Below are 90,092 nucleotides of genomic sequence, written 5' to 3'. Positions count from 1 at the left end.
TGGGGCCGGTTTTTTTTTTCCCACACCGCCCCCCCCCTTAGGGCGGCGGCGGGGTCGCGGGCCCCCCCCGGGGGGGGGGGGGGGGCCGGCCCCCCCCCCCCCCCCCCCCCGCCCGTCGGTGCGCTCAGAACTTGTTGCGCGGGGTGAGCCCCAGCGACATGCCGGACAGGCCGCGCTGACGGCCGCTCAGCTTCTCCGCGATGGAGCGCAGTGCGGAGCCCGCGGGGGAGTCCGGGTCGGACAGGACGACGGGCTTGCCCTCGTCGCCGCCCTCGCGCAGCCGTACGTCGATCGGGATGGACCCGAGCACGGGCACCTCGGCGCCGACCGTCTTCGTCAGGCCGTCGGCGACCCGCTGTCCTCCGCCGGACCCGAACACGTCGACCATCTCGTCGCAGTGCGGGCACGGCATGCCCGACATGTTCTCGACGACACCGACGATCTTCTGGTGGGTCTGCACGGCGATGGAGCCGGCCCGCTCGGCGACCTCGGCGGCGGCCTGCTGCGGGGTCGTGACCACGAGGATCTCCGCGTTGGGCACCAGCTGCGCCACGGAGATCGCGATGTCACCCGTGCCCGGGGGCAGGTCGAGCAGCAGGACGTCCAGGTCGCCCCAGTACACGTCGGCGAGGAACTGCTGCAGCGCGCGGTGCAGCATGGGACCGCGCCACACCACCGGGGAGTTGCCCGGGGTGAACATCCCGATGGAGATCACCTTCACGCCGTGCGAGGACGGCGGCATGATCATGTTCTCGACCTGGGTGGGCTTTCCGTCCGCGCCGAGCATCCGGGGCACGCTGTGCCCGTAGATGTCCGCGTCGACCACGCCGACCTTGAGGCCGTCCGCCGCCATCGCCGCCGCGAGGTTCACCGTCACCGAGGACTTGCCGACACCGCCCTTGCCCGAGGCGACCGCGTAGACACGGGTCAGCGAGCCGGGCTTGGCGAAGGGCACCTCGCGCTCCGCCGTGCCGCCGCGCAGCGACGAGGCGAGCTCCTTGCGCTGTTCGTCGCTCATCACGTCGAGGGTGACCTCGACCCGCGACACGCCCTCGACGCGGGCCACCGCGTCGGTCACGTTCCTGGTGATCGTCTCGCGCATCGGGCAGCCGGAGACCGTGAGATACACGGTGACAGCGACTACACCGTCAGGATCGATCTCGACCGACTTCACCATGCCCAGTTCGGTGATCGGTCGGTGGATCTCCGGGTCGTTCACTGTCGCCAGTGCTTCACGCACCGCGTCTTCCGTAGCCATAGGACGATGGTACGGCGCCGGTACCTACGGGCGGGTAGTCCCTCCGCGGTCGGCTTCGTCACTCTCCTGGGGCAGGAGCACCCGGCGCTCCTCCATGTCCTTCACCATGGCCTCCAGCTCCGAGCGGATCCAGTCCCGGGTGGCGACCTCGCCGAGGCCCATCCGGAGTGCGGCGATCTCCCTGCTGAGGAACTCGGTGTCCGCGATGGAGCGCTCGTTCTGCTTGCGGTCCTGCTCGTGGGTGACCCGGTCCCGGTCGTCCTGGCGGTTCTGTGCGAGCAGGATCAGCGGGGCGGCGTAGGACGCCTGGAGCGACAGCATCAGGGTCAGGAAGATGAACGGGTACTCGTCGAACCGGAGGTTCTCCGGCGCGAAGATGTTCCACACCACCCACAGGATGATGATGAGCGTCATCCAGACGATGAACCGTCCGGTGCCCAGGAAGCGGGCGATCCGCTCGGAGAACCGGCCGAACGCCTCGGGGTCGTACTCGGGCAGCAGCCTGCGCCGCGGCGCCTTCGGCTGGTCGAGCCGGAAGCGCGGCGGGCGCACGAGGCCCGAGGCGCCGGTCGGCGCGGTCCGCGAACGGTCCTCAGCGGCCACCTGCGATCTCCTCCCCGCCCAGGAAGTCGGTCTCGCGCCAGTCCTCGGGCAGCAGGTGGTCCAGCACGTCGTCGACGGTCACCGCGCCCAGCAGCGAGCCGCTCTCGTCCACCACGGGCACCGAGACCATGTTGTACGCGGCCAGATAGCTGGTCACGGCGGTCAGCGGGGTGTCCGGCGCCAGGGGGACGAGATCGCTGTCGACGATGGAGCTGACGAGGGTGTACGGCGGATCCCGCAGCAGCCGTTGGAAGTGCACGGTGCCCAGGTACCTGCCGGTGGGCGTCTCGTCCGGCGACCGGCAGACGTACACCTGGGCCGCCAGAGCGGGTGACAGGTCCTGCTGGCGGACCCGGGCCAGGGCGTCCGCGACCGTCGCGTCGGGCCGCAGGATGATCGGCTCGGTCGTCATCAGCCCGCCCGCGGTCCGCTCCTCGTACGCCAGCAGCCGCCGCACGTCGGCCGCGTCGTCCGGCCGCATCAGGGCGAGCAGGCGTTCCTTGTCCGCCTCCGGGAGCTCCGAGAGCAGGTCGGCCGCGTCGTCCGGGTCCATCGCCTCCAGGACGTCCGCGGCACGGTCCTCCTTCAGCTTCCCGAGGATCTCCACCTGGTCGTCGCCGGGGAGCTCCTCCAGGACGTCGGCGAGCCGGTCGTCGTCCAGGGCCGCGGCCACCTCCGCCCTGCGCTTGGGGGTCAGGTGGTGCATGGCGTTGGCGACGTCGGTCGGGCGCAGCCGCTCGAAGGTCGCCACGAGGCTCTCGGCACCCTGCCCGTGCTCCTCCAGCGAGAAGCCGCTGATGGCCGACCACTCGACGGTCAGCGTCTCGCCCTTGCGGCGCAAAGCCCCGCCGCGTCCCTTACGCACGAAGAACTTGTCGATCTCCCAGTCGCGGCGGGCCGGGAGCTGCTGGATGGCGACGTCGAGGACGGTCACCTCCTCGTCCGTCTCCACGAGACGCACCCGCCGGTCAAGGAACTCACCGAGGACGAGTCGCTCGGTCGGGCGCTGCTCGAAGCGCCGCATGTTGACCACCCCGGTGGTGATGACCTGGCCGGACTCCACACCCGTCACCCGCGTCATCGGCAGGAAGATGCGCCGCCGGCTCACGACCTCGACGACCATGCCGAGCAGACGCGGCGGCTTGCCTCCGACCCGGAGCATCGCCACCAGATCGCGCACGCGGCCGACCTGGTCGCCGTTCGGGTCGAACACCGGTACGCCGGAGAGGTGCGACACGAAAACCCTGGGCGTCCCTGCCGCCATCCTGTGCGCCTCCCTCGGTCCTCCGTGTCCTCCTCCGCAGTGATCAGGCTAGCCCGTACCGGTCCGGGCCGCCCTGGCGGACCGTCCGTCCGGCGCTCTGCCGAACGGCGTACGCGGCACGGGTACGCTGCCGTCTGCCAACCCCCGACACACAGATGAGAGGCAGTGCGCCCGTGACCTCATCCGCCCCGGCCGGCAGGGCCCGCCGCCGGACCGCCTTCGCCGTGGTGCTCTGCGCGGGGCTGACCGTCGCGCTCACGGCCTGCGCCGGAGAGGACCCGGACCAGGGGACCAACGGCGTCGGCAAGCTGACGGCCGACCAGATCGACACCAAGGCGCGGGCCGCCGCGGAAGCCGCGGAAGCCGTGCGGCTGACGGGGAAACTGGTCAGCAAGGGCGGGACGTACACGCTGGACATGCAGCTCAGCGGCGAGGGCGGCACGGGTTCGGTCACGTCGAAGCAGAACACCTTCGAGCTGCTGCGCATCGGGGACGAGCTCTTCCTGAAGGCCGACGCCGGCTTCTGGAAGGACGAGAAGGCCGACGACGAGAGCGACCAGGCCGCCGACAAGCTCGAGGGCATGTACGTGAAGGTCCCCGAGGACGACCCCACCTACCGGCAGCTGCGCGGCTTCACGGAGAAGGAGACGCTCCTCGACGGGATGCTCGCCCTGCACGGGAAGATCAACAAGGGCGACCGGGACACGGTCGGCGGGGTGCGCACCGTGCAGATCATGGGCGGAAAGGGTGAGGGTGGCGCCCTGGACGTCTCGCTCAAGGGCACGCCCTACCCTCTGCGCGTGGCCCGGGGCGGCGGCGGCGGCACCGTCACCCTCCGGGACTGGGGCGAGAGCTTCCGGCTGGAGGCGCCGTCCGAGGACGACACCGTCGACTACGGCGGCGAGCTGCCCAGGTCGTCCGGCTGACCGGACCGGCCCCTCAGCGCCTCCCGCGGCGCTTCAGCAGCAGCCGGGGGAGCGCGGCGGGAGCCGTCCTGCGCGTGGTCGCCCCGGTGGGCAGCGGCGCCGCGGCCAGCGAACCGTCCGGCAGCTCGGTGCTCGAAGAGCCGGGCGCCAGCCGTACGACCCGGCACTCCCGCGCCCAGCGCTCCGTCAGCTGTTCGGCGTCCGGGGCGTTCAGCCGCTTGCCCTTGAGCTCGGCGACCGCCGCCTCCCACTCCGCGGAGTGCGGCTCCAGCACCGTGACGGCGGCGGTCCAGGCGACGAGCCTGCCGCCCTTGTCCTTGCTGCGCACGGTCACCTCGGCGGCGGCGCCGGCGTCGAGCCCCTCGGGGAGGGGCTGCTCCCCGGGGCCGTCGCCGACGAGCAGGGCCGCACCCTCGTGCCACACGTGCCACAGCGCCCTGGAGGCACCCGAGCCCCGCACCCAGATCAGGCCGGACTTCTTGGTGGCCTCCTCGACGAGAGCCCGGGCAAGCAACACGTCAGCAGCAGTCATGCGCGCACTCTATTAGAGCCAGCCGTTGCGCTTGAGGGTGCGGTGGATCGAGAAGCAGACGACGCCGATGAGCGCGAGCACCATCGGATAGCCGTACGTCCACCGCAGTTCGGGCATGTGCTCGAAGTTCATGCCGTAGACCCCGCAGATCATCGTCGGTACGGCGATGATCGCCGCCCAGGAGGTGATCTTGCGCATGTCCTCGTTCTGGGTGACGGTCGCCTGGGCCAGGTTGGCCTGGAGGATCGAGTTGAGGAGCTCGTCGAAGCCGATGACCTCCTCGTGCACCCGGGCCAGGTGGTCGGCCACGTCGCGGAAGTACTTCTGGATGTCCGGGTCGATCAGCCGCATCGGCCGCTCGCTCAGCAGCTGCATCGGCCGCAGCAGCGGCGACACGGCGCGCTTGAACTCCAGCACCTCGCGCTTCAGCTGGTAGATCCGGCCCGCGTCCGACCCGCGCGGAGTCCCCTTGGCGGGGGTGGAGAACACGTCGATCTCCACCTCGTCGATGTCGTCCTGCACCGAGGCCGCCACCGCGATGTAGCCGTCGACGACGTGGTCGGCGATGGAGTGCAGCACGGCGGAAGGACCTTTGGAGAGCAGCTCGGGGTCCTCCTGGAGCCGGTGGCGCAGGGCCCGGAGCGAACCCTTGCCGCCGTGCCGGACGGTGATGACGAAGTCCCGCCCGGTGAAGCACATCACCTCACCGGTCTCGACGACCTCGCTGGTCGCGGTCAGTTCGGCGTGCTCGACGTAGTGGATCGTCTTGAAGACGGTGAAGAGCGTGTCGTCGTAGCGCTCCAGCTTGGGCCGCTGGTGGGCGTGGACGGCGTCCTCGACGGCCAGCGGGTGGAGCCCGAACTCCCGGGCGATACCGGCGAACTCCTCCTCGGTCGGCTCGTGCAGGCCGATCCAGGCGAAGCCGCCCTCCTCCCGCACACGCAGCATCGCCTCGCGCGGCGTCAGGCTGGAGGCGTCGGTGAGCCGCCGCCCGTCCCGGTACACCGCGCAGTCGACGACGGCGCTGGAGGCCGACGGGTCACGGGTGGCGTCGTAGCTGTTGTACGGGGTGCTGCTCTTGCGCATGGACGGGCGCACGGCGGCGCGCAGGTCACGGATCATCGACATGGCTGGCTCCTCTTCACGGAGGGCCGTCGGCGGGCACGTGGAACAGCCCGGAATGGGGACGTGCGCTCACGTCCGCAAAGCGGGCGGCACCGCGTGGGCACGATGACGGCGTTCGCTACAGACAGGCAAAAACGCGGGGCTCTTCCGGTGCGCGAACTGCCGTGGTGACGGCCGGGAGGGGCGTCAGGACACAGAAGGAAAGCGGCGTGCGGAAGAGCGGTTGGTACTGCACGGTCGACTTGGATCCACCGCAGCCCCACCTCCTCCGGCCGGTCCCCCGTGGGGGATCACGTGTTGTCAGGACTGAGAGCGACGCTTCTGCGTGCTGTCCCGACCGACGCCTCAGGCTATCAGCCAGGTGAGGAGCCAATCCCTTCCTTTGCCCGTTCCCTACGCGTTCTATGCTCGCGGCATGGGAGAAATTCTTGATCTGGTCGAAGCCCGGCTCCGTACGGCCCTCGGGGAGCCGGACGCCCGGGCCGGGGTGACGTTCCTCGGCACGGACCGCATCGAGGTGCTCCGCTTCATCGACGGCGATGTCGTGCGCTACGCCACACTCGGTATGTCCGCCCAGCCGATGGCCGACCCGACCTCGCCCCTCGCCGACCCGGTGAAGGGCCCGCGCGCCGAGCTGGTCCTGTCCGTACGGGCCGGGCTCGCCGGCACCGACGAGGTGCTGCGGCCCCTCGCGGTGCTCGCGGCCTCCCCGCAGGTCGAGGGCCTGATCGTGGCGCCCGGGGCATCGCTGGACCTCGGGCAGCCGTTGTGGACCGGGGCCCCCTTCAGCTCCGTCCTGGTCGCCGAGCCGGGCGGCCTGGTCGAGGACCTGGAGCTGGACGCCCCGATGGAGCCGGTGCGGTTCCTGCCGCTGCTGCCGATGACGCACAACGAGGCGGCCTGGAAGCGGGTCAGGGGCGCGCAGGAGCTCCAGGAGCGCTGGCTCTCGCAGGGGACCGACCTGCGGGACCCGCTGCGCGCGTCCGTACCGCTGGACTGACGCCACCCCGGTGCGGCGGACCCCGCCGCGCGGCCGGGAAGGAGCGCGGGCGGGGCCGGGAGTCCGGAGAGCCGTCGGGCGGGTCAGTCGGCGAAGGCGGCGACGCCGTCCTCCGCCGCGTGGCGCGGCTCCAGCTCGCGCGCCTCGTGGGTCAGCGCCGTACGCCGGATCCCGATGACCGCGGCTCCGGCCAGCGCCGCGACCGCGGCCACCACGAAGGGGATGTGGATGTCGGTCCACTCCTCGATCTTCGGGGCGAGGTAGGGCGCCGCCGCAGCGGCGAACCAGCGGACGAAGTTGTAGCCCGCGCTCGCCACCGGGCGCGGCGCGTCGGAGACGCCGAGGGCCAGCTCCGTGTAGACCGTGTTGTTCATGCCGATGAAGGCGCCCGAGACGATGGTGCAGACGATGGCCGTCGTGTGGTTGCCGTACCCGAGGACCACCAGGTCGGCGGCGAGCAGCACCAGGGAGCCGCCGACGACCTTCAGCGAACCGAAGCGGCTCTGCAGGCGCGGTGCGACGAGCACCGAGAAGACGGCGAGCAGCAGGCCCCAGGCGAAGAACACCGCGCCCGACCTGTACGGCGACATGTCGAGCACGAACGGTGTGAACGCCAGGATCGTGAAGAAGGCGTAGTTGTAGAAGAACGCCGACGTGGCGACGGACGCCAGTCCGCCGTGGCCGAGCGCCTTGAGCGGGTCGAGCAGCGAGGTCTTCCGGGCCGGGCGGGGCTGTTCCTTCAGGAACGCGGTGATGCAGAGGAAGCCGATCGCCATCAGGGCCGCGGTGCCGAAGAAGGGGTAGCGCCAGCTGGCGTCACCGAGCAGGGCGCCGACGAGGGGGCCGCAGGCCATGCCGAGCCCGAGCGCCGACTCGTACAGCAGGATCGCCGCGGCGCTGCCGCCGGCGGCGGCGCCGACGATCACCGCGAGGGCGGTGGACACGAACAGGGCGTTGCCCAGGCCCCAGCCGGCCCGGAAGCCGACCAGTTCGGCGACGGACGAGGAGGTGCCGGAGAGCGCGGCGAAGACGACGACCAGCGCGAGCCCGGCCAGCAGGGTCTTGCGTCCTCCGATGCGGCTGGAGACGAAGCCGGTGACCAGCATCGCCACCGCGGTGATCAGGAAGTACGAGGTGAACAGCAGCGAGACCTGGCTGGGTGTGGCCTCCAGGCCCTTGGCGATGGACGGGAGGATCGGGTCCACCAGCCCGATCCCCATGAAGGCCACCACCGAGGCGCCCGCCGTGGCCCAGACGGCCTTCGGCTGACGCAGGATGCTGGTCGCCCCCTCGTCGAACGGATCCTCTCCCCGCATGGCTTCTCTCGCTCTCCACTAGGTAGTTGCGTTATGCACAGAATAAGTTAGCCATCCTAATAAGTGCAAGCCGCATCTATCTCCCCTGGTCGGAGCCGCGCTGCGGACGGGTGATCGTCCTTGACGCGGCGGCGGCCGGGGAGGACCGTTGGGCGTTATGAGGGGCGAACCCAGTTGCCCGAAGTGCGGTGGCCGGGTCAGGGCGCCCGGTCTCTTCGCCGATGCCTGGCAGTGTTCCGCGCACGGCCAGGTCCACCCGATGCAGCCGGTGGTCCCCCCCAGCGTCGAGGCGCTGGGCGTGGTGGTGCACCGGGCCCAGGTACCGGTGTGGATGCCCTGGCCGCTCCCGGTGGGCTGGCTCTTCACGGGCGCGGCCTACGCGGGCGACGACCGCAGCGGCGGCCGGGCGACCGCCGTCGCGTGCTCGGGCCCCGGGCCGCTCGGGGGCATGGGCGAGCTGCTGCTCGTCGCCGAGGAGCTCGGCGTCGGACTCGGCGCGCGGTACGCGGGCATCGACGGCCTCGACCCCGGCTCCGGTCTGCACGTCGACGCGGCGCCCGACGCCAAGGTCCTCGCAGCGGGGCGGCCCACCGCCCTCTGGCACGTCAAGGACGCACCCGCCGACCGGGCCGTCTTCGCGGGTGAGGCGCGCGGCCTGTGGCTCTGGGCGATCGTCTGGCCCGAACAGTCCGGACTCCTCATGTACGACGAACTGGTGCTCACCGATCTGCGCGACGCCGGCGGGGAAGTGGACCTCCTGCCGTGCGGGGCCCTCACCCCCCGGCTGCTCACGCCGCCCTGACCGGCCGGTCACGCGGAACGGGGCCGGACGGGTGACGCCCGGCGGTTATCCTTGACCGTCCCCTGTCCGTCCGCCAGCACTGGAGTACGCGTCGTGCGCATCGATCTGCACACCCACTCCACCGCTTCCGACGGCACGGACACCCCCGCCGAGCTGGTGGCCAACGCCGTCGCGGCCGGTCTCGACGTCGTCGCCCTGACCGACCACGACACGGTGGGCGGCCACGCGGAGGCGGCGGCGGCCCTGCCCGAGGGGCTCACCCTCGTCACCGGCGCCGAGCTCTCCTGCCGCGTCGACGGCATCGGCCTGCACATGCTGGCCTACCTCTTCGACCCGGCCGAGCCCGAACTGTCCCGTGAGCGCGAGCTCGTCCGGGACGACCGGGTGCCGCGGGCACAGACCATGGTGCGCAGGCTCCAGGAGCTGGGCGTCCCGATCACCTGGGAGCAGGTCGCGCGGATCGCCGGGAACGGCTCGGTCGGGCGCCCGCACGTGGCGACCGCGCTCGTGGAGCTCGGAGTCGTCGACTCCGTCTCCGACGCCTTCACCTCGGCCTGGCTGGGCAACGGCGGCCGCGCCTACGCCGACAAGCACGAACTCGACCCGCTGGACGCGATCCGGCTGGTCAAGGCCGCGGGCGGCGTCACCGTCCTCGCCCATCCCCTCGCCGTCAAGCGCGGCGAGGTGGTGTCCGAGTCCGTGATCGCGCAGCTGGCCGCCGCGGGACTCGACGGCGTCGAGGTCGACCACATGGACCACGACGGGCCCACCAGGGCCCGGCTGCGGGGTCTCGCCTCCGAGCTGGGACTGCTGACGACCGGGTCCAGCGACTACCACGGCACCCGTAAGACGGTCCGGATCGGGGAGTACACCACCGACCCGGAGATCTACGGCGAGATCACCCGGCGCGCCACCGGGGCGTTCCCGGTGCCGGGTGCCGGCGGACCGTTCCCCGTGTGACGGGGTCCCTCCCCTCCCTCTTCCTTCGTCCCCCTTCTCCTGTCGCCCCCGCGCGCCCGGACGTCCTGGCGGCGTGCCGGTGCGTGCCCCTCTGTCCGGCCCGCTCTTCTCTCGCAAGGCTCACCGTGTTCGACATCGCTGTCTTCGGATCCCTCTTCCTCACGCTTTTCGTGATCATGGATCCGCCCGGAATCACCCCCATCTTCCTGGCCCTCACCGCGGGCCGCCCCGCGAAGGTGCAGCGCAGGATGGCCCTGCAGGCGGTCGCCGTGGCCTTCGGCGTGATCGCCGTGTTCGGCCTGCTCGGCCAGCAGATCCTCGACTACCTGCACGTCTCCGTCCCCGCGCTGATGATCGCGGGCGGGCTGCTCCTGCTGCTCATCGCGCTCGACCTGCTGACCGGCAAGACGGACGAGCCGACGCAGACCAAGGACGTCAACGTCGCCCTCGTGCCGCTCGGCATGCCGCTGCTCGCCGGGCCGGGTGCGATCGTCTCGGTGATCCTCGCGGTGCAGAACGCCGACGGGACCAGTGGCCAGATCTCGGTCTGGGCGGCCATCGTCGCGATGCATCTCGTGCTCTGGGTGACCATGCGGTACTCGCTGCTGATCATCCGGGTGATCAAGGACGGCGGCGTCGTGCTGGTGACCCGGCTCGCCGGAATGATGCTCTCGGCCATCGCCGTGCAGCAGATCATCAACGGCGTCACCCAGGTCATCCAGAACTCCTGAGGCCTGAAGGTCCGGGCCTCCGGGCCCGGACGCCACAGCGCCCCCGCACAGATCCTCCGTGCGGGGGCGCTTCGTCCTTCTTCAGCTCGTCATGCGCTCATCTTCAGCTCGTCATGCACTCGAAGTCAGCGACAAAAAACAATACAAGGTGTTACGAAGCCGACGTGTCGGCCGGCCGGATGTAGATGCGCTGGCCCATTGCCGCGGCCTGCTGCACGATCCGGTTGACGGAGGCGGCGTCCACGACGGTGGTGTCCACGGCGGTACCGTCGACATCGTCGAGTCGCATGATCTCGAAGCGCATATGGCTTCCCTTCGTCTGATCCTCCTGCTGGAGAACTACTGGGAGGACGGGCTGGCCGTCCTCAAGGATGGGGAGCGCAAGGCGTCCGCGTCTCGCGCTCCACAAGGGGTACAACGACTTGCCTACCGCAAACATTCCCTACGCTAAGGAAATTTTTTGGATGTCTAAGTACCCGTCGGTAATCGGCCATGCGCAGACAATGAGGCCCGCATGAGTCACGCGGACCCGCGGACGGACGAGGAGTCCGGCATCCGTGAACAGCTGGACCGCACCAACGAGCTGCTCCAGCGCGTCCTCGCCGAGGTGTCGAAGACCCCCTCCACCCACGCGATCTTCGTGGACGCGGGCTACGTCTACGCGGCGGCCGGGCTCCTCGTCACGGGCACCGAGGACCGCCGGTCCTTCGACCTGGACGCCGAGGGCCTGATCGAGGCCTTCATCGACAAGGCCCGTACGATCTTCGCCGACAGCAGGCTGCTGCGCGTGTACTGGTACGACGGGGCCAGGCGCCGCATCCACACCGTGGAGCAGCAGTCCATCGCCGAACTCCCCGACGTCAAGGTCAGGCTGGGCAATCTCAACGCCAACAACCAGCAGAAGGGCGTCGACTCACTCATCCGCACCGACCTCGAGTCGCTCGCCCGGCACCGTGCCATCAGCGACGCGGCGCTCGTCGGCGGCGACGAGGACCTGGTCTCGGCCGTGGAGGCCGCCCAGGGCTACGGTGCCCGGGTGCACCTCTGGGGCATCGAGGCGGGCGAGGGCCGCAACCAGGCCGAGCCGCTGCTCTGGGAGGTCGACAGCCAGCGCACCTTCGACCTCGACTTCTGCCGCCCCTACGTGACCCGGCGCTCCGTGACGATGTACGAGGACGACAGCCCCGCGCCCGCACGCGAGGACGTGCGGTTCGTGGGTGCCCAGATCGCCGCCGGCTGGCTCTCCACACGCGGCCGTGAGGCCCTCGCCGACCTGCTGCCCGGGCACCCCTACCTCCCCGGCTCCGTCGACCAGGACCTGCTCGTCGAGGCCGAACGGCTCCTCCAGCACTCGCTGCGCGGCCACGCCCACCTGCGCCGGGCACTGCGCGACGGGTTCTGGCAGCACCTGCAGGCGCAGTACTGACACAGGCCGATCCGGCGGGCGGACCGGCCCGCCTACGGGCGGGTCCGCACGGGGGAGGGCGTCAGGCGCCCTTCCAGAACGAGACGAGCGCGGCCGCGGTCTCCACCGGACGGGCCGTGTTGGGGGAGTGCTCGGCGCCCGCGACGACGGTCCGGCGGGCGCCCAGCCGTTCGGCCATCGCGTCGAGCAGCGGCACCGGCCAGACGTCGTCGCGCTCGCCCGAGATCACGTGCACGGGAAGGGACAGCGCGGCCAGTTCGGCCACCCGGTCCGGCTCGCACGACAACTGCGCGCCCGTGGCGGCCAGCTGTGCCGGGTCGTGGCGCAGCCAGCGGCGGCGCAGATCCTCGCCGTCGCCGGTGTCCGCGTCCTCCGGCGGGTCCATCGCCCGCATCATCCGCCACACCTCGTCCATGCTCCAGCGGCCCACCGAGTCCCCGAGGAGCCGCGCCTTCTTCTGCTGGGCCGGGTCGATCTCGGCGGGACCGGACGACATCAGGGTGAGGGAACGGAAGGGCGCGGCGTCCATGAGCACCGCGGCGCGGGCGATCTGGCCGCCCAGCGAGTGGCCGAGCAGATGGATGCCGCCGGGGACCGGGGCGCCGTCGGCGGAGGCCGCCTGGGCCAGCACGTCACGGGCCAACTCCGCCTGCGCGTAGGACTCCTGGCGCCCCGTCCCCGCGGTCTCGTACTGCCCCCGGCCGTCGACGGACAGCACCCGGAAGCCGGCCTCGGCGAGCGGTTCGAGCAGGGCGATGAAGTCCTCCTTGCTGCCGGTGTACCCGGGCAGCAGGAGTGCCGTGGAGTGCGCGCCGCCCTGAGGCGCGGCATCCAGCACGGCGAAGTCCCCGCGCCCGGTCCGCAGTACGCGGGCGCGGGCACAGGGGGGCGGGGTGAAGGTGGGCGGCCTGCTCATGGGCCCGAGCGTATCGCCGGAGGTCCGGACGCGCCCGGGCAGACGTACGGCCCCGGCCCCCGCGAGGCGGGAACCGGGGCCGTACGAAGGTGACTGCGGCCGGTGATCAGCCTTCGGCCGACTCGGCGGCGGCCGCCGCGCGGGAGCGACGCCTGCGCGGCTTCGCGGGAGCCTCGCCGTCCGTGACGGCCTCGGCGACCGTGACGGCCTCCGCCGTGTCGGCGGCCGCGGCGCGCGGACGGCGACGGCGCGGCTTGGTCTCCACGGCGTCCTCGGCCGGGGCGGCGGTCGCGGTGGTGGCCACGGCCTCGGCCTTCGGCTTCGCGGCGGCGCGGGGACGCCGGCGCTTGGTCTCGGTCACGGGCTCCGAGACCGGCGCGATCTGGAAGTCGACCTCGTCGGCCGGCTTCACGACCCGGGTGCGGCGGCGCGGCCTGGTGGCCACGGGCTCCGCTGCGGGCGCGGCGATCGCCACGGTCTGGAAGTCGACGACCGGCTCGGCCGCCGGCACGGACGCGACGGCCGGCTTCGCGGCCGTGGTGCGGGCACGACGGCGGCGCGGCTTGGCCTCCGCGGCCGGCTCGGCGACCGGCGCGGCGACGACGGCCGGGGCCTCGGCCACGGCCACCGCGGCCTCGGCGACACCCTCGGTGACGGCGGCGCGGGTACGGCGCCGGCGGCGCGGGGTGCGCGGCTCCGGCGACTCCTCACCGGCCGGCTCGACGGCCGGCGCGGGCACGGTGACGGCGGCGGCCTCGTCGGGGGCGCTGCCGCCCCGCGTGCGGCGACGCTGACGCGGTGTGCGCGGCGGGCGCTCCTCGCGGGGGGCCGGGGCGGAGGCGGCGGACTTGCGGCCGCGGCCGCCGGTCTCGCCGAGGTCCTCGATCTCCTCCGCGCGCAGACCCGCACGGGTCCGCTCGGTGCGCGGCAGGACACCCTTGGTGCCGGCCGGGATGTTGAGGTCCTCGTACAGGTGCGGGGACGTGGAGTACGTCTCCGGCGGGTCCGGGAACTTCAGGTCCAGGGCCTTGTTGATCAGCTGCCAGCGCGGGATGTCGTCCCAGTCGACCAGCGTGATCGCGATGCCCTTGGCACCCGCGCGGCCGGTACGGCCGATGCGGTGGAGGTACGTCTTCTCGTCCTCCGGCGACTGGTAGTTGATGACATGGGTCACACCCTCGACGTCGATACCGCGCGCGGCGACGTCGGTGCAGACGAGGACGTCCACCTTGCCGTTGCGGAAGGCGCGCAGCGCCTGCTCGCGGGCGCCCTGGCCGAGGTCGCCGTGGACCGCGCCGGACGCGAACCCGCGCTTCTCCAGCTGCTCCGCGATGTCCGCGGCCGTGCGCTTGGTGCGGCAGAAGATCATCGCCAGCCCGCGGCCCTCGGCCTGCAGGATGCGGGAGACCATCTCCGGCTTGTCCATGTTGTGCGCGCGGTAGACGTGCTGGACCGTGTTCTTCACGGTCGTGCCCTCGTCGTCGGGCGACGTGGCGTTGATGTGCGTCGGCTGCGACATGTAGCGGCGGGCGAGGCTGATGACGGCACCGGGCATGGTGGCCGAGAAGAGCATCGTCTGGCGCTTGGGCGGCAGCATCGTGATGATGCGCTCGACGTCCGGCAGGAAGCCCAGGTCGAGCATCTCGTCGGCCTCGTCCAGGACGAGGGCGCGGACCTGCGAGAGGTCGAGCTTGCGCTGGCCGGCCAGGTCGAGCAGTCGGCCCGGGGTGCCGACGACCACGTCGACGCCCTTCTTGAGCGCCTCGACCTGGGGCTCGTACGCCCGGCCGCCGTAGATCGCGAGAACGCGGACGTTACGGGCCTTGCCGGCGGTCAGGAGGTCGTTGGTGACCTGCTGGCAGAGCTCACGGGTGGGGACGACGATCAGGGCCTGCGGTGCGTCCGTCAGCTTCTCGGGCGCGGCACGGCCGGCCTCGACGTCGGCGGGGACGGTCACGCGCTCGAGGAGCGGGAGGCCGAAGCCGAGCGTCTTGCCGGTGCCGGTCTTGGCCTGGCCGATGACGTCGGAGCCGGAGAGCGCCACGGGGAGCGTCATCTCCTGGATGGGGAAGGGGGACGTGATGCCGACAGCCTCGAGGGCTTCGGCCGTCTCGGTGAGGATTCCGAGGTCGCGGAAGGTAGTCAGGGTGCTGCCTCTTCTGTGAGACGCGGCCCGAGGCGAACGCTGGGGGTCGTACCGTGCCGGGGTTGGTCATCCGGCCGTGGATGGGCCGGGTGGCGCGGGACCACTGCCGTCGCTCGAGCGCTCGTGCCGCTGAGGGGGCCCCTCATCTGCGGTCGTACGTGGTGTACGCCCCGCGTGGAGGGCTGTCGGGTCGGAGCCGATCGGGCCACCGACCGGGCATCCTCATTCAAGGTCGCGCTTCTGGCACACCAAAATGCTCAGCAAGCGCAATACCACTGTACCCCGGATTCGCGCATGCGTGTTGGGCGAATTCATCGGAACGGTGTGATGTCTCCCGGTGACCAGGCCCTTCGGTCCCCCGTGGAGCGGGCTATTCTGCGCTCCATGGAGACGCCTGACAACGCCACTGCAGCAACCGAAGAAGCGCCCGCACCGACCGGAATCGCCGCCCAGGACTGGGCCACCGCGTCCGCCGACCCGCAGTACCGCGCCGCGGTCGTGGACCTGCTCGGCGCGCTCGCCTACGGGGAGCTCGCGGCCTTCGAGCGTCTCGCGGAGGATGCCAAACTCGCGCCGACACTCGGTGACAAGGCGGCGCTGGCGAAGATGGCGTCCGCGGAGTTCCATCACTTCGAGCAGCTGACCGACCGCCTCACGGCCGTCGAGGAGGCGCCCACGACGGCCATGGAGCCGTTCGCCAAGGCGCTCGACGACTTCCACCGCCAGACGGCGCCGTCCGACTGGCTGGAGGGGCTGGTCAAGGCCTACGTCGGCGACTCGATCGCCAGCGACTTCTACCGGGAGATCGCCGCCCGCCTGGACACGGACACCCGCTCCCTGGTGCTCTCCGTGCTCGACGACACGGGTCACGGGAACTTCGCGGTGGAGAAGGTGCGGGCCGCCATCGAGGCGGACCCCCGGGTCGGCGGCAGGCTCGCCCTGTGGGCGCGCAGGCTGATGGGCGAGGCGCTCTCGCAGGCCCAGCGGGTGGTCGCCGACCGCGACGCCCTCTCCACGATGCTCGTGGGCGGCGTGGCGGACGGCTTCGACCTCGCCGAGGTGGGCCGGATGTTCTCCCGGATCACCGAGGCGCACACCAAGCGGATGGCCGCGCTCGGTCTCGCGGCCTGAGCGGGCGGGCGGCGGGCCCTACTGGGCCGCGGCCGACCGGACCCGCCGCCCGCCCCGCGGGCGGATCAGCAGGGACAGGGTCACCGCGCCGACCAGTACGGCGCCCGCGGGCGTCGCCAGGACATGGCCGGAGCCCAGCGTCGAATGCGTCAGATAGGCGCCGAACAGGGCACCCAGCCCGCCCGTGACGAACACCACGCGGGAGGACGGGAGCCGCCCGTGCAGTGTGTGGAGCGCGACCCAGGACAGGGCGAGTCCGAGCACGACGGAGCTGATGGATTCCCAGAGCACAGAGGGGTCACCTCGCTTGGTGGGCACGGCGGTCTTCGGTCGTAGGCCGTCTTACCCGGGGCCCGCGGAACACAACCCTCCTGCGCTCGCGTGAACCCCACCGAGGGACGGATCGGGCGCAGGTCCGGCGGAGAAGAGGTGGAGGCCCGGCGGATTCGTCCGCCGGGCCTCCACCTCTGCTGCCGCGTCGCGCGGGCTACAGCGCGCCGAATCCCACCCGCCGGGTGCTGGGCTCGCCGATCTCCACGTAGGCGATCCGGTCGGCCGGCACCAGGACCTTGCGGCCCTTGTCGTCCGTGAGGCTGAGCAGCTGCGCCTTGCCGCTGAGCGCCTCGCCGACCGCGCTCTCGACCTCTTCGGCGGAAAGTCCGCTCTCCAGAACGATCTCGCGGGGCGTGTGCTGCACCCCGATCTTGACCTCCACGGCTATGTCCCTCCGACGGTCCGTCTCTGCGCGGTGAACCGCGCCGTACGCAGCACACATTAGCCCGGTGAAGGGACGGAGCACGGGTCGACCGGCAACGCCCGCAGCGAACACCGGGCGCGTGCCCGCCGGGGCTCAGTGCTGATCGACGCCGTGCAGCGGGAATCCCGCGATGCCCCGCCAGGCCAGCGAGGTGAGCAGCTGCACGGCGGTGTCGCGCGGAATGCCGGAGCGGCTGGAGAGCCAGTAGCGCGCCACGACCTGGGAGACACCGCCGAGGCCGACCGCGAGCAGCATCGATTCGTCCTTGGACAGGCCCGTGTCACCGGCGATGACGTCGGAGATGGCCTCCGCGCACTGCAGGGAGACCCGGTCGACCCGCTCGCGGACCGCCGGCTCGTTCGTCAGGTCGGACTCGAAGACCAGGCGGAACGCGCCGCCCTCGTCCTCCACGTACGCGAAGTAGGCGTCCATCGTCGCCTCGACGCGCATCTTGTTGTCCGTCGTCGAGGCGAGCGCCGTGCGGACCGCCAGGAGCAGTGACTCGCAGTGCTGGTCGAGCAGGGCGAGGTAGAGCTCCAGCTTGCCCGGGAAGTGCTGGTAGAGCACCGGCTTGCTGACGCCCGCCCGCTCGGCGATGTCGTCCATCGCCGCGGAGTGGTAGCCCTGCGCGACGAAGACCTCCTGGGCGGCGCCCAGCAGCTGATTGCGTCGGGCACGGCGAGGCAGCCGGGTGCCCCGCGGGCGCGCCGCCTCTGTCTGCTCGATGGCTGTCACGCCGCCTCCCAATGTCGTGGTCGAACACAGTCGTACCGTGCACGCTGCGCCGTGGGGCCATCGTACTTTTGAGTAACCCGGGTGTGCGCGGCGCGGACGCAGAATTTCACGGACCGGACGGCTGCGGTAGCCGCAGATTCGTCGGCCCGCGCCGCATAGCGGTGCGTTCTACCGGTAATCGTCCTCATCCTGTGTGATGACACGGGCCTGCTCCGCCGCATCCGCCTCGTTCGCCGTGCCGCGGTCGACGCCGCTGAGCGGTTCGTCGTGCTCCGGCCGGACGGGGGCCTGCTGTTCGGCGCTGTCGGCTTCCGGGGCTTCCGGGTCCGGCTCGTCCGGCTGGGGGTCCTCGAAGGTCTCCGGGTCGCTCGGGTCGACCGTCATGATGGCTCCCTTCCTTCCCTTGCAGCCTAGGAGCAACCCCGCACGGACGCTATGCGGCCTGTGACCGCGAACACATGAACCACCGCGTGATCGTCTCGTAACATTGCCGCATGTCTTCGACCGACCTGCCCGGTATCCAGGCCGCCGCCGCCGCGGTGGCCCCCACGGTCAGCGCCGTACGGGTCGCCGAGGGGGAGAAGCTGCGCTCCGTCGGGCTGCCCGGCCTCACCCTGACCGTCCGCACGCGTCCGGCGGAGGCGGCGGCCCCGGCCCCCGCCCTCTTCGTGCACGGGCTGGGCGGCTCCTCCCAGAACTGGTCGGCCCTGATGCCGCTGCTGGCGGACACCCTCGACAGCGAGGCGGTCGATCTGCCCGGGTTCGGGGACTCGCCGCCGCCGGACGACGGCAACTACTCCGTCACCGGACACGCCCGGGCGGTCATCCGGCTGCTGGACGCCGGCCGGCGCGGCCCCGTTCACCTTTTCGGGAATTCCCTGGGTGGCGCCGTTGCCACCCGGGTCGCCGCCGTACGGCCGGACCTGGTGCGCACCCTCACGCTGATCTCCCCCGCCCTGCCCGAGATCCGGGTCCAGCGGCCGGCCGTGCCGACCGCCCTCCTCGCACTCCCGGGCGTCGCATCCCTGTTCGCCAGGCTCACCCGTGACTGGACCGCCGAACAGCGGACCCGGGGCGCCATGGCACTCTGTTACGGCGATCCGGCACGAATCTCCGACGAAGCCTTCCGCCACGCGGTGGCCGAGATGGAGCGACGGCTGGAGCTGCCGTACTTCTGGGACGCCATGACGCGCTCGGCACGGGGCATCGTCGATGCCTACACGCTGGGAGGACAGCACGGGCTGTGGCGCCAGGCCGAGCGGGTGCTCGCACCGACCCTGCTGGTGTACGGCGGACGGGACCAGCTCGTCTCGTACCGGATGGCACGCAGGGCGTCCGCGGCCTTCCGCGACTCGCGCCTGCTGACACTGCCCGACGCCGGGCACGTGGCGATGATGGAGTACCCGGAGACGATCGCCCAGGCTTTCCGGGAACTGCTCGACGAACGCGGCGGGAGCTGATCCGGGGCGTGGGACGACACAGCCGAAAGGGCCCCGAGGCCAGACAGCGTGAGACCGGGGCCGTGGCCGGCGCCGGTGTGGAGCCCGGTACCGGCAGGCGCGGGCGGGACTCCGCCACGCCGCCTCCGCGGGAGGGGCACGGCCCGTTCCGCGACGCTCCGCAGGTGCGGGGCGGACACCCCGAACACCGGGAGCCCGGCGGTGGCTGGGGGGCCGCGCCGCAGCCGCCGTACGACAGCCGGAGGGATCCGGCGGGTCCGGGCGGACAGGACGTCTTCCGTGCCCGGCAGGCCGCCATCTCCAGGCAACGGGCGGCGCAGCAGGAGGCCGAGCGCCGCGCGCCGGGGCCGCGGACCGGCGGCGCCCCGCTGATACCGGGCCCGCGCAGGGAGTTCCTGGAGGCGTTCGACACCGCGCCCTCGCACCCCTCACCGCCCGTACCGCCCGAGGACGCGGCCCCGGCCTCCGCGGAGCCCGACGGGCCCGGCAGCGGCCCGTACGACGGGGAGGCGCGCACGGCGAAGGGCGGCAAGGGCCGGACCTTCACCGGGATCGCGGCCGCCGCCGTGACCACGGTGCTCGCCGTCGTGGTGGCCGGACAGGTGGCGCAGGACCCGGGGAGCACGGGCGACGGCTCCCAGCCGGCGGGTGTCGACCGGCAGGGGTCGGAGGACGCCTCCCGCTCGGTGGACCGCCCCACCCCCCAGGTGCAGCGGCAGGACGTCCAGCCCCAGTCGTACGCGCAGAAGATGGCCACCGCCTTCCCGCTGGCACCGGACCTGAAGGGATCCGGGTCGTTCGAGGCGGTCGCGGGGCTGGCGAAGGCTCCCGGCAAGGGGCACAAGTACCGGTACCGGATCGACGTCGAGAAGGGACTCGGCCTCGACGCCGGGCTGTTCGCCGAAGCCGTGCAGAAGACGCTGAACGACGACCGCAGCTGGGCGCACAACGGCGCCATGACCTTCGAGCGGATCTCCTCCGGCGAGCCCGACTTCGTGATCACCCTCGCGAGTCCGGGGACCACCGGGGTCTGGTGCGAGAAGTCCGGCCTGGACACCACGGAGGACAACGTCTCCTGCGACTCGGCCGCCACCGACCGGGTGATGATCAACGCGTACCGATGGGCGCAGGGGGCCTCGACCTTCGGCAAGGACAAGCTCCTGCCCTACCGTCAGATGCTGATCAACCACGAGGTCGGCCACCGGCTGGGACACAACCATGTGAGCTGCCGCACCCCTGGGGCCCTCGCGCCCGTGATGCAGCAGCAGACCAAGACCCTGGACATCGACGGCATCAAGTGCCGGCCCAACCCCTGGGTCCATCCCGGAAGTTGACCGGCGAGGGAGGCGCTCTGTCCGCACTGTGGGACAGGCGTCTCACTGCGCGTTGACATCGGGGGAGGGGTCGTTCATATTTCTCCGCATGTCACGCAGCCCCGCATCCTCCGAGCGCGCCGCCCTTGAGCTGGCGCTCCTCGGCGTGGCCGGGCACTGCGTAGCCGACATTCTCTGTCGCTGACGCCTGCCCGCGCGCGTCGGCCTCCCGACGAGCCCCTCCGTGGGCTCCTCGGACCCCTTCCTCCGCCGCGCCCGGGCGTACTCCGCCCGCAGGCGCGGCCTTTCGGTATCCGGCTCCCTCCCCCCGCACCGGGGGCGGGACCGGCTGCGCCCGTGCGGGATCCGTTCCCTCCCCTGCCGCAGCACACCGAGAGGTCATCTTCCGATGAGTCAGCCGTCCGTCATATCGCGCCGCGTGGCAACCACCGCCGCCGTCAGTCTCGCCCTGGTCGCCGGTCTCGCGGCCTGCGCGGGGCCCCAGGGGGACGGGGGGAGCGGCGGCAGGTCCGGCGCCTCGGGCAAGCCGCAGAAGGGGGGCACCCTCACGGTCCTCAACAGCAACCCGCAGGAGGACTTCGACCCGGCGCGGCTCTACACCTCCGGCGGCGGCAACGTCCCCTCCCTCGTCTTCCGCACGCTGACCACCCGCAACCGCGAGAACGGTGCGGCGGGTGCCGAGGTCGTCCCCGACCTCGCCACCGACCTGGGCACGCCCAGCAAGAACGCCACCGTCTGGACGTACACCCTCAAGGACGGGCTGAAGTACGAGGACGGCACCGCGATCACCAGCGCGGACATCAAGTACGGCATCGAGCGGTCCTTCGCCGCCGAACTCTCCGGCGGCGCACCGTACCTGCGCGACTGGCTGATCGGCGGGGCCGACTACCAGGGCCCGTACAAGGACGAGAAGGGGCTCGACTCGATCGAGGTACCGGACGAGAAGACCATCGTCTTCCATCTGAACAAGCCCGAGGGCGAGTTCCCCTACCTCGCCACCCAGACCCAGACGACCCCGGTGCCCAAGGCCAAGGACAAGGGCACCAAGTACGAGGAGCACCCGGTCTCCTCGGGTCCGTACAAGGTCGTGTCGAACGAGAACGACGGTGAGCGGCTCGTCCTGGAGCGCAACCCGCACTGGTCGCCCGCCACGGACGAGGAGCGCAAGGCCTACCCGGACAGGATCGACGTACGGTCCGGCCTGGACTCCGCCGTCATCAACCAGCGGCTGTCGGCCTCGCAGGGCGTCGACGCCGCGGCCGTCACCACCGACACCAACCTCGGCCCGGCAGAGCTCGCCAAGGTGTCGGGCGACAAGAAGCTCGCCGCCCGCGTCGGCACCGGCCACTTCGGCTACACGAACTACATCGCCTTCAACCCGAAGGTGAAGCCGTTCGACGACCCGAAGGTGCGCCAGGCGATCTCGTACGCCGTCGACCGCTCCTCGGTGATCAACGCGGCGGGCGGCTCGTCCCTGGCCGAGCCGGCCACCACCTACCTGCCGAACCAGAAGTCCTTCGGCTACACGGCCTACGACCACTTCCCGGCGGGCGAGACCGGCAACGCCGCGAAGGCCAAGGAGCTGCTGAAGGAGGCCGGTCACCCCAACGGCCTGAAGGTCACCCTCACGCACTCCAACGACAAGGACTTCGAGACCAGCCCGGAGATCGCCACGGCGCTCCAGGCCGCCCTCAAGAAGGCCGGCATCACCGTCGAGCTGAAGGGGCTGGAGGGCAACGACTACTCCGACACCATCCACAGCGCGTCCAAGGAGCCGGGCTTCTTCCTCGCCCACTGGGGTGCCGACTGGCCCTCGGGCGGCCCGTTCCTCGCGCCGATCTTCGACGGACGGCAGATCGTGAAGGACGGTGCCAACTTCAACACCGGCTTCCTGAACGACGCGTCGGTGAACAAGGAGATCGACGAGATCAACAAGCTCACCGACCTGGACGCCGCCGCCCGGCGCTGGGGCGCCCTCGACAAGAAGATCGGTGAGCAGGCGCTGACCGTGCCGCTCTTCCACCCGGTCTACAAGCGGCTCTACGGCCAGGACGTCAAGAACGTCGTCATCAGCGACTGGACCGGCGTTCTCGACATCTCCCAGGCCGCGGTCAAGTAGTCATGTCGGAAGCACTTCTGGTCCAGGAGGCGGGAGCGGCGCCGGTCGCCGCCCCCGCCTCGGGGGCCCGGCAGTTCTGGCTGCGGCTGCGCGCACAACGCGCGGCCGCCGTCGCGGCGGTCGTGGTCCTCCTGCTCCTCCTGACCGCGATCGGCGCGCCTTTGCTCGCCGCACTCGCGGGCCAGGACCCCCAGACCTACCACCCCGACCTCGTCGACTCGGCGGCCGGCGGGGTCCCCATCGGCTCCTTCGGGGGCATCGGCGCGGACCACTGGCTGGGCGTCGAACCCCAGACGGGCCGCGACCTCTTCGCCCGCGTCGTGTACGGGGCCCGGGTCTCCCTCGGCGTCGCCTTCGCGGCCACCGTCCTCCAGGTCACCATCGGCGTGATCGTGGGGCTGATGGCAGCCCTCGGCAGCCGCTGGGTCGACCAGGTCCTCAGCCGGATCACCGACATCAACGTCGCCCTGCCGCTCATGGTCATCGCCCTGGGACTGCTTGCGATCGTGCCGCCCTCCTTCCCCCGGCCCGTGCTGATCGCCCTGGTCATCGGCGGCATCAACTGGGCCGGCACGTCCAAGATCGTCCGGGCCCAGGCGCTCGCCCTGAAGTCCCTCGACTTCGTCTCCGCCGCACAGCTGGCCGGACGCGGACGCTGGAGCATCGCCCGGCGGGAACTGCTGCCCTCGCTCGCCGCGCCCGTCATCACCTACGCCGCGCTGCTCTTTCCCGTCAACATCACGGTGGAGGCCGCCCTGTCCTTCCTCGGCGTCGGCATCAAACCGCCCACGCCGTCCTGGGGGCAGATGCTCACGGAGGCCGACACCTGGTACCAGTCGGCCCCCACCTACCTCCTGATCCCCGCCGGGCTGCTCTTCGTGACCGTGCTCGCCCTGACCGTCCTCGGTGAGGGCGTCCGCACGGCACTCGACCCGCGGGCCGCCTCCCGGCTGCGGATCGGCACCGGGCGCGAGAAGCGCGCGGAACGCACGAAGGAGCAGACGTCGTGACCGGGTTCCTCCTGCGGCGGCTCGGCGGCGCCGTCTTCGTCCTCCTCTCCCTGACCGTCATCCTGTACGCGGTCTTCTACGTGGCCCCCGGCGACGTCGCCCAGATCGCCTGCGGTCCGCGCTGCTCACCCGCCCAGGTCGCCCAGGTCACCGAGCAGCTCCGGCTCGACGACCCGGTGTACACGCAGTACGGGCACTTCCTCCAGGGCATCGTCGCCGGGCGGGACTTCTCCACCGGTACGGGCACGGACCACTGCCCCGCGCCCTGCCTCGGGGTGTCCTACCAGAGCGACCAGCAGGTCACGCGGCTGATCCTGACCAAGCTGCCGGTCACCGGCTCGCTCGTCGTCGGCGCCTTCGTCCTCTGGATCCTGCTCGGCGTGGGCACCGGGGTCCTGTCCGCGTGGCGCCGCGGCCGGATCACCGAGCGGGTCCTCACCTGGCTCACCCTGGCCGGGACGGCCACGCCCGTCTTCGTCATCGGGCTGCTGCTCATCATCGTCTTCTGCTCCACGCTCCAGTGGCTGCCGTCGCCGACGTACGTGCCGTTCACCGAGGACCCCGAGCAGTGGGCCTGGGGTCTCCTGCTGCCCTGGGTCTCCCTGGCGCTCATCGAGTCCGCCAAGTACGCGCGGCTGACCAGGAGCTCCATGCTGGAGACGCTCGCCGAGGACCATGTGCGCACCTTCCGCGCGTACGGCGTCGGGGAACGCGCGGTCATCGGGAGGCACGCCCTGCGGGGCGCCCTCGCCCCGGTGATCGCGCTCAGCGCGCTCGACGTCGGCTCCATGTTCGGCGGCGCGGTCCTCACCGAGTCCCTCTTCGGGATCCCGGGCATCGGGCGCGAACTGGTCCACGCGGTCAAGGTCGTCGACCTGCCCGTGGTCGTCGGCATGGTGCTGGTGACCGGCTTCTTCGTGGTGCTCGCCAATGCCGTCGCGGACATGCTGTACGCGCTGGCCGACCGACGGGTGGTCCTGTCATGACAACACCGCTGGTCCAGGTCGAGGACCTCACCGTCGACTTCGGCGACGTCCGGGCCGTGGACGGGATCTCCTTCACGCTGGAGGCGGGCGCGGCCCTCGGCGTCGTCGGCGAGTCCGGCTCCGGCAAGAGTGCGACGGCGTCCGCCCTGCTCGGACTCCACCGGGGCACGGGCGCCCGGGTCACCGGCACCGTCCGCGTCGCCGGCACCGACGTGGGCACCGCGGACGAGGCCGGACTGCGGGCCCTGCGGGGAGCGAAGGCGGCGATGGTCTTCCAGGACCCGCTCTCCTCGCTCGACCCGTACTACGCGGTCGGCGACCAGATCGCCGAGGTGTACCGGGTGCACAACTCCGTCTCCAGGCGAGCGGCGCGGGCCCGGGCCGTCGAGGTCCTGGACCGGGTCGGCATCCCGGACGCGGCCCGCCGCGCCCGGTCCCGGCCGCACGAGTTCTCCGGGGGGATGCGGCAGCGGGCCCTCATCGCGATGGCCCTGGCCTGCGAGCCCCGGCTCATCGTGGCGGACGAGCCGACCACCGCCCTCGACGTCACCGTGCAGGCCCAGATCCTGGACCTGCTGCACGACCTGCGCCGCGAGACGGGCATGGGCCTGCTGCTGGTCACCCACGACGTCGGTGTCGCCGCGGAGAGCGTGGACGACGTCCTGGTGATGCGGCACGGCCGCGCGGTGGAGCGCGGCCCGGTCGCCGAGGTGCTGGGGGCGCCCCGGCAGCCGTACACCCGCGAGCTCCTGGCGTCGGTGCCCCGGATCGAGGAGAAGCGGGTCCAGGTCCCCCGTCCGAGGACGGCGCCCGCGGACGCCGAGCCGCTCCTCGAAGCCGTCGGCCTCCGGCGCGAGTTCGGCCGGGGCGCCGGCCGGGTCGCCGCGGTGGACGGGGTCTCGCTCACCGTGCACGCCGGGGAGACCCTCGGCATCGTGGGGGAGAGCGGCAGCGGCAAGACGACCCTCGGGCGCATGCTCGTGCGGCTGCTCGACCCGACGGACGGCAGCCTCCGGTACGGGGGCAGGGAGATCGGCGGGCTGCCGGAGCGGGACATCCGTCCGTTCCGCCGGGAGCTCCAGATGGTCTTCCAGGATCCCGTCGCCTCGCTCAACCCGCGCCGCTCGATCGGTGAGTCCGTGGCGGACCCGCTCCGCGCGGCGGGGGAGCAGGACGAGTCCCGGATCCGGGACCGCGTGCGCGAACTGCTGGAACGGGTCGGGCTCGACCCCGGCCGGTACGAGCGCCATCCGCACGAGTTCAGCGGCGGGCAGCGCCAGCGGATCGGTATCGCGCGGGCGCTCGCCGCCGAGCCCCGCCTGATCGTCTGCGACGAGCCGGTCTCCGCGCTCGACGTCACGACCCAGGCGCAGGTGATCTCCCTGCTCGCGGAGCTCCAGGGGGAACTGGGCATCGGGCTCGTCTTCATCGCCCACGACCTGGCCGTCGTACGGCAGGTCAGCGACCGCGTGGCGGTGATGCGGCGGGGCCGCGTCGTCGAGCAGGGCACCGTCGACGAGGTGTACGGATCACCGCGCGACCCGTACACCAAGCAGCTCCTGGCAGCGGTACCCGCCCTCGATCCGGCGCGTGCCGCGGAACGCCGTGCGGCCCGCGCGGAGCTGGCCGCAGCCTGACGCAGCGTCACCGAACCCTCCGTGTTCGCAACAGAACGCGACTGAGGCGGGAAAGTTACGCCGGTTCACCCCTTTCGGTGGTGCGACGGACAACCGTCCGTCGCACCACCTCTGTATCCGCATACGGTCGTCCCGCTGCGAGTCGCCGATCAACGGCGGCCGCCCACAAGGGAGATCGGGGGTGTGCTCGTGCGGATCGGACTCCTCACGGACGGTGGTTATCCGTATGCGACCGGTGAGTCCAGACTCTGGTGCGACCGCCTGGTGCGCGGCCTGCCCCAGCACGAGTTCGACCTCTTCGCGCTCAGCCGCTCCGCCGACCAGGAACAACAGGGCTGGGTCCGGCTCCCCGACCGGGTCGGGCGGGTGCGTACGGCGCCGATGTGGACCCACGGCGAGGACGCGCTGCATCCCGGCCGTCCCAGAGGCGTCACGGGCAGACTCGCCACCGGCCTCGGGCGCTCGTACGGGCGTCGGGACCGGCGGCGCTTCACGGCGCACGCGACGGCGCTCGTCGGTGCGGTCTGCTCGGGTACGGAGACCGGGCCGGAAGCCGACGGCGCGGACGCCGCGACGGCCTCCCGCCTCTTCACGGACGGCCTCTACGGCCTCGCCGAACTGGCCCGGGAGCGCGGCGGGCTGCCGGCAGCCCTGCGCTCCGAGACGACCGTGCGCATCGTGGAGTCCGCCTGCCGTGCCCCGGGGACGGGGAGGACCGTCCACAGCGCGACCGTGCCCGACTACCTCGCCTTCGCGGCGGAGCTGGAGCGTGCCCTGCGCCCCCTCTCCCTGGACTGGTACGACGAGGACGGGCTCGGCGAGGTCGACCTCTGCCACGCGGCCTCCGGCGGCGCGGCGGCCCTTCCGGGACTGCTGGCCAAACGCTTCTTCGGCGTACCGCTGCTGGTGACGGAGCACGGGGTCCCGCTGCGCGCCCACTACCTCGCCGCGCCCGAAGCGGAGCTCGGCGCACCCGTGCGCGCCCTGCTCGCCAACTTCCACGGGCTGCTCGCCTCCGAGGTGTACCGGCAGGCCGCGCTCATCACCCCCGGCAACACCCATGTGCGCCGCTGGCAGGAGCGGTTCGGCGCCGACCGGGACAAACTGCGCACGGTCTACCCCGGGATGGAGGCCGAGCGCTTCGGGGCCGTGGGCGATGCCGACGACGGGGGCGGGCCCGGCACGCTCGTGTGGATCGGGCGGATCGAGCCGGCCAAGGACCTGATCGCCCTGCTCCACGCGTTCGCCGAGGTGCGCAGGGCCGAGCCGGACGCCCGGCTGCGGATCTTCGGCGCCCCGGTCCAGGGGAGCGAGGGCGAGACCTACCTGGCCCACTGCCGGGCCCTCGCCGCCCAGCTCTTCCCCGACGAGGCCGCGGACGCCCATGCCGAGGGCGACAACCCGGTCACCTTCGAGGAGATCGGCGGCCCCGAGGTGCCCGACCTCGCGGAGGCATACGCGGCGGGCGGTGTCGTCGTGCTGTCCAGCGTCGTCGAGGGCTTTCCCATCAGCCTGGTGGAAGCGATGTTCTGCGGCCGGGCCACCGTCTCGACGGACGTGGGAGCCGTGGTCGAGATCGTCGGCGGCACGGGTCTGGTGGTGCCCCCGCGCAATCCGCGGGCGCTCGCCGACGCCTGTGTCGCGCTCCTGCGCGACCACGAGCGCCGTGCGCGCCTGGGCGCGGCGGCGCGGGCCAGGGCCCTCGAACTCTTCACCGTAGAACAGAACCTGACGGCGTTCCGGGGGATCTACCTGGACCTGGTGAGCCACGCCCCCGCCCGTTGGGCCCCACCTGGCGGCCCCCGGGGGGCGGCCGGCCCGCCGCGTCCCTTCGCCACACCTCCGGAGGCCCATGTGCGGGGAGACCTGCTCCCGGAGCCGGTCCCCGCGGGTGCCCGGGCGGCCCGGGTGCCGAGCTGGGCCGTCGGCGCGGAGGGCGTGTGCGCGGGCGCACGCGGTGCGGGGGACGGCGATGCGTGACGAGACGAGCGGCCACGACCACGGAGGAGCCCCGATGGGCAGACCGACCGACGCCTCTCCCCCGGACTCCGGGGGAGAGGCGACGGGCGAAGGGCCGGGGGCGGTCCGTTCCGCCGTACGGGCACCCGAGATCGCCTACCACCCGGCCCGCAGACCCGCGGTCCGGCGCGGACCCGCGGACCCCGTCAAGGTGCTCATGCACCGGCACCGGGACCTCTGCGAGCGTGCCGTGGACCCTCTGGAGATCGCCGCCGGTCTGGAGGCCCACGGGCTCACCGACAGGGTCGCCGCGCGCTACCGGCACCGCGACGTCTTCTCGCTCGCCGAGGAGCTCTACGCCCGCGTGCCCGGCGCGGGCCGGCACGCCCCCCGCACCCCCCGGCCACGGCCGTACCCGGGCAGCGGGACACGGGCCGGATGGACACTCTCGGCGCTGCTGCCCGGCGCCGCCTGCCTCGCGACCGCGGGGACGCTCAGGGCCACCGAGGGGGTGCTCGGCGGCGGGGCCCGTTTCGCGGTGACCGCCGCCGGCGCGCTTCTGGTCCTCCTCGGGCTCCGGCTCTGCCTGCGCGGCGGTCCACTGCGCGCGCCGCACGGCACCGGAGGAGTCGCGCTGTACGTCTGCTGGCTCCTCGGCTACGTCGTGTACGGCGAGGACCTGCTGGCCCAGGTCGTCAGCGGCGGCCCCGACGGTCACTGGACGGCCGCCCCCGCCCCCTTGCTCGGGCTGGCGCTCGCCCTCGCCCCCGCGGCCTGGTGCGCCCACCTCTTCGCCGGACACGCGCGCCACCGGCTCGCCGGCTCCCACGCCCTGTCCGAGTTCGGCGCCGGCGTGCGCCCCCTGCTCTTCGGCGTCGTGGCGCTCTTCCTCTGCGCGCTGACCGCGCTGCTGTACCTCGCCGACCTCGGCCACCCCGGCCCGGGGAGCAGCCCGGCGGGCCCGGCGGCTCTCGGCGCCCTGCTCCTCCTGGCCCGGCTGCTGGCCGTCCACGGCTTCCCGGAACCCGCGGCCACCGGACTCGCCGCGGCCTGCGCCGTCGAAGTGGCGGCCCCCTTCCTGGTCCTGGCCGGGCGGCTGCCCGGACTCGACCTCCTCGCCCGGCCCGTCGACGCCGTCGTCGCCGCGGCCGGCCCCGGCGGCGTCCAGATCCTCGCCTGCGGCCTCGCCGCGTCCGGGCTGCTGATCCACGCATCGGTCACGCTCACCCGGGCGTCCGCCCACGCCTCGGCCTGAGGGCCCGCTCCACCCCGCGGAGCCGACGCCGCGGGTTTCCCGTACCGCACCACCTTCCTCAAGGAGACACCGGACATGACCCCCCAATCCCCCGCACCGGCAGCGTGCCGTCGGCACCGAGGGGGTGCGCGATGAGGGTTCTGCTGCTCGGAGCCAACGGATTCCTCGGCCGCTTCGTCGCCGACCGCCTGCTCGCCGACCCCGCGGTGCACCTCACGGCCCTCGGCCGCGGCGACGACGCCGACGTGCGCTTCGACCTCGCCGGCGGCAGCCCCGGAGCGCTCACCCGCTTCCTGGACGCCGTCCACCCCGGGGTCGTCGTCAACTGCGCGGGCGCCACCCGCGGAGGCGCCCGGGACCTGACGCGCCACAACACCGTCGCCGTGGCCACGGTCTGCGAGGCCATGCGCCGCAGCGGGTGCAGCGCACGGCTCGTCCAGGTCGGCTGCGCCTCCGAGTACGGGCCCTCGCAGCCCGGCTCGTCCACCGCCGAGGATGCGGTGCCCCGCCCCGGCGGCCCGTACGGCGTCAGCAAGCTCGCCGCGACGGAGCTGGTCCTCGGCTCCGGACTCGACGCGGTCGTGCTGCGGGTCTTCTCCCCGGTGGGCCCCGGGACCCCGGCCGGCTCCCCGCTCGGCCGGCTCGCCGAGACGATGCGCCGTGCCATGCAGTCCGGCGACCCCGAGCTCAAGCTCAGCGGCCTCGGGGTGCAGCGCGACTTCGTCGACGTACGCGACGTGGCCCGCGCCGTGCACGCGGCCTCGCTCTCCGCCGCCCAGGGCGTCGTCAACATCGGCACCGGCCGGGCCGTTCGGCTGCGCGACGCGGCGGCGGTCCTCGCCCGGGTCGCCGGATACGCGGGCGCGCTCCACGAGCTCGACGCGCCCCCCGCCCGGCTTCCCATCGGTGCGCCCCGGGCCTCCACCGAGTCGGTCGTGGAGCACCTCGCGGCGACCCCCTCCCCTTACCCCGACGGCTGCGGCGCCTGGCAGCAGGCCGATGTGCGTACCGCGCGCGACCGGCTCGGGTGGCGTCCCAGGATCAACCTGGAGGAGTCGCTCGCCGACATCTGGATGGAGGCGGCGTGCCGTATCTGACCGGCACCGGATCCACCCTGCGCAAGGGCGCCGCGGAACAGCTCGGCGTCGGCGTGCCCGGGTACGCCCATCCGCTGCTGGCGCCCGCCGAATGGGCCGGTCTCAACCGGCCCGGCACCCCGCTGCACTGGGCGGTCCTCAACATCGACAACGGGCCGGGTGCCCGGCCCGACCCGCACTGCCTGGAGGCGGCCGGGCGGCTGCGCAACGCCCGTGAGCGGGCTCTGCACGGGGAGGTGCCGGACGACACCGTCCGGGCCGCGGGGGGAAGGCTGCTCGGCCACATCGACCTGGCCCACGGCAGCCGCCCCTTCGGCGAGCTGGTCGCCGACGCCCAGTCCTACCTCGACTGGTACCGCGTCGGCGGTTTCTACCTGGACCACTGCCCGGCCGAACGCGACGGCCTCCCGGCCGTCCGCCGGCTGACCAGCACCCTCGCCGCCCTGCTCGCCGACAGCGACAGCGCGGACGAGGAGGGAGGACGGCTGGTCCTGGGCCACGGCACCCACCCGCACCCCGGGTACGCCGAAGCGGCCGACCAACTGGTCACCTTCCGGGGCGCCTGGACCGACTACCGCTGGTCGCAGGTGGCCGAGTGGACCGCCTCGTACCCACCGGGCCGCTTCGCGCACTTCGTCCACGGGGTCCCGCGCACCCACCTGGAGGAGGCCATGCGCATCGCCCGCTGGCAGGGCGCGGGCACGATCTTCTTCACGGACCGGGACGGGGCGAAGGGGCAAAGCGACCCATTCGCGGCACTGCCCAGCTACTGGGACGAATTCGTCTCGCGGATCGGACCCGGTATCTCGGAATGAGGAGCGGCGTGGCAGTGTTACGGGAGAACAACCGTACGTAGATGAAGTACGTAGAAACCGACCACCTGCATTGTTGAGGTTCCTGTGTCGCTGCCACCCCTGGTCGAGCCAGCTGCTGAGCTCACCGTCGACGAGGTCCGCAGGTACTCCCGCCACCTGATCATCCCGGATGTCGGGATGGACGGACAGAAGCGGCTGAAGAACGCGAAGGTGCTCTGTGTGGGCGCCGGCGGCCTCGGCTCGCCGGCCCTGATGTACCTGGCCGCGGCCGGTGTCGGCACGCTCGGTATCGTCGAGTTCGACGAGGTCGACGAGTCGAACCTGCAGCGCCAGATCATCCACAGCCAGGCCGACATCGGCAAGTCCAAGGCCCAGTCGGCCAAGGAGACCGTGCAGGGGATCAACCCCCTGGTGAACGTCATCCTTCACGAGGAACGGCTCGAAGCCGAGAACGTGATGGACATCTTCGCCGAGTACGACCTGATCGTGGACGGCACGGACAACTTCGCCACCCGCTATCTGGTCAACGACGCCGCGGTCCTGCTGAACAAGCCGTACGTCTGGGGCTCGATCTACCGCTTCGACGGCCAGGCGTCCGTCTTCTGGTCGGAGCACGGTCCCTGCTACCGCTGCCTCTACCCGGAGCCGCCGCCCCCGGGCATGGTTCCGTCCTGCGCCGAGGGCGGTGTCCTGGGCGTGCTCTGCGCGTCCGTCGGCTCCATCCAGGTCAACGAGGCCATCAAGCTGCTCGCCGGTATCGGTGACCCGCTCGTCGGCCGTCTGATGATCTACGACGCGCTGGAGATGCAGTACCGCCAGGTGAAGGTCCGCAAGGACCCCGACTGCGCGGTCTGCGGCGAGAACCCCACCGTCACCGAGCTCATCGACTACGAGGCCTTCTGCGGCGTCGTGTCCGAGGAGGCCCAGGAGGCGGCGGCCGGTTCCACGATCACTCCCAAGCAGCTCAAGGAGTGGATCGACGGCGACGAGAAGATCGAGATCATCGACGTCCGCGAGCCGAACGAGTACGAGATCGTCGCGATCCCGGGCTCCCGGCTGATCCCGAAGAACGAGTTCCTGATGGGCAACGCCCTCCAGGACCTGCCGCAGGACAGGCGCATCGTCCTGAACTGCAAGACCGGTGTCCGCAGTGCCGAGGTCCTCGCGGTCCTCAAGTCGGCGGGCTTCGCCGACGCGGTGCACGTCGGCGGCGGCGTCATCGGCTGGGTCAACCAGATCGAGCCGGAGAAGCCGGTCTACTAGACCCGCGGCACGACGTACGAAGGGGCCGGCTCCGGCGACGGGGCCGGCCCCTTCGCGTGCCCTGGCGCGGTCAGGAGCAGACGTGCCCGTCCGCCGGGACCTTCCCCCTCAGGAAGTAGGCGTCGACAAGTGAGGTCACGCACCTGCTCCTGCCGTAAGCGCCGTGCCCCTCGCCCTCGTTGGTCAGCAGGATCCCGACGCCCTCGCCCAGTTCGTCGGCCATCCGCCGCGCTCCCTCGTAGGGGGTGGCCGGGTCGCCCGTCGTACCGACGACGAGGATCGGAGCGGCTCCCTGGGCGCTCGCCTCGGGGGTGTCGTGCTCCCCTTCGACCGGCCACCCCGCACACCAGCCGGCCGTGTCCCAGGCCAGGAACGGGCCGAAGACCGGGGACAGCCTGCGGAACCCGGGGAGCAGCGCCCGGGCCTCGGCAGCCGTCGGCCTCGCCTTCGCGTCCGCGCAGGAGATCGCTCGCTGCGAGTGGCTCTGGGTGCCGTAGTGCCCCTGCCCGTCGCGGTTGTTGTACGAGTCGGCGAGGCGGAGCAGCCGGTCGCCCCTGCCCCTGTTCCCGGCCTCGTCGAGCGCGGCCGTGAGGGCCGGCCAGCTGCTCCTGGAGTAGAGGGGGGCCACGATGCCGAGGACGGCGAGGGACTCGTTGAGCTCACGGCCGGACGAGGTCGGCAGCGGGTGCCCGTCGATCCGTCCGAGCAGCGCCGCCACGCGCCGCGTGCCCGCCGCGGGGGCCTCGCCCCGGGACTTCAGATAGTTCTCCAGGGCGCGCTGGAAGCCCGTCGCCTGGTTGCGGGCATGGCCCACCGTGTCCGCCGTCGGGTCGACGACGGCGTCCAGCACGAAACGTCCCACCGACTCCGGGAAGAGGTGCGCGTAGGTCCCGCCGAGCTCCGTGCCGTAGGAGATGCCGAAGTACGACAGCTTCTCGTCCCCGAGCGCGCGGCGGATCGCGTCCATGTCGCGGGCTGCGTTCGTGGTGCCGACATGGGGGAGGAGCCGGCCGGAGAGCCGTACGCAGCCGGCCGCGAAGTCCCTGCCGTCGGCGATGAACGCGGCTTCCTCCGCCGGTGTCTCCGGGGTCATGTCGACCTCGCGGTAGGCCTTCTCCTGCTCCTCGTCGCCCCGGCAGCGCACCCCGGAACTGGCCGCGACCCCGCGCGGGTCGAACCCCACCAGGTCGTAGCGGGTGTTGAGCCTCCCGTACGCGGAGGCGGCGCGCGGCAGGATGTCCACTCCGGAGCCGCCGGGTCCGCCGAAGTCGAAGAGCATCGAGCCGAGCCGCTCGCTCCTCTTCGTGGCCGCCCTGCGGATCAGGGCGATGCCGATCGTCTCCCCGCCCGGCTCCGCGTGGTCCAGGGGCACGTCGAGGGTCGCGCACCGCCACGCTGAACCGGGCGCGGTGCCACCCTCCGGCGCGCCGCAGCGCCTCCACTCCAGCGGCCGGCCCAGGGCGGAGGTGTTCCCGGCCGGCTTCTCCGACGCCCGGGGCGACGGGCCCTTCGACGACTGCGGGGGCGCCGGAGCGCTGTCGCACCCCGAGAGGGCCGCCGTCACCAGCAGGGCCGCTCCGGCGAGCGCCGCGCCTGCGCGGGCCCGTCCACGTACGCGCATGGGCGCGCTCCCTCCCCGTGCCCGGCGGGGACGCCCGGACAGGTCCGGTGTCCCCGATGTCCTGACGTCCAACGAGCGGTCACTCGCAGACCGTTCCCGACTTCGGCACCTTCCCCGCGAGCAGATAGCTGTCCACGGCCCTCTGCACACACGTGCTGCCGCCGTTGTACGCGCCGTGGCCCTCGCCCTTGTACGTGAGCTCGATGCCGACCCCCTTGCCGAGTTCGGCTGCCATCGCCTTCGCGCCGGCGTACGGCGTCGCCGGGTCACCGGTGTTGCCGATGACCAGGATCGGGGCCGAGCCGGGCGCGCTGACGTCCGGGGTCTCCCAGGCACCCGCGACCGGCCAGCCCGTGCAGGCCATGAGTCCCCAGCCCAGGTAGTCGCCGAACACGGGGGACGCCTCGCGGAACCGGGGGAGCGCCTTACGGGTCTGCTCCAGGGTGTACCGCTGCTTGGAGTCCGCACAGTTGACGGCCGCGTTGGCGGCGTTCGAGTTGTCGTAGTGCCCGTCCTCGGAGCGGCCGTTCAGCGAGTCGGCGAGGGCGAGCAGCAGTCCGCCGTTGCCGCCGTCCGCCTCGTCGAGGCCCTGTTCGAGCAGCGGCCACGTCTCCTTGGAGTAGAGCGCCGAGGCGATGCCGGTGGTGGCCTGGGTCTCCGTCAGTTCCCTCTCCCCGAGCCCCGGGACGGGCTTCTTCTCCAGCTTCGCGAGCAGACCGGCGATCCAGTCCTGGACCTCCTGGGAGGTGGCTCCCGGGAGCTTGCAGTCGTCCCGCCCGGCGCAGTCGGCCGTGAAGTTGTCCAGGGCGAGCTGGAACCCCTCGGCCTGGCCGATCGAGGACTCCAGGGAGTCCTCCGTCGGGTCGACCACCGCGTCCAGGACGGCCCGGCCGACGTTCTTCGGATACAGGTGTGCGTAGACGCCGCCCAGTTCGGTGCCGTACGAGATCCCGAAGTAGTACAGCTTGTCGTCGCCGAGCACCTGGCGCAGCAGGTCCATGTCCCGGGCCGCGTTCGTCGTGCCGACGTAGGGGAGTTCGTCGCCGGAGTTGTCCTCGCAGTCCGCGATGTACGCCTTCTGGTCGTCGACGAACGCCTTCTCCTCCTCGGAGTCGTCCGGGGTGCCGTCCTGTTCGTACCGGGCGTCGAGCGTCTCGTCGTCCGAGCACTCGACGCCCTCGCTGCGTCCGACCCCGCGCGGGTCGAAGCTGACCAGGTCGTAGCGGGTGCGGAGCGTGTCGTAGTCGGTGCCGAAGGAGGGCAGGGTGGCGACGCCGGAGGCGCCCGGGCCGCCGAAGTTGAAGATCAGCGAGCCGATCCGCCGGTCCTGGTTCCTGGCGACCGCGCGGATGAGCGCCAGCTCGATGGTCCGGCCCCCAGGGTCCCCGTAGTCGAGGGGCGCGTCCATGAAAGAGCACTGCCAGGACGTCCCGCCCGGGAGCGGCGAGGGGGACGTGCCGCTGCCCTGGGCCGCGTTGGGGGCCGGGCAGGGCTGCCAGTCGAGCTTCTGGGAGGACAGCTTCTCCGGTGTCGCCGTCGGCGATGCCGTCGACGCCGCCGAGGGTGTCGCCTTCTCCGTCCCTCCGTCGTCGTCCGAGCAGGCCGCCAGCGGGAGCAGCGCGGTGGCGGTGGCGACGAGGGCAGCGGCACGCAGAGCGGGAGAGGTCCTCATGACCCCATCGTGCGGCGGGGCGCGGGGGAGCGCGCGGGGCGCGGTCCATGCGAGTGGCGCGCCCCGCTCATACGTTCTAGAGCTCGCCCTTGCGGGTCAGCTGGTTGAAGCAGATCCAGCCGGGAAGCACCGGCAGCCACAGCGTCATCACGCGGTACAGGAGCACGGCCGGTGCGGCGACCTCCTTCGGCAGGCCCACCGCGATCAGACCCAGGGTCAGCGCGCCCTCGACCGCGCCCATGCCGCCCGGGGTCGGCGCCGCCGATCCGAGGGCGTTGCCCGCGAGGAAGACCACCGCGATGCTGGCGTAGCTGAGCTGGGGGACGTCGGGCCCGCTGAACGCGCGGATCGAGGCGTCCAGGCAGAGCACGAACAGCCCGGTCAGCAGCAGCATGCCGCCGATGCCCGTGACCAGCTTCTGCGGCCGCTGCACGACGTCGAGCATGCGCGGCACGACGCCGGCGAACAGCGACCGCACCCGGGTGACGACGAACTTCCGCAGGAACGGGATCGCGGTCACCACCAGCACGAGCACCGCCACCGTGAGCAGGCCCGCGATCACGGTCCTCGACGGGGTGAGCGAATCCGGGGTCTTCTCCGTGCCCGTCAGGTATCCGAAGAGGGCGAGCAGGAGGATGTGGCAGCCGAGGCCGAACAGCTGGGACGCGCCCACGCTCGCGACGGCGAGTCCCGGGCGCACCCCGGCGCGTTGCAGGAAGCGCGTGTTCAGCGCCACACCGCCGACCGCCGCCGGCGCCACGATCTTCACGAACGATCCGGCCACCTGCGCCAGCACGGTCTTCCCGAAGGGAACCCGTTCGGGCACGAACCCGAGCAGGCTCATCGCCGCGGCGATGTAGCTCAGGGCCGAGAAGCCCAGCGCCGCGGCCACCCAGCCCCACTCCGCCTGCTCCACGACCGTGCCGAAGTCGGCCTCGGTGACCTGTGAGATCAGGAAGTACGCGGCGATGGAACCCGCGATGAAGCTGAAGAGGGTGCGCGGCTTGATGCGCTCCAGCCGGACCGGCTCCACCGGGGCCTGCGGCCTGATCAGCAGCACCTGACGGCGGATCTGGGCCAGCATGTCCTCCTCGCGGGCCTCTTCCAGGGCATCGTCTATCGCCCGCTTCTCGGCCTGCTTCTCCGTCCGCAGCGACTTGCGTACGGCCTTGCGGTCGCCGGCCGCCGGGACGTCCTGCTCCTCGGCCTTGTCCTGCTTCGCCGCCTGAGAGGCCTCCAGCACCGCTTCCCGTTCGCGCTGCGAGCGCTCCCGGGCGAGCCTGCGCAGCGTCGCCCGGGTGGAACGGCTCAGCGCGATCGGCTGGAGCAGCGGCAGGCAGTCGGCGACGGCGTCCGGGCCGAGCACGGCGAGCGCCCCGGCCACGGCCCGTTCGGCGCCGACCCGCAGGCCGGTGGTGGTGAGCAGCTGGGCGACGTCCATGCGGAGGATCAGGTCTCCGGCCGCGATCTCCCCGCCCCGCAGGTCGGTGACGAACACCGTGCCGTCGGGATCCACCAGGATGGCGTCGCCCGTGAGCCTGCGGTGCGCGATCCGCCGCGACTGGAGCGCCCGCACCTGCCGCCACGCGCCCCGCACCAGGTCGTCGGTGATCTCCTCGTCCTCCAGCGCGTCCAGCGAGCGGCCGCCGATGTGCTCGTAGACGAGCATCACGGCGTCCGGTCCGAGCTCGGAGGTGGCGATCAGCTTGGGCGCGTTGGCCCCGGCGGCGATCGCCGCGTACGCGAGGAGCGCCTCCTGCTCCAGGGCCTGGCGGAGTGACTGGATGGAGCGGCGCTGGGTGATGCTGCGCAGGGTGAGCCTGCGCCACACGCGGTAGAAGAAGCCCTGGGCCTGCTGTTCACGGTCGACGACCGTCACGTCCAGCGGTGGCCCGTCCTCCAGCGTGACCAGATAGCGGCGGCCCCGGTCGCTCTGGTCGATGTTGTCGGGGGCGTCCTCGGTGCGCATCGCGGCCACCGGGCGGAAGCCGACGTGACGCAGACCGGCCATCAGGTGCTGGCCGGTCGGGCGGACGTTCGGCGAACCGACCGCGTACAGCGTGCCGTACGCCACGGTCCAGCCGATCAGCACGGTGAGGACGATCGAGAACGGTGTGGTGTAGCCGCCGACGAGCATCGCGAAGGCGTCCAGGAGCAGCACCACCCACAGCACGACCCGCCAGCGCGGTCTCCTCGCCATCCCGACCGCCGTCATGTAGGCGATGACGGGTGCGAGATACCCGTGCACGGGATCGGTGAGCGCGTCCCCCGGCTGGGGCTGGGTCAGCGCCTCCCGGATCGTCCCGGGGGCCGACCTGGCCACCCAGAGATCGGTGGCCAGGGTCACCCCGTGGGCGAGCACAGCGGCGAGCACGCCGTCCGCGATCCGCAGCCCGTCGCGCTTGACCAGGCGCTCGATCGCGAAGGCGACCGGCACGAGGAGCACGGCGATGCTGGACACCAGGCCCGCGAGCTTGATCAGCAGATCGGGGGCCTGGTCGGTGCCCTTGGAGATGTCGTCCTCGAGGCCCGTGGTGGTCCCCTGGGCGAAGGCGGCCACGGAGAAGAGCAGGGCGATCGCGAGGACCCCGACGAGGAGCCGCAGAAGATCGGAGGGGCGGTGCACACGGGCCGGCAGCAGCGGCTCGTCGCCCGAGACGCGGTCGCTCAGCGCGGCTTCGGACGAGGCGAGCGTGGAACCCGCCGGACGGCCCCTCGACGGCCGGGGGGTCTCCTCGGCGTCCTGTGTGCCCGGGGCGCCGGGCGTGTCCGGCGTGTCCGGGGCGCCGGGTGCGTCGGGCGCTTCCGGGCGCGGCTCCGCGTCAGAGGCGTCCGCCGCCTTCGGTGGCTGCACGCCCTGCTCCTTAGCCTCTGATGAATCTTCGTGTTCTCGTATCACCGGTCACCGCCCGCATGATGGTGGCACGGCCTGCAGACAGAGGGGGGCATCAGGGTGCATTGCGCGGGCGCGATGCGCAACATACGCTCCCTCGCCCACGCCCGCACGGAGTGTGACCGGTTCGACACCGGCGGGGGCCGGTTGTCGGTGGCGTACGGCAGGATGGGACGGATGAGCCAAGACCGGACGAGCGGTGACCGGACCGGTGCCGCGCCCGCGAGCCCCGAGACCGCCGAGCTGCCCGAGTACGCCGAGCGCGTCCTGGATGTGGCGGACCTCATCCCACCCGGCCGTGTCATGACCTACGGGGACGTCGCGGAGTGGCTCGGGGACGGCGGGCCGCGGCAGGTCGGCCGGGTGATGGCCCTGTACGGCTCCGCGGTGCCCTGGTGGCGCGTGGTGCGGTCCGACGGGGTGCTGCTGCCGGGCCACGAACTGCGGGCGCTCGGCCACTACCGCGAGGAGGGCACACCGCTGCGCGGGGCACCGCGCGAAGCGGAGGGGCACGTTCCGCGGCTCGACATGAAGCGCGCCCGATGGGACGGCGTGACCGGAGGAACGGGCGAGGAAGCTCACACCTGACAGCTTCCGCCATCGTGCCCCGCCGGGACGGGCGACGGGCCGGTGACCGGGAGGCACGGCCGCCCGCCGGACCGGGACGCACGGCCCGTCGGACCGGGGTGAGGGGGCCGTCGGACCGGACGAGGGGGCCTCGTGTGACGCGGGACGCGGTCCGCGCGTGGTCCACCGTCCGCTGTCCGCCCCTTTGCTGGCGTAGCGTCGTCCCCACGCGGGGACCCCGTCCCGAGCCGACCGGGCCGCCCCGGCACCGCCCCTCGCACCCGGGCGGCCGTCACCACCAGGCCATCCCCCGGGCAGGCCCCGTACACCCACCAGACCGTCCCCCGCGCAGACCCCGTACACCCACCAGGACCGGCGATCCACGTGAGCTCCTCATCCACCACCCGGAACAGCCCGCACCGTGAGACACGGCGGCGGGCCCCGGGCGCGTACCGGCTGGTGCGCACCCCGCCGGGCTCCGTGGAACCCCCGCTCCTGGACGCCCCGCAGCGCGCGGTGGCCGACCACCGGGACGGCCCGCTGCTGGTTCTCGCAGGACCGGGCACCGGCAAGACCACGACCCTGGTCGAGGCGGTCGCACGGCACGTGGCCCGCGGGACCGATCCCGCCCGCATCCTCGTGCTCACCTTCAGCCGCAAGGCGGCGGTCGAGCTGCGGGACAGGATGGCCGCCCGGCTCGGCGGGACGAGGGGCCCGCAGGCCACCACCTTCCACTCCTACTGCTACGCCCTGGTCCGCGCCCACCAGGACGCCGATCTCTTCGCCGATCCGCTGCGCCTCCTCTCCGGCCCCGAACAGGACGTCACCGTCCGCGAGCTGCTTGCCGGCCAGCTGGGGCTGGAACGGTCCGGACTCGGCAACGTCCGCTGGCCCGACGAACTGCGGGCCTGCCTGACCACCCGGGGCTTCGCCGACGAGGTGCGCGCGGTGCTGGCCCGCAGCCGTGAGCTGGGCCTCGGCCCGGACGCGCTGGCCGCCTTCGCCCGCCGCACCGGCCGCCCGGACTGGAGCGCCGCGGCCGAGTTCCTCGCCGAGTACCTGGACGTCCTGGACGCCCAAGGCGTCCTGGACTACGCGGAGCTGGTCCACCGCGCGGTCCTGCTCGCCGAACGGCCGGAGGTGGCCGCGGAGCTGGCCCGGAGCTACGACCTGGTACTCGTCGACGAGTACCAGGACACGGACCCCGCGCAGGTGCGGCTGCTGCACGCGCTGGCAGGGAACCGGGGGAGTGCCGCGCCCGGCACCGGCGGCGGCCGGACCCTGATCGCCTTCGGTGATCCCGACCAGTCGATCTACGCCTTCCGGGGCGCCGACGTGAACGGCATCCTCGACTTCCCCGACACCTTCCGCCGGGCCGACGGCGCCCCCGCCCCGGTCGGCGTCCTCACCACGTCACGCCGCTCCGGCGTGAAACTGCTGGAGGCCACCCGGCTGCTCACCCGCAGGATGCCTCTCACCCGCCTGCCCTCGGACAAGGTCCGCGCCCACCGGGAGCTGTCCGCCGTGCGCGGCGGCGGCCGGGTCGAGGCGTACACCTATCCGACGCCCTCCACCGAGCTGGACAACATCGCCGATCTGCTCCGGCGCGCGCACCTGGAGGAGGGCGTGCCCTGGCGGGACATGGCGGTCCTCGTGCGCGCCGGCGGTCGTTCGATCCCCGCCGTGCGCCGGGCGCTCACCTCCGCCGGCGTGCCTCTGGAGGTCGACGGCGACGACCTCCCGCTGCGCCACGAGCCGGCGGTCGCCCCGCTCCTGACCGCGCTGCGCACCGTCGCCACGGCGGCGCTGCACCCTGCCGGACCCGGTGACGGGGAGGAGGACGGATCCGCCGGCCAGGAGGACGGTGACGGGGAGGACGGGGACGGCGACCAGGAGGACGGGGACGGCGAGGGGAGCGAGGGGGCGGCGTCCGGCGCGCTCGACACCGAGACCGCCCTGGCCCTCCTCACCTCACCCCTGGGCTCCATGGACGCCGCCGACCTGCGCCGTCTCGGACGCGCCCTGCGCGACGAGGAGCGGGCCGCCGGGAACCGCGTACCGCCGCCGTCCGGGGAACTCCTGGCCAGGGCACTCTCCGAGCCGGAGCGACTGGTCACGCACGACCCGGCGTACGCCCGCGGGGCGCAGCGGCTCGGCGCGCTCCTGCGCAAGGCCCGCGAGCTCCTCCAGGGCGGCGGCACCGCGGAGGAGGCCCTCTGGACCCTGTGGAACGGCACCCCCTGGCCCGGCCGGCTGGAGCGGGCGGCGCTCCGCGGCGGTGCGGGCGGCCGGAACGCCGACCGGGACCTCGACGCCGTGTGCGCCCTCTTCGACACCGCCGCGCGGGCCGAGGAGCGCACCGGGGGACGCGGCGCGCTCAACTTCCTGGAGGAGGTCGACGCCCAGGACATCGCCGCCGACACCCTGTCCCGCCGGGCCGTGCGCCCCGACGCCGTACGCCTGATGACCGCGCACCGCTCCAAGGGGCTGGAATGGGGCCTGGTGGTCGTCGCCGGGGTGCAGGAGGGGCTCTGGCCCGACCTGCGCCGCCGGGGATCGCTCCTGGAGGCGGACCGGATCGGGCACGACGGGCTGGCCGAACCCCTCACCCCGGGGGCGCTCCTGGCCGAGGAGCGCCGCCTCTTCTACGTCGCCGCGACCCGGGCCCGTGACCGTCTCGTCGTCACCGCCGTCAAGGCACCGGCCGACGACGGCGACCAGCCCTCACGCTTCCTCGCCGAGCTCGGCACCGAGCCCCGGGACGTGACCGGGCGCCCCCGCCGCCCGCTCGCGGTGGCCTCGCTCGTGGCCGAGCTCCGGGCGACGACCGTCGACCCCGCCGCGTCGGACGCCCTGCGCGACGCGGCCGCCCGCAGGCTCGCCCGGCTCGCGGCGCTCACCGACGACGAGGGGCAGCCGCTGGTGCCGGCGGCCCACCCGTACCGCTGGTGGGGGCTGGACGAACCGACCCGCTCCGAGATCCCGCTGCGCGACCGGGACCGACCCGTCGCGCTCTCCGGGAGCGCGCTCGACCAGCTCGCCAACACCTGCGCCCTCCAGTGGTTCCTGGGCCGCGAGGTCAAGGCCGACGCCCCGGCGACCGCGGCACAGGGCTTCGGCAACGTCGTCCACGTCCTGGCCGACGAGGTGGCCTCCGGACGTACCGCCGCCGACCTGGACGTCCTGATGGAGCGCCTGGACTCCGTCTGGGACGGCCTGGTCTTCGACGCCCCCTGGAAGTCGCGGCAGGAGAAGGACCAGGCGCGTGCCGCGCTGGAGCGCTTCCTGCGGTGGCACGTCATGGACCGCGCCGGGCGCACCCCCGCCGCCAGCGAGCACGACTTCGACGTCACCCTCGAAGCGGGTGAGTACGCCGTACGCATCCGGGGCTCCATGGACCGGGTCGAGCAGGACGTGGACGGCCGGGCCTACGTCGTCGACTTCAAGACCGGCAAGGGGGCGCCGACCAGGGACGAGGTGGCCGCCCACCCCCAGCTCGCCGTCTACCAGCTGGCCGTCAGGGAAGGCGCCGTCGACGAGGTCTTCGACGGCCGCCGCCCGGAAACGGGGGGCGCGGAACTCGTGCAGCTGCGCCGGCCCGCCCCGCAGAAGGAGGGCGGCGACGCCCTTCCGAAGGTCCAGGCCCAGGAACCGCTCTCCGGGGAGTGGGTCTCCGACCTGCTGGCCACGGCGGCCGGCCGGGTCCTGGACGAACGGTTCACGCCCACGACCGGACAGCACTGCACGCACTGTTCCTTCAAGGCGTCGTGCAGCGCCCGGCCCGAGGGCCGCCAGGTCGTCGAGTGACGGCCGCCGCCCGCCGGTCCCCGGGCGGCGGACCTCCGCGGGACCGCCTTGTCGGTCCGTCCGGTTAGCCTCTGTGGAGTGTCCTCCCGTATCACCGATCCCGAGCAGCTCAAGGAGCTCCTCGGGATCCCCTTCACCCCGGAGCAGACGGCGTGCATCACCGCGCCGCCCGCCCCTCAGGTGATCGTGGCCGGAGCCGGCTCGGGGAAGACCACGGTGATGGCGGCCCGTGTCGTCTGGCTGGTCGGCACCGGACAGGTCGCCCCGGAACAGGTCCTCGGCCTGACGTTCACGAACAAGGCGGCCGGCGAGCTCGCCGAGCGGGTCCGCAAGGCCCTCGTCGCGGCGGGGGTCACCGACCCGGACGTGATCGACCCCGACAACCCGCCGGGCGAGCCCAGCATCTCCACCTACCACGCCTTCGCGGGCAGACTCCTCACCGACCACGGCCTGCGGATCGGTCTCGAACCCACCACCCGCCTCCTCGCCGACGCCACCCGCTACCAGCTGGCCGCCCGGGTGCTGCGTGAGGCACCCGGGCCCTACCCGGCGCTGACCCGGTCCTTCCCCACCCTCGTCAGCGACCTGCTGGCGCTCGACGCGGAGCTCGCCGAACACCTCGTGCGCCCCGAACAGCTCGCGGAGCACGACACCGGCCTGCTCCAGGGCCTGGCGACCGCCCGGCTCACCAACGCCGAGCTGCGCAAGATCCCGGAGACGGCCGGGGCCCGCCGCGAACTCCTCGAACTGACCCGGCGCTACCGCGCCGCCAAGCGCAGCCGCGATCTGCTGGACTTCGGCGACCAGATCGCCCTCTCCGCCGAGCTGGCCCTCACCCGGCCCGAGGTCGGCACCGTTCTCCGCGACGCATTCCGGGTCGTCCTGCTCGACGAGTACCAGGACACCTCCGTGGCCCAGCGGCTGCTCCTGGCCGCCCTCTTCGGAGGGGGAGGCGGGGACGGCACGACGGGGCACGCCGTCACGGCCGTCGGCGACCCCTGCCAGGCGATCTACGGATGGCGCGGAGCCTCCGTGGCCAACCTCGACGACTTCCCCCACCACTTCCCGCACGCCGACGGCACCCCGGCCACCCGCTACTCGCTGAGCGAGAACCGTCGCAGCGGAGGCCGCCTCCTCCACCTCGCCAACGGCCTCGCCGGCCCCCTGCGCGCCATGCACGAGGGGGTCGAGGCGCTGCGCCCCGCACCCGGGGCCGAGCGGGACGGCATGGTCCGCTGCGCCCTCCTGCGCACCCACGCGGAGGAGATCGACTGGCTCGGCGACTCCCTCGCCCACCTCGTGCGGACCGGCACACCGCCCGGGGAGATCGCCGTCCTGTGCCGGACGGCGGGCGACTTCCCCCGTATCCAGGCCGCTCTCGTCGACAGGGACGTCCCGGTCGAGGTCGTCGGCCTGTCCGGCCTGCTGCACCTCCCCGAGGTCGCGGACCTCGTCGCCGTCTGCGAGGTCCTCCAGGACCCCGGCGCCAACGCCTCCCTGGTCCGGCTGCTCACCGGACCGCGCTGGCGGATCGGCCCCCGGGACCTCGCCCTGCTGGGGCGCCGCGCCCGCCTCCTCGTCCACCGCTCCGCCCCCGGCGACGACGACACCGATCCGGACCGGCGCCTGGCCGAAGCCGTCGAGGGCATCGACCCCGCCGAGGTGATCTCGCTCGCCGACGCCCTCGACACCTTCCTGGAGTCGGGCGGGGGCGAGGACGACCAGCTGCCGTTCTCCGCCGAGGCACGCGTCCGGTTCGCCCGCCTCGCCGCAGAGCTCCGTGACCTGCGCCGCGCACTGGCCGACCCGCTCATGGACGTACTGCACCGCGTCCTGGCGACGACCGGCCTCGAAGTGGAACTCTCCGCCTCGCCGCACGCCCTGGCCGCCCGCCGCCGCGAGACCCTCGCCAACTTCCTGGACGTCGCGGCCGGTTTCGCGGCGGTCGACGGGGAGGCGACCCTGCTGGCCTTCCTCGGCTTCCTGCGCACCGCCGCGCAGTACGAGAAGGGGCTGGACAACGCCCTGCCCGGGGGCGAGAACACGGTGAAGGTCCTCACCGCCCACAAGTCCAAGGGGCTGGAGTGGGACGTCGTCGCCGTACCGGGCCTCGTCACCGGCCAGTTCCCCAGCACGCAGTCCCGGGACGCGTGGACCTCGCAGTCCCACGTCCTCCCGCACGCCCTGCGCGGCGACGCGCCCACACTCCCCGTCCTCGGATCCTTCGACGCCAAGGGCCTCAAGGCATTCAAGGAGGAGATGAAGGCGCACCAGCACACCGAGGAGCTCCGCCTCGGCTACGTCACCTTCACCCGCCCCCGCAGCCTCCTCCTCGGCTCGGGCCACTGGTGGGGACCGTCCCAGAAGAAGCCGCGCGGGCCGTCGGCCTTCCTCGACGCCCTGTACGAGCACTGCGCGGCCGGACACGGCGAGATCGAGGTCTGGGAGGAGGCGCCGGGGGAGGACGAGGAGAATCCGGCGCTCCAGGAGCGGGACGCCGACCAGGCCTGGCCGCTCCCGCTTGACGCGACCGCCCTGGCCCGCCGCCGCGCCGCCCGGGACACGGTGCTCGCCCACCTGGAAGCCCTCACGGCCACGCCCGTACCCCCGGTGTACGAGGCGTCCGCGCACACGGGGGAGCTCCGGGACGAGCCGCCGTACGACGAGGAGATCCCGTACGAGGAGGAGCCTCCCTACGGCGAGGAGCCCCCGTACGAGGTGGAGCCGCCCCACGACGAGGCGGACGCTCCCTACGACGACCCGTTCCCGGACGGCGACCCGATGCCGTACGGCGCCCCGGCCCCGGACGCTGAGGGGATCCTCCTGGGCGGTGAGGGGCCCTCCCCGGACGGCAGCCGGTCCGGTCCGCCGTCCCCTGGGCCGGGCCACGAAGGCCCGTCCCCGCGCACATCCCCCGTCCCGCACGTTCCGGCCGCCCGCGCGCCGGCGGACGCGGGCCTCACCCCGGCGGACTCGGGCCTCACCCCGGAGGAGTCCCGCACGCTCGCCTCCTGGGACCGCGACCTCGACGCCCTCGCCGGCGAGCTGCGCCGTGCCCGGGCCACCGTGCACGACGTCGTCGTACCCGCCACCCTGTCCGCCACCCAGCTCCTGCACCTCGCCGACGACCCCGACGGCTTCGCGCGCGAACTGGCCCGCCCCATGCCCCGGCCGCCGCAGCCCGCCGCCCGCCGGGGCACGCGCTTCCACGCCTGGGTCGAATCCCGGTTCGAGGAGCTCCCGCTGCCCATGCTGGGCCCCGAGGAACTCCCCGGCGGGGACGAGAGCGACGCGGACATCGCCGACGAGCGTGACCTCGCCGAGCTCAAGGAGGCCTTCGAACGCACCGCGTACGCCCGGCGCACCCCGTACCGCGTCGAGACCCCGTTCCAGATCACGCTCGGTGGCCGGGTGATCCGCGGCCGGATCGACGCCGTCTACCGCACGGGCGAGACGTACGAGATCGTCGACTGGAAGACCGGCCGGCACCGCGCCGCCGACCCGCTCCAGCTCGCCGTGTACCGGCTCGCCTGGGCCGAACTCCACGGCCTTCCCCCGGAGGCGGTCACCGCGACCTTCCTCTACGTCCGCACGGGCGAGACCTCCCGTCCGGAGAAGCTGCCGGGCCGGGAGGAGCTGGAGAAGCTCCTGCTGGACGAGCCACCTCCGCAGGGCCGATAGGCTCATGAGCATGAGCGACACCCCGGACAGCGCCGTCCGTACGTACACCGAGCAGCACCGCACGGCCTTCCTCGACGACCTGGCCGAGTGGCTGCGCATCCCGTCGGTGTCGGCTCAGCCGGAGCACGCCGGGGACGTACGGCGCAGTGCGCGGTGGCTGTCCGGGAAGCTCGCGGAGACGGGGTTCCCGGTCACGGAGATCTGGGAGACGCCCGGGGCACCCGCGGTCTTCGCCGAGTGGCCCTCGGAGGATCCGGACGCACCCGTCGTCCTCGTCTACGGCCACCACGACGTGCAGCCCGCGGCCCGTGAGGACGGCTGGAGCACCGACCCGTTCGAGCCGGTGATCCGCGACGGCAGGATGTACGGACGCGGCGCGGCCGACGACAAGGGCCAGGTGTTCTTCCACACACTCGGCGTGCGCGCCCACCTCGCCGCGACCGGCCGCACGACCCCCGCGGTGCACCTCAAACTCCTGGTCGAGGGTGAGGAGGAGTCCGGCTCGCCGCACTTCCGCGCACTGGCCGAGGAACGGGCAGCCCGTCTCGCGGCCGACGTCGTGATCGTCTCCGACACCGGCATGTGGGACGAGAACACCCCCACCGTCTGCACCGGCATGCGCGGCCTCGCGGAGTGCGAGATCGAGCTGTTCGGCCCGGACCAGGACCTCCACTCGGGGTCCTTCGGCGGAGCCGTCCCCAACCCCGCGACCGCGCTCGCGCGCCTCGTCGCCGCCCTGCACGACACCGAGGGCAGGGTCACCGTCCCCGGTTTCTACGACGGGGTCGCCGAGCTCACCGCAACCGAACGCGCCCTCTTCGCCCAGCTGCCCTTCGACGAGGACACCTGGCTGCGTACCGCCGCCTCCCACGCCACCGCGGGCGAGGCCGGCTACTCCACCCTGGAGCGGATCTGGGCCCGGCCCACCGCCGAGGTCAACGGCATCGGCGGCGGTTACCAGGGGGCGGGCAGCAAGACCGTCATCCCCTCGTCCGCCCTGGTGAAGCTGAGCTTCCGGCTGGTGGCCGGCCAGGAACCGGAGCGGATCGAGGACGCCGTACGCACCTGGGCCGAGGCCCTGATCCCGGCCGGTGTCCGCCACCGCGTCACCTTCGCCCCCGCGATCCGGCCCTGTCTGACCCCCCTGGACCATCCCGCCCTCCAGGCCGTGGCCCGCGCCATGGGACGTGCCTTCGGGACGAAGGTCCTCTTCACCCGTGAGGGAGGCTCGGGCCCTGCCGCCGACCTGCAGGACGTGCTCGGCGCCCCTGTCCTCTTCCTGGGCACCTCCGTGCCGTCCGACGGCTGGCACGGCCCCGACGAGAAGGTCGAGCTCGACCTCCTCCTCAAGGGCGTGGAGACCGCCGCCCATCTGTGGGGCGAGCTGGCCGACGCACTGCGCTGAATCTCTGAACGCCCGATCCACCCCCGGGGGAGTAGGAAGCACCTGTGAGTACCTTCGACAACGCCACGGACCGTCCCATCGGTTTCACCGCGCCCAGCGGCATCGACCGCGCCGCACACCACCGGCTCGACGAGGCCTGGCTCGCCGCGGCCTGGAGCCACCCCACGACCAGAGTGTTCGTGGTGTCCGGGGGCCAGGCGCTCGTCGACGACACCCCCGACGGCGGCACCGAGCTCGTGATGACCCCCGCCTTCGAGGCACCGGTCACCGAGACCCACCGCTACTTCCTGGGCACCGACGAGGAGGGCGTGCGCTACTTCGCCCTCCAGAAGGACTCGCTGCCGGGCCGCATGGACCAGTCCGCACGGCCCGCCGGACTGCGCGAGGCGGGGCTGCTCCTCGGCCCGCGTGACGCCGGACTGATGGTGCACGCGGTCGCCCTCGAGAACTGGCAGCGGCTGCACCGCTTCTGCTCCCGCTGCGGGGAGCGCACCGTCATCGCCGCAGCCGGCCACATCCGCCGCTGCCCGGCCTGCGGGGCGGAGCACTACCCGCGGACCGACCCCGCGGTGATCATGCTGGTCACCGACGACCAGGACCGCGCGCTGCTGGGCCGCCAGGTGCACTGGCCCGAGGGCCGCTTCTCGACCCTCGCCGGCTTCGTCGAGCCGGGGGAGTCGATCGAGCAGTCCGTGGCCCGAGAGGTCTTCGAGGAGGCCGGGATCACCGTCGGCGAGGTCGAGTACGTCGCCAGCCAGCCCTGGCCGTTCCCGTCCAGCCTCATGCTCGGATTCATGGCGCGTGCCGTGTCCTCGGAGATCACGGTCGACGGCGAGGAGATCGAGGAGGCCCGCTGGTTCTCCCGTGAGGACCTGACGGCCGCCTTCGACTCGGGAGAGGTGCTGCCCCCGTTCGGCGTCTCGATCGCGGCGCGTCTGATCGAGCTCTGGTACGGAAAGCCGCTCCCCAGGCCGGGCACGGTCTCCTGACCGGTCGCACCGTGCCCTGAGCACCGGTCGCGTGTCCTGAGGACCTTTCCTGTGTGCTGAGGAGCGGTCCGGTGTGTTGAGCGCGGTCCCGTGTCCTGAGGCACGGTCCCTGCACGACGAAGGCCCCCGCCTCGGCGGGGGCCTTCGTCGTGCGGAGCATGCCGGTCAGGCGCCGATCTTCTGCTTGACCTGGGCGAGGGAGGGGTTCGTCAGCGTGGAACCGTCAGGGAAGAGCACCGTCGGAACCGTCTGGTTCCCGCCGTTCGCCTTCTCGACGAAAGCGGCCGAATCCGGGTCGTGCTCGATGTTGACCTCGGTGTACGCGATGCCCTCGCGATCCATCTGGCCCTTGAGCCGGCGGCAGTAGCCGCACCACGTGGTGCTGTACATCGTCACAGTGCCCGGCATGTCGTCGGTGCTCCCTTGTCTCGTATGTCCGCTGGTGTGTCCCGGCGGGGGAATTCTCGCCGGAGAGGCGGGACGAGCCCGCCCGCGCACCCTCCCGCATCGAGGGAACGTCCGTGACCCGACCACCATTCCCGGCCCCGCTCCCTGCGGGGCCGACGCCCCTGCCCCACCGGTACGACGAACGGCAGCCCCTGTGGACAACCGCCTCGGCGTCCCCTCGCGACCTGGCAGCATGGCAGGGTGACAGCAGCAACGCGTTCCACCCTCTTCCCTCAGGTCCCCGACTCCGCGGACGCCGTCCTCGACGGCCTCGACCCGGAGCAGCGCGAGGTGGCGCTGGCCCTCGGCGGGCCCGTGTGCGTGCTGGCCGGAGCCGGTACGGGCAAGACGCGGGCGATCACGCACCGCATCGCCTACGGGGTGCGTGCCGGGATCCTCCAGCCGACGACCGTGCTCGCCGTCACCTTCACCAACCGGGCCGCCGGGGAGATGCGGGGAAGGCTCCGCCAGCTCGGCGCCACCGGAGTCCAGGCCAGGACCTTCCACTCCGCGGCCCTGCGCCAGCTCCAGTACTTCTGGCCGAAAGCTGTCGGCGGTGAGCTCCCGCGCCTGGTGGAGCGCAAGGTCCAGCTCGTCGCCGAGGCCGCGGCGCGCTGCGGGATCCGCCTCGACCGCAACGAGCTCCGGGACGCCACCAGCGAGATCGAGTGGGCCAAGGTCACCCAGACGGTGCCCGCCGACTACCCGGCGGCCGTCGCCAAGACCCAGCGGGACGCCCCGCGCGACCCGGCGGAGCTCTCCCAGATCTACGCGATGTACGAGCAGCTGAAGCGCGACCGGTCGGTGATCGACTTCGAGGACGTGCTGCTGCTGACGGTCGGCATCCTCCAGGACCGCCACGACATCGCCGACCATGTGCGTCGCCAGTACCAGCACTTCGTCGTCGACGAGTACCAGGACGTCAGCCCCCTCCAGCAGCGCCTTCTCGATCTCTGGCTGGGCGACCGGGACGACCTCTGCGTCGTCGGGGACGCCGGTCAGACGATCTACTCCTTCACCGGTGCCACCCCCGACCACCTGCTGAACTTCCGCACCCGTCATCCAGGTGCGACGGTGGTCAAGCTGGTACGGGACTACCGCTCCACCCCCCAGGTCGTCCATCTGGCCAACGGCCTGCTGAGCCAGGCCCGGGGCAAGGCGGCCGAGCACCGGCTGGAGCTGGTCTCCCAGCGGGACAAGGGCCCCGAACCTGTCTACACCGAATACCCGGACGAGCCCGCGGAGGCCGAGGGCACCGCCCGGCGGATCCGCGACCTGATCGCCGCCGGAGTCCCCGCCGGTGAGATCGCCGTGCTGTACCGCGTCAACTCCCAGTCCGAGGTCTACGAGCAGGCCCTCGCGGACGCGGGTGTGCCCTACCAGCTGCGCGGAGCCGAACGCTTCTTCGACCGTCCTGAAGTGAGGGAGGCGGGTGTCGCCCTGCGCGGCGCCGCCCGGGCGGGGGGCAACGACTCCCTGCTCGACGGCGCCGACGACCTGCCCGCCGAGGTGCGGGCGGTGCTCTCCACCAAGGGGTGGACCTCCACACCGCCCGCCGGCTCGGGCGCGGTGCGCGACCGCTGGGAGTCCCTCGCCGCGCTGGTGCGACTGGCGGAGGACTTCGAACAGGCCAGGCCCGGCGCGACGCTCTCCGCGCTCGTGGCCGAGCTCGACGAGCGCGCCGCCGCCCAGCACGCGCCCACAGTCCAGGGCGTCACCCTGGCGTCACTGCACTCGGCGAAGGGCCTGGAGTGGGACGCCGCGTTCCTCGTCGGGCTCACCGAGGGCATGATGCCGATCGCCTACGCCAAGACGGACGAGCAGGTCGAGGAGGAGCGCCGTCTGCTGTACGTCGGAGTCACCCGGGCCCGCTTCCACCTCTCGCTGTCCTGGGCCCTCTCCCGGTCGCCCGGTGGCCGGGGGAACCGCAGGGCGACCCGCTTCCTCAACGGGCTGCGGCCCGGATCGGCCGGGCTCGCCGCACGGGGCGGAACCGGAGGCGGCGGCGGCATCGACCGGGGTTCGCGTGCGGGCACGGCTGTCGCCGGCGCGGAGAAGCCCGCCAGGGCCGGGAGGCGGGGGCCGGTGCGGTGCCGCGTCTGCGGCAGGACACTCACCGAGGCCGGTGAGATGAAGCTGATGCGCTGCGAGGACTGCCCCTCCGACATGGACGAAGGGCTGTACGAGCGGCTGCGCGAGTGGCGCGCGGACCGGGCGAAGGAGATCAGCCAGCCCGCCTACTGCGTCTTCACCGACAAGACACTGATGGCCATCGCCGAGGCGGCGCCGGGCAGTGAGGGCGAGCTCGTCGTCATCGCCGGTGTCGGCAACCGGAAGCTGACCAGGTTCGGGGCCGACGTGCTCGACATCTGTGCAGGCCGGACGGTGGGTCAGGAGCCGGAGGAGGGCGACGGCGACGTGTGAGAAAAACTCGTCGAAAAAATAGTTTGCGCGCGCAGCAGTCATCACCATAGGTTCTTAACCACGGGAACAGCGACTTCTCTGAAGCCCTGATTCCGTGCTGTACTTATCCGAATACCGCAGGATCGGCCCCGGCCGGTCCCCCGAGACGCCGAGAGGAGGCGATTGTCCGTGATCAGCATCATCAACACCATCAAAATGACCGATCCGTCGATCGTCTCCACCTGCTCGCTCGGCCTCACCCGCTCTTCCGAGCTCTCGCTCCGTGGCACCGGTGCGTCCGGCGTCTCCCTGGTCAGCCCGCTGTTCCTGGCGAGCCTGCCCGTGCGAGAGCGCAATGAGCGACCGACCGGGGCACCGGAAGCAGCCGTAGTGAAGGGACAGGCCTCGGCCTATGCCTTTGCGGCAGCCGCAGCCGGTGCCGGAGCCAAGAAGCAGACGACGCAGCACCACCACACGATGTGGGCCTTCCGTGGGCCTGAACCCTGGAGTGATCCAGCCTGATCAGCATCAGGCCGGCGCCTTCAGGGCCGCGGAACCCCACTCGGGATCCGCGGCCCTTTTGTTTTGTCCGAACGGACGAGACGAGACGGAGGAGCCTCGGGACAGCAGGACCTGGTACCAGCCGCCAACCGGCCAACAGGCCGGCACGACCAGACGAGGACAACACCACCGTGCAACTCGAGACGCACGCCCCGTCCGTACCGCCTTCCGACACGATCTCCCCGCCCGGCCTCACGGAGGACTCCACCTTGCTCCCCCTCACCACGCTCACCGCGCTCGACGACGCCATCGAGAACCTCGGCGTGCCCGTCCCGTGCCGTTCCTACGACCCGGAAGTCTTCTTCGCGGAGTCGCCGGCCGATGTCGAGTACGCCAAGTCCCTCTGCCGGACGTGCCCGCTGATCGAGGCCTGCCTCGCCGGCGCCAAGGAGCGGCGCGAGCCGTGGGGCGTCTGGGGCGGCGAGCTCTTCGTCCAGGGCGTCGTCGTCGCCCGGAAGCGCCCGCGTGGCCGTCCGCGCAAGAACCCGGTCGCGGCGTGACCGCCGACCTGGGGGCCATGGCTCCCACACGAACGCATCGCAGCATCGGAACCATCGACCGTCCCCAGACTCATGACCCCCGGAATCAGGCACCAATGACCACCACCACGAGGGAGCCCGTCGGCTCCGCGACCCCGAACGTCACCATCATCGGCGCGAACGACTCGCGCCAGAACAGGACCCGCGAGATGCAACTCATCCCAGAAGCCCTGGCCCGTGCGCATATGCACGACCGCCTGAGGGAGGCCGAGGAGGGACGTCAGGCCGCGCGCCTGGTGTCCGCCCGGCGGATGCAGCGCCGTGCGGAGCGTGCCTCGATGCGCGCCCGCCGCGCGCTCGCCATGGCCGTCATGCACTGACAGCTCCACCAGCAGTAAGGCTGCCGGGCAACCGCTCCGCCCTCGAAGCAGCCACCTCCCCTTCCGCGGGGCCGGCCTCACAGGCCGGCCCCGCGGTGCGTTACGGCGGGCGCCGCCCGGCCCGCGGCGTTATCGTCGCGAGGTGGACGAGGAGACTCATCACCCCGGGAAGCCGGCCTCCGGTCCCGTACTGTGCGCCCGCTGCGGCGCCACCGCGGAATCGGACGTACCCCCTCCGACCTGGGTCTGTGCCGTGGAGGACGGCAGGCGCCAGTACTTCTGCGACGACTGCGCCCGCCTTCACATCAGGGCGATCGAGAGCCGGCTGGACTCCGTCTGGTGGTGACCGGGGGCGAGGAGACGGCGCCCGCTACACCTCGACCGTCGTTCCGTCCTCGGCACCGTCCTCGTCCGCCGCGCGACCGGCGGACCGGTGTCCCGCCCGCTGCCGCACGCCAGGCTCCGCTTCCAGCCCCGTTCCAGGTTCTGCTTCGGCCTCCGGTGCGGACTCCGCTTCCAACTCTGCCGCGTCCGGATCCGGGAGGACGAATCCCGGGAGCCAGGACTCCAGTTCGTCCCGCAGTCTGACGGTCGCGCCCAGCTGGCACAGCACCCCGATCGTGCTCAGCGTGACGCGGTGGATCAGCAGATAGGCCGGAGGCAGATTCAGCTGCTTGCCCAACTGATGTGCCGGGGAGCGCGGATCGGCGATGCGGGCGGCCTGGCTGCGCAGCCAGGAGCGGGTGAAGGTGAATTCGTCCGCCTGCGCCGGCTCGATGATGGGGAGCAGATAGTCGAGCACGGCATCCGGCTCGAGCTCGACCGACTCCTTGACGAAGCCGGCCTCCCGGAGCATCGCGTAGACGGCGTCGGCGTCGCCGTCCAGTGTCATCCGCAGGGCGTCGCCGATGGTCTGCGGCAGGCCGCCCGGAAGCCGGTCCACCGTCCCGAAGTCCAGAACTCCCAGGCGCCACAGGCCGTGATCCCCGGCTGTGCCGTCGGTGCCGTCGGGGCTGGCGGAGTCCTTGGAGCCGTCCGAGGCGTCGGTGGCGCCCCGGCCGGCCGCCGCCGAAGCCACCGGCTCCGGGGGGAGCAGCCGGAAGTTACCCGGGTGAGGGTCCGCGTGCAGCAGACCCGTGCGCGCGGGCCCCGAGAACAGGAAGCGCGCCAGGAGCTGGCCCGCCCGGTCCCGCTGCTCCTCCGTGCCGTCGGCGATCACCTCCGACAGAGGGATGCCGTCGATCCACTCCGTCACCAGCACCTGCTCGGACCGGTGCACCACGCCAGGGATCACGACGTCCGGATCATCCTCGAACTCCGCCGCGTGCTCCTGCTGGGCTGCGGCCTCGAGCTCGTAGTCCAGTTCCTCGGACACCCGGTCGCGCAGCTCCGTGATGAGCGGCTTGATGTCCATCCCGGGGACCAGCGGTCCGAGCAGCCGTGCGAAACGGCTGAGTTGGGTGAGGTCCGACAGCAACGCCTCACCGGCGCCCGGATACTGCACCTTCACCGCGACATCACGTCCGTCGTGCCACACGGCACGGTGGACCTGCCCGATCGACGCCGCGGCGGACGGCTGGTCGTCGAACTCGGTGAAGAGCTCCCGCCAGTCCTCTCCGAGCCGCTCCGCCAGCACCCCGTGGACGGTGCGGGTCGGCATGGGAGGTGCCGCCTCCTGGAGCTTGGTCAGCGCCGCCCGGTAGGGGCCCGCCACGTCCTCGGGCAGTGCGGACTCGAAGACGGACAGCGCCTGTCCTAGCTTCATCGCACCGCCCTTCAACTCGCCGAGCACCTTGAAGAGCTGATCCGCCGTACGCTGCTGGACCTCGCGGGCCACCAGCTCGGCGGATCTGCCGCCGATCCGCTTGCCCAGACCCCATGTGGCACGGCCGGCGAAGCCCAGAGGCAGGGCTGCCAGCTTCGCGGTACGGGTGACCGCCTTCCGGGGAAGATCAGACATGTGCCCCTCCAGTTCCCAGACTGCCGTGCCGCGTGAGTATCCGGCTCCGCTCCGTCGGCGGCGGTCACCCGGCCATTGTGTCCTGCGCGGCGCCGGCCGCGGAGGTGAGCTCCGCCTCAGTGTGCCCGGCGGCCTCGCAGACACAGTCGGGATGCGGCGCCAGCCGCTCCGACCGCCAGTCCAGCAGAGGCATGGCGGCCTCCCACCGTGCCCCCGTACTGGCGGGGAGCTCTCCGTCGAGGAAGGACAGCGCATGGGCGGCGGCGAGACCGGCCACCGCTGTCGCCAGGCCCAGGTCGCAGGCCTGTACACAGGAGCGCCGTCCGGACCTCCACTGTGCGAGCATCCGCGGCCACTGCGGGTCCGCCTCCGCGCGGCGCAGTGCCAGGCAGCCGGCGCACCCGGTACCGCCGGGCAGCACCAGCGGTCCGACCACTCCGGTGGCTTCGATCACTCCCGCGTAGAGATGCGGCGTACCCGAGGCGATCCACGGCGCGGAGGTGTCCGGATCGGGCGCGTAGACCGAGAGGCCGTCCCTGGGCGCCGCCACGATCAGGGACAGCGCGGGCTCGCCCGACGGAGGAGCCCCGCCCGTCCGGTCCTGCCGTGGAGGGCCGCCGGCGGCGGATCTGCGCACCAGCTGCCTGGCCGCCGTGTCCCGGCGCTCTCCGACCGATGAAGGGGGGAGTCCGCCCGGAGCCACGTCCCAGGGTTCGGTGCGGCCGCCGTCGAGCACCTCGACGTGGCCCACCCCCGACCCGGACAGCACCGCGGCGATCGCGGCGCCGACCCTGCCGGCGCCGCGCACCTGTACACGCATCGCTCGCCGGGCCGCCAGCCTGCGCAGCGCGCTGCCGGGTGCCGGGTGGACCACGGAGAGGGCCGCCGCGTCGGGCCGCTGCCGCTCGAGGGTCTCCGCCCGTCGGCGTAAGGCGTCGGCCTCCGGGCCGCCGGCGTCCGGATCGTCCAGCAGGCCGGCTTCCGTGAGGCGCGATACGAGAATGTCCACATGACGGTCCGACAGATCCAGAGCGCGGGCCTCTTCGCGGAGCAGGGGAAGTCCGCGCGTTCCGTCGAGGAGTTCCAGAAAGCTGCCGGTCGCGATATCCATCGGGCCCAGCGTTACCGCGTGCGCGGGCGTCACACCGAATTGCACGGTGTTCCGTCCGCGCCAGGCCCGGCGGAGTGCGGGCTTCAGCATCGGATGCATGACTTCTCCCAGGTCGGTGTCGGGATCCGTTGCCAGAATGCAACGTGGCGGCGGAACGGGCAGAAAGTTATCCACAGGCTGGGGCATTAGTCGTTCAAATGGTGCAAGCCGAGAAGTGGATCAACGTTGAACCGTCGCGGAGGCGGGACTTCCCCCGTCGCCAGCGGGTAACGTCGTTCCGTGCCCGCCGACTCCTCTCCCGGTCTCGCCGGGGAGACCCCCGCGCGCAGCGCCGGACACGCGCAGCGCAGCGCAGCCACCCGTCAGCCCCGCGCATCGGTGATGAGTGCCGTCGAGGTCCGCAGGAGCGCCCGGCGGAGCAGAACGGTCTCCGCGTACCGGGAGGGCGACCGCACCATCGTGCTCATCCCGGCCCGGATGTCGGAGGCCGAGGAGCAGCGCTGGGTCGGTGTGATGCTCGACAAGCTCGCCGCGCAGGAGAGCAAGCGCGTCATCGGCGACCGTGAGCTCGCGGACCGGGCGGAGCGGCTCTCCGGCCAGTATCTGGAGGGCCGGGCTCGGCCCTCCTCCGTGCGGTGGGTGACCAATCAGAACACCCGCTGGGGCTCCTGCACCCCGGCCGAGGGCAGCATCCGTCTGTCGCACCGGCTGCAGGGCATGCCGGAGTACGTCCTCGACTACGTCCTGCTCCACGAACTGGCGCATCTGCTGGTCCCGGGCCACGGGCCGCGCTTCTGGCGGCTGCTGGAGGCCTACCCCCGGACCGAGCGTGCGCGCGGTTACCTCGAAGGAGTGGTGGCCGCCGACCGGCTTCCGCATCTGCCGGGCGCCCGCGAAGAGTGACCTTGCCGATTCTGTACCGGGTCGGTACCGGCTTGGCCCGATGTCGTGGTTTGCGGTTAGCCTGACGCGAGCATTCACCTTCGGGATGGGGGACGGTCGTTACGCATGGCCAGGGAATTTCAGCGCGGCCACAAGGCCAAGATCAGTGATCTCACGTCAGGGACGGATCTGTACGTAGGTGTGCAGATCGCGGGATCCGGCTTGACGTTCGACATCAGCTGCTTCGGTCTCGACGCCGACGAGCAGCTCTCCGACGACCGGTATTTCATCTTCTTCAACCAGCCGAAATCGCCTGAGGAGTCCATTCAGCTTCTCGGCGCCCAGGCAGGTGACACCGAGTCGTTCCGCGTCACCCTCGACCGTATTCCGGCGAACATCCACAAGCTGTCCTTCACCGCGACTCTCGACGGTGCCGGGCAGATGTCGCAGGCCGGTCCCGGATACATCCGGATCGTGGCGGGTGGTGAGGAAGTGGTGAGGTACGCCTTCACCGGTTCCGAGTTCACCACCGAACGCGCGGTCATGCTCGGTGACTTCTACCTCAAGGACGTCTGGCGGTTCGCCGCGGTCGGCCAGGGCTTCGACGGCGGGCTCGACGCGCTGCTGAAGAACTTCGGTGGCGAGGTCGCCGAGGAAGCCCCTGCCGCGCCCGTACAGGGTGCCGCTCCCTCGTTCGCGCCCCCCGCCCAGGCCTCCGCGCCTCCCGCTTTCGGAGCTCCCGCGGCTCCCCAGCCGCCGCAGCCGGCACCTTCCTTCGGTGCTCCGCCCGCTCCGGCTCCCGCGCAGCAGCCGATGCACGCCGCGCCGACCATCGCCGCACCCATGGCACCGGCGCCGCAGGCGCCCTCCCCGTACGGGCAGCCGCCCCAGCAGCCGCAGTTCGGGCAGGTCCCGGGGCAGGGCTCCCCGCCGACGGCCCCGCCGTTCGGTCAGCAGCCCCCGGCCGCGCCCCCGTTCGGCCAGCAGCCCCCGGGCATGCCGCCCGGCACGCCCCACGGGATCCCCCAGGGGCTTCCGGCCGCCGGCGCGGGTCTGCAGGCAGCCCTGCAGCCGTACAAGGAGGCGGCCACCGGCCAGCGCTGGACCTCGCAGAACCAGCAGCTCATGCGCGTCGACCTCACGATGGGCGGTATGCCGGTGCTCGCCCGTCAGGGCAGCATGGTGATGTACCAGGGCAAGGTCGACTTCGGTTACAAGGGAGCCGGGTTCGCCGGCCGCATGGTCGGCAACGCCACGGGCCAGGAGATGCAGCTGATGCGCTGCACCGGTCGCGGCCAGGTCTTCCTCGCCGAGGAGGGGGCACATCTTCACCCCATCGAGCTCCAGGGCGACGGCATCTGCGTCTCCGCGGAGAGCGTCCTCGCGTTCGACGAGTCCCTGCAGTACGAGGTGCGCAGGATCGAGGGCCACGGCATTCCCGGCGGCGCCCTGTTCACCATGCAGTTCCAGGGCACCGGCACCGTCGTCGTCAAGACCCACGGTGTACCGGTCGTCCTTCCGGTCACGCCGACCACCTTCGCCGACTGCAACGCCGTCGTGGCCTGGTCGTCCGCGTCCCAGGTGATCCTCTCCAGCCAGGTCCGGCTGCGCCGCAACGCGTATCCCGGGCACAGCGGAGAGACCGTGAACCTCCAGTTCCGGGGAGCGCCCGGGAACTTCATCGTCGTCCAGCCCTACGAGGTCTGAGGGAGCCCGTCATGAATCAGCAGCTCGCGGGCTTCGCCCCGACCCCCGTCACGGCCCGCATGGAGAACCACGGCCGCACGATGCTCAAGGTCGCCATGGCCACCGGCCAGGACCTCTACGCGCGCACCGGCTCGATGGTGGCCTACGAGGGCTTCATCCAGTACGAGCCCAATCCGCCCGCCGTACGCCGGATCGCCTCCCAGTGGATCACCGGCGAGGGCGCGCCCCTCATGAAGTGCGCCGGTGACGGTCTCCTCTACCTCGCCGACTACGGCGCCGACGTGGTCGTCATCAATCTCAACAACGACTCGCTCTCGGTCAACGGCACCAACCTCCTGGCCTTCGACGGCCACCTCACCTGGGGTGTGGAGCGGGTCAAGGGGCTGGCCAAGTTCGCCGGCCAGGGCCTGTGGAACGTCGAGATCCAGGGCACGGGATGGGTCGCCATCACCTCGCGCGGCACGCCGATCGTCGTCGACTGCGGCCGGGGCGAGGACGAGACGTACGTCGACCCCGACGCCCTCGTCGCGTGGTCCCCGAACCTCAAGGTGAAGGGCAAGCGCAGCTTCAAGGCGAGCTCGCTCATCGGCCGGGGCAGCGGAGAGGCTTTCCAGATGGCGTTCTCCGGGCAGGGCATCGTCGTCGTCCAGCCGAGCGAGGACAGCACCGACCGCCTCCGGGTCCGGAACTGAGCGGGGGAGGAACCACATCATGCAGAGTCCGCTTTTCAGCCACACCGAACAACAGACCCAGGACCGCTACGCCATCCAGAATCCGCAGCTCCTGCGGGTCTCGCTGACCGGCCACGACGACGTTCTCGCCCGTAAGGGCGCCATGGTCGCCTACCAGGGGCTCATGGAGTTCGACGGCGAGTACCAGTCGCACGGCCAGCGCCGCGCCCGGAGGAACACGGGCGAGGGCCTCGACCTCATGCGCTGTTCCGGTCAGGGCACGGTCTACCTGGCCAACCTCGCCCAGTACATCCACGTGGTCGACGTCGACCACGAGGGCATGACGGTCGACAGCGCCTACGTCCTCGCACTGGACTCCTCGCTGCACACCGAGGTCATCGCGGTGGACAGCCAGTACGGGATTTCCGGCACCGGCAAGTACCAGCTCAACATCTCCGGCACCGGCAAGGTCGCCCTGATGACCTCCGGCCAGCCGCTGATGATGCAGGTCACCCCGGACAAGTACATCAACGTCGACGCCGACGCGATCGTCGCCTGGTCGAGCGGGCTGCGGGTCCAGATGCAGGCCCAGACCCACTCCTCGGGCGTCTTCCGGCGCCGCGGCAACACGGGGGAGGGCTGGGAGCTGAGCTTCCTGGGCCAGGGCTTCGCCCTCGTCCAGCCGAGCGAGGTGCTGCCCCCGCAGAACAGCCAGATCGGCCAGGGGGCCGCGGCCCAGTTCGGCGTGGGCCAGCACGGCGCGCACGGCCAGAACCAGAACAACGCCTGGAACTGAACAGGCGGAGACAGCGGTGGGGGGCGGATTATTCCCAGGGAATCCGCCCCCCACCGCTGTCTAGCGGCCGTGCCCCAGCCGTACGCGGGTGCTCTCCAGCAGACGCACGACCGAGGCGTCCGCGACGCCGGCCACCTCGTCGTACGGGAACCAGCGCAGATCGAGGGACTCGTCGCTGATCCGCTCCACCGCCCCGGCCGACGCGATCGCCGCGTACTGCACGTCCAGGTGCCAGTGGCAGGGCGCCGGGATGGGGTGGCGGTCGAGCCGCACGGGCCCGCCGGGCAGCAGGGTGAGTCCGGCGATCCCCGACTCCTCCGCGGCCTCACGCAACGCCGCAGCCGCCAGCGTGGTGTCCTGGGGCTCGCAGTGGCCGCCCATCTGCAGCCACATCCGCAGCTTCCTGTGCAGCGTCAGCAGGACCCTGCCGCGCTCCGGGTCCACCACCAGCGCGCTGGCCGTCAGATGCCCGGCCCCGCACGCCTTCCACATGCCGTCGGGGTGCCCGGCCAGATGGTCCAGGTACGTCCCGCGCAGCTCCTTCTGCTGTGCGTCGGGCCCGGCGTACGCCTCGAGCACCGCGACAGCGTCGTCGTGCAGGCTCACCGGTCGGTGTCGTCCTTGCCGTCGTCCTTCGGGCCGTCCTCGGGCTCCTCGGCCTTGCCCCGGTCCTCGGCCGAGGGCTTCGGGGAGCCCTTCGCGGCCTCCCCGAGCATCTTGTCCAGCTCGGAGAAGTCCAGCTGCTCGTGGTGGACGAAGCCGTCGGGGTCGTCCAGGTCCTGCGCCGTCGGCAGCATGTCGGGGTGCTCCCACAGGCCGTCACGGCCGTCGACGCCCCGGGCGTCCGTGAGCGAGGCCCACAGGCGGGAGGCGTCACGCAGCCTGCGCGGCCGCAGCTGCAGCCCGATGAGCGTGGCGAACGTCTGCTCGGCGGGACCGCCGGAGGCCCGCCGCCTGCGCATCGTCTCCCGCAGTGCGTCCGCCGAGGTCAGCCGGGACTTCGCGGCCTCGTGCACCACGGCGTCCACCCAGCCCTCGACGAGGGCGAGGGCGGTCTCCAGACGGGCCAGCGACGCCTTCTGCTCCGGGGTGTCCTCCGGCTGGAACATGCCCTGCTGAAGCGCGTCCTGCAGCTGCTCGGGCTGAGAGGGGTCGAACTGGCCGACGACGTCCTCGAGCTTGCTGGTGTCGACCTTGATGCCGCGCGCGTAGGCCTCGACCGCGCCGAACAGATGCGAGCGCAGCCACGGGACGTGGGCGAAGAGCCGCTGGTGGGCCGCCTCGCGCAGCGCCAGGTAGAGCCGCACCTCGTCCTGCGGCACGCTGAGGTCCTTGCCGAACCGCTCGACGTTCAGCGGAAGCAGCGCGGCCTTGCCCGCGGGTGCCAGGGGGAGACCGATGTCGGTCGAGCCGACGACCTCTCCGGCGAGCACGCCCACGGCCTGCCCGATCTGCTGGCCGAACATGGCGCCGCCCATCGACCGCATCATGCCGATCAGCGGGCCCGCCATCGCCTGCATCTCCTCGGGCAGGACATCGCCCATGGCGAGGCCGACACGCTCGGCCACCGGGTCCACCAGCTGCTGCCAGGCGGGGAGGGACGCCTCCACCCATTCGGCGCGGCTCCAGGCCACCGTCGAGACGGAACCCGAGGGCAGCGACGTCACGCCGTCCAGCCAGAGGTCGGCGAGACGCAGCGCCTCGTCCACGGAGGACCGCTCCGCGGGACCGACGCTCGCGTCCTTGCTGCCGTCCGTGGTGCCCTGCGACACCGTCTGGCGGGCGATCTGCTTGGCCATGTCCCAGTTGACCGGCCCGCCCTCGTAGCTCAGCATCTGGCCGAGCTGCTGGAAGGCCGCACCCAGGTCGTTCGGGTTCATCGAGCCGAACATCGCGGCGAACGGGTTGTCCCCGCCCGCGCCGGGCCCGAAGCCGAACGGGTTCGCCGGCCCGCCCGAGCCCTGCCCACCACCGGTGGGGTCCTTCTTCTTGCCTTCGTCGCCGTCTTCCGGCTCCTCCGGCGGAAGGCCGAATCCGAATGGGGTGTCACTCACGGGTTTCCTCGGCTCGTAGGGCCGCCGGCTCGAACCGACGGCGACTGCCCGACATCACCATCCAGCGTAGACACCAAAGCCCGCTCGGGCCCTCAGTGCTCCGCCGGCTCCCGGCCTGCGGCAGGATGGACGCCACCTGGTACGCACGCGTCATTCGGGTACGTACTGAAGACAACCGCTGGAGACGCCCGGTGAGTTCCCCAGATCCGCAGGTTCGCGCAGCGCGAAACCTGGCCGACCCCTCGCCCGAAAGCAAGCCCACGAAAAATCTCTCCCGAAGCCGCGGCCCCGTCGTCGCGGTCACCGGCGCCGCGACCGGCGTCGGTGAGCTGCTCACCGCCCACCTCGCCGCATCCGACGCGATCAAGCAGGTCATCGCCATCGACGAGCGCCGGGGGGACGTCTCCGAGGCGACCTGGCACATCCTGGACGTGCGGGACCCCGCCATCGCCGAGAAACTGCGCGGCGCGGACGTCGTCGTGCACATGGCACTCGACCTGGACCTGGAGACCGACCCCGCGGCCCGTACCGCCTACAACGTGCGCGGGACCCAGACCGTGCTGACGGCCGCGGCGGCCGTGGGCGTCCACAGGGTCGTGCTGTGCACCTCGGCGATGGTCTACGGCGCCCTGCCCGACAACGACGTCCCTCTCTCCGAGGACGCCGAGCTGCGGGCCACGGCGGAGGCCACCGCGGTCGGCGACCTGCTGGAGATCGAACGGCTCGGCCGCCGCGCCCCCCGCGCCCACCCCGGCCTCGACGTCACGGTGGTGCGCCCCACGGTCCTGGTCGGCGGCACGGACACGGCACTCACCCGGTACTTCGAGTCCCCGAGGCTGCTGGTCGTCGCCGGGTCGCGGCCGGCCTGGCAGTTCTGTCACGTGGACGACCTGGTGAGCGCACTGGAGTACGCCGCTCTCGGGAAGATCGACGGCGAGTTCGCGGTCGGCTGCGACGGCTGGCTCGAACAGGAGGAGGTGGAGGAGCTCTCCGGAGTACGCCGCATGGAGCTGCCGTCCGCCGTCGCTCTCGGCGCCGCCGCCCGGCTGCACCGGATCGGCCTCACCCCCTCACCCGCGGGCGACCTCGCCTACACCATGCACCCCTGGGTGGTCAGCGTGAGCCGGCTGCACGACGCGGGATGGCGCCCGAAGTGGACCAACGAGGAGGTCCTCGCCGCGCTCCTGGAAGAGGTGGAGGGGCGCCACACCGTCGCCGGCCGGCGGCTCGGCCGCAAGGACGCCACCGCGGCAGGGGCGGCGGGCGCGACCGTCGCGCTGCTCGGCACGGCGGCGCTGGTCCGGAGGGCCCGCAAGGCACGCCGTCGCTTCTAGCCGGCAGGGCTCCGGGCCGGGACCCGGGCGGAGGCCCGGGGCGGCCCCGCCTGGTAGGAGGCTCCAAGCGGGCCGGCACGCCACCGGTCGAAAGCGCTATTCCGCGATACCGGTGCCGTGCGGCACGATGGCTCCATGGCACGCACCCACGACCACCCCGGCGAGCAGGCGGCCCAGGACCCGATCAGGCTCCTGGACATCCGCGACACACCGCTCTCCGTCGACGAGATCTTCCGCGCGGTCGGGGACGACGCCGCCGGAGGCACGGCGCTCTTCGTCGGCACGGTGCGCAACCACGACGACGGTCAGGACGTCGGCTCCCTCGGGTACTCCTGCCATCCGACGGCGGGCGACGAGCTCCGCCGGGTGGCCGAGAAGGTGGTGGCGGACTTCCCGGTGCGGGCCCTGGCCGCCGTCCACCGGGTGGGTGAACTGGGTGTCGGCGATCTGGCCGTGGTCGTCGCCGTGTCCTGCGCCCATCGGGGTGAGGCCTTCGACGCCTGCCGCAAGCTGATCGACGACCTCAAGCACGAGGTCCCGATCTGGAAGCACCAGCGCTTCTCCGACGGCACGGAGGAGTGGGTCGGCGCCTGCTGAGCGCAAACCGCCCCGGGGTGCATCAGCCCCGATTTGCGTAACCGCACCCCTGCCGTGAGCGTTGGTCCTGCACCTGGTTAATCTTCTGATCGCCGGTTGCGGTCGCTCATGGGGCAGGGAGGTCGTGATGGCAGCACTCGCGTGGCTGTTGATTCCGCTTATAGCCGCTCTCGGCGCGGCGATATGGGGAGGGTGGGCAGCCCGAAACCGAACGACCGGCGACGTCACCGAACTCGCCGGATACGCCAGGTTCCGTGAAGCGATGGAGAAGTCGCACTCCGGTTCCGAGGCCGTCTGACACACCGCAGCCGTACGCGGTTGCCAAGGGTGCATCCGCTCCGCCGGGCACCGCCCGCGCGATGAGCGCCTACGCGACATCCCTGCCGGACCTGCCGGACCTGCCGGACCTCTCGGCCGTCCGCCCCGTACGGACCGGCCCCGACGGTGCACTGACAGGCCGTTCCCGTACTGTCGTTCCATGCCACGCCGCACCGCGACGATGCTCGCCTCCACCCTCATCCTGATCGCGCTGCTCTGCGCAGGGGTGCTGATCCGCGTGCCGTACTCGGAGATGTCTCCCGGTCCGACCGTGAACACGCTCGGCGACGCACGGGGCGAGCCGGTGCTCCACATCAGCGGGCACAAGACGTACCCGACGTCCGGGAACCTCAACATGACCACGGTCCGGGTCACCGGCGCGGACTACGACATGAACATCGTCGAGGCCGTCTACGGCTGGCTGGCCCACGACAGCGTGGTCGTTCCGCACGACACCCTCTACCCGGACGGCAAGACCGAGGAGGAGTCGACGCAGGAGAACGCCGAGGAGTTCAGCCTGTCCCAGGAGAGCGCCAAGGTCGCGGCCCTGGAGGAGCTGAAGATCCCCGTCACCTCCCGGGTGGTCGTCTCCACCGTCGTGAAGGACAGCGCCGCCGAGGGCGTGCTGCACGCGGGCGACGTGATCAAGGCCGTCGACGGCGCGGCGGTCGAGCAGCCCGAGGACGTCGCCAAGCTCGTCACGAAGCACAAGCCCGGCGAGGACGTCGTCTTCACGGTGGTCCCCGCGAAGACGGCCGCCGCCGCCGAGAAGGCGGGCAAGGAGCCCGAGGGCTCCAAGGACGTCACCCTCACCACGCGGAAGGCGCCCGAGGATCCCTCGAACCCCTCCGAGGACCGGGCGATCGTCGGGATCCAGGCGGGGACCGACCACACGTTCCCGTTCGAGATCGACATCAAGCTCGCCGACGTCGGCGGACCGAGCGCCGGCCTGATGTTCTCGCTGGGCATCATCGACAAGCTGACGCCCGGAAAGCTGACGGGCGGCAAGTTCATCGCGGGCACCGGCACCATCGACGACGACGGCAAGGTCGGCCCCATCGGCGGCATCAACATGAAGCTGGTCGGCGCCCGCGACGCGGGTGCCCGGTACTTCCTCACCCCGGACGACAACTGCGCCGCCGCGGCGTCCGACACCCCGAGCGGCCTCACCCTGGTGAGGGTGAAGACCCTCGACGACGCCAAGAAGTCCCTGGAGAAGATCCGGACGGGGGACACGGCCGGCCTGCCGAGCTGCTCGGCGGGCTGAGGCCGGCCCCCGCCGCGGGGGGTCAGGACTCGAAGGTGGCCGCGAGAGCCTCGGCCAGCCCCGGGACCAGCCCCGCACCGGTCAGGACCTCGGTCGGGGAGTCCTTCTCCCGCAGGCGCACGGCGGAGTCCCGTGCGCCGTCCCGCAGCACCGCCACGGTCATCCGGACCTCCTGCCGGTCCGGGTGGCCGGAGACCCACTCGGTCAGCTGGGCGTCGGTCAGTCCTTCCGGTACGGAGGCCTCCGCGGACGGCGGCAGCATCATCCGCTCCACGGTCATGGCGCAGCCGACCACGGCGTCGGGCCAGGCGATCGTGGCGAGGAACTCGTCCAGCGCGGTGCCTGCGGGAAGCTCCTCCTGTTCGACGGGGGTGAGGGCGGCGGTCGTGGAAGCGGTGTCGTCGAGGCCGAGCTGGGCGGCGAGGCCCGGCTCGTGGGCACGCAGCCGTGCGGTGTCGACCAGGGCGAACAGCCGGGCGGGCTGGTCCCAGCCGAGACCTGCGGCGTAGGCGTCGATCTCGAGTACGGCGACGGTGAGTGGGCTCGCGGCCATCGGGGGGCCTGAGGGGGAAACGTTGGGCATGCCCAACATCCTGCCTCCTTCTGCCCCGGGAACGGGAACTAGGTAAAGCCTCAGTAAGTTGCATAGGTGGGCTCTACGATCGCTGGGCCTGCTTCACACGACCGCGAACTTCGAGGTGCGCACGTTGGCTTTCCAGATGCCGGACCGCGGCGGAGGCCCGACCGGGCCACGGATCAGAGTCGGCCGCCCGTCCCGGCGCGTCCGTACCCTGCTCATGACATTGGGCGTCCTGGCGGTTCTCGCCATGGCCTTCGTCATGTTCGCCGGGTTCTGGACGGACTGGCTCTGGTACAGGTCGGTCGCGTTTTCATCCGTCTTCACCACCACCCTGTGGACCAAGATCGGGCTGTTCCTCGTCTTCGGACTGCTGATGGCCGTCGCCATCGGTGTGAACGTCTGGCTCGCGCACCGGCTCCGGCCGCCGCTGAGCGCGATGTCGCTGGAACAGCAGAGCCTGGACCGCTACCGGATGAGCGTCGCCCCGTACAAGAAGTGGGTGCTGCTCGCGGTCACCGCCCTCGTCGGGCTGATCGCCGGCGCCTCCGCGTCGGGCCAGTGGCGCACCTGGCTGATGTATGTCAACGGCGTGTCGTTCGGGCAGAAGGACCCCCAGTTCAAGCTGGACGTCTCCTTCTACGCCTTCGACCTGCCGTGGTACCGCTTCCTGCTCGGGTTCGGCTTCGCCGCCGTGGTGCTGTCGCTCATCGCGGCCGCACTGACCCACTACCTCTACGGCGGGCTGCGGGTCACGAGCCCCGGCGCGCGGGCCACGGGTGCGGCCACCGGCCACCTCTCCGTGCTGCTCGGCATCTTCGTCGCGCTGAAGGCCGTGGCGTACTGGCTCGACCGGTACGGCCTGGCCGTGAAGTCCAGTGACTTCAAGGCCACGGACAACTGGACCGGCCTGCGGTACGTCGACGCCAACGCCTATCTGCCGGCGAAGACGATCCTGTTCTGCATCGCCGTGATCTGTGCCGTGCTCTTCTTCGCGACCCTGTGGCGGCGCACCTGGCAGCTGCCGGTGATCGGCTTCGGACTGATGGTCCTGTCGGCGATCCTGATCGGCGGTCTCTACCCGGCGATCGTGCAGAAGTTCCAGGTCCAGCCGAACGAGCAGGCCAAGGAAGCGCCGTTCATCCGGAAGAACATCGACGCGACGCGTGATGCCTACGACATCGACGACGCGCAGGTGGACGACTACTCCGGCAAGAGCACGACGACGGACGAGGCCAAGCTGCGTGCCGCCGCCGGCGACGCCGCGAGCTACCGGGTGATGGACCCGAACGTCGTCTCCCCGGCCTTCCAGCAGCTCCAGCAGAGGAGGAACTACTACCAGTTCCCCAAGACGCTGGACGTCGACCGATACAAGGGCGAGGACGGCAAGGAGCAGGACACCGTCATCGGTCTGCGCGAGCTCAACCTGGACGGCCTCCCCAAGCGGAACTGGATCAACGACCACTTCACGTACACCCACGGCTACGGAGCCATCGCGGCCCGGGGCACCACGACGGGCACCAACCCCTCGGGCTCCCCGGACTTCACGGAGTCGGGTCTGCCGACCACCGGCGAGCTGGGGGAGTACGAGCAGCGGATCTACTACGGCGAGAAGACCGAGCAGTACTCCATCGTCGGCGGGCCCCAGAAGGAGCTCGACTACGAGGAGGACGGCGAGAAGACCACCAGCTACAAGGGCGACAGCGGGGTCAGTCTCTCCAACGCCTTCAACCGCGCCGCCTACGCGGTCTCCATGAGTGAGCCGCAGATCCTGTACTCCGGGGCCATCGGCGAGGGATCGCGCATCCTGTACAACCGGACACCCAAGGAGCGCGTCGAGGCGGTCGCCCCCTGGCTGACCATCGACGGCGACGCCTATCCGGCGGTCGTCGGCAAGCGCATCCAGTGGGTGGTCGACGCCTACACCACGACCAACGGCTACCCGTACGCCTCGCGTACGACGCTCGGTGACACCACGGCCGACTCGCTGACCACCAACCAGCGCGCAGTCGTCGCCCAGCAGAACCAGGTCAACTACATCCGCAACTCGGTGAAGGCCACGGTCGACGCCTACACGGGCAAGGTCACGCTCTACGAGTGGGACACCAAGGACCCGGTGCTCAAGACGTGGCGCAAGGCCTTCCCGGGGACCGTGAAGTCGCGGGGCGACATCCCGCAGGAGCTGATGGACCACCTGCGGTACCCGCAGGACCTGTTCAAGGTCCAGCGGGAGCTGCTCACGCGCTACCACGTCGAGGATCCCGCGCAGTTCTACAGCGGCAGTGACGCCTGGCAGGTGCCGGACGACCCCACCAACAAGGAACCCGGGGCCGTCCCGCCGTACTACCTGAGCATGAAGATGCCGGGCCAGGACACGCAGAAGTTCTCCCTGACCACGACGTTCACACCGAGAGGGCGGCCCAACCTCGGGGCGTTCATGGCGGTGGACGCGGACGCGGCCGGCAAGGACTACGGCACGATAAGACTGCTGAGAGTCACCACCACCGTAAAGGGCCCCGGCCAGGTGCAGAGTGAGCTCAACGGCAACGACGACGTCGCCGAGTTCGTGAGAAACCTCAAGGGCACCGACTCGGACATCGAGTACGGCAACCTGCTGACGGTGCCGCTCGACGGAGGCTTCCTCTACATCGAGCCGGTCTACACGCGCGGTGGTACGCAGAACTACCCGCTGCTGCGCAAGGTGGCCGCCTCTTACGGGTCGAAGATCGTCTTCGAGAACAGTCTCGGGGAGGCGCTCAACGCGGTCTTCGGGGTCGAGGGGTCCGACACGACCACACCACCGACGGAGCCGACCGAGCCACCGGGTGACACCACGGAGCCGCCGGCCACCGGGGAGGCCGCTCTGAAGAAGGCCATCGCGGACGCCCAGAAGGCGTACACGGACGGCGAGACGGCTCTCAAGGAGCAGGACTGGGAGGCCTACGGCAAGGCCCAGGCCGCCCTGCAGAAGGCCCTGGAGCGGGCCGCGGCGGCTCAGCCGAAGGCCGGGTCCTCCTCGGGGAGCGACGGCGCCGAGAAGCCCTCGGGCGACGACCAGGGCAGCTGAGAAGGGTCCACCCCGCGTCGTGGTACGGTTTGAACACAACGACGCGGGGTGGAGCAGCTCGGTAGCTCGCTGGGCTCATAACCCAGAGGTCGCAGGTTCAAATCCTGTCCCCGCTACTGAAAGGTGAAGGCCCGGATCCTTTGGGATCCGGGCCTTCGTCATGTCGTGAGTCGTTTTCTCAACTTGTCGGAGTGAAGTGCGGTTCGCGGGGCACCAGTTGAGACCAACCGTGTTTCACTTGTCTCTCTGTGGGCATGTCGACAAAACGCTGAAGTGACCTCACTGGCTGCGGTATTCCAGGTGTACGCGGGTTGCGGGTGGTGGGACGATGGTATTTATGGGGGACAGGGCAACTCTGTTGGAGACAGGGCGGTTTGTGCAGCGACGCGGCCGGACGACGGAAAACGAGGCAGATGCGGCATTCGCCGCTGCCCTGGCCGCGACCGCTGACACCGCCGACGCCGCTCGCGAGGCCGCAGTCGTCACCGCGGACGCCATCGACGCGACCGACGCCGTCGAGAGCGCCGGCACTGCCACAGGGACGGACGCCGCCGAGAGTGCCGACACCACGGACACCACGGATCACGCCGACGAGACCGAGGCGCGCCACCGGCGTGGAGCGGAGGCCGGCGACACGGCGTCGATGAGCGTCCTGGGCGCCCTCCTGCTGCGCCGCGGGGACCTGGACGGCGCCGAGACACACCTGCGCGCCGCGACGGCTGAAGGCGACCGTGCCGCGGCGAACAACCTCGGCGTCCTCCTCCACCAGAGGGGATACGCGGACGAGGCGGCGGGGTGGTGGCGTATCGCCGCCGTCGCCGGCTCCGCCGCCGCCGCGCACGCCCTCGGGCGCCACTTCAGGGAGCGCGGGGACGAGCCCGGCGCCGAGTACTGGCTGCGCCAGTCCGCCGAGCAGGGCCACGCGCTGGGCGCGTACGCCCTGGCCGACCTGCTGGAGCACCGCGGCGACGCGGGCGCCGAGCGCTGGCTGCGCGCTGCGGCGGAACAGGGGCACCGGGAGGCGGCGTACCGGCTCGCGCGGACGATCGAGCGCAACGCGGTCGGTGACGCCCACGACGCCTTCGGCCTGGGCCGGGTCGTGGGCGAGGGCCGGCGGGTCTTCGACACCGGTGCGCCGGCGAAGCGGGACAGCCCCGTCGCGGGCCCGGACTCCGGCCGGGTCGGCGAGGCCGAGCAGTGGTACCGCCAGGCCGCCGCGCGCGGTCACCGCCGTGCCGCGCTGCACCTCGGCGCGATCCTCGAACAGCGCGGAGAGCTGAAGGAGGCCGGCCGCTGGTACCTCACCGCGGCCAAGGACGGCGAGGCCCGGGCGGCCTGCGCCCTCGGCTTCCTGCTGCGTGACGCCGGTGACGAGGAGAGCGCCGCCGTCTGGTGGCTCCGTGCCGCCCAGGACGGCGACGGCAACGCCGCCAACGCTCTCGGCGCACTGCACGCCGCCCGGGGCGAGCAGCAGACGGCCGAGCGCTGGTACCGGGCCGCGATGGACGCCGGCGACGTCAACGGGGCGTACAACCTCGGCCTGCTCTGCGCCGCCCAGGACCGTATCCCCCAGGCCGAGCAGTGGTACCGCCGTGCCGCCTACGCAGGGCACCGCGAGGCGGCGAACGCCCTGGCCGTGCTGCTGCTCCAGGCGGGAGACGCGACGGGCGCCGAGCCCTGGTTCTCCAAGGCGGCCGAAGCGGGCAGCGTGGACGCGGCCTTCAACCTCGGCATCCTGCACGCCGGGCGGGACGAGGACCGCACGGCGCTCGGCTGGTACCAGCGGGCGGCGGCGGCCGGGCACACCGATGCCGCGCTCCAGGTCGGCATGGCCCTGCTGAGGGACGGCGAGGAGCAGGCGGCCGAACGCCACCTGAGGTGCGCCGCGGGCGGCGGCAGTGCCGAGGCGGCCTTCCGGCTGGCCGGTGTCCTCGACCTGCGCCAGCCGGCCCCCGGGCCGCCCGCGCTGGGGGAGCCGATGCCGGAGAAGACCGAGTGCGAGGAGTGGTACGAGAGGGCGGCCGAGCAGGGCCACCGCCGCGCCCAGGTCAGGGCAGGGATGCTCGCGGCCGCGCGCGGTGACATGGCGAGCGCCGCCCGCTGGTACCGCGAGGCCGCGGAGTCCGGCAGCCGCAACGGGGCCTTCAACCTCGGCCTGCTGCTCGCCCGTGAGGGCAGCGAGCGCGAGGCGGCCCTCTGGTGGAGCCGGGCGGCCAACGACGGCCACGGCCGGGCGGCCCTGCGTCTCGCGCTGCTCGCGGCCCGGCGGGGCGAGCTCACCGAGGGGCAGCGCTGGTGTGCCCGGGCGGTCGAGCTGGGTCCGGCGGAGGTGGCCGAGCGCGCCGCGCGGCTGCTCGAGGCGCTGCACCAGGAGCTCACCGCATGAGGGTGTCTCCGAGGTCGGCCGCCTGCCGTGCGTACGGGTGTCCGGGTAAGTGATTTGCTCCGGCCGGTGGGGGTGCCGTAGTGTTGCACTCACAACGACGCGGGGTGGAGCAGCTCGGTAGCTCGCTGGGCTCATAACCCAGAGGTCGCAGGTTCAAATCCTGTCCCCGCTACTGAAAGACAGAGGCCCGGATCCTTCCAAGGATCCGGGCCTCTGTCGTGTGCCCTCGCAAAGGGCGCCCGATGCAAGTACCCCTGGGCACGTATCCCTGGCGAGGTGTCCGGCGGGGTGGGCGCGGGGCGGAAGCCCTCAGGCCGTGGCGGCGCAGTTCGGGCAGATGCCCCGGTAGGTCACCTCGACGTCCGAGACGGTGAAGCCGAAGCGCTCGTCGGCGGGCAGGTCCGCCAGGGGGTTGCCCGACGGGTGCACGTCCCGGATTGCCCCGCAGCGCCCGCACACCAGGTGGTGATGGGGACGGTGGGCGTTGGGGTCGTACCGCTTCGCCCGGCGGTCGGTGGAGACCTCGATGACCTCTCCGAGGGACACCATCTCGCCCAGCGTGTTGTACACGGTGGCGCGTGAGATCTCGGGGAGCCGCTCGACGGCCCTCGCGTGGACCTCGTCCGCCGTCAGGTGCACATGGTCCCCCTCGAGAACCTCTGCCACCACGCGCCGCTGGGCCGTCATGCGCCAGCCGCGTCCACGAAGTCGTTCCAGGAGGTCACTCATGGGGCCCAGCCTAACAGTGGATCGGCCGAGTCCCGAGTAGGTGTGACTTTAGATCATCATTTGACTTGGACATTGTCCAATGTAGGATCGGTCCCGAATTGGCCAAGGACAGGCTGCGGCCGAGATGGGACCGCGCGGGGAACGGCGCCGCGCGGGAGATGACGCAGGAGGCGCGCGTGACTCAGGGACCGCTCACCACGGAGGCCGGCGCTCCGGTGGCCGACAACCAGAACAGTGAGACCGCCGGCCCGGGTGGACCGGTTCTCGTCCAGGACCAGGCGCTCCTCGAGAAGCTGGCCCACTTCAACCGCGAGCGCATCCCGGAGCGCGTCGTGCACGCCCGCGGCGCCGGCGCGTACGGCACCTTCACGCTGACCCGGGACGTCTCGCGGTGGACGCGGGCGGACTTCCTCTCGGAGGTCGGGAAGCAGACCGAGACCTTCCTGCGCTTCTCCACCGTTGCGGGCAACCTCGGTTCCGCCGACGCGGCCCGGGACCCCCGCGGCTGGGCGCTGAAGTTCTACACCGAGGAGGGCAACTACGACCTCGTCGGCAACAACACCCCGGTGTTCTTCATCAAGGACGCCATCAAGTTCCCCGACTTCATCCACACCCAGAAGCGCGACCCGTACACCGGCTCCCAGGAGGCGGACAACGTCTGGGACTTCTGGGGACTGTCGCCCGAGTCCACCCACCAGGTGACCTGGCTGTTCGGGGACCGGGGCATCCCGGCCTCGTACCGTCACATGAACGGCTACGGCTCGCACACCTACCAGTGGAACAACGAGGCCGGCGAGGTCTTCTGGGTCAAGTACCACTTCAAGACCGACCAGGGGATCAAGAACCTCACGACCGAGGAGGCCGTCCGCCTCTCCGGCGTGGATCCGGACAGCCACCAGCGCGACCTGCGCGAGTCCATCGAGCGGGGCGACTTCCCGACGTGGACCGTGCAGGTCCAGGTGATGCCGGCGGCCGAGGCGGCGACGTACCGCTTCAACCCTTTCGACCTGACCAAGGTGTGGCCCCACGAGGACTACCCGCCGGTCGAGATCGGGAAGCTCGAGCTCAACCGGAACCCCGAGAACGTCTTCGCCGAGGTGGAGCAGTCGATCTTCAGCCCGGCGCACTTCGTCCCCGGCATCGGCCCGTCCCCGGACAAGATGCTCCAGGGCCGTCTCTTCGCGTACGGCGACGCCCACCGCTACCGCGTCGGCATCAACGCCGACCACCTGCCGGTGAACCGCCCGCACGCCACCGAGGCGCGCACCAACAGCCGGGACGGCCACCTGTACGACGGCCGTCACAAGGGTGCGAAGAACTACGAGCCGAACAGCTTCGGCGGCCCGGCGCAGACGGACCGGCCGCTGTGGCAGCCCGTCCCCGTCACCGGCGGCACGGGTACCCACGAGGCGCCCTCGCACGCGGAGGACGACGACTTCGTGCAGGCCGGCAACCTCTACCGGCTGCTGTCCGAGGACGAGAAGGCGCGGCTGATCGGCAATCTCGCCGGGTTCATCGCCAAGGTCTCGCGCGACGGCATCGCCGAGCGCGCGATCGGCAACTTCCGTCAGGCCGACGGAGACTTCGGCAAGCGGCTGGACGCCGCGGTCCAGGCCCTGCGCGGCTAGGACGGACGCCTGCCGTCGGCCGCGGGCCGGATTCCCCGGATGCCAGGGGGTCCGGCCCGCAGGCGTGTGAGGGCCGAGGGCGGGCCGCCCCTCAGAGCGCCATGCTCGCGGCCCGCCTCCTGGACGGGACCCAGCACCTGATGATGTCGCGCACCGAGACGATGCCGACCGGTCCGTCCCCGTCCAGCACGATCAGATGCCGGAAGCCGCCGTGCGTCATGGCCTCCGCCGCCTCCTCGAGGGTCCAGGCGGGGGAGGCGAAGACCACGTCGGTCGTGGTGTGGGTGGAGGCGGTCTCCACGTCGGGATCCAGGCCGGCGGCGAGGGCGTCGAGGATGTCGCGTTCGGTGAGGATGCCGAGACCGCAGGTGTCCGGGTCGTGGACGACTGCTGCGCCGACGCGTCGGGCCGACATCAGCCGGGCCGCCTGGCGGAGCGTGTGGGCCGGGCCGATGGTGAGGACCAGGGTGCTCATGGCGTCACGGACAAGCATGAGGGTAGCCACCTCCTTGAGGAGTGACCTGCGGAACGCCTTCGTGAGGCGATTCACAAGTTCACAAGTGGGGGGACTCTCAGAGTGGCACCCAGGACCGGACACGACAAGGGGGCGGGCACGGCACGCGGCCGACGCAGCCGCCCGGACGGGCCGAGGCCGGGGCCGGGGGTTGCGCCCGGCCCCGGCCGGCGACGTCAGTAACGCTGGTTGAGATAGCCGAGCAGCTCGTGGTGGAGCAGCCCGTTGGACGCAGCGGCGTTGCCGCCGCCCGGGCCGGAGACGCCGTCGAGGCTGGTGAACCGCCCGCCCGCCTCCTGGACGATGATCGCGTTCGCCGCCATGTCCCACAGCGAGAGCTCCGGCTCGGCGCAGATGTCCACCGACCCCTCGGCGACCATCATGTAGGGCCAGAAGTCCCCGTAACCCCGGGTGCGCCAGCAGGCCCGGGTCAGGTCCATGAAGCCGTCGAGCCGGCCCTGCTCCTCCCAGCCGGTCATCGAGGCGTACGCGAACGAGGAGTCGGCGATCCGCTCGACCTTCGACACGTGCAGCCGGGTCGCGGACGTCAGGCTGCGCCCCGAGAAGGCGCCGGCGCCCTTCGCCGCCCACCAGCGGCGGTTCAGCGCGGGGGCCGACACCACGCCGACCACCGGCTGGAAGCCGTCCTCGCCCGCCTCCATCAGCGAGATCAGCGTCGCCCAGACGGGGACGCCGCGCACGTAGTTCTTGGTGCCGTCGATCGGGTCGACGACCCAGCGCCGCGGACCCGTGCCCTCGATCCCGTACTCCTCGCCCAGGATCGCGTCGCGCGGGCGTGCCCGGTGCAGGTGACCGCGGATCAGCTCCTCCGCGTGTTTGTCGGCCTCGCTCACCGGAGTCATGTCCGGCTTGGTCTCGACCTTGAGGTCCAGAGCCTTGAACCGGTCCATCGTCGCCGCGTCGGCGGCGTCCGCCAGGACATGGGCCAGGCGCAGATCATCGTGGTAATCGGGCATGCCGTCACAGTATCCACAGCCACCCGCCCGGGCTACACGGGCCCGTGCGGGGGCGGGCCTCCCGCCGTACGCGGACCCTTGACAGCGCTCCGGCGCGCCTCAACTCTGAGTCCCAGGTCCCCGGCGTGGGAGGCGACGATGCCCTCAGCGCGAGAAGCACTGCTGGACTCCGCGCACTCGGCGCTCTCCACGCTGCCCTGGACGGCCGTGCGCATGGTCGACGTGGCGGCGGCGGCCGGAGTCTCCCGGCAGACCCTCTACAACGAGTTCGGCAGCAAGAGCGGCCTCGCCCGCGCACTGGTCCGGCGCGCGGCGGACAGGTACCTGGCCGGCGTGGAGGCGACGCTCGGCGCTCACCGGACCGAGGGGCGGGGGCCGGCCGAGCTGGCCCGCTGGACGGTCGCGGCGGCCCGCGCCGACGTGCTCGTCAAGGCGCTGCTCACCGGTGTCTGGGGTGACCGCCTCCCCGCCCCGGCGGCCCTTCCCGCCGCAGGGCCCAGGGCCGGCAAGGCGCTTCCCACGCCCACCGAGCTGCTCGCGCTCGTCCGGGACCGGGCCGTCGCCGAGCTGGAGCGCGGCCCGGCGCCGCGCCCGCCCGGGGAGCTGGAACTGGCCTGCGAGATCGCGCTGCGGCTCGCCCTCTCGTACGCGCTCGTCCCGGCGGACGCCGCGGGTCAGTGCGCCGAACCGGACAGCTGCAGACCGATCACGCCGATGATCACCAGGGAGATCGACACCAGCTTGAGGGCGGAGACCACGTCGTCGAGGAAGACCATCCCGTAGATCGCCGTCCCCGCCGCCCCGATGCCCGTCCACACGGCGTAGGCGGGCCCGACGTCGAGCTTCTTGAGGGCCAGCGTGAGGAGTCCGAAGCTGCCGAGGGCGAACGCGCAGAACGCGATCGTCGGCCAGAGACGGGTGAATCCGTGCGAGAGCTTCAGACACACGGCGAAGCCGGTCTCGAGCAGTCCGGCGACCACGACCAGCAACCACGCCATTGTCAGGTGCCTCCCACGTAGGTGACGCTTCGTCCCGCTCGACGCGATTATGCCCCTACCGGCAGGCGCCACCCGTGAACGCGCGCGCAGTACGGCCCGGCGTCGGCCTCAGTCGCCCTCGCGCCGCTCCCGGGTCGAGAGCAGCCTGCGCAGCGAGTCGAGCCGCGCCGGATCGGCATGGCCCTCCGCGACCCACGCGTCCAGGGCGCACTCCGGCTCCTGGCCGTCATGGGTGCAGCCGCGCGGGCAGTTCTCCGTGCCCGGCTGGAGATCGGGGAAGGCGTTGATGACGCGCGAGGGGTCGACGTGGTGCAGTCCGAACGACCGCACGCCCGGGGTGTCGACCACCCAGCCGCGGCCGTCGGGCAGCGGCAGCGCGAGCGCCGAGGTGGTGGTGTGCCGGCCGCGGCCCGTGACGGCGTTGACCACCCCGGTCGTACGCCGCCGGTCCTTCGGGACCAGGGCGTTGACCAGGGTCGTCTTGCCGACCCCGGAGTGCCCGACGAACGCGGTCACCCGGTCGTTCAGCAGTTCGCGGACGCGGTCGGCGGCGTCGCCGTTCTCCAGTTCCTCGCGGCTGGTCACGATGTAGGGGACACCCAGCGGGGTGTACGCCTCCAGGAGCTTGTCGGCCGAGGCGAGGTCGGACTTGGTCAGCACAAGGAGCGGGCTGAGCCCGCCGTCGTACGCCGCCACCAGGCAGCGGTCGATCATGCGGGGGCGCGGCTCCGGGTCGGCGAGCGCCGTGACGATGGCCAGCTGGTCGGCGTTGGCGACGACCACTCGCTCGAACGGGTCGTCGTCGTCCGCCGTGCGGCGGAGCACCGACGTGCGCGCCCCGATGCGCACGATGCGCGCCAGGGTGTCCTTGGCGCCGGAGAGATCACCCACCAGAGAGACCCGGTCGCCCACCACGGCGGCCTTGCGGCCGAGCTCGCGGGCCTTCATGGCCACCACCGTGCGGTCCTCGACCAGGCAGGTCAGCCTGCCCCGGTCGACGGTGAGGACCATGCCGTCCTCGGCGTCCTCGTGCTTGGGGCGGGTGTGTGTACGGGGCCGGTTGCCCTTGGGGTTGGGGCGGACGCGGATGTCGTCCTCGTCGGGGTTCTTCCCGTAGCGGCGCATGTCCTCAGACCCCGCGCCTCGCCGGCGCGGCACCGAGCGCCCCGGGCGAGACGCCGACGGCGCCGGAGGGTTCCCCGAGCATGCCGGTCCACATCTCCGGGAAGTCCGGAAGGGTCTTCGCCGTCGTGGCGACGTTCTCGATCTCCACCCCGGCGACGGCCAGGCCGATGATCGCGCCCGCGGTCGCCATCCGGTGGTCGTCGTACGTGTGGAAGGTGCCCGCGTGCAGGGGGCGGGGGTTGATGCGCAGGCCGTCGGCGGTCTCCGTGACGTCGCCGCCGAGACCGTTGATCTCCTTGGTGAGCGCCGCCAGCCGGTCCGTCTCGTGCAGCCGCAGATGGGCGACACCGCTCAGGGTGGACGGGGAGTCGGCGAGGGCGGCCAGGGCCGCGATGCCCGGTGTCAGCTCACCGACCTCGCTCAGGTCGACGTCGATGCCGTGGACCGTGCCCGAGCCGGTGAAGGTGAGACCGCGTTCGGTCAGCTCGCAGGCGCCACCCATTGCGGTGAAGATCTCGCGCAGCGCGTCACCCGGCTGGGTGGTCCTCAGCGGCCAGTCCGGGACGGTGACGCGGCCCCCGGTCACCAGGGCCGCGGCCAGGAACGGCTGGGCGTTGGAGAGGTCGGGCTCGACGGTCAGGTCGCGGCCCAGCAGGGCGGAGGGGGAGACCCGCCAGACATCGGGCTCGCCGCCCGACTCCGGCTCGTCGACCTGGGCGCCGACGGCGCGCAGCATGTCGACGGTCATCCGGATGTGGGGCATGGACGGGAGGGCGGAGCCGGTGTGCCGCACCTCCACGCCCTGGTTGAACCGGGGGGCCGACAGCAGCAGCGCCGAGACGAACTGGGACGAGGAGGAGGCGTCGATGGAGACCGGGCCGCCGTCCAGCGCCCCCGCGCCGTGCACCGTCAGGGGCAGCGTCCCCCGGCCGTCGTCGTCGATCCGGGCTCCCAGGGACTTCAGGGCGCCGATCACGCCGTGCAGCGGCCGCTCGTAGGAACGGGGGTCCCCGTCGAAGTGGACGGGTCCGTCCGCGAGGCAGGCGACGGGCGGCAGGAAGCGCATCACGGTGCCCGCGTTGCCGACGTCCACCCGGGCGGGGCCGTGCAGGCCGGCGGGGATGACGCGCCAGGCCTCGCCCGAGCCGTCCGGGCCGACGCCCTCCTCGATGCCGACGCCCATCGCGCGGAGCGCCTGCGCCATCAGCAGGGTGTCGCGGCTGCGGAGCGGGCGGCGCAGCCACCCGGGCTCGGAGGAGAGCGAGGCGAGGACGAGAGCGCGGTTGGTGACCGACTTCGATCCGGGCACGGTGACGGTCGCGTCGACGGCCCCTGTCGCAAGGGGGGCGGGCCAGAGGGCGGGGTGCACGGAACTTTCGGTCATGCCCCTCACTTTAGTGGCTCAGCGCAAACCCAGATCCTGAACAAAAAGGATGAAATCGGGGCGTAATACAAGGGTGGTAAGGGCGAGCTCCCACCCCGCACCCTCAGAGCCCGAGAAGCCAGCGTCCCCCGCCGATCAGCGAGCAGAGCGAGACCGCGTGGAAGAGGAAGAGCCAGATCCCGGCCGGCGCGTGCGTCAGCCGGGCGAGCTGGTCGGCGTCGGAGTCGGGGGCACCGCCGTACCTGCGCTTGGACTGCAGCTCGAACGCCGGGCGCACGCCGCCCAGCAGCAGGAACCAGACCACCGTGTACGCGAACGCCGACTGGACGTCGGCCGAGGTCAGCCAGGACACCAGCAGGAAGGTCGTACCCGTGAGGATGACGGTGAGCGCTCCGTACAGGTTGCGGATCATCACCAGCATCACGGCCAGGAGCGCGGTCGCCAGCCACAGCAGCAGGGTGATCCGGCCGTTGGTCAGCAGCCAGGCGCCGCCGAGGCCGAGCAGCGGGGGTGCCGTGTAGCCGGCCGCCGCCGTGAGGATCATGCCGATGCCGGTGGGCTTGCCGCGGCTGACGGTCAGGCCGCTGGTGTCCGAGTGCAGCCGGATCCCGGAGAGCTGCCGTCCGGTGAGCAGGGCGACCAGCCCGTGGCCGCCCTCGTGCGCGATGGTGATCGCGTTGCGTGAGAGCCGCCATATGAGGTTCGGGACCACCGCGACGAGCGCCGCCGTGGCCGTGACGACCACCAGCCACTGCTCGGGGGCGGGCTGGGTCCCGAAGACGCGATCCCACAGATCGCCCAGTTCGGTGGTGTCCATGGCGAGGGCGGCTCCTTGGAGTGCTCGAGGGATCGGCGTCCACTCGGGTGGCGGGTCGTGGCAGTCTGGCACTTATGTGCGGACGGTATGCAGCGAGCCGGCGGCCGGAGGATCTGACCGGGCTCTTCGGCGTGGAGAAGTGGGAACCGACGGAGACCTTGGAGCCCGACTGGAACGTCGCGCCCACCAAGGAGGTCTACGCGGTCCTGGACCGTCCTGTGAAGGACGCGGACGACCAACGGCCGGTTCGCCAGATGCGCGCCCTGAAGTGGGGGCTCGTGCCGTCCTGGTCGAAGTCGCCGGAGGGCGGCGCCCGGATGATCAACGCCCGCGCCGAGACGGTCCACGAGAAGCCGTCCTTCCGCCGCCCCTTCGTGTCGCGGCGCTGCATCCTCCCCGCCGACGGCTACTACGAGTGGGTCACCGGTGCCGACGAGCGGCAGCTGGAGGAGAAGGGGCGGAAGAAGCGCCCGCGCAAGCAGCCGTACTTCGTGACCCCCGCCGACGGCTCCGTCTTCGCCATGGCCGGCCTGTACGAGTTCTGGCGCGACCGGACCCTCCCCGACGACCATCCGCAGGCCTGGTGGGTCACCTGCTCGGTGATCACCACCGAGGCGGAGACGGCCCCCCTCGCCGTGGCCCCCGCCGAGGGGCCCTCCTCGCTGTCCGACATCCACCCCCGGATGCCGCTGATGCTGACCCCGGACCGCTGGGACGACTGGCTCGACCCGTCGCGCACGGACATCGGGGAGCTGAAGGCGCTCCTGGAGCCGCCGCCCGGCGGGCTGATGCGGGCGTACCCGGTGGCCACCGCCGTCAGCAACGTGCGCAACAACGGCCCGGAACTCCTGGAGGAGCTCGCCGCGCCGGAGGTGGGCACACTCTTCTGACCCGGCAGGATGGTGCTGTGAGCCGTACGACAGGGATGACGCAGAAGACGGAGAACGTCGCCACCGACGCGGGAGAGGCCAGGATCACCTGGTTCCGCGCGAAGGCGCCCCGCCTGGTGCTGGCCGTCGGCCACGGTGCCGGGGGCGGGATCGAGGCGAGGGACCTCCAGGCCCTCGCCGCGGTGCTGCCGGTCCGCGGGGTGACCGTGGCCCTGGTGGAGCAGCCGTGGCGGGTGGCCGGCAAGAAACTCGCACCGGCGCCCCGGACCCTGGACACCGGCTGGCGCGGGCTCTGGCCGGCGCTGACGGCGCCGGGTCCGCCCGTCGTGGCCGGCGGGCGCAGCGCGGGGGCCCGGGTGGCCTGCCGTACGGCGGCGGAGCTGGGCGCCCGTGCCGTGCTCGCCCTGAGCTTCCCCCTGCACCCGCCGGGGAAGCCGGAGAAGTCGCGCGCGGACGAGCTGCTCGGTGCGGGCCTCCCCACCCTCGTGGTGCAGGGCGGCCGCGACCCGTTCGGTCGTCCTGAGGAGTTCCCGCCGGGGGACCACGGGCTCGTCGAGGTGGCGTACGCCGATCATGGATTCGCCGTACCGAAGAAGGCGCCGCTGACCCAGGATCAGGCCATGGACGCCCTCGCCGGGGCGGTCGCCGACTGGCTGGACGGGCTCGCCTGACCTCTGGGTCCTTCAGTCCACGGCGGGCCGGCCTGCCCCGGGAATGCGCCGTGCGGGGCGTCTGTTGTGGCTGGTGTCGGTACAACAACGTCGTACGTGGAGAGGGAGTCCGTCGCATGGGTTCGACCATCTGCCCGAGCCGCTCGAACGCCGCAGAGCTGGAGTGGACGGTGCTCCACGCGGCAAAGAGCACTCCGGCGCGCGCCCCGGGCGGAGCCGATCGACAGCCCGTACAGAAGCAAGGTCGACTATTCTCCGATGCGAGCGGGTCCGGTTTCGGCCCCGCGACATCGTTGGAGGAGGTGGGTCCGGTCACTGGGACCGACACAGGGACCGACGACGGCCGTGCGCAGGAGACGACTGCCGAGCGCAACGCGCGCTTCGAGCGGGACGCCCTCGGGTATCTCGACCAGATGTACTCGGCCGCACTGCGCATGACGCGCAACCCTGCGGACGCCGAGGACCTGGTCCAGGAGACGTACGCCAAGGCGTACGGCTCCTTCCACCAGTTCCGTGAGGGTACGAATCTCAAGGCGTGGATGTACCGCATCCTCACCAACACCTTCATCAACTCGTACCGCAAGAAGCAGCGCGAACCCCAGCGGAGCGCCGCCGAGGAGATCGAGGACTGGCAGCTGGCACGTGCGGAGTCGCACATGTCGACGGGCCTGCGCTCGGCGGAGTCCCAGGCGCTCGACCACCTGCCGGACTCCGATGTGAAGTCCGCGCTGCAGTCGATCCCCGAAGAGTTCCGCATCGCCGTGTATCTCGCCGATGTAGAGGGCTTTGCCTACAAGGAGATCGCGGACATCATGGGGACACCCATCGGTACGGTGATGTCGCGGCTGCACCGGGGACGCCGTCAGCTGCGCGGCATGCTGGAGGACTACGCGCGTGAGCGCGGGCTCGTCCCGGCCGGAGCCGGTGAGTCGGACGAAACGAAAGGCTCGGCCTCATGAGCTGCGGAGAGCCGCACGAGACGGACTGCTCAGAGGTTCTCGACCATCTCTACGAGTTCCTCGACCATGAGATGCCCGAGGGCGACTGCACCAAGTTCGAGGTGCACTTCGAGGAGTGCTCCCCGTGCCTCGAGAAGTACGGCCTCGAGCAGGCCGTGAAGAAGCTGGTCAAGCGCTGCTGCGGCCAGGACGACGTCCCCGCCGACCTGCGCTCGAAGGTGATGGGACGGATCGACCTGATCCGTTCGGGGCAGTCCGTGCCCGAGCAGGACGTGGCCTTGGGCGGCGCCGACCGTCCGGCCACCGCCGAGTGACGGCGGCGCCCGACCGGCCGTACACCGGGCGTTGACGCCCGGACGTTGACGCCCCGCCGTACACCGGACGTTGACGCCCGGCCGTGCGCCGGGCGTCGAGCTCCCTGTCGTGCCGCCGCCCCATCCCTCCCGGTCGTGTCACCCGAATGTGCTAATCCGGCCCGTTCGGGCCCTGTGCGACCCCCAGCTGGCTAGCCTGGCGCCTCCATCGACCAGGCTGGGGGCGGGCGGTACGGGTGAGGGGCACACCAGGGGCGGCGCGCGTCCTCATCCTGTGCACGGTGGTCTGCGCCGTGCTCTGCGCGCTCCCCGCACTGTCCCCGGGGGCCGCCACCCCGTGGGGCACGCTCGGCCTCCTGGCCGTGCTCCATCTCGTCTGTGAACTCCCCGGGCGCTGCCGGTTCTTCGGCAGTTCCGTGCCGGTCGGCGCGGGATCCTTCTTCCCCCTGCTGCTGGCCGCCGCGTTCCTGCTGCCGCCGTCCGCCGCCGTTCTCGTCGCCGTACCCGGCGCGCTCGTGGGACGGGTGGAGCAGCCGCCCGCGACGGCCCGCCGTCTCTGGCGGGCCGCACGGCCGGCGCTGACCGTCGGGGCCGCCTCATGGGCGTACGCGCTCCTGGGCGGCCCCGCCACGCTCGGGGGCCCGTCGGACGGGGGCGTGCCCCGTCTTCCGTACGCCCTCCTCCCGGCCTGCGCCACGGCGCTCGTCTTCAGCCTCGTGACGGCCGTGCTGGACGGCTGCATCCTCGTCACCGCCGAGCGCGTGGCCGTCAGGCACGCCTGGCGCGGGCTGCCGGCGCGCTCGGTGGGGCCGCATCTGGTGCACGCGCTCGCGGGGCTGATGATGGCGGTCCTGTGGCGCAGCTCCTACGGGCCGCTGTCGGCGTTGGTGGTCCTGCTGCCCATGTACATCTCCTGCTGGGTGTTCGCGCAGTACCACCGCAGGCACGCCGCCCACCGCGCCACGATCCGGGCACTCGTCCAGGCGGTCGACATCAAGGACGGCTACACCCGGGGGCACAGCGAGCGTGTGGGACGCGCCTCCGAGCTGATCGCCCGTGAACTCGGCATGGAGGAGGACCGGATCGAGGCGCTCCGCTTCGCCGGGATCCTGCACGACGTCGGAAAGCTCGGGGTCCCGACACGGGTCCTGCGCAAGGACGGGCCGCTGACCCCCGAGGAACGCCGCGTGATCGAACTGCACCCCGAGTACGGCCACGAGATCGTCCGCGGCATCGGCTTCCTGGACGAGGCCCGCGCCGCGATCCTGCACCACCACGAGCGGCTCGACGGCAGCGGCTATCCGTACGGCCTCTCCGGGGACACGATCCCCGAGTTCGCCCGGGTCGTCGCCGTCGCGGACGCCTTCGACGCGATGACCTCGACGCGCTCCTACCGGCGGGGACGGCCCGTCCCCGCGGCGGTGGAGGAGCTGGAGCGCTGTGCCGGGAGCCAGTTCGACCCGCGCATGGTGCGGGCGCTGGCCCGCGCCCTGGACCGCCACGGCTGGTCCGCAGCGGCCAACACGGTCACCTCGGAGGAGGAGCCGGCCGGGCTGCCGAGCCCGCGGGCGGGGGCACGGCCGCCCGCCAGCGGGTCCCCGGACCGCCGGCCGGGACGCCACCGGTGACGCCGGCCCACCGGTCGCCCCCGGTCCTCGCGGTCCGCGGTTCCGCGTTGGTCCTCGCGCTCGTCGCGCTCGGGCACACCCTGTGGAACGGCGTCGTCGAGCCGGGGCACGCGCTCGCCTTCGGGGTCCTCGTCGCCGTCGGCGAGCTGGCCCGCTGGGGCGCCCTGCCCGAGGAGCGCGAGCCCGCGCCGCTGGGGGCCGCAGGAGCGCTCGCGTACGCCCTGCTCGGGCGCAGCGCCGGCCAGGACACGGCGCACGGTGTCCTCCAGGTGGTCACCGTCGTCGTCGCGGCCCAGCTGCTGGCCTCCGTGCCGCACGTGGCGCGGGGCAGCGGCCCCGGGCCCGACCAGGCGGCCCGCCGCGTCCTGGCCGTGGCCTTCGCCGCCCTGTGCTTCCAGCCGCTCCACCACACGGGCCGGTCGGAGCGCTGGTTCGGAGAGGGGCCGTACTTCGCTCTCTTCCTGCTCCTGCTGCTGGCCCTCACCGCCCTGTGCGACGCCGTCCTCGCGGCCCTCACGGCGGGCACCTCCCGTCCGTACGGGCCGCAGCTGCGCGACGAGCTCCGGGCCCTCAGCGGCATCGGCTCGGCGGTCTGCGCGACTGGTGCCGTCATGGCGCTCGGGGTGGCCGTCGCGGGGCTCTGGGCGCTGCCCGTCCTGTGCGTACCGCTGCTGCTCACCCAGGTGTCGTTCCGCCGGTACGCCGCCGTGCGCACGACCTACCGGCAGACCATCGCGTCGCTGGCCAGGTCCACGGAGATCGCGGGGTACACCCCGCACGGCCATGCCCGCAGGGTGGCCGATCTCTCCACGGCCGTCGGGCGGGAGCTGGGGCTCGCAGGCCCCGAGCTGACCGTGCTGGAGTACGCGGCGCTGATGCACGACATCGGCCAGCTCTCGCTCGTCGACCCGGTCGCCGACGGGGCGACCGCGGTCCTCCCGGCCGCCGAGCAGCGCCGGATCGCGCTGCTCGGCGGCGCGGTCGTCCGGCAGACGGGCGTGGACCCGGCGGTCGCGGTGGTGGTGGAGCAGCAGGCCGATCCGTACCGGGAACAGCAGACCGCCGCCAGGATCGTCCGTGCGGTGAACGCGTACGACGACCTGTGCGGGGAAGGCGTCAAGGGGCCCCTGGGGGCGCTGGAGCAGCTCAGGCTCGGCACCGGCCGCGACTACCAGCCGCAGGTGGTGGAGGCTCTGGCCAGAGTCCTGGCGCGGGGCGGCCTGACCCCGGCCGGGGCTGGGTAACCCATGGGTAATGAGCGAGCGTCCGGCCGGGCATGGTTGGATGCGAAGAGAGCGGAAGACGAGGGTGTCCAGTCGGGACAGGCGGGAATCGTGAGGATCTTCGGGAAGGTACGGCATCGGCCGTCCGCCTCTTGGCGGCAGGCCACGGACCGCGCGTTCACGCTGATCGGCGACGGCCGGTACGAGGACGCGGGGGCGCTGCTGACGCGCGCGGCGGATCTGGAGCCCTGGCTCTCCGAGTCCTGGTTCAATCTGGCGCTGCTGCACAAGTTCCGGCACGACTGGGAACAGGCGAGGGCCGCGGGTCTGCGCGCCGTCGCCCTGCTCGACCGGGAGTCCGGGGCCCCGGACTGGTGGAACGTCGGGATCGCGGCCACCGCGCTCCAGGACTGGCCGCTGGCGCGCCGGGCCTGGCAGGCGTACGGGCTGAAGGTGCCGGGCACCGGTCAGCACAACGCGGCGGCGAACAGCGAGCCCACGGGCATGGAGCTGGGCAGCGCCGCCGTGCGGCTCTCGCCCGAGGGCGAGGCCGAGGTGGTCTGGGGACGCAGGCTGGATCCGGCACGGATGGAGGTGCTGTCGATCCCGCTGCCGTCGTCCGGCCGGCGCTGGGGCGAGGTCGTCCTGCACGACGGAGTGCCCAACGGTGAGCGGGTCACCGCCGCCGGGCCGTCCTACCCGGTCTTCGACGAGATCGAGCTCTGGGCGCCCTCTCCCGTCCCCACCTGGGTGGTGCTCCTGGAGGCCGCGACCGAGGCCGACCGGGACGCGCTGGAGCGGCTCGCCTCCGACGCCGGATTCGCCGCCGAGGACTGGTCGTCCTCCGTGCGACTGCTCTGCCGTGCCTGTTCGGAGAGCCGGATGGAGAGCGACGAGGGCGACGGCGAGCACCTGGACCCGCACGACCACAGCGAGCCGGGCCACCCGGGGCCCCTCGGCCACCGCACCGCGGGCGACCTCTGGGTGCCGGAGCGGGAGTGCGGCATAGCGGCCCCCGCCGGGCTGGTGCGCGGGCTTCTGGACGGCTGGGTGGCGGACAGCCCGGACAGCCGTGAGTGGCGGGATCTGGAAGAAGTCTGCTGAGCGGTGCCCGTAGGCTGTACGGGCACCGATGCGGGTGCGGTACTCACGGGTTCAGGTTGCAGGAAGGCGTACGGCGGACATGTCGCAGCAGGAGACGGACCAGCAGGCCGGTGTGGACGACGAGGGATTCCTCGTGGACACCGAGGACTGCGAGGCGCGCGAGGCGGCGCACCGCGAGCGCGGCACCTCCCGCCCGATCACGGTGGTCGGCAACCCGGTTCTGCACAAGGAGTGCAGTGACGTCACGGAGTTCGACGACGAGCTCGCGCAGCTGATCGACGACATGTTCGCCAGTCAGCGGACGGCGGAGGGCGTGGGCCTGGCCGCCAACCAGATCGGTGTGGACCGCAAGGTCTTCGTCTACGACTGCCCGGACGACGACGGCGTACGGCACGTCGGCGCCATCTGCAACCCGGTGCTGGAGGACCTCGCGCCGGAGCAGCGCAACCTCGACGACTCCAACGAGGGCTGCCTCTCCGTGCCCACGGCGTACGCGGCGCTCGCGCGTCCCGACTACGCGGTCGTGCGCGGTCAGGACGCCCGGGGCAACGCGGTGAAGGTGCGGGGGAGCGGTTACTTCGCGCGCTGCCTCCAGCACGAGACGGACCACCTGTACGGCTACCTCTACATCGACCGGCTGTCGAAGCGTGACCGCAAGGACGCGCTGAAGCAGATGGCGGAGGGCACCCCGCGCTACGAGGTCGTCCCGAACGACTGATCGCCTTCGGAGAGGGGCCCTGCCGGCAGCGGGGCCCTCTCGCGTGTCGAGGGGGCACGGGGGCGTCGGCCGGTGTTCTCCCGGGCGTGGTTGACGCGCGTCGACCCGTCCGACAGGCTCACCCTCACACCGCTCCACCACGCCTCACCGTGCAGGGAGAATCCCTTGATCAGACGCACCGCACATCTACTGCTCGGCCTTGTCATGACCATGGCTTTCGCTGTCGGCGGCGCCGTCGTCACGGCCGGCACCGCGCAGGCCGACGGCTGTTACACCTGGACACGCACGCTGTCGCCGGGCGCCACCGGCAACGATGTCACCCAGCTCCAGATCCGGGTGTCGGGCTACCCGGGGTACAACTCGGTGCTGGCCGTCGACGGCTCGTACGGCCCCGCCACGACGGCCGCGGTCAAGCGTTTCCAGTCCGCGTACGGCCTCGCCGCGGACGGCGTCGCCGGGCCCGCCACGCAGTCCAAGCTCTACGCGCTCCAGGACGACGACTGCACCCCGATCCACTTCACGTACCCCGAGCTCAACACGTGCAACAGCACCTGGGCGGGCGGGGCCGTCGCCGCGGGAACGGCCAAGGCCAACGCACTGAGCAGCATGTGGAAGCTGGAGGCGCTGCGGCACGCGCTCGGTGACCAGTCGATCCGAGTCACCAGCGGCTTCCGCTCCACCTCCTGCAACTCGGCGGTCGGCGGGGCGACGAACAGCCGTCATCTGTACGGCGACGCCGTCGACCTCGGTTCCGGTCCGCACTCGCTCTGCACCATCGCCAAGCAGGCCCGCAACCACGGCTTCAACGGCATCCTCGGCCCGGGGTACGCGGGCCACAGCGACCACATCCACGTGAACCAGGGACCGAGCCACTTCTGGTCGGCCTCCGGCTGCGGCATCTGACGCCGGTCCCGGGGGTTCTCCGCTCAGGCGACCTCGGTCAGGTCGGAGGGCCCCCGGAAGGTGCGCCGGTACGCGTGCGGGGTCGTGCCCAGGGACCGTACGAACTGGTGGCGCAGGGCGGCCGCGTTCCCGAAGCCGGTCCGCCCCGCGATCATGTCCATGGTCTCGTCCGAGGTCTCCAGCAGGTGCTGTGCCAGCAGTACGCGCTGCCGGAGCAGCCAGCGGTACGGCGTGGTCCCCGTCTCCTGCTGGAAGCGGCGGGCGAAGGTCCGGGGCGACATGTGGGTGCGGTCGGCCAGCTGCTCGACGGTCAGCTCCTGGTCGAGGTTGTGCTCCATCCAGGCCAGGGTCTCGCCGACCGTGTCGCACCGGGTGCGCGGCAGCGGGCGCTTCACGTACTGCGCCTGGCCGCCGTCGCGGTGCGGGGGGACGACCATGCGGCGGGCGATGGCGTTGGCGACCCCGGGGCCGTGCGCCTGGCGGACCAGGTGCAGGGCCGCGTCGATGCCCGCGGCCGTCCCCGCCGAGGTGATCACCGGGCCCTCGTCCACGTACAGCACGTCGGGCTCCACCCGGGCCTCCGGATACCGCCGGGCCAGCTCGTCGGCATGCCGCCAGTGGGTGGTGCAGCGACGGCCGTCCAGGAGCCCGGCGGCGCCGAGCGCGAAGGCGCCGGAGCAGACGCTCAGCACCCGTGCTCCGCGCGCCACGGTCCGCCGCAGGGCGTCGAGGACCTCCTCGGGGTACTCCCTGGCCGCGAAACTCCCGCCGGCCGGGACGGCGACGAGGTCGGCCTCCTCCAGGCGGTCCAGGCCGTGCGGTGTGCTGATCGTGAATCCGGCGTGGGTCCGCAGCGTCTGTCCCTCGGCGGAGACCACTGCGAAGTCCTGCACCGGCAGGCCGTCCTCGGACCGGTCGAGGCCGAAGACCTCGCACAGCACACCGAGTTCGAAGGGGTGGACCTCGTCGAGGAGCAGAACGGCGACATTTTTCAGCATGACGCCAGTGTGGCAGCAATTCGATGGTGTGTGACAGTCCTGCCACTGCCGGAATCCGGGCGGGCGGACGACAGTAGAGCCATGAACACATTCCTGAGCTACCTGGCCATAGCCGCACTTTTCGCCCTCGTCCTGCTGCCCGCCGCCCTCGGGTTCGCGCGGGAGCGCCGGATCGACCGCGAACTGCGGGAGGCGCAACGGAACCGGGAGGCCGCACCCCCGGGAACGACCGGCGCCGCGGGGGCGGGGCCCGCCGCCGGGGGCCCCCCCCGGGGGGGGGGTCCGCGGGGCCGGGGCGGCGACAGCCACAGGGGGAC

General features: G+C 72.1%; 81 protein-coding genes and 2 tRNA genes. 53 read left to right on the top strand and 30 right to left on the bottom strand.

The features are described 5' to 3' along the window. Positions 1-124: 124 nt before the first annotated feature. From ACFC51_RS02965 to ACFC51_RS02955, 3 genes are read right to left on the bottom strand one after another with little or no spacing between them, the layout of a single operon-like run. Positions 125-1,258, bottom strand: a complete 1,134-nt coding sequence (locus ACFC51_RS02965; protein ID WP_376380097.1) for an Mrp/NBP35 family ATP-binding protein — start codon at positions 1,256-1,258, stop codon at positions 125-127. A 24-nt stretch (positions 1,259-1,282) separates the two neighbouring features. After that, entirely contained in the window at positions 1,283-1,861 is a 579-nt protein-coding gene (locus ACFC51_RS02960) for a DUF1003 domain-containing protein (protein WP_376380100.1), read from the bottom strand. Beyond that, entirely contained in the window at positions 1,851-3,125 is a 1,275-nt protein-coding gene (locus tag ACFC51_RS02955) for a magnesium transporter MgtE N-terminal domain-containing protein (protein WP_376380103.1), read from the bottom strand. Before ACFC51_RS02955 ends, ACFC51_RS02960 begins: the two co-directional genes overlap by 11 nt. A gap of 173 nt (positions 3,126-3,298) precedes the next feature. Here ACFC51_RS02955 and ACFC51_RS02950 point away from each other — a divergent pair, with 173 nt between their 5' ends. Further along, a complete protein-coding gene (locus tag ACFC51_RS02950) occupies positions 3,299-4,051 on the top strand; it encodes a hypothetical protein (RefSeq protein ID WP_376380105.1) in 753 nt (250 codons plus the stop codon). A gap of 13 nt (positions 4,052-4,064) precedes the next feature. On the opposite strand, the gene ACFC51_RS02945 is transcribed toward ACFC51_RS02950, so the two are convergent. Together ACFC51_RS02945 and ACFC51_RS02940 are read right to left on the bottom strand one after the other, a co-directional pair. Further along, a complete protein-coding gene (locus tag ACFC51_RS02945; RefSeq protein ID WP_376380108.1) occupies positions 4,065-4,583 on the bottom strand; it encodes a hypothetical protein in 519 nt (172 codons plus the stop codon). Between the two features lie 12 nt (positions 4,584-4,595). Continuing rightward, entirely contained in the window at positions 4,596-5,711 is a 1,116-nt protein-coding gene (locus ACFC51_RS02940; protein WP_376380111.1) for a magnesium and cobalt transport protein CorA, read from the bottom strand. 412 nt (positions 5,712-6,123) lie between these two features. Here ACFC51_RS02940 and ACFC51_RS02935 point away from each other — a divergent pair, with 412 nt between their 5' ends. Further along, positions 6,124-6,708 carry a suppressor of fused domain protein gene (locus tag ACFC51_RS02935; protein ID WP_376526700.1) on the top strand — a complete coding sequence of 195 codons (585 nt, stop codon included), beginning with the start codon at positions 6,124-6,126 and terminating at the stop codon, positions 6,706-6,708. Positions 6,709-6,791: 83 nt separating this feature from the next. Here the strand turns inward: ACFC51_RS02935 and ACFC51_RS02930 are convergent, their stop codons facing one another. Continuing rightward, entirely contained in the window at positions 6,792-8,024 is a 1,233-nt protein-coding gene (locus tag ACFC51_RS02930; protein ID WP_376380117.1) for an MFS transporter, read from the bottom strand. A gap of 157 nt (positions 8,025-8,181) precedes the next feature. Here ACFC51_RS02930 and ACFC51_RS02925 point away from each other — a divergent pair, with 157 nt between their 5' ends. The 3 genes from ACFC51_RS02925 (at position 8,182) to ACFC51_RS02915 (ending at position 10,517) form a co-directional block, all read left to right on the top strand. Then, the gene (locus tag ACFC51_RS02925; protein WP_376380120.1) at positions 8,182-8,826 is read left to right on the top strand and encodes a DUF6758 family protein; all 645 of its coding nucleotides are present in this window, start codon (positions 8,182-8,184) and stop codon (positions 8,824-8,826) included. A gap of 93 nt (positions 8,827-8,919) precedes the next feature. Further along, positions 8,920-9,786 carry a PHP domain-containing protein gene (locus ACFC51_RS02920; protein WP_376526697.1) on the top strand — a complete coding sequence of 289 codons (867 nt, stop codon included), beginning with the start codon at positions 8,920-8,922 and terminating at the stop codon, positions 9,784-9,786. Positions 9,787-9,911: 125 nt separating this feature from the next. Next, positions 9,912-10,517, top strand: coding sequence for a MarC family protein (locus ACFC51_RS02915; RefSeq protein WP_014154224.1), 606 nt, complete (start codon positions 9,912-9,914; stop codon positions 10,515-10,517). A 151-nt stretch (positions 10,518-10,668) separates the two neighbouring features. Here ACFC51_RS02915 and ACFC51_RS02910 read toward each other — a convergent pair whose 3' ends face one another. Further along, positions 10,669-10,821 carry a hypothetical protein gene (locus ACFC51_RS02910; protein WP_376380126.1) on the bottom strand — a complete coding sequence of 51 codons (153 nt, stop codon included), beginning with the start codon at positions 10,819-10,821 and terminating at the stop codon, positions 10,669-10,671. A gap of 210 nt (positions 10,822-11,031) precedes the next feature. On the opposite strand from ACFC51_RS02910, the gene ACFC51_RS02905 reads away from it, so the two are divergent. Next, positions 11,032-11,943, top strand: a complete 912-nt coding sequence (locus tag ACFC51_RS02905; RefSeq protein WP_376380129.1) for an NYN domain-containing protein — start codon at positions 11,032-11,034, stop codon at positions 11,941-11,943. A gap of 61 nt (positions 11,944-12,004) precedes the next feature. Here ACFC51_RS02905 and ACFC51_RS02900 read toward each other — a convergent pair whose 3' ends face one another. Together ACFC51_RS02900 and ACFC51_RS02895 are read right to left on the bottom strand one after the other, a co-directional pair. Continuing rightward, positions 12,005-12,859: an alpha/beta fold hydrolase gene (locus ACFC51_RS02900; protein ID WP_376380132.1), complete on the bottom strand. Its 855-nt coding sequence runs from the start codon at positions 12,857-12,859 to the stop codon at positions 12,005-12,007. A gap of 106 nt (positions 12,860-12,965) precedes the next feature. Further along, complete coding sequence (locus ACFC51_RS02895; protein ID WP_376380135.1) at positions 12,966-14,915, bottom strand: DEAD/DEAH box helicase; 1,950 nt, start codon at positions 14,913-14,915, stop codon at positions 12,966-12,968. Between the two features lie 474 nt (positions 14,916-15,389). Between ACFC51_RS02895 and ACFC51_RS02890 the strand changes: the two genes are divergently transcribed. Continuing rightward, a complete protein-coding gene (locus tag ACFC51_RS02890; protein WP_376380137.1) occupies positions 15,390-16,136 on the top strand; it encodes a ferritin-like fold-containing protein in 747 nt (248 codons plus the stop codon). Positions 16,137-16,154: 18 nt separating this feature from the next. Here ACFC51_RS02890 and ACFC51_RS02885 read toward each other — a convergent pair whose 3' ends face one another. The 4 genes from ACFC51_RS02885 to ACFC51_RS02870 all read right to left on the bottom strand — a co-directional run bounded on the left by ACFC51_RS02885 (position 16,155) and on the right by ACFC51_RS02870 (position 18,012). Beyond that, positions 16,155-16,427 (bottom strand): hypothetical protein, encoded by a 273-nt coding sequence (locus ACFC51_RS02885; RefSeq protein ID WP_376380140.1) that lies wholly within the window; start codon positions 16,425-16,427, stop codon positions 16,155-16,157. Positions 16,428-16,623: 196 nt separating this feature from the next. Continuing rightward, the gene (locus tag ACFC51_RS02880; protein WP_056793994.1) at positions 16,624-16,851 is read right to left on the bottom strand and encodes a DUF3107 domain-containing protein; all 228 of its coding nucleotides are present in this window, start codon (positions 16,849-16,851) and stop codon (positions 16,624-16,626) included. Between the two features lie 135 nt (positions 16,852-16,986). Continuing rightward, entirely contained in the window at positions 16,987-17,628 is a 642-nt protein-coding gene (locus ACFC51_RS02875) for a TetR/AcrR family transcriptional regulator (protein WP_376376993.1), read from the bottom strand. A 168-nt stretch (positions 17,629-17,796) separates the two neighbouring features. Then, on the bottom strand, positions 17,797-18,012 hold the full coding sequence (locus ACFC51_RS02870; protein WP_376376991.1) for a hypothetical protein: 216 nt from the start codon (positions 18,010-18,012) through the stop codon (positions 17,797-17,799). A 110-nt stretch (positions 18,013-18,122) separates the two neighbouring features. Here ACFC51_RS02870 and ACFC51_RS02865 point away from each other — a divergent pair, with 110 nt between their 5' ends. From ACFC51_RS02865 to moeZ, 12 genes are all read left to right on the top strand, one after another. Further along, on the top strand, positions 18,123-19,088 hold the full coding sequence (locus ACFC51_RS02865; protein WP_376526694.1) for an alpha/beta fold hydrolase: 966 nt from the start codon (positions 18,123-18,125) through the stop codon (positions 19,086-19,088). An 8-nt stretch (positions 19,089-19,096) separates the two neighbouring features. Then, entirely contained in the window at positions 19,097-20,422 is a 1,326-nt protein-coding gene (locus tag ACFC51_RS02860) for a DUF3152 domain-containing protein (RefSeq protein ID WP_376526691.1), read from the top strand. Between the two features lie 88 nt (positions 20,423-20,510). Beyond that, positions 20,511-20,606 carry an Ms4533A family Cys-rich leader peptide gene (locus tag ACFC51_RS02855; RefSeq protein ID WP_315985674.1) on the top strand — a complete coding sequence of 32 codons (96 nt, stop codon included), beginning with the start codon at positions 20,511-20,513 and terminating at the stop codon, positions 20,604-20,606. A 204-nt stretch (positions 20,607-20,810) separates the two neighbouring features. After that, positions 20,811-22,541, top strand: a complete 1,731-nt coding sequence (locus ACFC51_RS02850; RefSeq protein WP_376526688.1) for an ABC transporter substrate-binding protein — start codon at positions 20,811-20,813, stop codon at positions 22,539-22,541. Between the two features lie 2 nt (positions 22,542-22,543). Continuing rightward, a complete protein-coding gene (locus ACFC51_RS02845; protein ID WP_376526685.1) occupies positions 22,544-23,551 on the top strand; it encodes an ABC transporter permease in 1,008 nt (335 codons plus the stop codon). Next, positions 23,548-24,537, top strand: coding sequence for an ABC transporter permease (locus tag ACFC51_RS02840; RefSeq protein WP_376376981.1), 990 nt, complete (start codon positions 23,548-23,550; stop codon positions 24,535-24,537). Before ACFC51_RS02845 ends, ACFC51_RS02840 begins: the two co-directional genes overlap by 4 nt. After that, positions 24,534-26,174: an ABC transporter ATP-binding protein gene (locus ACFC51_RS02835; protein WP_376526682.1), complete on the top strand. Its 1,641-nt coding sequence runs from the start codon at positions 24,534-24,536 to the stop codon at positions 26,172-26,174. Before ACFC51_RS02840 ends, ACFC51_RS02835 begins: the two co-directional genes overlap by 4 nt. Positions 26,175-26,363: 189 nt before the next feature. Then, positions 26,364-28,154 (top strand): DUF3492 domain-containing protein, encoded by a 1,791-nt coding sequence (locus ACFC51_RS02830; RefSeq protein WP_376527053.1) that lies wholly within the window; start codon positions 26,364-26,366, stop codon positions 28,152-28,154. Between the two features lie 34 nt (positions 28,155-28,188). Beyond that, the gene (locus ACFC51_RS02825) at positions 28,189-29,388 is read left to right on the top strand and encodes a hypothetical protein (protein ID WP_376526679.1); all 1,200 of its coding nucleotides are present in this window, start codon (positions 28,189-28,191) and stop codon (positions 29,386-29,388) included. Between the two features lie 131 nt (positions 29,389-29,519). Then, positions 29,520-30,485, top strand: a complete 966-nt coding sequence (locus ACFC51_RS02820; RefSeq protein WP_376376975.1) for an NAD-dependent epimerase/dehydratase family protein — start codon at positions 29,520-29,522, stop codon at positions 30,483-30,485. Then, a complete protein-coding gene (locus ACFC51_RS02815) occupies positions 30,473-31,300 on the top strand; it encodes a spherulation-specific family 4 protein (RefSeq protein WP_376526676.1) in 828 nt (275 codons plus the stop codon). Before ACFC51_RS02820 ends, ACFC51_RS02815 begins: the two co-directional genes overlap by 13 nt. 84 nt (positions 31,301-31,384) lie before the next feature. Beyond that, positions 31,385-32,563: an adenylyltransferase/sulfurtransferase MoeZ gene (gene moeZ, locus ACFC51_RS02810; RefSeq protein ID WP_376376971.1), complete on the top strand. Its 1,179-nt coding sequence runs from the start codon at positions 31,385-31,387 to the stop codon at positions 32,561-32,563. A 70-nt stretch (positions 32,564-32,633) separates the two neighbouring features. Here the strand turns inward: moeZ and ACFC51_RS02805 are convergent, their stop codons facing one another. The 3 genes from ACFC51_RS02805 to ACFC51_RS02795 all read right to left on the bottom strand — a co-directional run bounded on the left by ACFC51_RS02805 (position 32,634) and on the right by ACFC51_RS02795 (position 38,710). Further along, on the bottom strand, positions 32,634-34,184 hold the full coding sequence (locus ACFC51_RS02805; protein ID WP_376526673.1) for an alpha/beta hydrolase: 1,551 nt from the start codon (positions 34,182-34,184) through the stop codon (positions 32,634-32,636). A gap of 79 nt (positions 34,185-34,263) precedes the next feature. Then, positions 34,264-35,856: an alpha/beta fold hydrolase gene (locus tag ACFC51_RS02800; RefSeq protein ID WP_376376967.1), complete on the bottom strand. Its 1,593-nt coding sequence runs from the start codon at positions 35,854-35,856 to the stop codon at positions 34,264-34,266. 76 nt (positions 35,857-35,932) lie between these two features. Next, positions 35,933-38,710: a lysylphosphatidylglycerol synthase domain-containing protein gene (locus ACFC51_RS02795; RefSeq protein ID WP_376376965.1), complete on the bottom strand. Its 2,778-nt coding sequence runs from the start codon at positions 38,708-38,710 to the stop codon at positions 35,933-35,935. Between the two features lie 216 nt (positions 38,711-38,926). On the opposite strand from ACFC51_RS02795, the gene ACFC51_RS02790 reads away from it, so the two are divergent. From ACFC51_RS02790 to nudC, 5 genes are all read left to right on the top strand, one after another. Continuing rightward, positions 38,927-39,337, top strand: coding sequence for an MGMT family protein (locus tag ACFC51_RS02790; protein WP_376526670.1), 411 nt, complete (start codon positions 38,927-38,929; stop codon positions 39,335-39,337). A gap of 363 nt (positions 39,338-39,700) precedes the next feature. Next, complete coding sequence (locus tag ACFC51_RS02785) at positions 39,701-43,123, top strand: ATP-dependent helicase (RefSeq protein WP_376526668.1); 3,423 nt, start codon at positions 39,701-39,703, stop codon at positions 43,121-43,123. Positions 43,124-43,201: 78 nt separating this feature from the next. Next, positions 43,202-46,804, top strand: a complete 3,603-nt coding sequence (locus ACFC51_RS02780; RefSeq protein ID WP_376526665.1) for a UvrD-helicase domain-containing protein — start codon at positions 43,202-43,204, stop codon at positions 46,802-46,804. A gap of 10 nt (positions 46,805-46,814) precedes the next feature. Next, complete coding sequence (locus tag ACFC51_RS02775) at positions 46,815-48,209, top strand: dipeptidase (protein WP_376376957.1); 1,395 nt, start codon at positions 46,815-46,817, stop codon at positions 48,207-48,209. A 44-nt stretch (positions 48,210-48,253) separates the two neighbouring features. Then, on the top strand, positions 48,254-49,198 hold the full coding sequence (gene nudC / locus ACFC51_RS02770; RefSeq protein ID WP_376376955.1) for an NAD(+) diphosphatase: 945 nt from the start codon (positions 48,254-48,256) through the stop codon (positions 49,196-49,198). Between the two features lie 165 nt (positions 49,199-49,363). Here the strand turns inward: nudC and ACFC51_RS02765 are convergent, their stop codons facing one another. Next, positions 49,364-49,606 (bottom strand): mycoredoxin, encoded by a 243-nt coding sequence (locus ACFC51_RS02765; protein WP_014154194.1) that lies wholly within the window; start codon positions 49,604-49,606, stop codon positions 49,364-49,366. Between the two features lie 240 nt (positions 49,607-49,846). On the opposite strand from ACFC51_RS02765, the gene ACFC51_RS02760 reads away from it, so the two are divergent. The 5 genes from ACFC51_RS02760 (at position 49,847) to ACFC51_RS02740 (ending at position 53,814) form a co-directional block, all read left to right on the top strand. Continuing rightward, on the top strand, positions 49,847-52,069 hold the full coding sequence (locus ACFC51_RS02760) for an ATP-dependent DNA helicase UvrD2 (RefSeq protein ID WP_376526662.1): 2,223 nt from the start codon (positions 49,847-49,849) through the stop codon (positions 52,067-52,069). Between the two features lie 168 nt (positions 52,070-52,237). Next, entirely contained in the window at positions 52,238-52,570 is a 333-nt protein-coding gene (locus tag ACFC51_RS02755; RefSeq protein WP_376376950.1) for a hypothetical protein, read from the top strand. A gap of 170 nt (positions 52,571-52,740) precedes the next feature. After that, complete coding sequence (locus ACFC51_RS02750) at positions 52,741-53,109, top strand: WhiB family transcriptional regulator (protein ID WP_376376948.1); 369 nt, start codon at positions 52,741-52,743, stop codon at positions 53,107-53,109. Positions 53,110-53,126: 17 nt separating this feature from the next. After that, positions 53,127-53,468 (top strand): hypothetical protein, encoded by a 342-nt coding sequence (locus ACFC51_RS02745; protein ID WP_376376995.1) that lies wholly within the window; start codon positions 53,127-53,129, stop codon positions 53,466-53,468. 142 nt (positions 53,469-53,610) lie between these two features. After that, positions 53,611-53,814, top strand: coding sequence for a hypothetical protein (locus ACFC51_RS02740; protein ID WP_376526659.1), 204 nt, complete (start codon positions 53,611-53,613; stop codon positions 53,812-53,814). 24 nt (positions 53,815-53,838) lie between these two features. Here the strand turns inward: ACFC51_RS02740 and ACFC51_RS02735 are convergent, their stop codons facing one another. Both ACFC51_RS02735 and ACFC51_RS02730 read right to left on the bottom strand, forming a co-directional pair. Continuing rightward, positions 53,839-55,428, bottom strand: coding sequence for an ABC1 kinase family protein (locus ACFC51_RS02735; protein WP_376376945.1), 1,590 nt, complete (start codon positions 55,426-55,428; stop codon positions 53,839-53,841). Positions 55,429-55,492: 64 nt separating this feature from the next. Continuing rightward, complete coding sequence (locus ACFC51_RS02730; RefSeq protein ID WP_376376943.1) at positions 55,493-56,638, bottom strand: TOMM precursor leader peptide-binding protein; 1,146 nt, start codon at positions 56,636-56,638, stop codon at positions 55,493-55,495. Positions 56,639-56,818: 180 nt separating this feature from the next. Here ACFC51_RS02730 and ACFC51_RS02725 point away from each other — a divergent pair, with 180 nt between their 5' ends. The 4 genes from ACFC51_RS02725 to ACFC51_RS02710 all read left to right on the top strand — a co-directional run bounded on the left by ACFC51_RS02725 (position 56,819) and on the right by ACFC51_RS02710 (position 60,595). Beyond that, complete coding sequence (locus tag ACFC51_RS02725; RefSeq protein WP_376376941.1) at positions 56,819-57,442, top strand: M48 family metallopeptidase; 624 nt, start codon at positions 56,819-56,821, stop codon at positions 57,440-57,442. Positions 57,443-57,547: 105 nt separating this feature from the next. Further along, positions 57,548-59,128, top strand: coding sequence for a TerD family protein (locus ACFC51_RS02720; RefSeq protein WP_376526657.1), 1,581 nt, complete (start codon positions 57,548-57,550; stop codon positions 59,126-59,128). Positions 59,129-59,139: 11 nt separating this feature from the next. Further along, positions 59,140-59,820 carry an AIM24 family protein gene (locus ACFC51_RS02715; protein WP_376376937.1) on the top strand — a complete coding sequence of 227 codons (681 nt, stop codon included), beginning with the start codon at positions 59,140-59,142 and terminating at the stop codon, positions 59,818-59,820. 19 nt (positions 59,821-59,839) lie between these two features. Further along, entirely contained in the window at positions 59,840-60,595 is a 756-nt protein-coding gene (locus ACFC51_RS02710; protein ID WP_376376935.1) for an AIM24 family protein, read from the top strand. A gap of 60 nt (positions 60,596-60,655) precedes the next feature. Here the strand turns inward: ACFC51_RS02710 and ACFC51_RS02705 are convergent, their stop codons facing one another. Beyond that, positions 60,656-61,201, bottom strand: a complete 546-nt coding sequence (locus ACFC51_RS02705) for an NUDIX hydrolase (RefSeq protein WP_376526654.1) — start codon at positions 61,199-61,201, stop codon at positions 60,656-60,658. After that, the gene (locus ACFC51_RS02700; protein ID WP_376526651.1) at positions 61,198-62,649 is read right to left on the bottom strand and encodes a zinc-dependent metalloprotease; all 1,452 of its coding nucleotides are present in this window, start codon (positions 62,647-62,649) and stop codon (positions 61,198-61,200) included. Before ACFC51_RS02700 ends, ACFC51_RS02705 begins: the two co-directional genes overlap by 4 nt. A 191-nt stretch (positions 62,650-62,840) precedes the next feature. Here ACFC51_RS02700 and ACFC51_RS02695 point away from each other — a divergent pair, with 191 nt between their 5' ends. The 4 genes from ACFC51_RS02695 to ACFC51_RS02680 all read left to right on the top strand — a co-directional run bounded on the left by ACFC51_RS02695 (position 62,841) and on the right by ACFC51_RS02680 (position 66,165). Next, positions 62,841-63,983, top strand: a complete 1,143-nt coding sequence (locus ACFC51_RS02695) for an SDR family oxidoreductase (protein WP_376377172.1) — start codon at positions 62,841-62,843, stop codon at positions 63,981-63,983. A 135-nt stretch (positions 63,984-64,118) separates the two neighbouring features. Then, on the top strand, positions 64,119-64,580 hold the full coding sequence (locus tag ACFC51_RS02690; protein WP_376377170.1) for a molybdenum cofactor biosynthesis protein MoaE: 462 nt from the start codon (positions 64,119-64,121) through the stop codon (positions 64,578-64,580). Between the two features lie 127 nt (positions 64,581-64,707). After that, on the top strand, positions 64,708-64,878 hold the full coding sequence (locus ACFC51_RS02685) for a hypothetical protein (protein WP_014048224.1): 171 nt from the start codon (positions 64,708-64,710) through the stop codon (positions 64,876-64,878). Between the two features lie 180 nt (positions 64,879-65,058). Then, positions 65,059-66,165 carry a PDZ domain-containing protein gene (locus ACFC51_RS02680; RefSeq protein ID WP_376377168.1) on the top strand — a complete coding sequence of 369 codons (1,107 nt, stop codon included), beginning with the start codon at positions 65,059-65,061 and terminating at the stop codon, positions 66,163-66,165. 22 nt (positions 66,166-66,187) lie between these two features. Here the strand turns inward: ACFC51_RS02680 and ACFC51_RS02675 are convergent, their stop codons facing one another. After that, entirely contained in the window at positions 66,188-66,757 is a 570-nt protein-coding gene (locus tag ACFC51_RS02675) for a PPA1309 family protein (RefSeq protein WP_376377167.1), read from the bottom strand. 127 nt (positions 66,758-66,884) lie between these two features. Here ACFC51_RS02675 and ACFC51_RS02670 point away from each other — a divergent pair, with 127 nt between their 5' ends. The 4 genes from ACFC51_RS02670 (at position 66,885) to ACFC51_RS02655 (ending at position 72,367) form a co-directional block, all read left to right on the top strand. After that, complete coding sequence (locus tag ACFC51_RS02670; protein ID WP_376377184.1) at positions 66,885-69,809, top strand: UPF0182 family protein; 2,925 nt, start codon at positions 66,885-66,887, stop codon at positions 69,807-69,809. Positions 69,810-69,851: 42 nt separating this feature from the next. Continuing rightward, positions 69,852-69,925, top strand: a tRNA-Met gene (locus tag ACFC51_RS02665). Between the two features lie 212 nt (positions 69,926-70,137). Further along, a complete protein-coding gene (locus ACFC51_RS02660; protein ID WP_376526648.1) occupies positions 70,138-72,195 on the top strand; it encodes a sel1 repeat family protein in 2,058 nt (685 codons plus the stop codon). A gap of 98 nt (positions 72,196-72,293) precedes the next feature. Further along, a tRNA-Met gene (locus tag ACFC51_RS02655) sits at positions 72,294-72,367 on the top strand. Positions 72,368-72,504: 137 nt separating this feature from the next. Here ACFC51_RS02655 and ACFC51_RS02650 read toward each other — a convergent pair. Further along, entirely contained in the window at positions 72,505-72,924 is a 420-nt protein-coding gene (locus ACFC51_RS02650; RefSeq protein ID WP_376377163.1) for a Fur family transcriptional regulator, read from the bottom strand. 158 nt (positions 72,925-73,082) lie between these two features. Here ACFC51_RS02650 and ACFC51_RS02645 point away from each other — a divergent pair, with 158 nt between their 5' ends. Beyond that, positions 73,083-74,552, top strand: a complete 1,470-nt coding sequence (locus ACFC51_RS02645; RefSeq protein WP_376527051.1) for a catalase — start codon at positions 73,083-73,085, stop codon at positions 74,550-74,552. A gap of 91 nt (positions 74,553-74,643) precedes the next feature. On the opposite strand, the gene ACFC51_RS02640 is transcribed toward ACFC51_RS02645, so the two are convergent. After that, positions 74,644-75,045: a cyclic nucleotide-binding/CBS domain-containing protein gene (locus ACFC51_RS02640; RefSeq protein WP_376377161.1), complete on the bottom strand. Its 402-nt coding sequence runs from the start codon at positions 75,043-75,045 to the stop codon at positions 74,644-74,646. Between the two features lie 197 nt (positions 75,046-75,242). Then, complete coding sequence (gene hisN / locus ACFC51_RS02635) at positions 75,243-76,043, bottom strand: histidinol-phosphatase (protein ID WP_329232664.1); 801 nt, start codon at positions 76,041-76,043, stop codon at positions 75,243-75,245. 138 nt (positions 76,044-76,181) lie between these two features. On the opposite strand from hisN, the gene ACFC51_RS02630 reads away from it, so the two are divergent. Next, positions 76,182-76,826, top strand: a complete 645-nt coding sequence (locus tag ACFC51_RS02630) for a TetR/AcrR family transcriptional regulator (protein WP_376377159.1) — start codon at positions 76,182-76,184, stop codon at positions 76,824-76,826. Here ACFC51_RS02630 and ACFC51_RS02625 read toward each other — a convergent pair. The 4 genes from ACFC51_RS02625 to ACFC51_RS02610 form a co-directional block, all read right to left on the bottom strand. Continuing rightward, positions 76,718-77,041: a multidrug efflux SMR transporter gene (locus ACFC51_RS02625; RefSeq protein WP_104788939.1), complete on the bottom strand. Its 324-nt coding sequence runs from the start codon at positions 77,039-77,041 to the stop codon at positions 76,718-76,720. The two genes, ACFC51_RS02630 and ACFC51_RS02625, sit on opposite strands and share 109 nt — an antisense overlap. Before the next feature lie 108 nt (positions 77,042-77,149). After that, entirely contained in the window at positions 77,150-78,166 is a 1,017-nt protein-coding gene (gene rsgA / locus ACFC51_RS02620) for a ribosome small subunit-dependent GTPase A (protein ID WP_376377157.1), read from the bottom strand. Positions 78,167-78,170: 4 nt separating this feature from the next. Further along, positions 78,171-79,550: a 3-phosphoshikimate 1-carboxyvinyltransferase gene (gene aroA / locus ACFC51_RS02615; protein ID WP_376377155.1), complete on the bottom strand. Its 1,380-nt coding sequence runs from the start codon at positions 79,548-79,550 to the stop codon at positions 78,171-78,173. Positions 79,551-79,653: 103 nt separating this feature from the next. Further along, entirely contained in the window at positions 79,654-80,367 is a 714-nt protein-coding gene (locus ACFC51_RS02610; RefSeq protein WP_376526645.1) for a M50 family metallopeptidase, read from the bottom strand. 74 nt (positions 80,368-80,441) lie between these two features. Between ACFC51_RS02610 and ACFC51_RS02605 the strand changes: the two genes are divergently transcribed. The 9 genes from ACFC51_RS02605 (at position 80,442) to ACFC51_RS02565 (ending at position 88,777) form a co-directional block, all read left to right on the top strand. After that, on the top strand, positions 80,442-81,257 hold the full coding sequence (locus ACFC51_RS02605; RefSeq protein WP_376377151.1) for an SOS response-associated peptidase: 816 nt from the start codon (positions 80,442-80,444) through the stop codon (positions 81,255-81,257). Between the two features lie 35 nt (positions 81,258-81,292). Continuing rightward, positions 81,293-81,928 carry an alpha/beta family hydrolase gene (locus tag ACFC51_RS02600; RefSeq protein WP_376377180.1) on the top strand — a complete coding sequence of 212 codons (636 nt, stop codon included), beginning with the start codon at positions 81,293-81,295 and terminating at the stop codon, positions 81,926-81,928. 302 nt (positions 81,929-82,230) lie between these two features. Further along, positions 82,231-82,887 (top strand): sigma-70 family RNA polymerase sigma factor, encoded by a 657-nt coding sequence (locus tag ACFC51_RS02595; RefSeq protein ID WP_030123667.1) that lies wholly within the window; start codon positions 82,231-82,233, stop codon positions 82,885-82,887. Continuing rightward, on the top strand, positions 82,884-83,201 hold the full coding sequence (rsrA, locus tag ACFC51_RS02590; RefSeq protein ID WP_376377149.1) for a mycothiol system anti-sigma-R factor: 318 nt from the start codon (positions 82,884-82,886) through the stop codon (positions 83,199-83,201). Before ACFC51_RS02595 ends, rsrA begins: the two co-directional genes overlap by 4 nt. 236 nt (positions 83,202-83,437) lie before the next feature. After that, complete coding sequence (locus ACFC51_RS02585; protein WP_376526642.1) at positions 83,438-84,829, top strand: HD-GYP domain-containing protein; 1,392 nt, start codon at positions 83,438-83,440, stop codon at positions 84,827-84,829. Further along, positions 84,826-86,073, top strand: coding sequence for an HD-GYP domain-containing protein (locus tag ACFC51_RS02580; RefSeq protein ID WP_376377145.1), 1,248 nt, complete (start codon positions 84,826-84,828; stop codon positions 86,071-86,073). Before ACFC51_RS02585 ends, ACFC51_RS02580 begins: the two co-directional genes overlap by 4 nt. Positions 86,074-86,163: 90 nt before the next feature. Further along, a complete protein-coding gene (locus ACFC51_RS02575) occupies positions 86,164-87,156 on the top strand; it encodes a tetratricopeptide repeat protein (RefSeq protein WP_376377143.1) in 993 nt (330 codons plus the stop codon). A gap of 79 nt (positions 87,157-87,235) precedes the next feature. After that, entirely contained in the window at positions 87,236-87,874 is a 639-nt protein-coding gene (gene def, locus ACFC51_RS02570; protein WP_376377141.1) for a peptide deformylase, read from the top strand. A gap of 165 nt (positions 87,875-88,039) precedes the next feature. After that, a complete protein-coding gene (locus ACFC51_RS02565) occupies positions 88,040-88,777 on the top strand; it encodes a D-Ala-D-Ala carboxypeptidase family metallohydrolase (protein WP_376377139.1) in 738 nt (245 codons plus the stop codon). A gap of 23 nt (positions 88,778-88,800) precedes the next feature. Here the strand turns inward: ACFC51_RS02565 and ACFC51_RS02560 are convergent, their stop codons facing one another. Then, on the bottom strand, positions 88,801-89,775 hold the full coding sequence (locus ACFC51_RS02560) for a GlxA family transcriptional regulator (RefSeq protein ID WP_376377137.1): 975 nt from the start codon (positions 89,773-89,775) through the stop codon (positions 88,801-88,803). Positions 89,776-89,856: 81 nt separating this feature from the next. Between ACFC51_RS02560 and ACFC51_RS02555 the strand changes: the two genes are divergently transcribed. Continuing rightward, positions 89,857-90,092, top strand: a 236-nt coding sequence (locus ACFC51_RS02555; RefSeq protein WP_376526640.1) for a hypothetical protein, incomplete at its 3' end; no start/stop codon positions are given.

It is taken from the genome of Streptomyces sp. NPDC055962, from assembly GCF_042270185.1.
GTDB lineage: Bacteria > Actinomycetota > Actinomycetes > Streptomycetales > Streptomycetaceae > Streptomyces.
This window is presented reverse-complemented; position numbering and strand designations above follow the sequence as displayed.

Coding starts and splice junctions, on each gene's coding strand:
- ACFC51_RS02965 (WP_376380097.1), bottom strand. CDS start 1,258: ATGGCTACGGAAGACGCGGTGCGTGAAGCACTGGCGACAGTGAACGAC.
- ACFC51_RS02955 (WP_376380103.1), bottom strand. CDS start 3,125: ATGGCGGCAGGGACGCCCAGGGTTTTCGTGTCGCACCTCTCCGGCGTA.
- ACFC51_RS02945 (WP_376380108.1), bottom strand. CDS start 4,583: ATGACTGCTGCTGACGTGTTGCTTGCCCGGGCTCTCGTCGAGGAGGCC.
- ACFC51_RS02940 (WP_376380111.1), bottom strand. CDS start 5,711: ATGTCGATGATCCGTGACCTGCGCGCCGCCGTGCGCCCGTCCATGCGC.
- ACFC51_RS02935 (WP_376526700.1), top strand. CDS start 6,124: ATGGGAGAAATTCTTGATCTGGTCGAAGCCCGGCTCCGTACGGCCCTC.
- ACFC51_RS02930 (WP_376380117.1), bottom strand. CDS start 8,024: ATGCGGGGAGAGGATCCGTTCGACGAGGGGGCGACCAGCATCCTGCGT.
- ACFC51_RS02925 (WP_376380120.1), top strand. CDS start 8,182: ATGAGGGGCGAACCCAGTTGCCCGAAGTGCGGTGGCCGGGTCAGGGCG.
- ACFC51_RS02910 (WP_376380126.1), bottom strand. CDS start 10,821: ATGCGCTTCGAGATCATGCGACTCGACGATGTCGACGGTACCGCCGTG.
- ACFC51_RS02905 (WP_376380129.1), top strand. CDS start 11,032: ATGAGTCACGCGGACCCGCGGACGGACGAGGAGTCCGGCATCCGTGAA.
- ACFC51_RS02900 (WP_376380132.1), bottom strand. CDS start 12,859: ATGAGCAGGCCGCCCACCTTCACCCCGCCCCCCTGTGCCCGCGCCCGC.
- ACFC51_RS02895 (WP_376380135.1), bottom strand. CDS start 14,915: ATGACGCTCCCCGTGGCGCTCTCCGGCTCCGACGTCATCGGCCAGGCC.
- ACFC51_RS02890 (WP_376380137.1), top strand. CDS start 15,390: ATGGAGACGCCTGACAACGCCACTGCAGCAACCGAAGAAGCGCCCGCA.
- ACFC51_RS02870 (WP_376376991.1), bottom strand. CDS start 18,012: ATGACGGTCGACCCGAGCGACCCGGAGACCTTCGAGGACCCCCAGCCG.
- ACFC51_RS02865 (WP_376526694.1), top strand. CDS start 18,123: ATGTCTTCGACCGACCTGCCCGGTATCCAGGCCGCCGCCGCCGCGGTG.
- ACFC51_RS02855 (WP_315985674.1), top strand. CDS start 20,511: ATGTCACGCAGCCCCGCATCCTCCGAGCGCGCCGCCCTTGAGCTGGCG.
- ACFC51_RS02850 (WP_376526688.1), top strand. CDS start 20,811: ATGAGTCAGCCGTCCGTCATATCGCGCCGCGTGGCAACCACCGCCGCC.
- ACFC51_RS02845 (WP_376526685.1), top strand. CDS start 22,544: ATGTCGGAAGCACTTCTGGTCCAGGAGGCGGGAGCGGCGCCGGTCGCC.
- ACFC51_RS02835 (WP_376526682.1), top strand. CDS start 24,534: ATGACAACACCGCTGGTCCAGGTCGAGGACCTCACCGTCGACTTCGGC.
- ACFC51_RS02825 (WP_376526679.1), top strand. CDS start 28,189: ATGGGCAGACCGACCGACGCCTCTCCCCCGGACTCCGGGGGAGAGGCG.
- ACFC51_RS02820 (WP_376376975.1), top strand. CDS start 29,520: ATGAGGGTTCTGCTGCTCGGAGCCAACGGATTCCTCGGCCGCTTCGTC.
- ACFC51_RS02805 (WP_376526673.1), bottom strand. CDS start 34,184: ATGCGCGTACGTGGACGGGCCCGCGCAGGCGCGGCGCTCGCCGGAGCG.
- ACFC51_RS02800 (WP_376376967.1), bottom strand. CDS start 35,856: ATGAGGACCTCTCCCGCTCTGCGTGCCGCTGCCCTCGTCGCCACCGCC.
- ACFC51_RS02790 (WP_376526670.1), top strand. CDS start 38,927: ATGAGCCAAGACCGGACGAGCGGTGACCGGACCGGTGCCGCGCCCGCG.
- ACFC51_RS02775 (WP_376376957.1), top strand. CDS start 46,815: ATGAGCGACACCCCGGACAGCGCCGTCCGTACGTACACCGAGCAGCAC.
- ACFC51_RS02765 (WP_014154194.1), bottom strand. CDS start 49,606: ATGCCGGGCACTGTGACGATGTACAGCACCACGTGGTGCGGCTACTGC.
- ACFC51_RS02745 (WP_376376995.1), top strand. CDS start 53,127: ATGGCTCCCACACGAACGCATCGCAGCATCGGAACCATCGACCGTCCC.
- ACFC51_RS02735 (WP_376376945.1), bottom strand. CDS start 55,428: ATGTCTGATCTTCCCCGGAAGGCGGTCACCCGTACCGCGAAGCTGGCA.
- ACFC51_RS02730 (WP_376376943.1), bottom strand. CDS start 56,638: ATGCATCCGATGCTGAAGCCCGCACTCCGCCGGGCCTGGCGCGGACGG.
- ACFC51_RS02720 (WP_376526657.1), top strand. CDS start 57,548: ATGGCCAGGGAATTTCAGCGCGGCCACAAGGCCAAGATCAGTGATCTC.
- ACFC51_RS02715 (WP_376376937.1), top strand. CDS start 59,140: ATGAATCAGCAGCTCGCGGGCTTCGCCCCGACCCCCGTCACGGCCCGC.
- ACFC51_RS02710 (WP_376376935.1), top strand. CDS start 59,840: ATGCAGAGTCCGCTTTTCAGCCACACCGAACAACAGACCCAGGACCGC.
- ACFC51_RS02690 (WP_376377170.1), top strand. CDS start 64,119: ATGGCACGCACCCACGACCACCCCGGCGAGCAGGCGGCCCAGGACCCG.
- ACFC51_RS02685 (WP_014048224.1), top strand. CDS start 64,708: ATGGCAGCACTCGCGTGGCTGTTGATTCCGCTTATAGCCGCTCTCGGC.
- ACFC51_RS02680 (WP_376377168.1), top strand. CDS start 65,059: ATGCCACGCCGCACCGCGACGATGCTCGCCTCCACCCTCATCCTGATC.
- ACFC51_RS02675 (WP_376377167.1), bottom strand. CDS start 66,757: ATGTTGGGCATGCCCAACGTTTCCCCCTCAGGCCCCCCGATGGCCGCG.
- ACFC51_RS02670 (WP_376377184.1), top strand. CDS start 66,885: ATGCCGGACCGCGGCGGAGGCCCGACCGGGCCACGGATCAGAGTCGGC.
- ACFC51_RS02660 (WP_376526648.1), top strand. CDS start 70,138: ATGGTATTTATGGGGGACAGGGCAACTCTGTTGGAGACAGGGCGGTTT.
- ACFC51_RS02650 (WP_376377163.1), bottom strand. CDS start 72,924: ATGAGTGACCTCCTGGAACGACTTCGTGGACGCGGCTGGCGCATGACG.
- ACFC51_RS02645 (WP_376527051.1), top strand. CDS start 73,083: ATGACGCAGGAGGCGCGCGTGACTCAGGGACCGCTCACCACGGAGGCC.
- ACFC51_RS02640 (WP_376377161.1), bottom strand. CDS start 75,045: ATGCTTGTCCGTGACGCCATGAGCACCCTGGTCCTCACCATCGGCCCG.
- hisN (WP_329232664.1), bottom strand. CDS start 76,043: ATGCCCGATTACCACGATGATCTGCGCCTGGCCCATGTCCTGGCGGAC.
- ACFC51_RS02630 (WP_376377159.1), top strand. CDS start 76,182: ATGCCCTCAGCGCGAGAAGCACTGCTGGACTCCGCGCACTCGGCGCTC.
- ACFC51_RS02625 (WP_104788939.1), bottom strand. CDS start 77,041: ATGGCGTGGTTGCTGGTCGTGGTCGCCGGACTGCTCGAGACCGGCTTC.
- rsgA (WP_376377157.1), bottom strand. CDS start 78,166: ATGCGCCGCTACGGGAAGAACCCCGACGAGGACGACATCCGCGTCCGC.
- aroA (WP_376377155.1), bottom strand. CDS start 79,550: ATGACCGAAAGTTCCGTGCACCCCGCCCTCTGGCCCGCCCCCCTTGCG.
- ACFC51_RS02610 (WP_376526645.1), bottom strand. CDS start 80,367: ATGGACACCACCGAACTGGGCGATCTGTGGGATCGCGTCTTCGGGACC.
- ACFC51_RS02605 (WP_376377151.1), top strand. CDS start 80,442: ATGTGCGGACGGTATGCAGCGAGCCGGCGGCCGGAGGATCTGACCGGG.
- ACFC51_RS02600 (WP_376377180.1), top strand. CDS start 81,293: ATGACGCAGAAGACGGAGAACGTCGCCACCGACGCGGGAGAGGCCAGG.
- rsrA (WP_376377149.1), top strand. CDS start 82,884: ATGAGCTGCGGAGAGCCGCACGAGACGGACTGCTCAGAGGTTCTCGAC.
- def (WP_376377141.1), top strand. CDS start 87,236: ATGTCGCAGCAGGAGACGGACCAGCAGGCCGGTGTGGACGACGAGGGA.
- ACFC51_RS02560 (WP_376377137.1), bottom strand. CDS start 89,775: ATGCTGAAAAATGTCGCCGTTCTGCTCCTCGACGAGGTCCACCCCTTC.